Origin of the sequence: Nocardia sp. NPDC019323 (assembly GCF_044389845.1) — a bacterium.
GTDB classification, from domain to species: Bacteria; Actinomycetota; Actinomycetes; order Mycobacteriales; family Mycobacteriaceae; genus Nocardia; species Nocardia implantans.
Genome location: NZ_JBIRYN010000015.1, coordinates 1 through 82,710, shown reverse-complemented (window position 1 = coordinate 82,710; position 82,710 = coordinate 1). Strand labels below are relative to the sequence as shown.

Annotated in this window: 80 protein-coding genes and 1 tRNA gene; 41 read left to right on the top strand and 40 right to left on the bottom strand. The window is 67.0% G+C overall.

Annotated features, from left to right (window positions below):
- From ACH49X_RS32770 to ACH49X_RS32760, 3 genes are all read right to left on the bottom strand, one after another.
- A partial coding sequence (locus ACH49X_RS32770) for an amino acid adenylation domain-containing protein (protein WP_357111668.1) occupies positions 1-1,572 on the bottom strand: 1,572 nt, incomplete at its 3' end.
- Positions 1,573-1,864: 292 nt separating this feature from the next.
- Positions 1,865-2,848, bottom strand: coding sequence for a LuxR C-terminal-related transcriptional regulator (locus ACH49X_RS32765; RefSeq protein ID WP_195083196.1), 984 nt, complete (start codon positions 2,846-2,848; stop codon positions 1,865-1,867).
- A gap of 142 nt (positions 2,849-2,990) precedes the next feature.
- Positions 2,991-3,866, bottom strand: coding sequence for a M23 family metallopeptidase (locus ACH49X_RS32760; protein ID WP_195083197.1), 876 nt, complete (start codon positions 3,864-3,866; stop codon positions 2,991-2,993).
- 196 nt (positions 3,867-4,062) lie between these two features.
- Here ACH49X_RS32760 and ACH49X_RS32755 point away from each other — a divergent pair, with 196 nt between their 5' ends.
- The 3 genes from ACH49X_RS32755 (at position 4,063) to ACH49X_RS32745 (ending at position 6,255) form a co-directional block, all read left to right on the top strand.
- Positions 4,063-5,127: a nitronate monooxygenase gene (locus ACH49X_RS32755; protein ID WP_195083198.1), complete on the top strand. Its 1,065-nt coding sequence runs from the start codon at positions 4,063-4,065 to the stop codon at positions 5,125-5,127.
- Positions 5,128-5,189: 62 nt separating this feature from the next.
- Positions 5,190-5,582, top strand: coding sequence for an SCO5389 family protein (locus ACH49X_RS32750; protein WP_195083199.1), 393 nt, complete (start codon positions 5,190-5,192; stop codon positions 5,580-5,582).
- Positions 5,583-5,706: 124 nt separating this feature from the next.
- Positions 5,707-6,255, top strand: coding sequence for an HD domain-containing protein (locus ACH49X_RS32745; RefSeq protein ID WP_357209119.1), 549 nt, complete (start codon positions 5,707-5,709; stop codon positions 6,253-6,255).
- Between the two features lie 15 nt (positions 6,256-6,270).
- Here the strand turns inward: ACH49X_RS32745 and ACH49X_RS32740 are convergent, their stop codons facing one another.
- The 3 genes from ACH49X_RS32740 to ACH49X_RS32730 all read right to left on the bottom strand — a co-directional run bounded on the left by ACH49X_RS32740 (position 6,271) and on the right by ACH49X_RS32730 (position 9,807).
- Positions 6,271-7,908 (bottom strand): long-chain fatty acid--CoA ligase, encoded by a 1,638-nt coding sequence (locus ACH49X_RS32740; RefSeq protein WP_357111663.1) that lies wholly within the window; start codon positions 7,906-7,908, stop codon positions 6,271-6,273.
- A 496-nt stretch (positions 7,909-8,404) separates the two neighbouring features.
- On the bottom strand, positions 8,405-9,418 hold the full coding sequence (locus tag ACH49X_RS32735; RefSeq protein ID WP_195083202.1) for a cation diffusion facilitator family transporter: 1,014 nt from the start codon (positions 9,416-9,418) through the stop codon (positions 8,405-8,407).
- Positions 9,415-9,807, bottom strand: a complete 393-nt coding sequence (locus ACH49X_RS32730) for a metalloregulator ArsR/SmtB family transcription factor (protein WP_195083203.1) — start codon at positions 9,805-9,807, stop codon at positions 9,415-9,417. Before ACH49X_RS32730 ends, ACH49X_RS32735 begins: the two co-directional genes overlap by 4 nt.
- Before the next feature lie 510 nt (positions 9,808-10,317).
- Here ACH49X_RS32730 and ACH49X_RS32725 point away from each other — a divergent pair.
- The 4 genes from ACH49X_RS32725 to ACH49X_RS32710 all read left to right on the top strand — a co-directional run bounded on the left by ACH49X_RS32725 (position 10,318) and on the right by ACH49X_RS32710 (position 14,151).
- Positions 10,318-11,460: an acyl-CoA dehydrogenase family protein gene (locus ACH49X_RS32725; protein ID WP_195083204.1), complete on the top strand. Its 1,143-nt coding sequence runs from the start codon at positions 10,318-10,320 to the stop codon at positions 11,458-11,460.
- Between the two features lie 80 nt (positions 11,461-11,540).
- Positions 11,541-13,010: an NAD(P)/FAD-dependent oxidoreductase gene (locus ACH49X_RS32720; RefSeq protein WP_195083205.1), complete on the top strand. Its 1,470-nt coding sequence runs from the start codon at positions 11,541-11,543 to the stop codon at positions 13,008-13,010.
- A gap of 73 nt (positions 13,011-13,083) precedes the next feature.
- Positions 13,084-13,980: a DUF1542 domain-containing protein gene (locus tag ACH49X_RS32715; protein ID WP_357209117.1), complete on the top strand. Its 897-nt coding sequence runs from the start codon at positions 13,084-13,086 to the stop codon at positions 13,978-13,980.
- Between the two features lie 95 nt (positions 13,981-14,075).
- Positions 14,076-14,151: transfer RNA gene (locus tag ACH49X_RS32710), tRNA-Arg, on the top strand.
- An 893-nt stretch (positions 14,152-15,044) separates the two neighbouring features.
- Here the strand turns inward: ACH49X_RS32710 and ACH49X_RS32705 are convergent.
- The 4 genes from ACH49X_RS32705 to ACH49X_RS32690 are packed head-to-tail and all read right to left on the bottom strand — an operon-like array spanning position 15,045 to position 17,464.
- Positions 15,045-15,398, bottom strand: a complete 354-nt coding sequence (locus ACH49X_RS32705) for a DUF6086 family protein (RefSeq protein WP_195083206.1) — start codon at positions 15,396-15,398, stop codon at positions 15,045-15,047.
- The gene (locus tag ACH49X_RS32700) at positions 15,398-16,819 is read right to left on the bottom strand and encodes a hypothetical protein (RefSeq protein ID WP_357209116.1); all 1,422 of its coding nucleotides are present in this window, start codon (positions 16,817-16,819) and stop codon (positions 15,398-15,400) included. Before ACH49X_RS32700 ends, ACH49X_RS32705 begins: the two co-directional genes overlap by 1 nt.
- 22 nt (positions 16,820-16,841) lie before the next feature.
- Positions 16,842-17,126, bottom strand: a complete 285-nt coding sequence (locus ACH49X_RS32695; protein WP_357209115.1) for a WXG100 family type VII secretion target — start codon at positions 17,124-17,126, stop codon at positions 16,842-16,844.
- On the bottom strand, positions 17,126-17,464 hold the full coding sequence (locus ACH49X_RS32690) for a WXG100 family type VII secretion target (RefSeq protein ID WP_195083209.1): 339 nt from the start codon (positions 17,462-17,464) through the stop codon (positions 17,126-17,128). Before ACH49X_RS32690 ends, ACH49X_RS32695 begins: the two co-directional genes overlap by 1 nt.
- Positions 17,465-18,076: 612 nt before the next feature.
- Here ACH49X_RS32690 and ACH49X_RS32685 point away from each other — a divergent pair.
- On the top strand, positions 18,077-18,442 hold the full coding sequence (locus tag ACH49X_RS32685) for a hypothetical protein (protein WP_357209114.1): 366 nt from the start codon (positions 18,077-18,079) through the stop codon (positions 18,440-18,442).
- Entirely contained in the window at positions 18,435-19,895 is a 1,461-nt protein-coding gene (locus tag ACH49X_RS32680; protein WP_357209113.1) for a hypothetical protein, read from the top strand. Before ACH49X_RS32685 ends, ACH49X_RS32680 begins: the two co-directional genes overlap by 8 nt.
- Before the next feature lie 85 nt (positions 19,896-19,980).
- On the opposite strand, the gene ACH49X_RS32675 is transcribed toward ACH49X_RS32680, so the two are convergent.
- The 3 genes from ACH49X_RS32675 to ACH49X_RS32665 all read right to left on the bottom strand — a co-directional run bounded on the left by ACH49X_RS32675 (position 19,981) and on the right by ACH49X_RS32665 (position 21,420).
- Positions 19,981-20,163, bottom strand: coding sequence for a hypothetical protein (locus tag ACH49X_RS32675; protein WP_357209112.1), 183 nt, complete (start codon positions 20,161-20,163; stop codon positions 19,981-19,983).
- Between the two features lie 19 nt (positions 20,164-20,182).
- Positions 20,183-20,350, bottom strand: a complete 168-nt coding sequence (locus ACH49X_RS32670) for a hypothetical protein (RefSeq protein ID WP_357209111.1) — start codon at positions 20,348-20,350, stop codon at positions 20,183-20,185.
- Between the two features lie 275 nt (positions 20,351-20,625).
- On the bottom strand, positions 20,626-21,420 hold the full coding sequence (locus ACH49X_RS32665; RefSeq protein ID WP_357209110.1) for an AraC family transcriptional regulator: 795 nt from the start codon (positions 21,418-21,420) through the stop codon (positions 20,626-20,628).
- Positions 21,421-21,541: 121 nt separating this feature from the next.
- Here ACH49X_RS32665 and ACH49X_RS32660 point away from each other — a divergent pair, with 121 nt between their 5' ends.
- From ACH49X_RS32660 to ACH49X_RS32650, 3 genes are all read left to right on the top strand, one after another.
- Positions 21,542-21,898 carry a VOC family protein gene (locus ACH49X_RS32660; protein WP_281916523.1) on the top strand — a complete coding sequence of 119 codons (357 nt, stop codon included), beginning with the start codon at positions 21,542-21,544 and terminating at the stop codon, positions 21,896-21,898.
- Between the two features lie 13 nt (positions 21,899-21,911).
- A complete protein-coding gene (locus tag ACH49X_RS32655; RefSeq protein WP_357209109.1) occupies positions 21,912-22,331 on the top strand; it encodes an SRPBCC family protein in 420 nt (139 codons plus the stop codon).
- A gap of 763 nt (positions 22,332-23,094) precedes the next feature.
- A complete protein-coding gene (locus tag ACH49X_RS32650; protein ID WP_357209108.1) occupies positions 23,095-23,340 on the top strand; it encodes a copper resistance protein CopC in 246 nt (81 codons plus the stop codon).
- 106 nt (positions 23,341-23,446) lie between these two features.
- On the opposite strand, the gene ACH49X_RS32645 is transcribed toward ACH49X_RS32650, so the two are convergent.
- Positions 23,447-24,043, bottom strand: a complete 597-nt coding sequence (locus ACH49X_RS32645) for a hypothetical protein (RefSeq protein ID WP_357209106.1) — start codon at positions 24,041-24,043, stop codon at positions 23,447-23,449.
- 636 nt (positions 24,044-24,679) lie between these two features.
- Between ACH49X_RS32645 and ACH49X_RS32640 the strand changes: the two genes are divergently transcribed.
- On the top strand, positions 24,680-25,228 hold the full coding sequence (locus ACH49X_RS32640; protein WP_195083216.1) for a hypothetical protein: 549 nt from the start codon (positions 24,680-24,682) through the stop codon (positions 25,226-25,228).
- Between the two features lie 215 nt (positions 25,229-25,443).
- Here the strand turns inward: ACH49X_RS32640 and ACH49X_RS32635 are convergent, their stop codons facing one another.
- Positions 25,444-27,222, bottom strand: a complete 1,779-nt coding sequence (locus ACH49X_RS32635) for an aminotransferase class V-fold PLP-dependent enzyme (protein WP_357296730.1) — start codon at positions 27,220-27,222, stop codon at positions 25,444-25,446.
- Between the two features lie 195 nt (positions 27,223-27,417).
- Positions 27,418-27,903 (bottom strand): hypothetical protein, encoded by a 486-nt coding sequence (locus ACH49X_RS32630; protein ID WP_357209104.1) that lies wholly within the window; start codon positions 27,901-27,903, stop codon positions 27,418-27,420.
- A gap of 952 nt (positions 27,904-28,855) precedes the next feature.
- Here ACH49X_RS32630 and ACH49X_RS32625 point away from each other — a divergent pair.
- The 6 genes from ACH49X_RS32625 to ACH49X_RS32600 all read left to right on the top strand — a co-directional run bounded on the left by ACH49X_RS32625 (position 28,856) and on the right by ACH49X_RS32600 (position 32,140).
- Positions 28,856-29,452, top strand: coding sequence for a cupin domain-containing protein (locus ACH49X_RS32625; RefSeq protein ID WP_357209102.1), 597 nt, complete (start codon positions 28,856-28,858; stop codon positions 29,450-29,452).
- A 95-nt stretch (positions 29,453-29,547) separates the two neighbouring features.
- Positions 29,548-29,946: a RidA family protein gene (locus ACH49X_RS32620; protein WP_195083218.1), complete on the top strand. Its 399-nt coding sequence runs from the start codon at positions 29,548-29,550 to the stop codon at positions 29,944-29,946.
- Between the two features lies 1 nt (position 29,947).
- Positions 29,948-30,643: an alpha/beta fold hydrolase gene (locus ACH49X_RS32615; RefSeq protein WP_323124712.1), complete on the top strand. Its 696-nt coding sequence runs from the start codon at positions 29,948-29,950 to the stop codon at positions 30,641-30,643.
- 2 nt (positions 30,644-30,645) lie between these two features.
- On the top strand, positions 30,646-31,422 hold the full coding sequence (locus ACH49X_RS32610; protein WP_323124713.1) for an aldolase: 777 nt from the start codon (positions 30,646-30,648) through the stop codon (positions 31,420-31,422).
- Between the two features lie 109 nt (positions 31,423-31,531).
- Entirely contained in the window at positions 31,532-31,624 is a 93-nt protein-coding gene (locus tag ACH49X_RS32605) for an alpha/beta hydrolase fold domain-containing protein (RefSeq protein ID WP_195083221.1), read from the top strand.
- A gap of 222 nt (positions 31,625-31,846) precedes the next feature.
- Positions 31,847-32,140, top strand: coding sequence for a hypothetical protein (locus tag ACH49X_RS32600; RefSeq protein WP_323124714.1), 294 nt, complete (start codon positions 31,847-31,849; stop codon positions 32,138-32,140).
- Between the two features lie 325 nt (positions 32,141-32,465).
- On the opposite strand, the gene ACH49X_RS32595 is transcribed toward ACH49X_RS32600, so the two are convergent.
- Positions 32,466-32,741, bottom strand: coding sequence for a MafI family immunity protein (locus tag ACH49X_RS32595; RefSeq protein WP_195083222.1), 276 nt, complete (start codon positions 32,739-32,741; stop codon positions 32,466-32,468).
- 302 nt (positions 32,742-33,043) lie between these two features.
- Positions 33,044-33,322, bottom strand: coding sequence for a hypothetical protein (locus ACH49X_RS32590; protein WP_195083223.1), 279 nt, complete (start codon positions 33,320-33,322; stop codon positions 33,044-33,046).
- Between the two features lie 383 nt (positions 33,323-33,705).
- On the opposite strand from ACH49X_RS32590, the gene ACH49X_RS32585 reads away from it, so the two are divergent.
- From ACH49X_RS32585 to ACH49X_RS32570, 4 genes are all read left to right on the top strand, one after another.
- Entirely contained in the window at positions 33,706-34,293 is a 588-nt protein-coding gene (locus tag ACH49X_RS32585; RefSeq protein ID WP_357209099.1) for a hypothetical protein, read from the top strand.
- Positions 34,294-34,814: 521 nt separating this feature from the next.
- Positions 34,815-35,192, top strand: coding sequence for a hypothetical protein (locus ACH49X_RS32580; protein WP_357209097.1), 378 nt, complete (start codon positions 34,815-34,817; stop codon positions 35,190-35,192).
- A 24-nt stretch (positions 35,193-35,216) separates the two neighbouring features.
- Positions 35,217-35,906: a response regulator transcription factor gene (locus ACH49X_RS32575; RefSeq protein WP_195083226.1), complete on the top strand. Its 690-nt coding sequence runs from the start codon at positions 35,217-35,219 to the stop codon at positions 35,904-35,906.
- Positions 35,903-37,264 (top strand): HAMP domain-containing sensor histidine kinase, encoded by a 1,362-nt coding sequence (locus ACH49X_RS32570; protein WP_357209095.1) that lies wholly within the window; start codon positions 35,903-35,905, stop codon positions 37,262-37,264. The genes ACH49X_RS32575 and ACH49X_RS32570 overlap by 4 nt, the downstream gene beginning before the upstream one ends.
- A 344-nt stretch (positions 37,265-37,608) precedes the next feature.
- Here the strand turns inward: ACH49X_RS32570 and ACH49X_RS32565 are convergent, their stop codons facing one another.
- Positions 37,609-38,046, bottom strand: coding sequence for an FCD domain-containing protein (locus ACH49X_RS32565; RefSeq protein ID WP_357209093.1), 438 nt, complete (start codon positions 38,044-38,046; stop codon positions 37,609-37,611).
- A gap of 212 nt (positions 38,047-38,258) precedes the next feature.
- Between ACH49X_RS32565 and ACH49X_RS32560 the strand changes: the two genes are divergently transcribed.
- The 4 genes from ACH49X_RS32560 to ACH49X_RS32545 all read left to right on the top strand — a co-directional run bounded on the left by ACH49X_RS32560 (position 38,259) and on the right by ACH49X_RS32545 (position 42,988).
- A complete protein-coding gene (locus ACH49X_RS32560; protein WP_357209091.1) occupies positions 38,259-39,938 on the top strand; it encodes a tannase/feruloyl esterase family alpha/beta hydrolase in 1,680 nt (559 codons plus the stop codon).
- Positions 39,939-40,138: 200 nt separating this feature from the next.
- Positions 40,139-41,080, top strand: coding sequence for an RNA polymerase sigma factor SigJ (gene sigJ, locus ACH49X_RS32555; protein ID WP_357209089.1), 942 nt, complete (start codon positions 40,139-40,141; stop codon positions 41,078-41,080).
- 82 nt (positions 41,081-41,162) lie between these two features.
- Positions 41,163-42,350, top strand: coding sequence for an NAD(P)/FAD-dependent oxidoreductase (locus ACH49X_RS32550; protein ID WP_195083230.1), 1,188 nt, complete (start codon positions 41,163-41,165; stop codon positions 42,348-42,350).
- A gap of 494 nt (positions 42,351-42,844) precedes the next feature.
- The gene (locus ACH49X_RS32545; RefSeq protein WP_357209088.1) at positions 42,845-42,988 is read left to right on the top strand and encodes a hypothetical protein; all 144 of its coding nucleotides are present in this window, start codon (positions 42,845-42,847) and stop codon (positions 42,986-42,988) included.
- A 61-nt stretch (positions 42,989-43,049) separates the two neighbouring features.
- On the opposite strand, the gene ACH49X_RS32540 is transcribed toward ACH49X_RS32545, so the two are convergent.
- The 4 genes from ACH49X_RS32540 to ACH49X_RS32525 all read right to left on the bottom strand — a co-directional run bounded on the left by ACH49X_RS32540 (position 43,050) and on the right by ACH49X_RS32525 (position 52,645).
- On the bottom strand, positions 43,050-43,559 hold the full coding sequence (locus tag ACH49X_RS32540; protein WP_357209086.1) for a putative immunity protein: 510 nt from the start codon (positions 43,557-43,559) through the stop codon (positions 43,050-43,052).
- Positions 43,556-44,089, bottom strand: a complete 534-nt coding sequence (locus ACH49X_RS32535) for a putative immunity protein (RefSeq protein WP_357209120.1) — start codon at positions 44,087-44,089, stop codon at positions 43,556-43,558. The genes ACH49X_RS32540 and ACH49X_RS32535 overlap by 4 nt, the downstream gene beginning before the upstream one ends.
- A gap of 229 nt (positions 44,090-44,318) precedes the next feature.
- The gene (locus ACH49X_RS32530) at positions 44,319-46,544 is read right to left on the bottom strand and encodes an MBL fold metallo-hydrolase (protein ID WP_357209085.1); all 2,226 of its coding nucleotides are present in this window, start codon (positions 46,542-46,544) and stop codon (positions 44,319-44,321) included.
- On the bottom strand, positions 46,541-52,645 hold the full coding sequence (locus tag ACH49X_RS32525; protein ID WP_357209084.1) for a hypothetical protein: 6,105 nt from the start codon (positions 52,643-52,645) through the stop codon (positions 46,541-46,543). Before ACH49X_RS32525 ends, ACH49X_RS32530 begins: the two co-directional genes overlap by 4 nt.
- Positions 52,646-53,077: 432 nt before the next feature.
- Here ACH49X_RS32525 and ACH49X_RS32520 point away from each other — a divergent pair, with 432 nt between their 5' ends.
- On the top strand, positions 53,078-53,731 hold the full coding sequence (locus ACH49X_RS32520; protein WP_357209082.1) for a hypothetical protein: 654 nt from the start codon (positions 53,078-53,080) through the stop codon (positions 53,729-53,731).
- 66 nt (positions 53,732-53,797) lie between these two features.
- Here the strand turns inward: ACH49X_RS32520 and tuf are convergent, their stop codons facing one another.
- The 7 genes from tuf to hppD all read right to left on the bottom strand — a co-directional run bounded on the left by tuf (position 53,798) and on the right by hppD (position 60,904).
- Positions 53,798-54,988, bottom strand: coding sequence for an elongation factor Tu (gene tuf, locus ACH49X_RS32515; RefSeq protein WP_039801922.1), 1,191 nt, complete (start codon positions 54,986-54,988; stop codon positions 53,798-53,800).
- A gap of 98 nt (positions 54,989-55,086) precedes the next feature.
- Entirely contained in the window at positions 55,087-57,189 is a 2,103-nt protein-coding gene (gene fusA / locus ACH49X_RS32510) for an elongation factor G (RefSeq protein ID WP_195083235.1), read from the bottom strand.
- A 136-nt stretch (positions 57,190-57,325) separates the two neighbouring features.
- Positions 57,326-57,796 carry a 30S ribosomal protein S7 gene (gene rpsG, locus ACH49X_RS32505; RefSeq protein WP_014353063.1) on the bottom strand — a complete coding sequence of 157 codons (471 nt, stop codon included), beginning with the start codon at positions 57,794-57,796 and terminating at the stop codon, positions 57,326-57,328.
- Between the two features lies 1 nt (position 57,797).
- Positions 57,798-58,172 (bottom strand): 30S ribosomal protein S12, encoded by a 375-nt coding sequence (gene rpsL / locus ACH49X_RS32500; RefSeq protein WP_039801925.1) that lies wholly within the window; start codon positions 58,170-58,172, stop codon positions 57,798-57,800.
- 340 nt (positions 58,173-58,512) lie between these two features.
- The gene (locus ACH49X_RS32495; RefSeq protein ID WP_195083236.1) at positions 58,513-59,070 is read right to left on the bottom strand and encodes a DUF3558 domain-containing protein; all 558 of its coding nucleotides are present in this window, start codon (positions 59,068-59,070) and stop codon (positions 58,513-58,515) included.
- Positions 59,071-59,080: 10 nt separating this feature from the next.
- Positions 59,081-59,608, bottom strand: coding sequence for a DUF3558 domain-containing protein (locus ACH49X_RS32490; RefSeq protein ID WP_195083237.1), 528 nt, complete (start codon positions 59,606-59,608; stop codon positions 59,081-59,083).
- Positions 59,609-59,701: 93 nt separating this feature from the next.
- On the bottom strand, positions 59,702-60,904 hold the full coding sequence (gene hppD / locus ACH49X_RS32485; protein ID WP_195083238.1) for a 4-hydroxyphenylpyruvate dioxygenase: 1,203 nt from the start codon (positions 60,902-60,904) through the stop codon (positions 59,702-59,704).
- Between the two features lie 159 nt (positions 60,905-61,063).
- Here hppD and ACH49X_RS32480 point away from each other — a divergent pair, with 159 nt between their 5' ends.
- Positions 61,064-61,588, top strand: coding sequence for an Lrp/AsnC family transcriptional regulator (locus ACH49X_RS32480; RefSeq protein ID WP_195083239.1), 525 nt, complete (start codon positions 61,064-61,066; stop codon positions 61,586-61,588).
- Positions 61,589-61,592: 4 nt separating this feature from the next.
- On the opposite strand, the gene ACH49X_RS32475 is transcribed toward ACH49X_RS32480, so the two are convergent.
- Positions 61,593-62,705 (bottom strand): winged helix DNA-binding domain-containing protein, encoded by a 1,113-nt coding sequence (locus ACH49X_RS32475; RefSeq protein WP_195083240.1) that lies wholly within the window; start codon positions 62,703-62,705, stop codon positions 61,593-61,595.
- A gap of 21 nt (positions 62,706-62,726) precedes the next feature.
- Positions 62,727-63,701, bottom strand: coding sequence for an NADPH:quinone oxidoreductase family protein (locus ACH49X_RS32470; protein ID WP_195083241.1), 975 nt, complete (start codon positions 63,699-63,701; stop codon positions 62,727-62,729).
- Positions 63,702-63,846: 145 nt separating this feature from the next.
- On the opposite strand from ACH49X_RS32470, the gene ACH49X_RS32465 reads away from it, so the two are divergent.
- From ACH49X_RS32465 to ACH49X_RS32455, 3 genes are all read left to right on the top strand, one after another.
- Positions 63,847-64,176 carry a type VII secretion target gene (locus tag ACH49X_RS32465; RefSeq protein WP_195083242.1) on the top strand — a complete coding sequence of 110 codons (330 nt, stop codon included), beginning with the start codon at positions 63,847-63,849 and terminating at the stop codon, positions 64,174-64,176.
- Positions 64,173-65,300: a transglycosylase SLT domain-containing protein gene (locus ACH49X_RS32460; RefSeq protein WP_357209081.1), complete on the top strand. Its 1,128-nt coding sequence runs from the start codon at positions 64,173-64,175 to the stop codon at positions 65,298-65,300. The genes ACH49X_RS32465 and ACH49X_RS32460 overlap by 4 nt, the downstream gene beginning before the upstream one ends.
- Before the next feature lie 212 nt (positions 65,301-65,512).
- The gene (locus tag ACH49X_RS32455) at positions 65,513-66,316 is read left to right on the top strand and encodes an acyl-[acyl-carrier-protein] thioesterase (protein ID WP_195083244.1); all 804 of its coding nucleotides are present in this window, start codon (positions 65,513-65,515) and stop codon (positions 66,314-66,316) included.
- Positions 66,317-66,630: 314 nt separating this feature from the next.
- Here the strand turns inward: ACH49X_RS32455 and ACH49X_RS32450 are convergent, their stop codons facing one another.
- Complete coding sequence (locus ACH49X_RS32450; protein ID WP_357209080.1) at positions 66,631-68,301, bottom strand: FAD-dependent oxidoreductase; 1,671 nt, start codon at positions 68,299-68,301, stop codon at positions 66,631-66,633.
- 181 nt (positions 68,302-68,482) lie between these two features.
- Here ACH49X_RS32450 and ACH49X_RS32445 point away from each other — a divergent pair, with 181 nt between their 5' ends.
- Positions 68,483-68,974, top strand: coding sequence for a histidine phosphatase family protein (locus tag ACH49X_RS32445; protein WP_195083246.1), 492 nt, complete (start codon positions 68,483-68,485; stop codon positions 68,972-68,974).
- Positions 68,975-68,986: 12 nt separating this feature from the next.
- Here the strand turns inward: ACH49X_RS32445 and ACH49X_RS32440 are convergent, their stop codons facing one another.
- Positions 68,987-69,190, bottom strand: a complete 204-nt coding sequence (locus ACH49X_RS32440; protein WP_195083247.1) for a hypothetical protein — start codon at positions 69,188-69,190, stop codon at positions 68,987-68,989.
- 58 nt (positions 69,191-69,248) lie between these two features.
- On the opposite strand from ACH49X_RS32440, the gene ACH49X_RS32435 reads away from it, so the two are divergent.
- From ACH49X_RS32435 to ACH49X_RS32410, 6 genes are all read left to right on the top strand, one after another.
- Entirely contained in the window at positions 69,249-69,620 is a 372-nt protein-coding gene (locus ACH49X_RS32435; protein ID WP_195083248.1) for a glyoxalase superfamily protein, read from the top strand.
- A 247-nt stretch (positions 69,621-69,867) separates the two neighbouring features.
- Positions 69,868-70,326 (top strand): MerR family transcriptional regulator, encoded by a 459-nt coding sequence (locus ACH49X_RS32430; protein WP_195083249.1) that lies wholly within the window; start codon positions 69,868-69,870, stop codon positions 70,324-70,326.
- The gene (locus ACH49X_RS32425; RefSeq protein WP_195083250.1) at positions 70,323-71,333 is read left to right on the top strand and encodes an aldo/keto reductase; all 1,011 of its coding nucleotides are present in this window, start codon (positions 70,323-70,325) and stop codon (positions 71,331-71,333) included. Before ACH49X_RS32430 ends, ACH49X_RS32425 begins: the two co-directional genes overlap by 4 nt.
- Positions 71,334-71,359: 26 nt before the next feature.
- Positions 71,360-71,653: a putative quinol monooxygenase gene (locus ACH49X_RS32420; protein ID WP_195083251.1), complete on the top strand. Its 294-nt coding sequence runs from the start codon at positions 71,360-71,362 to the stop codon at positions 71,651-71,653.
- Between the two features lie 154 nt (positions 71,654-71,807).
- A complete protein-coding gene (locus ACH49X_RS32415; protein WP_357209078.1) occupies positions 71,808-72,602 on the top strand; it encodes a GNAT family N-acetyltransferase in 795 nt (264 codons plus the stop codon).
- Positions 72,599-73,588 (top strand): pirin family protein, encoded by a 990-nt coding sequence (locus tag ACH49X_RS32410; RefSeq protein WP_195083253.1) that lies wholly within the window; start codon positions 72,599-72,601, stop codon positions 73,586-73,588. The genes ACH49X_RS32415 and ACH49X_RS32410 overlap by 4 nt, the downstream gene beginning before the upstream one ends.
- A 74-nt stretch (positions 73,589-73,662) precedes the next feature.
- Here ACH49X_RS32410 and ACH49X_RS32405 read toward each other — a convergent pair whose 3' ends face one another.
- Complete coding sequence (locus tag ACH49X_RS32405; protein WP_357111599.1) at positions 73,663-74,139, bottom strand: SRPBCC family protein; 477 nt, start codon at positions 74,137-74,139, stop codon at positions 73,663-73,665.
- Positions 74,136-74,468: a helix-turn-helix transcriptional regulator gene (locus ACH49X_RS32400; protein WP_195083255.1), complete on the bottom strand. Its 333-nt coding sequence runs from the start codon at positions 74,466-74,468 to the stop codon at positions 74,136-74,138. Before ACH49X_RS32400 ends, ACH49X_RS32405 begins: the two co-directional genes overlap by 4 nt.
- 266 nt (positions 74,469-74,734) lie before the next feature.
- Here ACH49X_RS32400 and ACH49X_RS32395 point away from each other — a divergent pair, with 266 nt between their 5' ends.
- Positions 74,735-75,358, top strand: a complete 624-nt coding sequence (locus ACH49X_RS32395) for a hypothetical protein (RefSeq protein ID WP_357111596.1) — start codon at positions 74,735-74,737, stop codon at positions 75,356-75,358.
- Here the strand turns inward: ACH49X_RS32395 and ACH49X_RS32390 are convergent.
- On the bottom strand, positions 75,355-76,209 hold the full coding sequence (locus tag ACH49X_RS32390; protein WP_357209077.1) for a helix-turn-helix transcriptional regulator: 855 nt from the start codon (positions 76,207-76,209) through the stop codon (positions 75,355-75,357). The genes ACH49X_RS32395 and ACH49X_RS32390 overlap by 4 nt on opposite strands.
- 100 nt (positions 76,210-76,309) lie before the next feature.
- Between ACH49X_RS32390 and ACH49X_RS32385 the strand changes: the two genes are divergently transcribed.
- Complete coding sequence (locus ACH49X_RS32385) at positions 76,310-77,320, top strand: aldo/keto reductase (protein ID WP_357111590.1); 1,011 nt, start codon at positions 76,310-76,312, stop codon at positions 77,318-77,320.
- Between the two features lie 432 nt (positions 77,321-77,752).
- Here the strand turns inward: ACH49X_RS32385 and ACH49X_RS32380 are convergent, their stop codons facing one another.
- The 3 genes from ACH49X_RS32380 to ACH49X_RS32370 all read right to left on the bottom strand — a co-directional run.
- Entirely contained in the window at positions 77,753-78,259 is a 507-nt protein-coding gene (locus tag ACH49X_RS32380; RefSeq protein WP_323124719.1) for a DUF4442 domain-containing protein, read from the bottom strand.
- A 96-nt stretch (positions 78,260-78,355) separates the two neighbouring features.
- On the bottom strand, positions 78,356-82,309 hold the full coding sequence (locus ACH49X_RS32375) for a DNA-directed RNA polymerase subunit beta' (RefSeq protein WP_195083259.1): 3,954 nt from the start codon (positions 82,307-82,309) through the stop codon (positions 78,356-78,358).
- A 106-nt stretch (positions 82,310-82,415) separates the two neighbouring features.
- Positions 82,416-82,710: hypothetical protein (locus tag ACH49X_RS32370; RefSeq protein WP_397071720.1), on the bottom strand; the 295-nt coding region annotated here is incomplete at its 5' end.

Here is an 82,710-nt window from a genome sequence, read left to right as displayed (position 1 = left end):
CGCCGCCCGATCCAACTTCCCCACCGGCGTCAACGGAATCTCATCCAACACCATGATCGACGCCGGAATCATGTACGCGGGCAACGACTCGGCGAGGTGTTCCGCGAGCGCATCGGTGTCCACGTCGGCGCCGGGTCGCGGCAGCACGTAGGCCACCAGGGCGGTCGCGCCCGACGGCAGCGTCTTGCCGAGGGTGGCCGCGAAGTCGATGTCGGGATGGCTGGTGAGGGCGTTGTCGATCTCGCCCAATTCGATGCGGAAACCGCGGATCTTCACCTGGAAGTCCGAGCGGCCCAGATATTCGATGACGCCGCCGTCGTTGCCCCCGGTCTCGGTGCGTCGTACCAGGTCGCCGGTGCGATACAGGCGCGCGCCCGGGTTGCCGCTGTCGGCGCCGAACGGGCTGGCGACGAATCGCTCCGCGGTCAGGCCCGGACGGTTGAGGTAGCCCTGCGCCAGCGCGGGACCGGACAGATACAGCTCGCCGACCACCCCGGCCGGCACCGGACGCAACCGCGAGTCCAGCACGAACGCGCCGACTCCCGGGATGGCCGTGCCGATCGTGATGGGTTCGCCCGGCGTCATCGGCGGCGTGCTGGTGGCCAGGATCGTCGCCTCGGTGGGGCCGTAGCCGTTGTAGAACTCGCGCTCGGCCGCCCAGCGTCCGACCAGCTCGGGGCCGAACTTGTCACCGGCCACGACCACGGCCTGCAGGTCGTCCAGCCCGTCCGGGTCCACCGATTCCAGCGCGCCAGGCGTGATGAGCATGTGCGTGACGTGCTCGCGGCGCAGCAGATCCGCCAGCTCGAAACCGCCGAACACGGTCGGCGGCGCGATCACCAGCGTCGCGCCGGAGGAGAAGGCCAGCAGCAGTTCCAGCACCGAGACGTCGAAGTTCGGCGAGCAGACGTGCAGGACGCGGGAGTCCTCCGTCACGCCGTAGTGCTCGCGCTCCGCCGCGACCAGCCCGGCCAGGCCGCTGTGGGTGACCACGACGCCCTTCGGCTTGCCCGTGGACCCGGAGGTGTAGATGACATAGGCCGGATGCCGCTCGTCCAGCGGGCGCACCCGGTCGGTGTAGGAGATGGGATGTTCCGGGCGCGCGGCGATGCGCGCGGCCTGCACCGGGTCATCCAGCTCGATCCAGTACACGCCCGTGCCGAGCACGGGGCGGTGCGCCGAGGTGGTCAGGCCCACGGTGGCGCCGGAGTCGGCGACGATGTGGTTGATGCGGTCGGTGGGGTAGGTCGGATCCACCGGCACGTAGGCCGCGCCGGTCTTGGCGATCGCCCAGACGGCGAGCACCGACTCCACGCTGCGCGAGATTCCGATGGCGACCACGTCGCCGGGCCCGACACCGCGCTCGATCAGCTCCCTGGCCAGCCGCGAGGACGCCGCGTCCAGTTCGGCGTAGGTGAGCTCGCGATCGTCGGCCGGGTCCCCCGTCGGGTTGAACCGGATCGCGACTTCGGTGGCGGCGGACTCGACGGCGGCGGTGAGCAGCTGCGCGAAGAGCGGACTGCCCGACCTGCGGCGACGGCTACTGCGAGCAGAGCGACGGGCGGTTTCCATTCGAGTGCATTCACCTCTCGCATCGAGCCAGGACCCGGGCTCTACCCTGCTCAGGGCTTGTTAACCGGGGCCAGCGCGGACCGAGCAATCATATAAGGGGCTGACCACTGAACCCGCGCGCTGTATTGGATTGCCGCGGGTGCCGTCGCTACGGCCCCGCGCCCCCTGGTTGTGTGCTGTCCTCTCGTCGCACACCATCCGCCCCCCTGGAATCGGTGTCTTGCCTGATTCCTGCCGTTATATCGGTACGGACGCCGTCGTGTTGCAGGACCACCCCGATCGGTGAGCTTGCTCACAGCCATCCGCGCCGCGTGGCCTGCACCCCCGCCTGGAATCTCGTACTCGCCCCGAGCCGCTCCAGCAGCCGTGCGGTCCGGCGGACCACCGTGCGCCGGGACATCCCGAGCCGCCGGGCGATGGTGTCGTCGGTAGCGCCGAGTCCCATCAGGGTCAGGATCGCGCGATCGCGTTCGTCCAGCGCCTCCGCGGTCGGATTCACCGAGATGGGCGCGGCCATCGTCCACAGCACGTCGAAGGTCTTGATCAGCAACTCGAGCGTGGGCGATCCGGTGATGCGCAAACCCATCGGGTCGGGCCTGCGGTCGTCGGCGTGCAGCACCAGGCTGGCCCGTTCGTCGTCGCTGATGATCAGTTTGAACGGCGGCTCTGGCAGGGTTCTGGCCTGCGCGCCGCCCGCGTTGGTGGACAGCGCGTGGCGCAGGCGCTCCGGGTCCTGATAGACGGTGTCCTGGTACAAGGTCTGGTAGCGGATGCCTTCGGCGAGCCTGGTCCGTTTGAGTTCGAACAGCTGGCGCTCGCGTTCGGGATCGCTGAGATAGGGCCCGCGCTCGACCAGCTTGACGCAGCTGCGCGCGCCGGTCTGCATCTCTTCGAAATCCGCCAGCATTTCCAGCCGCTCGTACACCGGCACCACCGCGCCGTTGCCGCGCGGCGAGCGGCGCACCGAGCGGAACGTCTCGCTCAATCGTGCTGCGGCAGCGTGCATCTGGTTGATCTCCTGCTGCCTTCGCCGTGCCTCGGCTTCGGACAGCGATTCCGGCGCGTGCGCGTCCCACAGCGGTTCGCCCTCGGGCGACTCGATGCGGATCGCGGCGTGCAGTTCACACAACACATCCAGCGATTCCGCGGCCAGGTCTTCCGAAACGCCCAGGTACTGCGCGATATCGGCGAGACTCGACCGCGGATGGTGCACCAGCACGGCGTACGCGCGGCCGTGCGGTGACCCAGGCTCGAAGATGTCGCCCAGCTCGATCACGGCCCGAGCCTAGCGACCGACCGGTGCCCATGGGTCAGCTCCGCGAGACCCGCGCGCGAACCGCCTCCCACGTCACCGGGACGCGGGAGGCTACGCGGCGCGCAACCATGCGCTGATCGGAATAGCAAGCCGGACAGGAGAATCAGTGCGCGGACGGGCCCCACTCCAAGGGCACGCCCTTGGCGGCGAGGTAGGGCATCGGGTCGATCTTGGTGCCCGACTGGTCCCAGATCTCCAGGTGCAGGTGCGGACCGGTGGACTGCCCCCGGTTGCCCACGGTGGCGATCACGTCGCCCGCGTTCACCCGCTGGCCCGCGTGCACGAACATCTCGTTCACGTGGCCGTAGACCGCGGTGGTGCCGTCGTCCTGCAGCACGCGCACCCACAGACCGAAACCGGAGGCGGGACCGGCCTCGATGACGGTGCCGTTGCTGACCGAGTGGATCGGCGCGCCCAGCGCGTCGGCGAAGTCGAGGCCGTAATGCATGGCGCCCCAACGGCTGCCGAAGCCGGAGCTGATCTCACCGGCCACCGGGCGCACCGCGGGCGCCGGGGCGACCTGCTGCTGCACGCCTTTGAGGGCCTGCTCGGCCTGCGCCAGGGGGGCGGCGAGTTCCGGAGGAAGATTGGGAATGCCGAACGGCGCGGCGACCGGGGCGGCGATCTGGCCCGCCACCGCGGCGGGCTCCGGCGCGGGCAGCGCCACCGGCTCGGCGGCGGCCTTCGCCTCGGCGACCGGGAGGATGCTCGTGCCCTTCACCGTGGCGGGCGCGGACTGCGCTTCCTCGTCGGTATCGTGCGAACCGGGGAGCAGCGGCGACGCGTAGGCGAGCGCGGGAGCGACCTGGCTGGCGGCGCCGATCAGGGCGCCTGCGGCGACCGCGGCGGTGGCGGCGGCCTTGACTCGCTCGGTGGCGGACGGTTCGGCGCGGTGCCGCGTCGGACGGCCCGTTTCGCCGCCGTCGCCGAGGAGGCTCTGGACGGTAATGGAACTGGGGCCTACACGGTGCTGCGACAAAGCTGAGTCCTCGGTCGTACAACAGGGTCCGGGATGCCGGGGCCCGAGCCGATCCGGTTCGATAACGTTCCGATGAAGCCGGGCAAATAACGGTTTGGCATCCGTTGTGACGGGAACTCTACCGCGTCGTGACCATTCCGCAACCTTCCGGCGGAAAAACGCTGGTGAGGCCTGGGTCACATGTCCAAATGAGCGCATGCGCGACAATCGGACCGTGATCATCGACGAGTTGGACGTTCCGATCGCGCTCGCCCCGATGGCGGGCGGCCCCTCCACCCCCGAGCTGACCGCCGCGGTGACCGAGGCGGGCGGTTTCGCCCAGCTCGCCGCCGGATATCTCAGCGCCGCCGACACCGCGGCGCGGATCGCGGCGACCCGCGCGGCCACCGGCAAGCCGTTCGGCGTGAACCTCTTCGTGCCAGGACCGCCGACTCCGGCCGCCGACCTCGCGGACTACTTGAACGAACTCGGCGCCGAACACGACCTCGGCGATCCGCGCTTCGACACCGACGACTGGGACGCCAAACTCGACCTGCTCGTCGCCGATCCGGTCGCAGCCGTGTCGTTCACCTTCGGCTGCCCGAGCCCAGCGGACATCGGACGGCTGCACGCCGCCGGCTCCGAAGTCTGGGTCACCGTCACCTCGGTGGCCGAGGCGCGCATCGCAGTCGAGGCGGGCGCCGACGTGCTCATCGCCCAGGGTGCGGAGGCGGGCGGCCACCGGGCGACGTTCACGGATCGTCGCGCCGACGACGCCACCGACCCGCTCGGCCTGCTGGCGCTGCTGCAATTGCTCGCCGCCGCCACCGATCGGCCGCTGGTGGCCTCCGGCGGCCTCGCGACGGGCGCGGGCATCGCCGCCGCGCTGGCGGCGGGCGCCGCGGCCGCGCAACTGGGCACGGCGTTCCTGCGCTGCCCTGAGGCGGGCACCAGCCAGGTGCACCGCGCCGCGCTGACCGCCGACACTCCGACGATGCTCACCCGCGCGTTCACCGGGCGCAGGGCACGCGGGTTGCGCAATCGATTCCTGGTGCGCCACACCGCAACAGCGCCGACCGGATACCCGGAGATCCACTACGCCACCGCCCCGCTGCGCGCCGCAGCACGGGCCGCGGGCAACCCCGACGAGGTCAACCTCTGGGCGGGTCAAACCCACGAGCTGGCACCGGAGCTACCCGCGGGCGAATTGGTCGCGACCCTGGCCGCCGACACGAAAGCCGCACTGGAAAAAGCTCTTTCACGCCGAATCCAGCATTATTGACAACGACTTTCGTTTAGACTTCAGTGGCATCGCATCGACGTCCAGCACTGGAGGAGAGCGCCATGTCCCTTGATGTCCCCACCGCACTACTCGAACGCGCCGAACGCGGCGAGGTCGACGACGCCGACTTCGTCGAGGTCGTGCGCAATTCGCTGCCATACGCCTGGGAGGTGGTCAGCCGCGTCGCCGGTGAACTGCGCTCCGGCACGGCCGAATTCGCCGACAACACGATCGCGCCGCCCGACGAGACGGCGCGTGGACAACTGCTGCGCGCCATGGCTTCCGACGCGATTCGCGGCGGACTGGAACGGCACTTCGGCGTGAAGCTCGCCTTCCAGAACTGCCACCGGGTCGCCGCGTTCCCGCTCTCCGCGGTCGGCGGCGATACCTACACCACGTTCATCGGCACCAGGGCCCAGCTGCTCAACCAGAGCCCGGAACTGCGCAACTGCTGATCCACGAACCGAACACCCGGCGCGGCCAAAAGTTTCGCCCGCGCCGGGTGTTCTCGTGTGTCCGGCGCCGTGCCCGCGCGTCGCCGCCGCCCGCCGCGGTGGTCTGCGCGTAGGGTGAACCGCCATGAGCAGCAACGATCTTCGCGATGAGGTCGAGGCCCGGCTCGCGCCGTGGCGCGAACAGCTCGGGGCGGACCGCGCCGCCTACACCAATCACGTGCTGCGCGTCCTGGCGCTGTGCGACCTCATGGCCGACGACCGGCGAACTCCGCCGAGCACCCGCGAGGAATTCCTGACCGCGGCCGTTCTGCACGACATCGGCATCTGGTCGGCGGGCACCTTCGACTACCTCGCCCCCTCCTGCGATCAGGCGCGCGCCTGGCTGGCGAGCATCGACCGCGACGACCTGACCGCACTGGTGGTGGCGATGATCGACCAGCATCACAAGCTCCGCCCGGCGGGCCGGCCGCACGATCCGGTCGAGATCTTCCGGCGCGCCGACGCGATCGACGTCGAACTCGGTTTGTTCGGCCGGTTCGGCGTCTCCCGCCGGACCTACCGCGAGCTGGCGAAACGCTATCCCGACCACGGCTTCCACCGCAGGCTCGTGACCCTCGCCGCCCGGCGGCTGCGCAGCCACCCCGCGTCACCACTGCCGATGCTGAAGTGGTGACGCGGGGCGGCGATATCAGGCGAGCGTGGTGACGTCCAGCTCACCGTCGGCGTACTGGCTGCGCAGCCGCTTCTTGTCGAACTTGCCCACGCTGGTCTTCGGCACCTCGGCGATGAAGGTCCAGCGTTCCGGCAGCTGCCATTTGGCGAACTTGTCGGCGAGAAAGTCGCGCAACTCCTCCGGCTTGGCCTCGGCTCCCTCGGCCAGCACCACCGCCACCAGCGGGCGCTCGTCCCACTTCTGGTCCGGCACGCCGATCACCGCCGCCTCGGCGACGGCGGGGTGCCCGATCACGGCGTTCTCCAGATCCACCGACGAGATCCACTCGCCACCGGACTTGATCACGTCCTTGGACCGGTCCACCAGGGTGAGATAGCCGTCGGGGCTGATCTTGCCGACATCGCCGGTGCGCAGCCAGCCGTCGTGGAACTTCTCCGGATCGACCGCAGCGCCGTCCGGCGAATAGTACGAGCCGGTGATCCACGGACCGCGCACTTCCAGCTCACCCAGCGACTCACCGTCGTTGGGCACCACGCCGTCGTCGCCGACCAGACGCGCTTGCACGCCGGCGGGGAAGCGGCCCTGGGTCACCCGGTAGGCCCACTTCTGCTCGTCGGTGACCGCCGTGGCGGGCGGATGCGCCACGCTGCCCAGCGGCGAGGTCTCGGTCATGCCCCACGCGTGCAGCACCCGCACGCCGTGGGAGTCCTCGAAGGTGCGCATCATCGACGGCGGGACCGCGGAGCCGCCGACCACCACCGCGCGCAGATGCGTGATGTCCTGCGGATTCGCCGCCAGCGCCGCCAGCACCCCGCCCCAGATGGTCGGCACCGCGGCGGCGAAGGACGGCTGCTGCGCGGCCATCATCTCCAGCAGCGGCCCCGGCTGCAGGAACCGGTCCGGCATCAGCAGATTCGCGCCGGACATCAGCGCCGCGTACGGCAGGCCCCAGGCGTTCGCGTGGAACAGCGGGACGATGGCCAGGATGTTGTCGGTTTCGAACAGGCCCATCCCGTTGTTCGCGGCGACCTGCATGGCGTGCAGCCAATTCGAGCGGTGCGAGTACACCACGCCCTTCGGGTCGCCCGTGGTGCCGGAGGTGTAGCACATCGCCGCGGCGGAGCGCTCGTCGATCACCGGGAAGTCGTAGGTGTCCGGCTGCCCGCCGAGCAACTCGGTGTAGGCGTGCACCTGCACACCCTCCGGCGCGGTGAGCGTGGCCGCGTCGCCGTTGACCACGATGACGTGGCGGACGGTCGTCAGGTGCGGCAGGATCTGGCCGAACAGCGGCACCAGCGTGCCGTCCACCAGCACCACCTGGTCTTCGGCGTGATTGGCCACGTACACGACCTGGTCGGGGAACAACCGGATGTTCAGCGCGTGCAGCACCGCGCCCATCGCGGGCACCGCGATGTAGGCGACCAAGTGCTCGTTGTTGTTCCACATGAACGTGCCGACCCGGTCGCCGACCCCGATGCCGAGCCCGCGCAGCGCGTTCGCCAACCGCGCCGATTCGGCGCCGACCTCGCGATAGGTCATGGTGCGCACGCCGGTGCCGGTCCACGTGGACACGGTGGAATCCCCGGCGAACGTCGATGCGTAGCGCAGCAACGTGGCCAACGACAACGGCTCGTCCTGCATAGTGCTCAACATCGGAACTCCTTTTTCTTCGGTGACTTCCCGTCAGAAAGCCAAGTCGGTTGCGGCCACCTTCGGGGCTTCGATGCGCTCCCGTGCGGCAACCCCACCCCGCGGGTCACTTCGGGAGACAGAACGCGCGCGTGGCCCGGCGCCCGGTGGACAACGGCTCGCCCACGGGCCCGGAGGGCCGGCTGCGCAGCGATGCGGCGCTGCAATTCGCGCTCGGCGTTCTCGCGGACGAAGCCGACAGCGGCCGGATGCGCCTCAGGGCCGATCGAGGCGCGGTCGCGATCTTCCGCGTCGTGACCGCGGAGAACCAGGTCGGGCAGGTCAGGGAAAGTCGGGATACGCGGCGGCATGGTTCAGCACGCATCGACCATGAGCCACATCACACGGGGGATGCTACCCAACGGTAGGCCGCCTCGGGCAGCGGTGGCGAGCCAAGACCCGCGCATCCATCCGAGGGCATACGCCATCAGTTTCCGCTGGTCAGCTCGGCGCTCCGATCTCAGGTCCGAACGGTCCCGTCGACCACCACTTCGGTGTGCGCCGGGTAGGCGTGCACCACCGCTGTGTCCAGCTCGGGCACCACATGGGTCAGGGCGTGCTGGGCCTCGTGCGCGACGCGATGGGCTTGCGCCAGCGTGATCGTCGGGGCCACGTCGAGTTCCACATCGGCGTGCAACCGGTGACCGATCCAGCGCATCCGCAGGCTGCGCACGCTCTGCACGCCCGGCTCGGCGGCCAGCGCCCGCTCGGCCGCGGTGACCATCCCCGGCTCGACGGCGTCCATCAGACGACGCAGCACGTCGCGTGCCGCGGTTCGCAGCACGGCGAGGATCGCGACGGTGATGAGCAGCCCGACGATCGGGTCGGCGAGCGGGAAGCCGAGTGCCACTCCGCCCGCGCCGAACAGCACGGCCAGCGAGGTGAACCCGTCGGTGCGCGCGTGCAGGCCGTCGGCGACCAGCGCCGCCGAGCCGATCCGCCGGCCGACGCGGATCCGGTACAGCGCGACCGTCTCGTTGCCGATGAACCCGACCAACCCGGCCGCGGCAACCCAGCCAAGATGCTCGAGCGGCTGCGGATCGAGCAGCCTGCGCACCGCCTCGTATCCGGCGATCAACGCCGACAAGGCGATCATCGCGACGACGAAGAGACCGGCCAAGTCCTCCGCGCGGCCGAAGCCGTAGGTGTAGCGACGGGTCGCGGCCTTGCGGCCGAGCGCGAACGCGATCCACAGCGGGACCGCCGTCAGCGCGTCGCCGAAGTTGTGCACGGTGTCGGCGGCAAGGGCCACCGAGCCGGACGCGGCGACGATCACCAGTTGCAGCACCGCGGTGCACCCGAGCACGACCAGGCTGATCTCCACCGCCCTGATGCCGATCGCGCTGGATTCCAGCGCGTCGTCCATGCTGTCGGCGGCGTCATGGCTGTGCGGGACGAAGATCTCCCGCAGAACGCCGAACGGACCGGAACGATGCCGGTGATGTCCGTCGTGGTGGTGGTGCCGATGGGTCATGCGCTCGCCTCGTCTCGGCCGGGGACTTCGCGCAGCGCGCCGGCCCCACGATGATGCGCGGGAACACCGGGCCCCGCGTGCTCGGCGTTGTACACCGCGTCCACCACCAACTGGCGGACGTGCTCGTTCTCCAAGCGATAGAAGATCGTCGTCCCCGCTCGGCGGGTGTTCACCAACCGCGCCATGCGCAGTTTGGCCAGATGCTGCGACACCGAAGGCGCCGGCTTGCCGACCTGGCCGGCCAAGTCGTTCACCGACAGTTCGCGGTCGACCAGCGCCCAGAGCACTTGCACCCGAGTGGGATCGGCGAGCATCCGGAACACCTCGACAACCAGTCCGACCTGATCCTCCGCGAGACGCGGACGCAGTTCCTGGTTATCTGCATTCATACGCAGATACTAGAGCAGGACGGGGCACCGTTACCAGCGCTCCGGGCCGATGTGGCGGCGGCACCCCCTGCGTTGCCGCCGACACACCGGTCGACCCCGAAACCCGAACAGGTCTTCTGTCTTAGTCGACGGTCGCGTCGGTGCGCCAGGCGAGCGGACTGATATCACCTGAATGAGACAAACCGATCGGCACGACGTTCCCGCCATGTGGGCATACGTCCGGAGGGGTGGCGGTGACCAGTGTGAATGCCTCAGCGTCGCAGCGACGTTCACGCGCACCTGCGCGCACAGCTGCACGTGCAGTACGGCCGTTCCGGCGCTGCACCGCGCTCCGATCGGAACATTCCGCACCGATCCGTGGTATCCGGCGCGATCCGGCCCGAGCCGTGCGGCCCGGCCGCGACCCGTTCGACGGCCACCCGCCGACATGAACGAGCCGTCGGGCGCCCGACCACTACCCCGTTACTGTGAATCACGAGAGACGCACCGAGCGACCGTGGAGTAGACGACATGCCAGTGGACCGAATGCTGCCCACCCCCGAGGCCAGGGACCTGCTGGAACTGACCCGCGACATCGCCGACAAGGTGCTCGAACCGCGCGTGGCCGAGTGCGAGAAGACCGGGATCTTCCCCGACGGCGTCTTCCCCGCGCTGGGCGCGGCCGGGCTGCTCAGCCTGCCTTATCCCGAGGAATACGGCGGCGGCGCGCAGCCCTACGAGGTGTATCTCCAGGTGCTCGAGGAACTGGCCGCCCGCTGGGCCGCCGTCGCGGTCGCCGTCAGCGTGCACAGCCTGTCGTGCCATCCGCTGTTCACCTTCGGCACCGAGGAGCAGAAGCAACGCTGGCTGGCCGACATGCTCTCCGGCGAGACCATCGGCGCCTACAGCCTGTCCGAGCCGCACGCCGGGTCCGACGCGGCCGCGTTGCGCTGCCGCGCCACCCCGGTGGCGGACGGCTACCGGATCACCGGCGCCAAAGCCTGGATCACCAACGGTGGTCGCGCCGACTTCTACACCCTGTTCGCCCGCACCGGCGAAGGTTCCCGCGGCATCTCCTGCTTCCTGGTCCCCCGCGACACCGAAGGGCTCAGCTTCGGCAAACCGGAGGAGAAGATGGGCCTGCGCGCCGTGCCCACCACCACCGCCGCCTACGACGACGCGTTCCTGCCCGCCGAACGTCGCGTCGGCGCCGAGGGACAGGGACTCTCGATCGCCTTCAGCGCCTTGGACTCCGGCCGCCTCGGCATCGCCGCGGTCGCCACCGGACTGGCGCAGCGCGCCCTCGACGAGGCCGTCGCCTACGCCAAGGAGCGCGAGGCGTTCGGCCGCCACATCATCGACCATCAGGGGCTCGGCTTCGTCCTCGCCGACATGGCCGCCGCGGTGGATTCCGCTCGCGCCACCTACCTCGACGCCGCCCGCCGCCGCGACGCGGGCCTGCCGTACTCGCGCCAGGCCAGCGTGGCCAAGCTCGTCGCCACCGACGCCGCCATGAAGGTCACCACCGACGCGGTCCAAGTCTTCGGCGGCTACGGCTACACCCAGGACTTCCCGGTCGAGCGCTACATGCGCGAAGCCAAAGTGATGCAGATCTTCGAGGGCACCAACCAGATTCAGCGTCTGGTCATCGCGCGCCAGCTCGCCGGGAACTGATGCCACAGGTGGCCGTAAATGCCGATTGAATGACCGCGGATGTCTTCGGACCTGCGGATACCGGCTCGTACCCTGAGAAGATGACGACGCCGTCCATCATCATCATCGGGGCCGGATTCGGTGGGCTCGGCATCGCGCTGGAGCTGCGGCGGGCCGGGCTGGACAACTTCACTATCCTGGAGCGCGCCACCGACCTCGGCGGCGTCTGGCGCGAGAACACCTATCCCGGCGCGGCCTGCGACGTGCCTTCCCCGCTGTACTCCTGGTCCTACGAGCCGAAATCCGATTGGCCGCGGCGTTTCTCCGAACAGCGCGACATCCACGACTACATGCGTGGCGTCGCCGACCGGCACGGCCTACGGCGCTTCATCCGCTTCGGCACCGAAGTGACCGACGCGGAGTTCGACGAGCGCACCGGCCAGTGGACCGTCCGCACCGCCGACGGGGCGCAACTGACCGCCGACATCCTCGTCCCCGCCGTCGGCCAGCTGTCGCGCCCAGCGCTGCCGAACATTCCCGGCATCGACACCTTCACCGGCCCCGCCTTCCACTCCGCCGAATGGGACCACGACGTCGACCTGACCGGCAAGCGCATCGCCTGCATCGGCACCGGGGCCAGCGCGATCCAGTACATCCCGCGCATCCAGCCGACCGCGGGCCACCTCACGCTGTTCCAGCGCTCCGCCGCCTGGGTGCTGCCGAAGGCCGACGTCGAGTACAGCGCTGTGCACCACGCGCTGTTCAAATACTTCCCGCCCAGCCGGCTCGCCGAGCGCTTCGCCATCTGGTCGATCTTCGAATTGCTCGCCCTCGGCCTGACCGACATCCCGTCGATCAAGACTCCCGTGATCGCGTTGGCCGACCGGCACCGGGAAAAGCAGGTCCCCGACCCGGAACTGCGCGCGAAGCTGACCCCTGACTACGCGGCCGGGTGCAAGCGCGGACTGTTCTCCAACGAATATTTTCCCGCGCTGGCGCAGCCGAACGTCACCGTGGAGACCACCGCCATCGAGGCGATCACGCCGACCGGCGTCCGCACCGCCGACGGCGTCGAGCACGAAGTGGACGTCATCATCTTCGGCACCGGCTTCAAGGGCACCGAGTTCCTGGCGCCGATCAACATCTACGGCCTCGGCGGGCGCAAGCTGGCCGATGTCTGGGGCGACGAAGGCGCGCGCGCCTACCTCGGTCTCTCGGTGCCCCAGTTCCCCAACCTGTTCATGATGTACGGCCCGAACACCAACGTCGGCGCCGGCTCCATCATCTACATGCTCGAGTCCCAGGCCCGCTACATCCGCCAGGTCGTGCAATACCTGGCCGATCGCCCCGGCCGCTACCTCGCCGCCCGCCCGGCCGCGGAGCAGCGCTGGGACGCCTGGTTGCAGAAGCGGTTGAAGGACACACCGTGGAACTTCTGCTCCAGCTGGTACCGCAACGCCTCAGGCCGCATCACCAACAACTGGCCCGGGGCCACCGTGCTCTACCGCTGGAAGACCAGGACTTTCGACCCCGCCGACTACGACGAGGCGCAGGCGCCCGCGAAGCCGTGACCGCACACTCAGCGAGACCTCAGCAAGCCGACAGTAAACTGGCATTGTCCGAGATCCCGCGGAAGAGGTGCCCATGTTGTGGCTGCTTATCGCCCTTGTCCTCGGCGCGCTGATCGTCCTCCTGATATGGCAGTCACAACAGGGCGAACAGCGTAGAGCCACCGAGCTGGCCGACGCGCTCGCCGACGCCAGGCAAGTGAACGAACGGCTGGGCGGCCAGGTCTACAGCCTCTCCGGCAGCAACGACGCCGCCACGCAGGCACTAGCCGACGCCTCCGAACGACATCTCGCGGCCGGCGCGCAACTCGATCAGGCCCGCACGCCCACCCAGGCCCGGCTGGCGAAACAGACCGCGTTGGAAGGGCTCTACTACATCAGGGCCGCACGCACCGCGATGCACATGGACCCCGGCCCCGCGATCCCCGGCCTCGACGGCCAAGACACCGCCGGGCAGGTGACCGAGAAACGCGTAGTCGAGTACGAGGGCAGGCAGATCGCAGCCGCCCCCGACCCCTCGGCCTCGACCCCGAACTACTACCCCGGCGGCCGAGTGGCCGGACGCCCGGTACCCGCCGGGTGGTACTCCGAACCCTGGTGGAAGCCCGCGATGGTCGCGGGCGCCTGGGGCATCGGCTCCGCCCTCCTGTTCACCTCCCTGTTCTCCGGAATGTCCGGAGTCGGCTACGACGCCCACGGCTTCGAGAGCGGCTACGGCGAAGGCTTCCAAGACGGCCTGGCCGCGGACGGCGGCGGGTATGACCAGGGTGGGGATTACTCCGGTGGGTACGACGGAGGCGACTACTCCGGCGGCTACGACGCCGGAGGCGGTTACGACGGCGGCGGCGGTTACGACGCAGGCGGCGGCTTCGACGGCGGCGGCGGTTACGACGCAGGCGGCGGCTTCGACGGCGGCGGCGGTTACGACGCAGGCGGCGGCTTCGACGGCGGCGGCTTCGACGGCGGCTTCTGACCTCTCCACCAGCCCTCCCCGCAGCGATGCGGACTCCGAGCCAGATACCCGGTAGACTGCGAACGTCCCGGGCGGGCCACAAACCCACCCACCCAGCCTTCGTAGCTCAGGGGATAGAGCACCGCTCTCCTAAAGCGGGTGTCGCAGGTTCGAATCCTGCCGAGGGCACCAACATCATGGGCAACTTTTTCAGTTGTTGCCCTACCTGCGACGGGCCGTGTGCTGGTTTGGTTTGATGCTGGCGGCGGTTCGGCGGCGGGTTCCGGGGGTGCGATAGCGGTCAGCGCGGCGGTGGCTTGTGCGGCGGCGGGGAGTGTTTCCGTGGTCAGTGTGGCGTGGATGGTGGCACGTTTGGTGTCGTGGTCGTAGACGATCTCGAGACCGAACGCCTCGTACAGGTCGCGTTGCAGGGCGTCGGGGGCGTTGGTGAGTTGCAGCGCGAGTCGGGGTAGGTCTTCGATCAGGTCGGGCTCGTTCGGTGGTCGTCGGGCGGCCTGTTCGCGCAGGGCCTCCAGAGCGGTGTTCTGACTGCCCCGGACCGTGCGCGTCGCGGTGTTCGCCGATATCTTCGGCGACCTCAACCAGTTGATCGGCAGCGAGGTAGCGCCCCGAAGTGCAGCCTGGTTCAGAATCCGGGTACCGGCTCTCGAAGTGCGGCAACGAGATAGGCGCATCTACTGCTTCGCCACTGCATGCCCTAGCTACCGGTGAGAGTCAGAAGTGTTGGCCGAGAACCACTATCGAAAGATGACGATCCGCGAGGTGAGGATACGGTACTGGCATATCTGGAACTGTCGATTCGATAGACGGCGCCTGCTTCCTCCGGCCTGCAAGAGGAAACCGGCAGGGCTTGATCAGTCGTCGATGGATCGCGACCGCCGCTCCACCTCACGCTGTGCCGCACGATCGGCAGCAAGAGCAGCGCTTCCCGAAGTGATGTCGGGTCCTCATCTAGAGGGCCGAGCATCGACTCCCATTCGGCGAGGTGCTCATTGAGAAGCTCGCACCACAGTGGTACGCCCAGCAACTTTTCCGCAACGCGCGGGCGATCTGTGCGACCAGCACTATCTGGGCATACTGAGGCCATTTGCCCAGGAGATAAAAGCGCTTTCTTCATTGGACCTAGGGGTCAGTGGACGCTGGCAGTAGTTGAGGATATTAACCGCTGGGCCCAGCGTTGCGCCCAGCATTGCCTTGAAAGTGGCATTCTGGGACGAGGAGTACTCATCGAAGACTGTCAACGTCGCGCGTTCGAAGACTTCGATATCTATCTCGTACATATCGCTGGCTATCGCTGTCAAGCCGGTTGCAGTACCCAACACCGAGCAAGTGTCGGTATACATGCGTACGAACAGGTCGCCTACCCGCAACGACGGACTCCATACTGTCTGGTCACCAACCTCGAATGCGTAGCTCATCATGCCCACTCTACTAGAATCTGGACGCCAGGATTTTTGATACGCATCTTCTCCACTGCAGCCTCTACCTGCGCCTGGAAATTGGGATCGGCGCCAGGGGTCGTGAACCGGAGTCCGATGGGAGCCTGCTCATAGCCATCGATATACTGTCGAGCCTCGATGTAGGACCCCAACTTCTTTTCCACCTGTTTCGCAATCCATTTGTCAACATCGGCGGCATCCGTGGCCGACTTCTCCTCCCATAGGACTCCATTCTCGACTTCATCAATATCGGTGATTGTCTTGGACGTATCATTCGGATTGTCGATCTGCACTTCCCGATCCCCGTCCTTCACATGATATTTTCCGTCGCTCCCCAGGTGTGGTCGGCGTGGATCAGTGAACGTGACATCCTTTTTTGGGTCCGATGTAGTGAGGAGTATCGGTAGTCCGACAATAGTGGGCAGCCCGCCCGTCGTCAGAGCAGCCACGGAAAAGGCGAAGCCGCCGAGCGCGGTGAGGAATGTGTTGGCAGGACCAGCCAAAGCTCCGGCAGCCTGGTTCAGGAAATCGATCTCTTCTTGGCGATCGTTGGGTGTTTTTTGCCCATTCGGTGTCTTTTGCTTTGTTGGTGGCTCTTTGACCTGCACCATCGAACGCCCGATCTGAATGGCGGTGACGACAACCACCATGGTGAACTGAGTGTTCATGTCCGAGCGCATCGTGGTCAAAGCAACCTTGTGGGCGTCGACTGCGGCTGCGATGTCGCGGGCAGCGGCTTCGATGTCGCCGACGCTGTCAGCGAGCATGCGAAGGTGGCCTACGAGGTTCGGGATGTCTTTCGGGACGTTGGATCCGTAGCCACGCTCAAGCCCGGAGGCGACCACTAACAGTCGTCCCTTACCGGTGTACACGGGGTCTGAATGAGCGAAGGTCTTCCATGCGGTTGCGGCGCGCGCCAGCTTGTCGGTGTCCCCGTCAGGGACTTCGCCGCCAGAGACAAGCGCAGTGACCTTGTCCTGCAGTTCGGTCCAGTCCGTCTCGAGTCCGCGGCTGTAAGTCCCCGATGACGCGACACCGTTAACTATGCCGGGGCCGTAAGGTAGTTCCGAGGGGAAACCGCTGGGCAACGATGGTGGGGCGCCCTTGTTGGGGTCGCGGTTGGCTTTGTACTCCGCGTACTTCCAGTTGTAGCCAGCCGCAGTCAAAACGTCCCCGAAGTGCTGCAATGCCCGCGCGAAGCTGGTCGCCACCAGCGTCACTGCGCCGGCGCGGTCATCATAGGCTTTCGACCACGTCTTGACCGCCTGGTAGCCACCGGCCATCGCGCTGGTTTCCAAAAGGACACGTTGCATCGCGTTGTAGACGGTTTGGAATTTCTCCGACAGGTCGTAGCATTCCTTGGCCGCGCTCTCATAGGACTGTGGGGAAATTGAGCCCACTGAGTTCAGCCGCCACTCATTCTCAAATTATTTCCGCTGCCGCGCCGTAGGCGTCACGGGCAGTGACGGCGGCGGTGTACATCTCAGTGATTCCTTCAACCATTGCGGCAGCCCCGGTTGCCCATTCTCGGTAGGCTTCCTCCTGGGCGGTGGCAGCGGCTCCCTGCCAGTTTTGTTGGATGGTGGCGATTCGGTGGTTGAGTCCGTCGAGACTTTCGGTAAGGAACCCAATGAATCCAAGGGCGCGGGTCACGAGCTGGTCCAACTCATCGATATCGAACGTGAAGTCCCGGAAGTCGTCGGCCATCACATATTCAGCTCCGGTAGGTCTAGCGAATTAAAACTCGTTGCATTGGAAATATCGCTGCCAGCAATGGTCTTGCTTGCTACGCCAAGAAGTCCGCCCATGGCCGCGAGCGCATCCAGTACGGTGGCAGCGCCCTCCTTGGCTACCGTCCAGCCTTCACCGAATGCGTCTGCTGCCGACCCCTTCCAATTGTCGAGGACGCTCGAAACCTCGCGGTCGAGCGAATTCAACCCGTTCATCAGAGAACTAGCGACTTGCTCGACGTAGACGCCCGCATCGGTCACCTCGTCCGGAACAATCGCGAAATCTGTTCCGGGCGAACCCTGCTCGGTTGACACACGACCCCCCTCCTCCAGACATCAGGAAGACCTTAGCCACGACCGATCCCAAACGCAATGGCATCAACCCTGCCGGCAGTCAGTTGGACCTCGTGGTCGCGCGGATAGGCAACTCGCGTGCAGCCATGTGCCGAACGGCTTGGATAACGAGCCCGTCTGAACACATTCTCGACCGCCGTCATGGCTTATCCTCCTACGCGAAGTTTCCTGGTCAGCAGAACGCTCGAGACGGCCTCCCAGGAGCGCAGTCCAGCTTCTCGCTAGACGCGAGCGTCGGCACTGCACACCCTCGTCTCCGCGATCCTCTGCCCTGTCTCCGGAGCACAGAGCCTGCACGACGGTGGCTGTGGCTCGGTTCGCTGCTGAAAGTATCGACAGCTCAGAGGTTCGGGCTTGCTGGTCGTGGGGTCGCTGGGATCGTGGCGGGATTGTGGGTTGGGGTTCTGTTGTTGCGGCGGTGGGTATCTCGATTCGATCGTAGGGGCAGCCCGGCGGGGCCCGGCCCTACGAGGGCGAGAGCCGGAGAGCGGGTCGGCAAAGGCACTCGGTGAGTCAACCCGAGGGGCCGCCGCCCTGGGCGGATCGGAGTGTGCAAACCGTCCAATCAGTCACATGTGGTCGATAATCTCCGTAACGTTGTTGAGCCGCAATGGTGTTGGAGGGCTCGCGTCGATCGCCCTGTTCGCGAAGAAGAAGTTCGAGAATCGAGAGGCGAAGCACGCAGCGCTGACTGCGATAAAGCGCAACACCGCCCTCGTCGAAGGCATGGACGCTCAGATCGAGGACCTCCTCCAGCGGACGACCTCGCTGCGCGAAGGGCTGGTGAAAAGTTACAGCGAAGCCTTGGTGCACTTCCGCGCCGATTTCCACGCGCTCGCCCCTGCCGAGCGGTCGACACTCGCCACGTTGGTGAACAACACGAAGTCGTGCGCGAGCATGCTGAGCATGCGCATCGAACAGGATGCCGATAGTGCGTGACGCTGCCGAGTTCGTCACGGGCGCCCAAGAGCAGGCCGTTGCCTCCTGGGTGAGCTATCTCAACCAGCTCCGCATGGACAACCTTCTGAGCGCGCTCAGCCAGCAAGACGAGCACCTTCGGGACGCGCTCACCAGCGTCGATGAAGCCGTCAAGAAGATCGACCTCGAGGTGGTCGCCGCCAACCGCGGCGGACAGCATGGCATGCACGGCTTCATCGCCGAGATCGCCGAGGTCGGGATCGGCAACGCCCGAAACCAGATCCTCGGCCACGAGGCCGTCTACCAGTGGGTCAACGACAACGGGCCCGTCGACCTGATGCGCGGAAGTGTCCAGATCCAGCAGAAATTCGTCGCAGCGGGTGGCCGCTTCTCACTGGGCGCTATCGCCGAGCACCTCCAGAGGTATCCCGAATACGTGCGCAACGGTGGGAAATACCAGATCCCCCGTGATCACTTCGAGGTGATCCAGCGGCTACATGCCTTGTCGCCCGAGGAAGCGAGCAAGCTACTGTCACGCAGCGGCGACGGACCTTCCCTCAGAGACTGGCAGCGGGTCCAGGCCTTCTTCCAAACCAGATCGGTCGGCTTCGATTCGCTCGAGCCCTCGACGCTCGAGTACAACGAAGTGCAGCGCGATGCCTACACCTCGACCATGGCGGCCGAAAAGGGCTCGCTCCACGCCACGAACCGGTCCCTGCGCCACGATGCCTACCAGCACAGCCGTCCGACACTGCGAGAAGGAGGCACAGCCGCACTCACGGCCGCCGCGACCGCGGGCGCGACCGCGTTCGTACTGGCCGTGGTCGCCAAGCGTCGGGAAGGCAAGCGGCTCAGTGAATTCAGCGAGCGCGACTGGATCGACCTCGCAGGCGAGACCGGCTCGGGTTTCGGCAAGGGCGGCGTCCGAGGACTGAGCATCTACGCGCTCACCAATTTCACCGCGACCTCCGCAGCCGTCGCCAGCTCGATCGTCACCACATCCTTCAGCATCGCAGAACAAGCGAACAAGCTGCGCCGAGGCCAGATCGACGAACTCGAGTTCATCGAGAACTCCGAACTCATCGCCTTGGAGGCCGCAGTACGCGCGCTGGCCTCTTGCGTCGGCCAGGCGACCATCCCCATCCCGGTCCTCGGCGCCGTCATCGGCACCACGGTCGGCACTGTGCTGTACAAGGCCGCCGCATCGTCGTTGACGAAGCGAGAGGCGGCGCTGATCGAGCGCTACCTCGACGAGCAGCGCACACTCGACGAACAACTCACCGCGGAATACCAGGCCATACTGGAAAAGCTGGACCAGAGCATGTCGGACTATCTCGGGCTGCTCGAACGAGCCTTCTCACCCGACGTGCAAGTCGCGCTCACCGGATCGGTCGAACTAGCGACGGAACTCGGCGTGGGTTCGGACGAGATCCTCGATTCCGACGAGAAACTCGACGCCTATTTCCTCGACTAACGAGAGGAAGGCCACAGCCGACACGGCAACCTATCCACCTCTAGACGCAACGAAGCCCCCGCGAGTTCGCGGGGGCTTCGTCATCTCAGCCGCGGTGCTCCCCACCCTCTGGGCGCCATCCCGCCGGCATGTGCTGGCGCGCGTATTCGACCATGATGCGGATCAGTTCCGATCGGTTCGGGTCGCCGGTCTTCGTCACCAGCCCTTCGTCGACCGCCTGCTCGTCGAGCGCGGTGATTTCCTCCTCCGTCACGCGGAGTCCGATCATCGGGCGCCGCGGCCCTGTCCTAGGCATGGTTGCGGCGCCGGTCGTGGCAGATCAGCAGTGCGGCGGTGATCGACCAGACCGCGAGATAGCCGGCGGCGCGGATGGGGTGCCAGTTGTCGAGAAGCAGGAGGACGCCGAGTGTGACGAGGATCGCGAGTATGGCGGCGGTGGTTACCCGGATTTTCATGTCGGGTTCCTTTGTTCGATGGGGGTTCTTCAACAACTCGCGAGGGTGGGACACTTGGTGGTTGGCGGACCGGGTAGTTACGAGCTATCCGGTCCGCCTCCCTATCGGCTACTGCTTCCTGTGTCTACCACGCTTTCGGTGTTTGCCCTTGTGGGACTTGGCCGCTCGCCTAGCGTTCCGAGACGTCGAAGGATTCGAATAGCTTCACCGGATCGACCCCCAGCCGCACCGCCCCGATGTACAGGTCGCGCAGGGTCTCGTGACCGGCGGCGTGTTCACCGTCGTCGCCGAGATCGCACATCCGTTCGGAGAAGCCCGTGCAGGGCGGTGGGGGTGTGGCCCAGGTGTTCGCGGACGGTGCGGGTCAGGTGTGCCTGGTCGGCGAAGCCGAGGTGTGCGGCGAGGTCGGCGAGGCCGGTTTCTCCGTCGGTGATCCGGTCGAGAGCCTGCCCGACTCGTATCCGGTTGCGGTAGCGGGTCAGCGACACTCCCATGTGCTGCGAGAACACCCGACTAAGCCGATACGGCGAAACCTTCAGCAAGACGGCCAGAGAGCGCAGCCCGGCCGACTCCGGTGCCCCGGTGATGATCGCCTCGCGGGCGGCGGCGACCAGCACTCGGTCAGCGGGCCGCGGCCGTGAGGTCGACCGTCCGGCGGTGAGCGCGACGAGCCGGACCAGTTCCTCGGTCACCGCGTAGTCGATATCGCCGCCCGCGGCAGCGGTCAGCATGCGGCGGTGCGCAAGCTCGATACGCGCATCGACGTAGACAGCCCGCGGGTTCGCCTCACCTTCCAAGAGTCCGGGCTCGATCGTTACCGCGGTGCAGACGTCACCGCCGGCGGGGTGAGCGAATCCTTCCTCTTCACCCGGTGCGCCGATGTAGCCGACGGTGCGGTCCAGGTCGGCGAGTTCGCCGTCGGCTTGTCGCCGGAACCGGCCTCGGCGCACGAGCACGAGCCGATGGTCGTCGCGGATTTCCGGAGCCGAGAAGTGGGTGTGGTCGGAGCGGCAGTTCACGGTGGTGATGGTGAACTCCGGCCGGGCGGCGAGGGTCGTGGCGGACAGCACCCACGGGACCGTACGCCCGGAGTACGACAAGAAACTGCCCGCAAAAATCTTCAAGACCTACGCGGGTTCGGGCACGGATGCTGAGACGGCAACACCGACTACACCAGGGAGATAACGAGATATGACCGTCCACGCGAGCCTGGCCGCAATCATCATCGACTGTGCCGCACCGAAGGTAATGGCGGAGTTCTATCGCGAGGTCACCGGCTGGAAGATCACCCATGTCGACGATGATTCGGCCTACCTCGGTGAGGGCCCGATCCAGCTCGCATTCCAACGAGTCGAGGGATACCAGGGTCCCGGCTGGCCCGATTCCGGTAAGCACGCCCACCTCGACTTCACGGTCGCCGATGTACCGGCCGAGACCGAGCGGCTGCGCACGTTGGGCGCGACGATACCCGATTTCCAGCCGGGGCAGGGACAGTGGACGGTTCTCGCCGATCCCGAAGGCCATCTGTTCTGCCTCGCTGCGGCCTGATCAGGAGGATTCCATGGCATCCATTCACAAAGAATTCGTCGTCGACGCCACCCCGGAGCAGGTCTGGGATGTGCTCGCCGATTTCGGCGCGGTGCATGAGCGTCTCGCCCCGGGCTTCGTCATCGATACTCGCCTCGACGCCGACACTCGCATAGTCACGTTCGCCGACGGCACCATCGTCGCCGAACGACTCGTCGACCTCGATCCGGCGAGCAGGCGAGTCGCCTACTCGGTCGTCGGCGGGCATCTTCACCCCGCCCATCACCACGCCTCGATGCAGGCCCTGCCCGCTGAGAACGGCAAAACCCTGTTCGTCTGGCACACCGACGTCCTGCCAGAGGCGCTCGCCACACCGATTGCCGAATTCGTCGACCAGGGATCAACCGTCATACATCGGGCACTGGAGACGGCAGCAACCGCAGACCAGCGATAGCGGCGTCGCCACCGACCGAGACGTGCAGGCGGAAATTCGGGTCAGCTTCCGACCGCTACGGGGTCTATCTTCTCTGCTATCGACAACGAAAGGACCGAGACGCTCGAACAACCCAGTGCAGCACCGGAGGGTTACAACACCGTTTCTCCCTGGGTCGTCACCGAGAACACCGGAGCGTTCCTCATCAAGCGGTGCCTCGGTGCGCCTCGAGGGCTATGCACCCGACGCCCAAGCAATCGTGTCAGCGCTCTTCGAAAATCCGGTCACCGGCAAATCGCCCGGCCTGACCCGACAGGGACGGCAAATCCCGGCGTACGAGCGCCTCCATACGGTGTAAGCGGAAGTACCAACAACGCCCCACAAACAGCTACGCGAGGCACGACTCATGGCATCAACCTCTTGACCAGCCAGTTTCTGCCAGAAGGTCGACGTAAGACATCGCTGCCCGATCGTCGACACCAGCTTGTATGTGCTGGTGACCGGATGTGCGTGCGGTTGTTGCCACACGATCTGGCGCGGTCGCAGGCATCGGTGGCCGCGCCGACTCGCAGGCTGTGCCCCCGCACCTATCCGACTTCATCCATGAGAGAACGAGTTCGATGACCCGCGCGATCTGGCGGTTCGACGGCGGTCGGTCCAGGGGCCACTAGGACCACCGCAGAATCCATACCGGCGGTGTTCCAGCCACTGGCCGGGGGCGGCTGGCCAGTGTGGGGGCTGCGCTGGCGACGTTTCTGATCGCCAGTCGGCGGCACGATCACCGGTGAGCGTAAAGGTGCACGGTTGTCTAGAGACCGCACCTCCGCAGGTGAAGCTCACTTTCAGCGAACCGATTCAGCCGAGCTTCGCCGCACTCACTGTCACCCGGCCTGACGGGCAGCGTTGGGAGCGCAGTGAACCGAAGGTGAACAACCGTGATGTCTCGGTCGATCTCGACGGCCGCGGTCCTGCGGCGCCTTCACCGTCGCATTCCGGTCATCCGCCGACGTGGCTAGGCGTCGGGTCGTAGCCAGCGGGCCGCCTGACCGTTGCGGGATCAGGCGATCTTTTTTCCCCCGCCCCGCCATTGCCGAAGACTTTCTCCCAGTGCCCTCCGGCCGCTTCGGAGGGGTCGTCTATCCATCCTCGAGGTTCGCGAAGAAGTTCCCTACCTGCTGTTCGAAGCCTCCGAAGGTGGATGCAACGCCGCGATAGAGATTCCGCGGGTCTTGGCCGAGTTTGTAGAGGTAGGTGGTCGCCTGTTGCCAGAGCCCGGTCTCGAAATCGGACACCGCGGAAAACACTTGCATGATGACCTCCCGCCAGTCCTGGTGCTGTTGACCCAGGACCTCGAGGTTCGTGACCAGCACGTCCATCGCCTGGTGGAATCGCGAGAGATTCTCTTCTATCTGTTGATCGACGAGGTTGGTGAAGTCCGTCGGGCTCATGCCGCCGTCCGCGCACCGTTCGGCAGCCGGTGCGACAGTTGCCACATTGTCGGCGAGCTGGTCTTCGGTAGGACGCCTGCTGTTTGTGTCGAGGACTTGCAGGACCGGGCTGGGAATTTGATCGAGTTGCGCTCGGGTGAGGTAACCGGGCAGTTGGTATGCCGGTGGCGCGTCGTGACCGGCTGCGACCGCTTCCATGCCTGCCCTGCACTGGGCACCGATCGCGTCGATGAATGCCTGGAACTCCCTTGTCGAGAGCAACCCGGGGGTAGTAGGTGTGGCCATTCACTCGTTGCGGGTGAACTCTGCCGGCACCCGCAAGTGCAACAGTGTCTATGACTGGCGCGCAACCGATGGCGACGAGACGTCGGGCGCGTCGACGGTCGTACTAGTGGATCGTCGATCGCGACATTCCCACCAGTCGAGTAACCGAGAAGGTGGTTTCATAAGGACAGTTGAGGATCGCGCGCCTGGGGGACCTGCTCAGCTGTCTTCGCCCCGCAGGTGCCTCGGACGCTGCCCACGGGGCGGACAGCATCCAGGACCCTCGTGATTGCCTTGGACGATCAACTCGCGAATGAACACCGCCCGTGCCGCGAACAGATGCAACACCGAACGCCCGCCCACAGCGGTGGCCAAGGCTCCGTGCAGGGACCGGAGTCCGGCGCCGCGGCTGCGCCAGACCGGCCACGATCGGCCGAGCGCGGAGAGAGGTATAGCGAGTGTTGCTCGCCTCTGCCGCTCGTGTCGTACGCGGGTGCGGCCGGACTGCGAGTTTCGCCTGGTCGGCGGTCGAGTGCGCGCGTGCGGTGCGCAGGGCGTCTGCGCAACGCCGCAGGGCGTGGGGAACCAGATCCGAGGTCGGTAGCCGGTTAATGTCTGGTCCGGACATCAGGCAAGCAGGAACGATCAAGGAGACGCATGTTCGCTCGATATCGTCTGGCCGGAGTTGTTGTTCTCGCAAGCGTGTCGCTCGGGGTGGTCGCGTTCGCCGCTCCGGGCGTCGCAGCGCCGCCCAGTAGCGCAACCGCGGCCGCCGTCATCACCTGCACCGAGCAGGGCACCGTGCACTGGGCCGGCTCGGGGTTGGGCGCGATACCGTCGAGGATCGAGTGGACGGCCACCACCCGCTTCACCGACTGTATGGGGTCTGCCGTCGACGAGGGGAAGCCGTACCCGGTGAGCATGGACGAGCAGGGCTTCGAAGTCGCCTCGTGTGATGGGAAAGTCAGCGTCCACCAGGGCACCGGGACCATCACCTGGTCCGATGGCAGCACCAGCACGATCAGCAGCGCAGCCGCGGGCAATCAGAGCAAATCCAAGGGCTCGGGTCCGGCCTTGTTCCCGATCGTGATCACATCGGGCACCTACGCGGGACATACCGCCTCCGACGACAACACCGTGAGCACCGCGCAGTCCTGCCCCGGCGTCACCGAAGCAAAGCTCACCGGCACGTTCACCGTCGACTGAACCAAGATAGGTGCGAACGTCGCCGAAGGGTGCTTCGGCGGCACACGCCACGCAGTGTCCCGCTCCGCTGCACCAAGTTTTGACGGTGCTGGATGGTTGGCTGCGCGTCTGTTTACCGCTGCGTCTCACGCAACGACTCCTCGGCGACGCTCGAACCGGGTTGGCAATCGGGCCGACTTCGAGACCGCCGGGCTCTGTAGGCGGCGGTGGCCTGATCACCCGGTCTCGGGCGACACCGCCTCGGTGTGGTGACCGCGTCCGAGGCTGTGTCGTGCGATGTTCGCGTGTTCGGCTAGCAGCGCCCACGCCGCGGCGACATGCTCGCGCCGGGTGGCAGTGCCGCCGATGGCCAGCCGAAGTGCGAATGCGCCACGAACCTTGGTGTGCGACAGGAACACTCGTCCGGTCGCGTTGACCGCATCGAGCAGTTCCCGATTCGCCGAATCGTCGCCGCGCAACCGGAAACAGATCAGCGACAGCGGATGCGGAGCCAGCACTTCGAAGCGCTCATCCGCTCCGACCCAGGAGGCGAACTGCTGGGCCAGTGCCACACTGTGCCGAATATGCTCCCGCAACCCGGCCGCGCCGTACCAGCGGATCACCGCCCACAGCTTCAACGCCCGGAACCGACGCCCCAGCGGCACCTGCCAATCCCGGTAGTCCACTACCACACCCGATTCGCTGGCGCCGTTGCGCAGGTATTCCGGCAGCACCGACAGCGCCCCGGTCAGAGCTCCGCGATCGGCGACGTAGCAGGCGTCGAAGTCCAAGGCCGTGAGCAGCCATTTGTGCGGATTGGTCGCATACGAATCGGCGAACTCGGCCACGCCGGCATGGATCCACCGCAACTCGGGGCAGATCGCCGCGACGCCCGCATACGCCGCGTCCACATGCAGCCAGGCGCCGTACTCGCGACAGACCGGGCCGATGAGTTCCACCGGATCGATCGCACCGGTAGAGGTAGTACCCACCGTCGCCATCACCAGCACGGGAGTGAACCCCGCTCGCGCGTCGTGTTCCATCGCGGCACGAAGTGCCTGCGGGTCCATCGACAGGTCGGCGCGGGTCTGGATGAAGCGCACCGCCGAGGCGCCGATACCGGTGATGCGCGCGGTCTTCTCGAAGCCGCAGTTGGCCTCGGTGGAGGTGTAGACGACGTAGCGGCCACGGTCGATACCGTCGCGTGCCACCTGCCCGCCGGAGGCCCGGTGCAACGCCGCGAGCATCGTGACCAGCATCGCGGTGGAGGCACTGTCCTGAACGACCCCGCCGCCGGTGCCGGCGAAGGTGAAGCGTTCGGGCAGGCCGATCAGCCCGGCGAGCCAATCGAGGACATGCTGTTCCAACTCGGTACAGGCCGGGCTGGTCTGCCAGAGCATCCCCTGCACACCCAATCCCGAGGCCAGCAGATCGGCCAGCGCCGCCGGACCCGACGCGCCCGTCGGGAAGTAGGCGAAGAAACCAGGATGCTGCCAATGAGTCAGCCCGGGCACGATGACGCGATCCATATCATCGAGCAGGTCGGGAAACGGCTCGCCCAATTCCGGTGGCGACGAAGGCAGTTGCGCACGCACCGCACCGGGCGGCAGCGTCGACAACACCGGCAGCGACTCCACCCGCTCCCAGTAGTCGGCCACCCAATCCACCACCGCGCGGCCGTGTTCCCGAAACTCCGCCGCGGTCATATGCCGAGGCGGCGCATCGTCGAGGGGCTGCGCGCCTGGGGCGCTGGATGCGCCCATATCCCAGTGGGTATGCAGCTCTGGAGGGGTGCTCGCCACAGGCAAAGGGTAGATGTCGGCACACCGATCAGTGCCGATGCGGCGGCAAAGCGTGTCGCTCGGACGAATCAAGCGGCGAGACCACTGCCGGAATGAGAAATGTGCCGCGCCGGGCGCCATGAATGCTTCAGTCGGTTCTTCGCTGCATGTCAGCGGCGGCCCAGTCGTCGAGCTGGCAGCTTGGGGATCTGGTAGGGGGCTCCGCCGGAACATCCAATGGAGTTGCGGTCGAGGACCTGGGGGTAGCGGTATCTGTTACCTGCGGGGTAGCGGTATCTGTATGGGTGGCTTCCAGCCGAACAGAGACCACTGACGGTCCAGCTCCGCTGATGTGCTGGCAATCCGGGTGCTGTTAACGATCGTGTCACCCGGTACCCGAAGCCCGGTTTGGCCAGGTAGCCGCCCGGGTCACTCCGGTTCGGGCGTCGGTGTGAGGTAGCGGTGCAGTGATGTCTTCGGGATACCGGTCTTGCTCGGGATCTCGCCGAGGCTGTTTCCCTGTTCACGGAGCAGCCGGGTGTAGTCGATCTTGTCGTCGGGCCAGGCGGTGGCCGGCGGAGTCGAGTCTGCGCTGTCGATGAGGTCGTTGGCTTCATCCAATGTGCTGCGGCATTGGCGGGCGTCGCCTCGTTCGGCTTGGGCCTCGGCGGCCATGTGCAGGGCGTAGACGGTCAGCAGTCGGTCTCGGGATTGGGTGGCCCACCAGTGGGCGGCTGCGGCGTGGTCGACTCCGAGTCCTGGGTCTCCGCCGCGGGTCGCAGCGAGGGAGGCGTTGCACAGCACGAGAGCGGTCAGCGCCGGGTCGGCGGCGGCGTCGGCCGCTGTGCGTGCGACTTCGTAGTGGTCGGCTGCTGCGCGCGTGTCGCCGGAGTCGTATGCCGGCCAGCCGATCACCCGCGCCAGCGAGGCTCGGATAGCGTGGAGGCGGGGTTTGAGTTTGGAGGGACAGTCCGGGAGCAGAGTTTCTACAAGTTCGGCCTGTCCGTGCCGGATCGCGGCCGACTCGAATCAGAAGCCTGCCGTCAGTTGGTAGTCGACTTCGATCACCAGCCGACCATGCGAAAACCGCAGGTCGTCCACGTTCCCATGTTCGATGTGCCCGCCGTGGGCACGACGAACAGGGGAACGGTAAACCGATCCGGGCGGACGCACCGCAAATCGTCAGATCGAATACGCACCCGCTATGACCAGGCGTTTTACAGTTGCCCATGTTCTGCGTGTCCTGCCGAGGGCACGAACCTGGGACAACGATTTCCGCAGGTCAGGACGTTTTTCGGGTCAGCATGCTCCCACGCGATGCCGCCGCAGGACGCAACCCCAGGTGAGATGTCGCAGGTTCGACTCCTGAGGTCGCGAACCTGCGAATGCACTTCGCCCGGTGGACCAAGTGATCTACAGCATGCAGGAAGCCGAGCAGCGGTCTCGCTGCCCCGTGAGTTCGCTGGCACCGTCAGCCAGCGGGGACCACATCACCGTTCCATTGACCTCACGGATTCACCGAAATTGGTGGCAGTGTGCCGGAAACAAAGAAGGGGGCCCCGAACTGCGATAATCCTGTTTGCTGAAGACAGAATTTCGTAAGTGAGGAGCACTCTCTGGTGCGGAAGTCTATCTCGCCGTAACCGGCATTGGCCTGGACGGTGACAGATCAAGATGTCGGATTCACTGAAGCTCGACGACTACGACGAGCACATCCGGACCGTCCGACTGGACGACTGCCGACGTCGGCCGAACCTCGGTCCGTCCATCCGCTTTGGCTGAAGAAGCCGGAGAGGCAGTATTTCGTAGGACACGACAGGGGCTGCTACGACCATATGGGGGGATCCGCGTTCCATAAACTGGATGCATGTCTCGTGCGAAGTCATCTCAGACCGGTCAGTCCTCGCCTGCTTGGACTGCGGGCCTGGGGCAGAAACTGCGCGCGCTGCGCGATGCCCGCAAGGTCTCGCTGGCTGCGGTCAGCGAGGTGACCGGAATCTCGGCCTCTTTTCTCTCTCTGCTCGAGCAGGGGCGCACGGATGTCAGCCTGGGACGGCTACTTCCGCTCCTCGGGTACTACGGGGTCGAGCTGTCCGATGTGCTGCCGGGTCCCGCGGAGCCGGCCGACCGTGTCGTACGTAGCGGTGCGCGTCCTGTAGCTTTCTCGGCGGCCACAGGGATCGAAGTCTTTCTCGCAACGCGGGATCGGGGAAGGACCTTCGTACCCCTGGTGGTGGAGTTCAGCGCGGATTCGACGATGAGCGATTGGTCTCGTCACGCGGGGGAAGAGTTCTTGTTCGTGCTCGAGGGCCGTCTCGAACTGGACCTGATCGGCGCTGCTCCGGTCATTCTCGACTGTGGTGACTCTCTGTTCATTGGCGAGCGGCGCGGGCATCGCCTAGCGGCGCTCGACGGGAAGCCGGCGCGGGCGCTCATCGTAACCACACGAACCGGACAGATATGACCGAACATTCGATGTGTTGACGATCACGTTCGATCTATAGGATAATCGGAGCGTCGAGTCTACAGCTGCCCTTCCCTTCGAAACGAGAAGCTCCGATGGCCATAATCCCTCTCAATCCACCAGAACTGCCCGCTCTCACCGGCGTGATATCGCACGGCGTGAAGCTCCCCGACGTCGGGTTGGTCTACACAGCGGGGCAAGTAGCCTGGGACGCGGAGGGCAATGTCGTCGGCGATGATCTGGCCGAGCAGTTCCGCAAGGCGTACGAGAACATCGACAGAGTCCTGGAGGCCGGGGGCACCTCCCGCGACAAGATCGTGAAGGAAACCATCTTTCTCCCCGGCTACACCACCGATCAAGCCGAAGCTCTGATCGGGCACCTCGTGGAAGCTCGCACAGGTCATCCAGCGCCGCCCGCCAGTACCGCGGTCGGCGTGGAGTCCCTCTACGCGGACGGCTTCCTCGTCGAAATCGAAGTTGTGGCGGTCATCTGACATGACACAAATAGTTCTGCTCCATGGGTCGTGGTTGGGTAGTTGGGCATGGTCGGAGGTGGCGTCCCGGCTGGCTGAGAACGGGCATCCTGTCCTCGCGCCGGACTTCAGCTCGAGTGGAGGTATGAATACCCACAGGGGCGAGTTGACCGGCATGATCGACTCGGGCGAGATCGAAACAGGTGCCATCCTGGTCGCCCACAGCTATGCCGGAATGCCGGCGACGGCCGCCACGGTCGACCGTCCCGGCGCGATCGCCAAGATCATCTACCTGGACGCCTATGTACCTCGCGGCGAACAGTGCGCCTTCGATATACTCCCCGATCTCAGGGCAGCTTTTGAGGCCATGGCCACCGAAGATGGTTACGTACTACCACTGCCTCTCACAGCCTTTGGCATCAGCGATCCGGAAATGGCGGCCTGGATCGAGTCCAAACTTCGCCCGTGGCCGTTGGCCACGCACACCGAAACGGCGCCCGGTGTGCCCGAATCGGTCGAGACCGCGTTCATCCAGCTTGCCGCGGGCCACTTCTTCGATGTGCTCGCGACCGAACTCGACGACGCGGGTTGGACCGTCGAACGCGCCGACTTGGCGCATCTGGCGCCGTTGACCCACCCGGCAGAGACCGCTGAGTTGCTTTTACAACACTGCCGAGAGGTCGGGACCCGACACGACTTTGTGACCGACAGGAGATGATCGTGACATCCACCGAGCCCCGAGACCTGACGACGGCGATTCGGCCCCAATTGGCTGATCAGCTCAGCGGCTTGGCATGGTCGGCCCGCGAACTGACAGCGCTGACATGTCGAATACTGGCCGCCGAGCAGCACTGCTTCGCGTTGGCGGGGCAAGTGACCAGCCGAGCGGACAACGGAAGCTTCTGGACGGTGCCGTGGAGCCCGGCCTTCGATGCCATGACGGTCAACGACGTCATTCGCGTCGATGACGACCTCAACACTCTCGAGGGTTCGGCACAACCCAATCCCGCCACCCGGTTTCATTACTGGGTGTACCGTGCACGTCCGGACGTGAACTGCATAATTCACACCCATCCACCCTATATCTCCGCGCTGTCGATGATCGGCCGTCCTCTGGTGATCTCGCATATGGACGCAACACCGCTCTATCAAGACGTGGCCTTCCTCCCCGATTGGCCAGGCGTTCCGGTCGCCGATCACGAAGGTGAGTTGATTTCCGAGGGCTTGGGCGACAAGCGGGCGATCCTGCTGGCTCATCACGGGATGCTTACCACGGGCCGCACGATCGAGGAGGCGACCGTCCTCGCGTTGATGCTCGAGCACGCCGCGAAAATGCAGGTGCGCGCCGAAGCCATCGGCGAGATCAGACCGATCCCTGAGCACTTGGCCCTGGAAGCGAAGGATTTCTTGTTGCAGCCGAGTGTCATCCAGGCCACATATCGCTCGTTCGCGGATCGTGTGTTGCGTACCGATCCCGATACACTTCGCGCAAGCTGAGACCGCAGCCCGTGGACCGAACTTGGCGGACTTCCCGCACGTGAAGAGGTTGCTGCTAGGACTGATCAGTTCGGGGGCCAGCGGTGTCGTCGTGTCGACGGAGGGTGTAATGCTCACCGCCGCCTACAACCGGCTGGCTCCCGAACACCCGTTTCCAGCAGCCTTTGATGGCGTTGCCGCGGCGACGAAATGGATTGCCTGACCTGACCACGGCTCGCCGATACCCGAGATGCAGCGGCGACAGCGCCGGCGGCGATCGCGCCGCCGCCTGTGCGGTCATGGTCCCGTCGGTACCGGTCGCGGCTGTGATGTGGGCCTTGTCTGCGGTCAACCTTCGCAGAGGCTACCCGTCGGAGACCAAATTCGGCACGGGCTCGGGGACGACAAGGGCACATACGGAGCGCTGCGCAGAGTCGCACGGCTGGTGTCCGGCCTGAGCACGCCCGACCGGCCGGAGCACCATTTCCGATACGACCCGGCCAAGTCGGACGCCTACGTGGCTACCACATTGTCCTTGCTCGGTGATCCGGCGGCGGAGTCCTACGCACAGCACGTCGTGGCGGACCTGTTGCGCTCCCCGACCGTCCGGCCGCGCCGGATCGCGTCGGCGAACGTGGACCTCGGCCTGGCCCTGGTCGCGGCCGACAAGCCGGAGGAAGCGGCGGATGTGGCCCTGGCTGCGGTGACCTCGGCGCGTCTGGTCCCGTCGAACTACTGACGTGTCTGAAGTAGTCGCGGGGATAGAGGGCCGGCGCGCACCGGACGCGGCCGTGGTGCGCGAAGCGTTCCGCGACACCTACCGGACAACGTTGCGATCCTGAGAATCAGCGACCACGCTACCGACCGAGGTGCGTTGGAGGCCGCCGGGCAGTGGCGGCTCGCGGGCGATACACCGGTCGGCTAGAGATCATCGGGTAGGGGCTTCGGACTGCCCGCCCTGGGCTTGGTTTACACCCAATCAGGATGTCTTGCTTTTCAGTAACTGGCTCAAAGCGTCGCCGCCGAGGACGACTCGGCCGCTTGGCCCCGATGGGATCACGAATTTACGCGGTCACCACGTTGAGCTCAGACAGCACGCCTTGGGGATCGTTGAGGTAGCGATATCCCTCCACTGGGAGATCGAACTGGCCGAGCACGTTCGCCACGGCATCGCGTTCCGCTTCAGTGACCGGGATCCGGCGCTTGACGAGAATGGCGCACAGCACGTCGACGAGCATCGCCCACTCACCCACGTCGCTATAGGTCCGGTAGCTGTCGACCAGGTCAGAAGGCAGGCGGTCGGCGACGCTCTCCAAAAGGTCTCGTGAGTCCTTGCTCATCTTGTTGAGCCGACGGTTACGAGCTTCAACAGCTTGCGGGTCTCGCTGACACTTTCGCGCTTCTCGTGCCGCCCTGTCCGAATTCATCGCTCTTTCAGCCTATTTGATCGGATCACTGTTTGCGTCGTTCCTGACTACAACCGCCGCCCAACATCCAGGCGACTGCCACGGGGAACATCGGCAGGACTTCCCCAGAGCCCGGGAGCCGATCGAGCGCGCTGGACGGCTTGCGGTTCCACCGCAGCGAGGGCGGCGCGCCGGCTCCTGCCACCGAGTGAGCACCCCCCACCGAACCAGGCTGGTCAAACGCGCATCGAGCGCGAAGAATCCTCGTGCAACAGCCGATCGGCCACCTCCTGTCCGGCACGCTCACTCACCCACGCCTGCAATCGGGTAGCGATCTCATCGAACGACATCCCGGTCAGACTGGTGTCCTGTGCCTCGACCAGCACATCGACGATCGCGCAGTACTGCGCGGCGAACCGAGACACCAAGTAGGCAGGCACCAATTCCTGACCCGGCAGATAAGCGGCCCACGGATCAATTCCCGTCGATTCGACCAGCTCATCCCCGTCACCCACCGGCCCAGGATAGTCCGGCGTGCCACGCCGGACGCAAGACCCACGAGCACCTCGATTCTCGTTGGGGGCGACAGCGCCGGTTCCCCGCCTTTGCTCTGTCGATCAGGCATGGCGGCGGCCCTCCCTTCCACAGTCCCGTGGACTGTGAATACCGCTACGGCACGGTGGCGATTCACCCGGACCAGGGCCACGGTGCCAACGCGCGATCCCACCGACTGCCTCACGTCGGTTTACCGCTCGTGGGAACTGACAAAACCAACCAAGTCAGTCAGGATGAGCGAGCCGCCGACTCTCTACCGCAGCGCTGGACGTCGAATGAACATCAACTGCGTCAGCGATATTCGTAACGGCTGACCTAGCGATGATTCGCCATCACCTCGACGATGTTCGCGCTCATACGGCTGGATGAGAGCCTGCGGCAACTGTTCCGGATGGAAACATCGCTTGTCTATTCGAAGGAGACTTCTGTGTTCGAACGAATTCGACTGCTGACCCTTACCGCGACAGCCGGTTGCGCCGCAGCCGCCGCGGTCGCGTTGGGGGCCGCGCCGGCCACCGCCGAAACCGTCGACCCGTCGCCGTATGTCGTCGGCGACAGCGTGTATTTCAACGCCAACGGGCTCAACTGCTCCATCGGCCCGGACGGATCGGCCGGATGTGATGTCGCACCGCCCCAGGCGGTGATGTGGGTGTCGTTCAATGGGGCCCGCGGCCAGGGTATTCCGTGGCCATACGTGCCCGCGATCGTGGTCGACCACTCGGGCATGCCCGCGCACCCCGACTGGTCGGGGGGCAACAAGCACACGCTGCCCGGCGGCAATCCGGCATTGGTGGGCGCGCCGTTCAATCCGCCGACCATAACGTGGGGCGGCACCAATTGTTTCGCCACCTACTCGTTGCAGATGGGCTGCTCCGCCGAGGGCGGCGCGCACGGCTTCTACGCGGGCGGGGGGCAAAGCAACGGCTTCTGACCGCCGTCGTCGCACGCGCCGCCGCGGGCCGGCCAGGCGGCGCGTGCTCCGCTGTCGCGCAGCGAGGTGATCGTTCGAGCGGCGACCGAACTCGCTTCCTTGTGGGTGAAAGCGCACTTTCGAGCTGTTACGTGATCGCGACGTGCCCGGGTCCTTCCGACTCGAACGCAGTTCGGCAGCGTGCGGCGCGTCCATACGCGGAATGGACGCGGTCAGCAACAGTCGGCTGCTCGTCCATGTTCGCCTGCGAATCGTCGAGGGCGGCGGCCCGCACGGCGGCGCCGCTTCGGCGATGTCGTCGCAGCTGCGCGCGGCCGGACTGGATGTGTCGACGCGGGATCTTCGGCTTCACCGCCGAGAACATCGCGCGGCGCATCACCGGGCGGCTCGCCGGACGCGCCTGAGTGTTTCTATCGATTTCCTAACCGTTACCGAACGGTCCCCCAGCACTGCGCTCATAACGTCGACGGCGTTCGACAGATCGGACGAATCATCGTCCCCCGAGCGAAGGAGTTGTGCCCATGTCGTTGTTCACCGTTCGCCGCCTCACCACCGCCCTCGCGGGCAGCGCCGCCGTCATGGCGCTGGCGCTGCCCGCCGTGGCCGGCGCCGAACCCGCTCCGGGCCCGCCCGCGCGCCCGCAGATCGAGGTGGGCCCCGACGGGCAGCGTTTCGTGATCGGCCCCGAGGGACAGCGGATCGTGATCGGCCCCGACGGCCGAGGCGAGTTCAACGGCCCCGACGGACGCCGCGTGGTCATCGTCACCCCCGGCGACGGCGCGCCCGGCGACGGCGGCCCGTGCGAGGCCGCCCCCGGTGAGGACCCCGGCCAGATCCACGTCGAGCGCGACGACGTCGACGGCGCGGGCCACCACGTCATCATCTGCTCCCGTCGCTGATCCGTTCGTCGCTATCGTCGAATCGTGACGAGCAGTCGAGTACTGGTGGTCGACGACGACGCCCGCGTGCTCACCTCGGTGGCACGCGGGCTGCGGCTGTCGGGCTTCGAGGTGGACACCGCCGTGGACGGGGCTACCGCGCTGGCCGCCATCGCCGCCGACACCCCAGCGGCCATGGTCCTGGATCTGAACATGCCTCGCCTGGACGGGGTTCAGGTCGTCACAGCCCTGCGCGCCCTCGGCAACGACATCCCCATCTGCGTACTCAGCGCGCGTTCAGAGGTCGTCGACCGGATCGGCGCGCTCGAGGCGGGCGCCGACGACTACCTCACCAAACCCTTCGACCTGGGCGAGCTCGCCGCCCGCCTGCGCGCCCTGCTGCGCCGCGTCCCCGCGCCGACCGCCGACCCCGGCCGCACCGTCGTCGGCCCGCTGACCATCCTGCCCGCCGCCCGCCGCGCCTACCTCGACGACCGGCCCTTGGATCTCACCAAACGCGAGTTCGACCTGCTGGCCGCCCTCGCCGACGCCCCCGGCCAGGTCCTGAGCCGCACTCAGCTTCTGGATCGCGTCTGGGGCTACGACTTTCGAACCCAAACCAAGGTCGTGGACGTCTTCGTGGCCTACCTCCGCCGCAAGTTGGAAGCCACCGGTGGCCCCCGCCTCATCCACACCGTTCGCGGCATCGGCTTCGTCCTGCGGGTGGAACGATGAAACGTCCTGTGTCCCTGTGCACCCGGGTGGCCTTGGCCAGCGCCACCGCCGCCACTCTCGTCGCCGCCGCCATGTGCGCGACCTTCTTCGCCCTTGCCCCCTCGGGCACCGAACAGCAGGTGGACAAGGCCGTGCGCTCGCTGCGCATCACCGCCGTCACTCCCACCGAACCGAATTCCCCCGTACCGCTTCTGGATTCGATTCCCCCACCGCCTCCGATGATCTCGGAAGCGCCGAATCCCCCTACACGCGACACGAATTCGACACCAGGATCGTCCGGCGCACGCCCCTCGATCGGCCGCTACCTCTTCCTGACCCAGCGCGCCGACGACGCCGGCCCGGACTCCCACCTCACCTGGGACGTCCCCACCCAGGTGGCCCCCGGCAGCACCGTCCTGGTCGCCGCGAGCGTCCCCCAGCAGACCCTCGCTCAGACCGTCGCCGATCAGCGCAACCGCATCCTCGCGGTCGGCGCGGCGGCGATCGCCATCGCGGCGGGACTAGGCTGGTTCTTCGCCCACCGCGCGGTCCTCCCGCTCCGCAAACTGACCACTGCCACCGCCAATGTGGGAACTCGGCTGTCCCTCGACGTTCCGCCCGCCCACGGCACCACCGAGACCGCCGAACTCACCGCGGCCATGAACCGCATGCTCGACCGCATCGCGGAGGAACGCCACCATACCGCCGACGCGCTGGCCGCCGCACGCGACTTCGCCGCCACCTCGGCCCACGAGTTGCGTACCCCGCTCACCTCCATGCGCACCGATCTGCAAGTCCTGCGCACCATGGACCTCCCTGAAGCCGACCGTCACGAGATCCTCGACGACATCCTCACCACCCAACGCTCCGTCGAGGACACCTTGATGGCCTTGGAACGCCTGGCCCTGGGTCAACTTGCCACAGCCGACGATTTCGATGACGTCGATCTCGACGACCTCATCGACCAGATCGTCGAGGACGCCCACCGCACCCACCCCGACATCACCGTGGACTCCACCGTCACCGAACCCCTGCGCATCCGCGGCCTCGCCGCGGGCTTGCGCAGCATCCTCGAGAATGCCGTCACCAACTCCGTCCGCCACGGCCACGCCATCCGCGTCGATATCAACGCCCGCCGCGACGGCGACCGCATCGAACTCACCGTCGACGACAATGGCACCGGCATCCCCGAACGTGACCGCGAGCGCCTCTTCGACCGCTTCACCCGCGGTGACACCACCGCCTCTGGCAGCGGCCTCGGCCTCGCCCTGGTCGCCCAGCAGGCCGGATTGCACGGCGGCACGGCGCAACTCACCGACAGCCCGCTCGGCGGCACCCGCCTGTGGGTCACCTTGCGAGACACACCACGCGATTTCTGACACAGGTTACAGTTTCTGGCTTGCCTTCGGCGCAGAGGGCTACGCCGTGGCCGGCATAGCTTTCCTGGAGCGGTGACCGGCTCCGTTCGGTCGCCGCCGATCAGGCCACTAGGCGCTGGCCAGCGGGCCGGTCGACAACGAAAGCCGACCCGAAGTGTGTCAGAGGTTTCGACACCGGCACCTTGGACCGGCCAGTCGCATCAGTCGGTAGTGCGAACGGCGCTTCAGCAACGTGCGGGATAGATCACCTCCGCACCCAACGCGAGGTTCTGTCTGCAAAATTGTTGACAATCGTATGGACAGGTGAGAGAGTGTGTCGGATCCCGAATAAGCGATGACCCGCGTCATCGGTCGATATGGCCGGTGATCACGCTGCCGAGGTGGCCGCGCATGGCCTGCTCGGCGCCTGCCTGTTGATGGGCGGTTACTGCATCGATGATCGCTGAATTTTCCTCGAGCGAGATTTGCGGCCGTCCCGACCGGAGGGAGAGTCGAAGCTGATACCGCACCACCTGAGTGCCGAGGCGACCGATCAGAGCTACGATCTCATGCCGAGCCGCGACCTCGGCCAGTACGCCGTGCAGTTCACCACCCGTACGCGAGCGGCCCGGTTCGCAATCCCCTCGGCGATCAACTCGTCGATGGCCGCTCGCGCACTCCGCGGGGACCCGACCTGCGGCGGTCACACCCGGCCTGTCGGACTGGTCGGTGAGATTGCCGCCTCGATCAATGCCGGTCAGCTCATCTGGGCTTTCTTCCGAGATCCCCGACTTCCCGACCACTTCGGGTCATGACCAACTCAGCGGACTCCGGCATCACCAAGAACCGGCGGTCCGGTTCGCCCCTTCAGAAAGGCAGGCACGTGCAGGCCCTCCGGCGACTACGACAGGCGACCGTCCGAACACTCATTCCGGCGGTCGCGGTACTGATGGCCATCAGCTGTTCGAGCTCCGACAGTGGTGATTCCAGTCCGGCCGCCCCCTCGTTGCCGGCGGTGCAACGGTTGACCGACGACGCACAGCTACCCGTGGTCGCGCCGAAACTGGCCTGCGCCGACCTGACAGGTCGCGACTTCGGCCAGCTCGGCGAAGACGCCCATGCGTCGATCAAGTCGGCCACGGTCGTTGCCGAAAGCGATCAGAACCAGTACGAGTACTGCGATGTCACCGGCTTCGTGAATCCCCAGATCCAATTCGAACTACGCCTGCCCACCACCACCTACCGCGGCCGCTACCTCCAGCAAGGCTGCGGAGGCTACTGCGGCATGGTCGATCTCGGCGGAGGACCGCCCGCGAGCACGGGCTGCGCACCGGTCACCGACGGAACCCTGGCCATCGGTACCGACAACCAAGGCCACACCGACACCGGCGGCGCCGAAGTATGGGCGACCGATCCGCAACTGAAGGTCGACTTCGGATACCGCTCGGAGCACGTGTTCTCCCTGGCCGCCAAGGCTATCATCGCCGCGTTCTACGGCAGTGCGCCGCGCTACAACTACTACGACGGCTGCTCCGACGGTGGCCGCCAGGCGCTCATGGAAGCCCAGCGCTTCCCCGGGGACTTCGACGGAATCCTCGCTGGTGCCCCGGCTTTCAACCAGACGGCATTGAACGGCTTCGAAGAAGCATATTTGTCCACCGTCGATTTCCGCGCCGACGGCTCGGTCATTCTGCCGGCGTCGAAGATCGACACGCTGCACACCGCGGTGATCAAAGCTTGCGCCGATCCCGGCTTGAACGACGGCACCATCCAAGACCCCCGCACTTGCACCTTCGATCCCGCAAGCCTCAGCTGTCCTGCCGGACGAGACAATTCCGATTGCCTGACCGCTGAACAGGTCGATGTCGTCCGCAAGATCTACACCGGCGTGGTAGCTCCCGACGGCACCCACCTCTACCCCGGCGGCGAACCCATCGGCTCCGAACCACAGTGGATCGGCCTGATCGTCCCACCCGAGGGCAAGGGACGTGAAGCGACCTTCATGTACAAGATCGGCGCCGGATTCCTGCGCTGGGTCGGCGCGTGGGAACCCGATCCTTCCCACCCGGTCGACGCCTCGGTATTCACCGCCGACAACCTGAAGAACTACGTCGACTCCGTCGGCGGTATCTACGACGCGACCGACCCCGACCTACGCCCGTTCTTCAGCCGGGGCGGCAAACTCATCCACTGGCACGGCTGGTCCGACGGCTTCATCCCCCCGCAAGGGTCCATCGCCTATCGTCAGGCCGTTATCGACACTGTCGGGCAACCGATGGCCGATGACTCCTACCGGCTCTACATGTTCCCCGGGATGTTCCACTGCGGCGGCGGCTACGGACCGGTCAACTTCGACCTCCTGACACCCCTACTGAAATGGACCGAACGAGGCACCGGACCCGAAGCCGTCATCGCGGAGAAATACTCCGGCGACGGCGCGGGCACCAACGCGATGACCGGCGCGGTAGAAGCACCGACTGCCCACACAGTCGAATACAGCCGCCCGGTCTACCCCTACCCGCAGCAGATCGCTTACAGCGGCACCGGGGACACCGAAGCGGCAGGCAATTACACACCCCACACTCCGGCACCGACCGACGATCACTACCAGTGGGCCGGTTCCTTCCGCAGCGGCTATCAGCAATGGTGCACCAGCGACGGTGAACAACTCACGTGCACCCGACACAAACCGTGATCACCCCGGCTTCCGGCACGGCGCGGCAACTGGCTGGCCGTGCAGAGGCTCCGGCTGGCGTACTACAGCGGTGAGGTCACAGATGTCGGAGTACGAAATTTCCGGTAGTGGCCGCCACGTGCGCGTGGACCCATGAACAGCCAGGCCGGGGAACCGTTACCGCTGGACACACACGGTGCACATGGCTGACGATGGCCAACATGTTGCTCACGCGCGAGGCCGATCTGTTCGAAAGCTCCAGGGGTCGCCTGGAAGCGATCGCCTACCGCTTGCTGGGCTCGGCCAGCGACGCCGAGGACGTGGTGCAGGAGACCTATCTGCGCTGGCAGGCCGCCGACCGTGCATACGTCGAGTCGCCCGATGCGTGGCTGACCAAGGTGCTCACCAATCTGTGCCTCAACCAGCTCACCTCGGCCCGCGCGCGCCGGGAAACCTATGTGGGGGAATGGCTGCCGGAGCCGCTGCTGGCCGGCGACCCGATGCTGGGCCCGGCCGACACCGTCGAACAGCGTGAATCGGTGTCGATCGCGATGCTCACGCTCATGGAACGGCTCACCGCCAAGGAACGCGTGGTGTATGTACTCCGCGAGGCCTTCGGCTACGCGCACCACGAGATCGCCGACCTGCTCGACATCACCGAATCCAATTGCCAGCAGGTCTATCGCCGCGCCAAACAGCACCTGGCCGTGGAACGGGCGCGCATCGAGGTGGACGAGGCCGCCGCCCGCCGGATCGTGGAGGAATTCCTGGCCGCCGCGGTCAGCGGCCGGACCGACGAACTGGTGCGGTTACTCACCGATGACGCCACGATCATCGGTGACGGCGGAACCTTCTTCGCCACCTTGAACCGGCCGCTCGTCGGCGCCGAGCGGATCGCGATGTTCGTGCGGCTGGCCATCAAACCTACGGGCGCCAAGTGGGACAAGCTCGGCGGCAAGCCCACGCCCTACGCCGCGATCGTCAATGGCAGGCCCGCGCTGGTCCTGGTTGCCGAGGATCGCATCGTCGGCGTCGTGGTGCTGGAGGTGACCGCCGACGGCATCGCCGCCATGCACGCCCACGTCAACCCCGACAAGCTGGCGTTCGCCAATCGCCAGTGGGCCACCTACGCACCGGGAGCGCCCCTGCCCGATTTGTGGTGACCCACATCACACTCTGCTCCTGTCAGCATTCGTGCGGCTGTCCGGTTCAAGTTCCGAACCCACCGAGACAGGAGGCAACATCATGAAGCACCGCATCGTCGTCCTCGGAGCCGGGTACGCCGGAGCCACCACCGCCGGCCGCCTGGCCAAGCGACTGCGCCGCGACGACGTCCAGATCACCCTGGTGAACGCCGATCCCGACTTCGTCGAACGGGTGCGCCTGCACCAACTCGCAGCCGGGCAGGACCTGCCGGTTCGTCCACTGCGCAAGATGTTCGCCGGCACCGGCGTCGAAGTGCGCATCGCATGGGTGGATTCGCTCGACGTGGACCGCAAGACCGTCGCACTGGTCGGCGATCAAGGGGCCGAGACCCTCGCCTACGACACACTCGTCTACGCCCTCGGCAGCACCGTCGCCGATTACGGCGTGCCCGGCGTGGTCGAGCACGCTCACCATGTGGCGAGCAAGCAGGCCGCGCTTCGGCTGCGGGAACGCCTGAGCCAACTGCGAACGGGCGAGACCGTGCTGATCGTGGGTGGTGGCCTGACCAGTATCGAGGCCGCCACCGAGATCGCCGAGGCGCGCCCGGATCTGAAGGTCGCGATGGCCGCGCGCGGTGGCGTCGGCGACTGGCTCGACGAGAAGGCGCAGAGCCACCTGCGCGACGCGTTCGAACGGTTGGGCATCACCGTCCACGAGCACACGGACGTCGTCAGGGTCACCGAAGATGGCGTGACCACCCGATCGGGAGCGGAGATCCCCGCTCAGCTGACCGTCTGGACAGCGGGCTTCGCCGTCCACCCGATCGCGGCCGCCAGCACGCTCACCGTTTCCGAGGCCGGACGGATCGTGGTCGACGCTACCCAGCGCTCGGTCTCGCATCCGGATGTCTACGCCGTCGGCGACGCCGCGCACGCCGCGGGAGTGGGCGGCAAGACGTTGCGCATGGGCTGCGCCACCGCCTCCCCGATGGCCTGGCTCGGCGCCGACGCCATTGCCGCTCGGCTGACCGGACGTGCGGTTCCCGATGCCCCCATCGGCTACAACAGCCAGTGCATCAGCCTCGGCCGCCGCGATGCCATCGTGCAGAAGGTGACCAAGGAGGATCAGCCGACCGCCAAGGTCGACGTGGGTCGCAAGGCCGCGCGCATCAAGGAGCTGATCTGCTCGGGCGCGGCTTGGTCCGTGAGGCACCCGACCCTGCTGGCGCCGAGCCGACGTCGCCGGATCGTCGCGACAGGTGCGGAGGCTCCGGTCGCGACCGTCTGACCGCGGGTGAAATCGGCACAGGTCCGCCCCGGCCGAAGGAGGCCGGGGCGGACCTGGATACGACGATGGTGGGATGGCCCGTTCCGGGCATACACCGCCGTCTGACGGAAGTCGCACGGCCCGTAGATTTTCCGATTGCTATGCCGACCAGTACAGATCCTCGCGGTAGGCGGCATGACCGGACGTAGTCTGCGATGGCCTACCCAGCGTCTCTGTCGACGTTATGTGCCTGCGATTCGGCCGACGAGGTGACCGGCAGTCCGCCCTGGAGTCCGGCACCCCTGGATAGTCGGGTAGCTCGACGCCGTTGATCGCGCGCTCGATCAACTCGGTGATGCGCCGGTGAAATCGGGGCTCGGCTCGGTGTGCGGTCCGGGGACGTCGCGGCTGGAGCAGTCCTACGCGACTGTCTCTACAGGCCGTCGGCTCCGACCCGGACACCGTTGCCGCGGTACTCGCCACTCAGAAGCGCATCGTCGCCGACCTAGGCGCGCGTGTCAGCGGCCGCAGACCGTCCTGCCCCCGGCCACAGTTCCGCAGACGTTTTCGACACCGGCACCTTGGATCGGCTGCGCAAGCTCGAGCAGGCCCGCGACCCGCAGGGCGTCTTCCGCGCCAGCTTCCCGATTTCGGGCTGAACCTTCGGCTTCGAAATCGAGGTAAGGCCAATCCCCGCACGAGGCGCAGTTGCCGCGAGACTCAGTCGGAGAAGACCGACCAGCAGATGCTGTCGCGCCGGGTCTGGTCTTCGATGACGAGGCTGCGGATGGAGTCTGGAAGCTGGGCGCGCTGCCAGTCGCGCTCGATCCGGCCCGCCTGGGGATTGTCGGGGTGAGCGCTTCGAACGGCTTTGATCGCGTAGGCGGCGGCGCCGAGGTCGTGTTCGGCGACATGTCCGACGCATGCGGCTTGTCCGGCGGCGTAGGCGGCGAATCGGGCCTCGCCGGTCAGTGGGCGGGCGGCGCCCATCGCGTGTCCGCCCGCCGCGCGGGCACGCATCATCGGCATGTCGCCTCGCGCCCACGCTCTGGCTGCGGCGATGGCGTCCCGTGGGCGTGGATCGTCGGGCTGTTCGTGCTCGAAATAGCCGAGAACATGCTCGGCGCACGCTGCGGCCCACAGCGCGAGCAACTGATGGTCGGCATCGGTCAGCAAGCCACCTCGACGAATCGTCACCATCCGGGGATCTCGGACCTTCGGCAGGATCATCGCCCCTCCGACTGTCGCATCGGCGGGGTGCACGGCTGGTCCCGCAGACGGTTGTCGAGTTCGTGCACGAGCCGGCTGACCCGGTTCGTGCCCGCGCCGATCCTCGGATAGCGGCGCAGGACGTCGATCAACAGTGGCGTCGCGAGGCCAACGACGCACTCCATCGGGTCGCCACCGTGTTCGTCGCCGGAGCGCAGCTCGAACACCCGGATGGCGTGCGCAGATGCCCTCAGGATGTGGTTGACCTGAGCGGCATCTGCCAGCGGATGCAGATAGGCCGACGCGGCGGCATCACCCGCGGCCATCGCGGCGTGAAACGGTACGGGCCCCGCCGCTTCTCTCCCAGCACGGTGAGCGGCAGTCGCCGTCACACGCTGAGCGCGAGAGCGGCGGTCTCCGCGGACGAACGCAGCCGCGGCGGCGAGCGCGTCGCGGGGCCTGCTGTCGTCGGGGTGACTCGCCTCGAACAGCGGCAGTACCTGCTCCGCCGAGGTCACGGCAAAAGCCGTTACTGCCCTGATCTCATCCATCGTCAACGCGAAGTCCGGAATACGAGGCTTACGCTGGAGGGGAGGCTCTGACTGAACATTCACACCCCCTGATCGTAACTTTGAACATTCGATTGAACGTTGGGGTCGTATAGCCGGTGAATGCGAGCGAAAACCCTCAAAGTGGTCGCAGCCGCCGCGGAATGACCGGGCAGTCGGGACGAGCATCCCCCACACTCGAGACGATCCCGGAACACTCCTCTCGGACTTGTCAGCCAGAAAGCCGCCAATGCCGGGTAGGAGCTACCGAGACTCCACGACGGGTCAGGTTGTCCGCGAAGTCCCGTTGCTTGGACGCAACCCCGTGCACCAGCATCACGTCACGAGCGCCGATCTCGGTGATGATCGACGACAGGCCGCGCCGATCGGCGTGCGCCGACAGCCCGAACTTCGCGACCCGCGCGTTCACCGTGAGCTCGTCACGGTCGAGCACGAACGTGGCCTGCCTCTTCGCCTCGGCTAGCTCGAGGAGCTCGAATCCGGGGGACTCCTCGTCCTGATAGCCGGCGATCAGTAGGGCCGCCTCCGGGTCCGGCAGGATCGACCGTGCCCACGTGACCGCAGGACCGGCTGTCAACATTCCCGACGTAGTCACTATGACTCCACGCCGGAAGGTGCGCAGCAGTTGCTGCCGTTCTCCGGCCCGCACCGCGGACACTTGATCGCCATAAATCTTCAGCAGCCGTACGGCCCCGGCGGTCTGCTCCTCGTAGATTTTCGCGATGTCCTTGGCCATCCCGTCGATGAGAACCGGTACGTCCGGCAGGCGGTCGCGCAGCGTCAGCGCGACTTCCTGGGCCCTCCCGAGCGCGAAGGCCGGCACCAGCACCCGCCCGCCGTTCGCCGCCGAGTCGCCGACGGTCTCGGCCACGATGCGCACGAACTTTTCCACTTCGGCGTCGCGATTCGAACTGTGATGCCCGCAGTATGTCGACTCGATCACCAGCAAGTCCGACCCGCGTGCCGCATCGGGCACCACCAGGCCGGGCACACTCATCTGCGCCAAATCGGACACGTCCCCGGTAACGGTGACCCGGTTCGGGCCGGCAGACACGACCACGCCGGCAGCGCCGAGGATGTGGCCTGCCGGGAATAGCGTGATCGTGACACCGTCAGCGACCTCAACGATCCGGCCGCATCGAACCTCACGGATGCGGCGCTGCGCGGCCACGACCTGCGCCTGCCCATACGGCGGCTCCGCCAGCGGTGCGTCATCCTCGACATAGGCGCCGCGGGATCGCTCGAACACCCGCACCGAGTCGTTCCACATCGTCGGCAGGATCGCCGCGGTCTCAGGGGTGCAGATAACCGGCACATTCGGGTATTCCGCGATCAACGCCGGCACGTAACCGGCGTGGTCGTTGTGCGCGTGCGTGATCACGATCGCGTCGAGCGACCCGGCCAGTGCCACGGCGATATGTTCCGGCCCAGCGTGGTCGATGCGCTTTTTGGGGCGCATCCCGGCGTCGATGAGGATCCGGACGTCACCGACGCTCACCAGCATGCAAGAGCCGCCGATGTCGGTGCCGCCGCCCAGCGGCGTCAGAGCGATCTCGCGCGGCTCACCTACCCACACCGGTTCAACCGGTGCCGGCGGCTCGAGCAGAGCGTTCAGGACCGACAGCAGCGAAGCCTGCGTCACACCAGTCTGCTCGAGCGCCGCGGCGATCCGCGAGTCGGCCGGCGTCACCGTCCGGGCATCCACGGCAGCCGCTGCGGCCGCACGCTCACGCGGGTCGATGTCGATGTCGTCGACAACCGAGAGTCCGACCGGCGCCGGGAGGATCGCGGCCTTCAACACCGTTGCCGCGGCCAGCACATCCGTGGCCAGCTCCGCCGCATGGGCACGCGCGGCAGCCAGCTCGGCTCGCAGCGCCTCGATGACAGCCAGCGCCTCGTCCCGATCTTCCTCGGCCACTGCGAGATCGAGACGTAAGCGGTCGGCTTCCCCACGGGCGTAGTCGCGCTGCACCCTCGCCTGGTCTCGGGCCGCACGGGTCTCGCTCAGGCGCCGCTCGAATCTTTCCCGCAGCCGCCGCGCCGCAGCAGGATCGAGCGCGATCGGTCCGCGCCCGTTGTCGACTGCGTGCTGCCCACCGTCGTCTGTGGTCTTCGCGGATGCCTTGGACCGGCCGCGAGGCGTCCGGACCGCACGAGGATTACGCAGCACCTGCGCCGCCGCGGCGCTGTCCGCCGCGTTGTCGCTCAGCAAAGCCACCAATTGCGGGTGGGTGCCGTCCAGCTCGTCGCGGTAGGTGTGCGCAAGCTCGGCCCGCAAGGTCGGCACTCTCGCAATGAGGTCGAGCAGGCCGGCCCGATTCACCCGCGAGAACGCCTGAGGGTCGATCTGTTGTTCGGCATAGAGCTGCGACTTCAAGGCCGCTCGAGCCGCGTCGAAGATCATCGCCTCGAGCAGCTGCGGCGCGGTCCGGCTCATCCGTGCACACGCTTGGTCGCGGCGACCATGACAGGCTCGAGCTTGAACTGTCTATCGTCGGGCAGCCCGACAACGAGACCGAGGACACGCAGCACCTCGAGCACGTCAGCCACGCCGCCGGTGTACCCGGCGGCGGCCACCGCGGTCGGGGTGAGTGCCTCCGAGGCTTCTTCGCCGCTGTCGCCGTGAAGTGCGAGGTAGTCCGCGAGCGTGTCGAGGTCGGCGTGCTCGTCCGCGACATTCCGCACGAGGAAGTCCCATGCCTGGCCGAGCGTGGCGTCACTGCGGACCCCGGACGCCTCGACCAGCTCCCGGCAACGCTCGACATCCATCAGGTGAGCTCGGATCTCGCGCAGCGGGTCGGAACGCAGTCCGGATTCGTGCTCGGTCAAGTCCTCGGCGATCTTGTTCAGCAGTATCGGCCAGCCTCCGGTTACCGCGAGCAACTCGTCGCGAGCCGCGTCGTCCTGGAACGGCAAGGTCGTCTCGGTCAGCCACAGCCGCAGATCGGTCCGGTCGTAACGGCGTAGCTCGGTCAGCCCGGAGGAGGTGTCCGACTCCCGCGCCGCGACCGGCCACATGGGCGCCTGCGCGGGCCAGGACACGAGCACGATTCCGAGAGTGCCACCGGAGTGTTTCGCGATCAGCTCCCGCGCCCGTGTCCACGTCGCCGACGCGACCTCAGGAGTGACGTTCTTCAAGTTCACGATCACGATGACGTGTCGACCGGCAGCCTTGAACGTCCCCCGCTGGCACACATCGGCCAGTGTCGCCGGGGTCGCGTCCCGCATCACGCTCTTCCGGTGCCCTGACACCGCATGCTCGTTCTCGTCCTGCAGTGCCCTCAAACACCGTTCGATCGTCAGGGCATGCGAGCCGATGACCTGGCGGACCTGACTGCGGGGTGCGAGCAGGTCGGCGATCTGTTGCGACGTCAACGGCCCACGCGTCGGGCCCTCCACGAACACCGGCCGCATCATGCTTCCGTCGAAGCTTTCCGGCAGTTCGATCGACTCGGCTTGATCGAGGACTGCCTCGACCTCCTCTTTGGCACCGAGGAGGTCGAGAACATTCGGCGTCCGCAGTCGGTACCCGCGGTTCGTGTAGGACAGCACACCGAGATCGACGCACTCGTCCAGCAGAGCCCGGAACTCGCCGGTGCGGACGTCTTCGGCGGAAAATCCGGTCGGCCACCAGGTCTCGCACTCCGCGCGCAGCTCGCTCGGCGTCATCGTCGCGTCGATGCCTCCAGCGTGAGCGTGGAGCGCGACGCTGTAAGCGATGATCTTGTACCGGGGGTCCAAGTCGAGAGTCCAATCGAAGCGCTTGCGGAACGACGTCCGCAGCCCCGCATCGGCCCACACCCGTTCGACATCATCGGCGTGCACGGTCTGCGGTGGCGCGCCCGCGGGCATCGGCGCGGCCTGCAGATTGCGCAGCAATTGCGCGGCGAACAGTTGGATGAGGGCGGGTTGGTTGTTCGCGAGCGCGAGGACGCGCGCGGCATGGTCGCGGTCGTCGAAGTGATACCCGAGCGCATGCAACGGACGAGTCAGCAGATCGTAGGCGGCCTGAGGAGCCAGTGGACCGACACAGACCGGCTCGCCGAAGTGTGCCAGCGGATGGTTCGCGAGGCGATCGAACCGGGCGGTTTGGTGCAGACCGGCGAAAACCACCTTCACCGCGCGCCCGGTCCGCTCCATCAGCTCCTTGAAATGGGTCACGTGGGTGAACATCCCGTTGACCGCCTCGGCATCGCCGTCGAGGAATTTGTCGGACTCGTCCAGCAAAAGCAGCAGCTGCCGTCCTGGGCGAGCCGAGATCCACTTTGTGACATGCCCTGTGAGCGCCCCGGCGACATCGCCACCCGGAATATCCTGCGGCACGATGTCTCGGGCGGCCAGCAGTGGCCACAGCGTCGTCCACACCGCGTCGACCGACACCGCTCTCCCGATCTTGAAGATCGACTCGTAGATCGCGTGCCGGTTGTGCTTGTCGTCGAACTGGCGAGCCGCTTCCAGCAGCAACGCCGACTTGCCGAGTTGCCTGCCGCCGTACACGATGCACGGGCCCATCATGTCGATGATCTTGGCGCGTTCGTCGTTGCGACCGTAGAACATCTCTTGACGAATACTCGCTCCGGGCACGTCCGGTGTGAACGGCGAGGACGCTGTGAACGGCAGAAGCGCCGCCATGGTGATCTCACGACTCGGTTCCGGCTGGCACGACAGATACGCGAACGCGGCGTCATCGATCACGATCGTTGTCGGCAGCCGCCGGTCGCTACGGAACAGACCCGCCAGCTCGCGGCGCGCACCGGAATCGAGCGTGCCGAAGTACAGCACGACGATGGAACGATCGCTCGGCTCCTCCCGCAGCATCTCCACGAGTTCGCGCGGGGTCGGACCGCGCCAAATGCCCAGCAGCCGCAACGAGTCACCCGACGGACTCATCCCCGACCCGAACGCAGGCAGCAGGGCTTTGCCGGAGGTGGCCCGTACGCCGTGCAAGTCCAGCCACGAACCGCGGCCGCCGGAGTGCCCACGCCGTGCGGGCGGAGTGGTCGACTTGTCGAACACGAACCCGACCTGTTCGAGGATCGACTTCACGTTGCTGATTCGAGCGTCGAACGACCGGGCCTGCGCAAGAAGTGTCCACTGCTCGATCCTGGACGCGGCCGTCGTTCCACGGCCGACCTGCCCGAGCTCGATCGCGGCGGAGGCCAGCGCGTCGGCGAGCGGACCGGCAAGGAGGTCGCCGGTCGATTTGCCCGCCTCCAGCACGCTGCCCAGCTGCGTGAGCATGGGGTGCACGCCCGCGCCGAGACTGCGACGGGCGTTGGCGAAGGTGTCCGGGAACGCCTCGAGAAACAGTGACAGGTGATCGATGGCCGCCCGCGGTCCAGGAAGTTGACCGCCGGAACGGATCGTGACCTCGTATTCCGCCGCGGTGGTCAAGTCACCTTTATCGATACACCGCTGGATCCGTTCGAGGGCGTCGGCAGGCATCCCGGTGGGGTCGAGCGCGTTTCGAGCGGCGGCGATGGACGACTCCACAATCGTGGTCCGATCGAGTTCGATCTCGTCGAGGCCGGCGAGCATGACGTCGAAGTCACTTCGAGTGCCGCGGTGTCTGCGCTGGTAGGCGCGTGCGCGGGTGGTGAGGTCGGTCCAGTCCTCGACGCGCAACCGACCGAACAGCCGGTCGGAATCGATACGAGCCGCGAGCGTGTCCGCGTTCTTGTCGACTTGGGCGATGGAGGCTTCGATGGCCTCGTCCCGCGCCGCCGACAGCCGCTGCGCGAGCTGGGGATTGCGTGGCCGCAACGTTTCGATGAGTAGCTGGGTACCTACCTGGTCGTGCCGCGCGGCGCGCGCGTCGAATGCCGCGATCCAGCCGACGTCTCCGGCGCGCAATGCGTCGAACGCGGTCACGACGTCCGCCACCTCGGGCGTACGGCGTGGCGTGAATGCCGGGTCGAGCTCCACATTCGGGGCGAGCGTCAACAGCCCGCCGAGGACGCGGTCCGACGGGATCTCCTGCCCGGCGACCGACTCGGTGCCCATGAGCAGGTCCAGCGCGTTGTTCAGCAGTTTCAGGCCGGCATCGGTCGCGGCGTCACGGGCCTCGTCCCCACTGTCACGCAGCTGATCCAGCTCGGCCAGCGCCTGCGCACGGACTGCGGCCACCTTCGTCCGCAACTCCGCGATCGGATCGGTCATCCACGTCCCCCCGGACGGCGACAAGTTCTCCGTTGCGATCACCCAGCGGGCGAGCAGCTCGGTGACATCGCCGGTCCACTCCAGCAGCTTGGCCCGTGACCTGGCCTCGATCCGCTTCCCGATTCGCTTGCTGCCGCGTGCGTGCGACACGGACCTGTCCAAGGCCTGCTCGAGACTACGAGGCGTGCGCAGCTCCGCCACACGAGCTCGGACGAATTGCAAGTCGTCCGGCGACATCGACCTGGACGCGACCATGCTGAGGGGTTCGCCGAGATACCCGCCTTCGGGTGCCATCCAGGTCTGCCACAGACCGGTAGCGGGGCCGTACTTGATCGTGCGATTCGGCGCGTTCTTCAGCTTGGTCGCTGCCTCCAAGGCGAGCGCTTCGTGCTCGGACGAGGCTTCGGCCGCTTCGATGACGGCATTGGCGTTGCGCGGAGTCAGGTATACCCCCGCATAGATGGCGGCTTGCAGCATTTCGGTCAGCTCGCCGACGGCGCCGCCGGAGCGGACGATGCTGGTGGTGGCGTCGCGCAGCGGATCGGATGCGCCAGCGATCGGGGACAGCAGGCCCGCGCGCACGGACGCGCCGTATACGAGCATCTGCGTACCAGGATGGTCTTTCAGGTCACTGGGTTCGAGGTCGGCGATGGTAGACGCGAACGCGGCGGCGTTCGACCCGGCGGAGGTCTTCATCGCGTCGGCCAGCGCCGCGAGCCGGTGCGCGGCTCGGATCGACGTGCCGGCATCCTCCGCGGTCTCGAGCCAGTACGCCAGCGACAGCTCACCGGAGCGCAAGAGCTCGCTGTACAGCGCGACCGGGTTGTGTCCATCCGAAGTGTCCGAGGCGGCAGCGGGGGCGGGGGCCGTGCGGGCCTGCGGCGGGCGGTGCGTCGAACGCGGCACCGGGACGGTGAAATTCAACTGTGCGACAACGTCGTCGAGCTCCAGCTCAGGCTGCTGAGGGGCAGATTGCTCAGCGGCCGGCATCGCTTCCCGCTGGTCGGCGACAGCGGCGTCCGCGGTCTCGTCGGTCGCGGTGTCGCCGCCGACCGGGGCCATCTCGGCGTCGGAGACGGGCTGGGGCGCGTCAACGTCGGCTGAACCCACACGCTTGTCATCCGCGGTCTCCGCCGGACCGTCCTGTGCTTGCTCCATGTCCAGGACATCGGGCGAAGCGTCGGCAGACCTCGGCTCGGCCATGTCGCCGATGGCGAATGTGCCCGGTTCGTTGACGAACATGAGCAGCGGAATCGCAGCAGGCACCGTGGCGGTGACCGTCCCGACGAGTTCGACGGCTCGCTGAGGGTCACGGCCCGCGAGCTCGATCAGCTCGAGCAGCGCCAGGAGGGCGCCGACAGTCTCCGCATCGCTGTCGCTGGTCACGTCGCCGGCCAGAGTTCGAACCCGCGCGATGTGGTCGGCAAGGAACAACGGCCCCGTCAACGTCGTGAGGCGCCGAACCCGCTCGATTCGCGCGGCGGCGGCGTCCACCTCGGCCGCGGCGTTCTCTGCCCGCCGCAAGGCCGCGCGCGCGGTCTCCAGGCTTGTGACCGGCTCGCCGCCGTCGACGGCCGCCGCAGCAGTCAACAGCCCGGACAGACTCACGGAAAATCCCGCGACACGGACGATGTCGGAACTCTCAGCCGGAACGCCGTCCGCGACCGTACGAGCCAAGGCAGGCAGGACACTGCTTACGAGCGCTTGCCGCTCCTGCTCCAGCCCCTCACATGCAGCGGTCAGTTCTGCCAGCACAGCTGGCTCTTTCCCGGTACGAAGTTCCCGGGTCGCGTCGGCCGAGAGTCGCTCGGCCAGTCCAGCCACTATGGACTCGAACGCGATTGCCGTAGCCGTCCCGAGCGCCCCGGTTTCCTCCGGTGTGTCCGTTTCGTCGGCGCCGGCATCGAAGGCCGCTAGATCGTCCAGGTCGGATAGGACGTCGACAAGCGTGGCCAACGACGCCGGCGCTTCCGGCAACAGCGGATACCGCTCGCGAACCTTTTGCCACACCTGCTGAGCGGCTTCGATCTGCACCTCGTCCCAAAATGTAGGCGGGTCAGCGAGCAGCCAGGCAAGGGCGGCCGTAGCCCCATCGTGCCCGGTTACCGCCATCGATGACCAGGCCGCTATCCGCGCCACTTGCGTCGATCCGAAGTCGTCTATGTCGAGCGCGTCTGGGTATAGCCAGCTGTCCTGCAGCGATCCGAGTACCTGTGTCAGCTCGTCCGGGTCCGCGCTGAGAATCGCGGCGAGCTGGCGTTCGGTCAGGTCGCTGGTCGGCGCGGTCGCCCGGATCGCTCCGTGGAAGCAGGTGTGGAGAATCCCCGCAGCCCGGTCGTCGTCGGCGCCGGCGAGGTTGGACAAAACAGCAACGGTCACGGCGGTCAGCGGCGCCCCGGCGCGAATCTTGAGGCATTTGTGAAGGAAGTTCATCTCGCGGCGAGTCAGCTTCGGGACCTCTGCGGTGAGGTCGGCCCGGCGGACCGCACTGGCTGCCGACTTCGCGATCCGGGCTCGCCGTAGGCTCCGGCACTCGTCCTCGGTAAGCCCGACGTCGCCCCCGAAAACCTGATCCTCGCTATCGGATGCAGTGCAGTCGCTCAAGACGCCCCCTTAGTTCACTGTAGCGTTGACGTTCCCGCGCTGAGGCGCGCGTCGCGTCCAGCTCGTCCGGGCCGAGTTACGCTCTGCGCCAACCCATCTCGCATAATCGTAGGGCGACTGTCCGGCGTTTCATGTCGCAAAGGAAAAATTGGTGCGGCTGTCTTCGCCTCATCGTTTCGGTTGCGCCGCAACAGTTACTGTGTCGGTATGCGGTGGGTGATCCTGGTGGGCGTAATGCTGGTCGCGAGTGCGTGCTCGCACTCCACCGAGGGAAAGCCGCAGCCGGTGGCGGGTGCGCAATCGTCCCAACCGAGCACGTCGGCAGCGGCGGCGGAGAGTCGATTGCAGGATCGAATCGCCTGGGTGAAGCAGGGATCATCGACCGATCTCGCGCCCTATCACTCCACCGCGCCCGAGGGTGGCCCGGCAACAGATCTGAAGGCCGATATCGCGTTCGTCAGTCCGACCCACAAGATCAGCTGTATCACCGGCACCGAACTCGGTTTCGACGGGTTCGACTGCATGGTGGAGCTGAAGGAACCGATGCCGGCGCCGGGCGAGGGCTACGGCCAATGGTTCGGCGGCTATGTGACGTACTCCGGAGACCGGTTGACAGTGGGCCAATTCCGCGGCGACCCAGGGCTTTTCGTCAACGGTGAGGGCCGGGTGCTGCCATACGACAGCACCATCACCTTCGGCGACTACTCCTGCCGGCTCGCCACGACCGGCCTCACCTGCGTGAACCCCGTCCAGGGCACTGGCGTGCAGCTGAGCAGCGAGGGCGTCGTCCCCCTCGGCTGCCTACGCGAACTCCCGGAAGCGGAACGTGAACCGACCGTCGGCCACGCCTATTCCTGCTGACCACCCCCCGAAACGCGAACGGCGCCGCTCCCGGAGGAGCGGCGCCGTGAGCGGCGATTCAGCGAATCACTTGATGATCTTCGTGACGCGACCGGCGCCGACGGTGCGGCCACCCTCGCGGATCGCGAAGCGCAGACCCTCGTCCATGGCGACCGGCTGGATCAGCTTGACGGACATCTCGGTGTTGTCACCGGGCATGACCATCTCGGTGCCCTCGGGCAGGGTCACAACGCCCGTCACGTCAGTCGTACGGAAGTAGAACTGCGGACGGTAGTTGTTGAAGAACGGGGTGTGGCGGCCGCCCTCGTCCTTCGACAGGATGTACGCCTGGCCCTCGAACTCGGTGTGCGGGGTGGTGGTGCCCGGCTTCACGACGACCTGGCCGCGCTCCACGTCCTCACGCTTGATACCACGGATCAGCAGACCGACGTTGTCACCGGCCTGGCCCTGGTCGAGCAGCTTGCGGAACATCTCGATACCGGTGACCGTGGTCTTGGTGGTCTCCGGACGGATGCCGGTGATCTCGACTTCCTCGTTGACGTTGATCACGCCGCGCTCTACACGACCGGTGACGACGGTGCCACGACCGGTGATGGTGAACACGTCCTCGATTGGCATCAGGAACGGCTTGTCGGTCTCGCGAACCGGGTCCGGGATCGACTCGTCGACCGCGTTCATCAGCTCGAGCACCGACTCGGTCCACTTCGGGTCGCCCTCGAGCGCCTTCAGACCGGAGACCCGCACGACCGGCGCGTCCTCGTCGAACTCCTGCGAGGCCAGCAGCTCGCGGACCTCCATCTCGACGAGCTCGAGGATCTCCTCGTCGTCGACCATGTCGGCCTTGTTCAGCGCGACCAGGATGTAGGGCACGCCGACCTGACGGGCGAGCAGCACGTGCTCACGGGTCTGGGGCATCGGGCCGTCGGTGGCGGCGACCACGAGGATGGCGCCGTCCATCTGCGCCGCACCGGTGATCATGTTCTTGATGTAGTCGGCGTGACCCGGCGCGTCGACGTGCGCGTAGTGGCGCTTCTCCGTCTGGTACTCGACGTGGGAGATGTTGATCGTGATACCACGAGCCTTCTCCTCCGGCGCCTTGTCGATCTGATCGAACGCGAACGCCGCGTTCAGATCCGGGTACTTGTCAGCCAGCACCTTGGTGATCGCTGCGGTCAGCGTGGTCTTGCCGTGGTCGACGTGACCGATGGTGCCGATGTTGACGTGCGGCTTCGTCCGCTCGAACTTCGCCTTCGCCACTGTTTTGTCCTCCTGGACTTGTTGGTGCGTGCAATTGCAGCAGTGCGGGGTCATCCCCGCGGTCAACGGGGAAAGGGTTTACAAACGCCCGGGAGTCATTACTCGCCGGTCGCCTTGGCGATGATCTCCTTCGACACGTTGGCCGGAACCTCCGCGTACGAGTCGAACACCATGGAGTAGTTCGCCCGGCCCTGGGTCTTCGACCGCAGGTCACCGATGTAACCGAACATCTCCGAGAGCGGAACCAGCGCCTTGACGACACGGGCACCACTGCGTTCCTCCATGGCCTGGATCTGACCACGGCGGGAGTTCAGGTCGCCGATCACGTCGCCCATGTAGTCCTCGGGCGTCGTGACCTCGACCGCCATCATCGGCTCGAGGATCACCGGACCGGCCTTGCGGGCCGCTTCCTTGAGCGCTTGCGCGCCCGCGATCTTGAACGCCATTTCCGACGAGTCGACGTCGTGGTAGGCGCCGTCGAGCAGCGTGACCTTCAGGTTCACCAGCGGGTAGCCGGCGAGCACACCGTACTGCATGGCGTCCTGGGCGCCCGCATCCACCGAAGGGATGTACTCCTTCGGCACGCGGCCACCGGTGACCTTGTTCTCGAACTCGTAGTGCGCGCCGTCCTCGCCGACGAACGGCTCCAGCGCGATGATCACCTTCGCGAACTGGCCGGAACCACCGGTCTGCTTCTTGTGCGTGAACTCGAGCTTCTCGACCTTCTTGGTGATCGTCTCGCGGTAGGCCACCTGCGGCTTACCGACGTTCGCCTCGACCTTGAACTCGCGCTTCATGCGGTCGACCAAGATGTCGAGGTGCAGCTCGCCCATACCGCCGATGACGGTCTGGCCGGTCTCGGCGTCCAGCTTGACCGAGAAGGTCGGGTCCTCTTCGGAGAGGCGCTGGATCGCGGTGCCCAGCTTCTCCTGGTCGGACTTGGTCTTCGGCTCGATGGAGACCTCGATGACCGGGTCCGGGAAGGTCATGGACTCGAGCACGATCTGGTTCTGCGGATCGCACAGGGTGTCACCGGTGGTGGTGTCCTTGAGGCCGATGACCGCGTAGATGTGACCGGCCGAAGCCGCGCCGACCGGGTTCTCCTTGTTGGAGTGCATCTGGAACAGCTTGCCCAGACGCTCCTTCTTGCCCTTGGTCGAGTTGATGACCTGGGCGCCGGAGTCGACCTTGCCGGAGTACACGCGGACATAGGTCAGCTTGCCGAAGAACGGGTGCACCGCGATCTTGAACGCCAGGGCCGCGAACGGCTCGTCGGCGCTCGGCTTGCGGGTGAGCAGTTCCTCTTCCTTGCCGGGCACGTGGCCGGTGGTGGCCTCCACGTCCAGCGGCGAGGGCAGGTAGTCGATGACCGCGTCGAGCATGGGCTGCACGCCCTTGTTCTTGAACGCGGAGCCGCACAGCACCGGGTAGAGCTCGGAGGTCACCGTCAGCTTGCGGATGGCGCCCTTGATCTCTTCGACGGTCAGCTCTTCGCCGCCGAAGAACTTCTCCAGCAGCGCCTCGTCCGACTCGGCGACGGTCTCCAGCAGTTCCTGGCGGTACTGCTCGGCCTGCTCCTTCAGGTCGTCCGGGATCTCGACGACCTCGTACTGCTCACCGAGCTTGGTCTCGCCACGCCAGACCTTGGCGTTGTTCTCGACCAGGTCGACGATGCCTTCGAAGGTGTCCTCAGCGCCGATCGGCAGCTGGATGACCAGCGGCTTCGCGCCGAGGCGGTCCTTGATGGTCTGCACGGTGAAGTAGAAGTCGGCACCGAGCTTGTCCATCTTGTTGACGAAGCAGATCCGCGGCACGTCGTACTTGTCCGCCTGACGCCACACCTGCTCGGACTGCGGCTCGACGCCCTCCTTGCCGTCGAACACCGCGACGGCGCCGTCGAGCACGCGCAGCGACCGCTCCACCTCCACGGTGAAGTCGACGTGCCCGGGGGTGTCGATGATGTTGATCTGGTTGTCTTTCCAGAAGCACGTGGTAGCCGCGGAGGTGATGGTGATACCACGCTCCTGCTCCTGCTCCATCCAGTCCATCGTGGCGGCGCCGTCGTGGACCTCACCGATCTTGTAGGTGATGCCGGTGTAGAAGAGGATGCGTTCGGTTGTGGTCGTCTTGCCCGCATCGATGTGGGCCATGATGCCGATGTTGCGGACCTTGTTCAGGTCGGTGAGCACGTCCTGTGCCACGGAAATCTTCCCCGCTCGTAGCTAGTTGGGATTATCGGGGACGACCCTGTGGTCGCCTCTATGTCAACGCAGGAAGCGGCCGGTGAGTGCCGCCTCCTGCTGTGCCTCCCGACCCAGACGACGGGCCGGGCAGACGTCACCAGCGGTAGTGCGCGAAGGCCCGGTTCGACTCGGCCATCTTGTGGGTGTCCTCGCGGCGCTTGACCGAGGCGCCGAGGCCGTTGCTGGCGTCGAGCAGTTCGTTGGCCAGGCGCTCGACCATGGTCTTCTCCCGGCGCGCACGCGAGAAGTTGACCAGCCAGCGCAGGGCCAGGGTGTTGGCGCGGCCCGGACGGACCTCGACCGGAACCTGGTAGGTGGCGCCACCGACGCGGCGGGGCTTCACCTCCAGCGACGGCTTCACGTTGTCCAGCGCGCGCTTGAGGGTGACGACCGGGTCGGTGCCGGTCTTCTCGCGCGCCTGCTCCAGCGCACCGTAGACGATGCGCTCTGCGGTGGACTTCTTGCCGTCCAGCAGGATCTTGTTGACCAGCTGAGTGACCAGCGGCGAACCGTAGACCGGGTCGTTGATCAGCGGACGCTTGGGTGCGGGGCCCTTGCGTGGCATATCAGCTCTTCTCCTTCTTGGCGCCGTAGCGGCTGCGGGCCTGCTTGCGGTTCTTCACACCCTGGGTGTCGAGCGAGCCGCGAATGATCTTGTAACGAACACCGGGGAGGTCCTTCACACGACCGCCGCGCACGAGCACCATGGAGTGCTCCTGCAGGTTGTGCCCCTCGCCCGGGATGTAGGCCGTGACCTCGACCGAGCTGGTCAGGCGAACACGCGCGACCTTGCGCAGCGCGGAGTTCGGCTTCTTCGGGGTCGTGGTGTACACGCGGGTGCACACGCCACGACGCTGCGGGCTCCCCTTCAGGGCCGCGGTCTTCGTCTTGGCGACCTTGTCGCGGCGCCCCTTGCGGACCAGCTGGTTGATGGTTGGCATAGACCGGCTTTCCTTATTAGTTAACGCGGTGTGTGGACTTCATGTCTGTTTTGTTCGCGGCGCTCCCGGGGCCCTTCGCGGAGGCAAGCTTCCACTGCAGGGCCCGTCGTTCACATCGCTGTCATCGAGCTTTCACTCGCACGTCCGGCCACGTTTCTCGCGTCCCGAGGTCGGGCGTGTCGCGCGCGGCGCGGAGCCCTTATTCCGGGCACGCTGGAGTCGTCGGCCGCTCTCGCTGGCCTACGGTCACGCACGAACTTGCCCGCATGCTTCCGGGCACAGCGGTCCACGATACCCGTGGCCGGGACACAGGGTCAAAGCGGGTCGGCTCGACGAGCGTTCACCTGGCCAGGTTCAGGGTCAATTCCATCAGCTTCTTCGCCGCGTCGCACGGATCGGGGTGCGCCGAACCGGGGCGGTAGTTGATCCACCAGCCGATCACCCCGTTGTCCGGTGCGCTCGCCGTCACACCGCAGGAATCCGGGTCCTTCGGCCTGCGGATCTGCAGCGCCAGCGAACTCTGGATGGTGATGTTGGTGGTCTCGTAGCCGAGTTTGTTGTTCGTCTGCTTCTCGTTGCTGAGCGTCCCGTTCTCGTACCAGTTGAGTGTCGCCATCCCGTTGCCGCCGGGCGCGCCGACGAGGTCCCACATGCACACCGCGCCGAAGAACGACTCGCTGACCGTGACGCTCTCGCCGATGGCCTTGCCGATCTGATCCTCGGACAGGATCTGGCATTCCCGCAGCAACTTGTCCAGCCTGGTGTTCACGGGCTGGCTTCCGCCGACGGGCTGTGGCGAACCGGGCACCACTTGACCGCACCCGCCCGCGGACAACGCCACCGCCACCGCCGCGGCGGCCACCGCGCCGCGCCCGCGCAGAACTCGTCGCACGTTCATCCCCTGCCCCTCACTGCATCCGCTGCAGAGTCAGCTCGGCGAGAGCGCGGCTACGATCGCACGGATTGCCGGACACGGCGCCGAACTGTCCGATGTTCGTCGACCACTCGAAGAAGTCGTCACCGAGCTGCACCGCCAGATCGCAGATCGCTCCGCTCGGATCCAAGGCGGCGAATCCGTCGCGCCCGCCGATCTTTATCGGGTCCGGCGCCCGCCCGTTCACCGTCACCCAGGCCCGCTCCCGCTCGATCGGACTACCCCGATACGAAGCGAAAGTGATACTGGGAGAACCGATTCCAGCAGATTGCCAGTTGCAGCCGACCGCGTTGCGGAACACCCCCGAGATCCGGCCGAGACCGCCGAGAGTGCGCACCTCGTCATCGGTCACGTGCCCGCACTCCCCGACGAACGGACCCAGCGCAACCACTTTGGGCGCCGGACGCGACGGACCGGAGTCCTCGGCGTCTCCGCCCGAACCGCAACCCGCCAGTGCGAGTACCAAGGCTGTCGCGGTCACGACCGCCGACTTGATCCGCATGGAATGAACTCTACCGATTACGCGCCGGGCGGACGGTCCGACGAACACGGCCCGGCAGCGCGGTGAGCGCCGACCGGGAGACCCGAACGCAGCCTACAGATTGCCGCGAGCTTGCTGTTCGCGCTCGATCGCCTCGAACAGGGCCTTGAAATTGCCCTTGCCGAAACCGAGGGAGCCGTGGCGCTCGATGAGCTCGAAGAAGACCGTGGGGCGGTCGGTGAGGGGTCTGGTGAAGATCTGCAGCAAGTAGCCGTCCTCGTCGCGGTCGACCAGGATGCCGCGGCGCTGGAGTTCTTCGACCGGGACCCGGACCCGGCCGATGCGGGCGCGCAGTTCGGGATCCTCGTAGTAGGCCGCCGGCGTCTCCAGGAACTCGACGCCCTCTTGGCGCAAGGCGTCGACACAGGCGAGGATGTCGCCGGTGGCGAGCGCGATGTGCTGGACTCCCGGACCGCGGTAGAACTCCAGGTACTCATCGATCTGCGAGCGCTTCTTGCCGACGGCGGGCTCGTTGAGCGGGAACTTCACTCGATGGTTGCCGTTGGCCACCACCTTGCTCATCAGCGCGGAGTACTCGGTGGCGATGTCGTCGCCGACGAACTCGGCCATGTTGGTGAAACCCATGACGCGCCGATAGAACTCGACCCACTCGTCCATCCGCCCGAGTTCCACGTTGCCCACGACGTGGTCGATCGCCTGGAACAACCGAGCCGGAGCGCCGTCGCGCCGCCGGTAGTTGGAGCGGCGCGCGACATAGCCGGGCAGGTAGGGCCCGTAGTAGCGGGAACGGTCGACCAGCGTGTGCCTGGTGTCGCCATAGGTGGCCAGGGCGGCCGAGCGAACCGTGCCGAAGTCGTCGGTCTCGTCGTGCGGTTCGACCAGGACGGTGGCGCCGTGGGTGCGCGCCCACGCCACACAGCGGTCGACGTCGGGCACTTCCAGCGCGATGTCGACCACGCCGTCGCCGTGCCGATCGTGGTGGGCGACCAGCGGACTGTCCGGGTCGACCGCTCCGGTGATCACGAAACGCGCCGCGCCGCTGCGCAGGACGAACGCCTTGTGGTCGCGATTGCCGGTCTCCGGACCGGAGTACGCCTCCAGCCGCATGCCGAACGCGGATTCCAGGAAGTGCGCGGTCTGGGTGGCGTTGCCGACCACCCAGACCAGAGCGTCCCATCCGATGACCGGAAACGGATCACCGCTGTTGTCGTGCTCGACCAGCCCCACCAGCGTGCGCAGTTCGCCGTCGCTGGGACCGGCGCCGGACCGGACTTCCCGCAGGTGCTCGATGGTCATGTTCCAAGGAAATCGCCGGGTCCGCCGGATAGGCAACAGCATCGATTCTCGATAGACAGGGTGGCGAATTCGGCTAGCAAACGACGCCTGATGCTGGACAATTTGAATAGCAGGCAGGCCAGGCGGCGAGCCCGGCCCGGTGCCGGAACGGAGGCCGTCATGGCGCGCACATCGGCGAAGCTCGACGAGCTCGATCTCGCCATCCTCACCGCGATGCACGAGTACCAGAAAGCGGGCATCCTCGAACTGTCCCGCCGGACCAGAGTGGCCAGGGCCACCGTGCAGTCCCGGATCGCGCGCATGGAGGAGTCCGGCGTGATCGCCTCCTACGACCCGCAGATCGACGTCACCGCGGCGGGGTTCGACGTGCAGGCGTTCGTCACGCTGGAGATCGCCCAGGGTGCGCTGGACACGGTGGCCTCCGAACTCGACGCCATCCCCGGCGTGCTGGAGGCCTACGCCACGACCGGCACCGGCGACGTGCTGTGCCGGATCGGGGCCGACTCGCACGCGGGGTTGCAGGCCGTGCTGCTGAGCATCGACCGGACGTCCTCGGTGGTGCGTTCACACAGCGTCATCGTGCTCTCGACCGTGGTGGCACGCCGGGCGCTGCCCCTGCTGCGCACGCTGAGCCCGACCGGGACCGCCAAAGCGCCCGCCTACCGACCGGCCCGCGAGCCGTAGCAGGTCAGGGGCGCAGGTCGGCGTGGACGTCGAGGATTTCGACGCTTCCCTGCTTGTCGCCCTCCAAGAAGCCGAGCAGAGCGTGCGCCTCCGCCTCGACATCCGCGCGCTCCGCCGCCGTCCACTTGCGGGTCGGACTGATGCGGAGCCGGGCGGCGCTCGCGTTCGTGAAGACCTTGTACATACCCGCGAGGAAGCCGTCGACCAGCACCGGGGACACCTGAGCGGCGAACGCGCGCAGCGGAGGGGCCGCGCCGTCGGGCACGATCCGGGTCCGGTCCCGGTGCGACAGCACGGCGTTGTCGTACCAGCCGAGCAGCCGCACCGGAGCGGGGACGTCCGGATCGGCGAGTTCGCCGTCGGCGACGTCGTAGAGCGTGCGACCGCGCTCGTCGGTGTAGGCGCGGACCCGATCGCCCAGTTCCGCCACGGCCTGCTTCATGCCGAGCAGCTTCGACCAGGTCTGCATGTCCATGGTGCTCGCGGGGCCGAAAGCACGCAGGTACCGGAAGATCAACTCCGCCAATGGATATGCGGGGTCCAGCGGCGTGCCCAACCAAGGCTCCACCCGCGACCAGACCGGTCTGCTGTTGTCCTTCCACTTGCCCCGCGGCGGGGTCTGCAACACCGGCAGCTGGTACAGCCAGGTCTGCACGACCGCGCCCGGGTCGCGGTCGGGGTACAGCTCGGCGGCGCGGGCGCGCAGGTCGGCCGCGGACATCGGCTCGTCGCCGAGCGTCGCTTCGCCGTGCCCGCGCACCTCCTCCGGATCCAGCCCGACCATCGCGCCGTAGTTGAAGCCCTTGCGGAAGGGCACTTTCTCCAGCTCCGGCTGCACGTGGGGAGCGATCCGCACCGCGTCGGGCGGCGTGACCAGGTGAATGGTGCCGCGCATCAAGGTGATCCGGACCAACGACCGGGCCTCCAGCGCCTCGGACACCGTCGCCGGATCGAAGGCCGCGACGCGGCTGAACAATCCGACGAACGGCGGCAGCGAATCCTGCGCCTGCAAACCGACGAGATGCTCGCACATCTCGTGCACCGTCAGTGACGAGCGCTCGAGCAGATGCTGGCGAGCCAGCAGGGTCCGGTTCAGTACCCGGGTGGACAGCTTCACGACGCGGGGCCGGTCTCTACGTCAGCGCAGCGTGACCACGACCTTGCCGGTGGCCGTCCGGTTGTCCAGCGATGCGACCGCCTCTGCGGCCTTGTCCAGCGGGTACAGCACCGGCTCCGGCGGCGCGATCTTGCCGGAGGCCAGCAGCGGTTCCACCTCGGCCCACTGCTCCTGCAGGTAGCCCGGATGCGACATCACCCACTCGCCCCACGCGGCGCCGGTCACCTCGACGTTCTTCAGCAGCAGCCGGTTGACCTTGACCGTCGGGATCTCGCCCGCGGTGAATCCGACGACCAGCAACCGGCCCGCGGAGGCGAGCGAGCGGATGCTGTCGGTGAAGCGGTCGCCGCCGACCGGGTCGAGCACGATGTCGACGCCGCGGCCGCCGGTCAGTTCCTTCACCGCGGCAAGCCAGCCGTCGGTCAGCACGACGTCGGTGGCGCCGTTGGCCCGCGCGACCTCGGCCTTGGCCTCGGTGCTCACCACGGCGATCACCCGGCCCGCTCCGAGCGCGGCCGCCATGCGCAGCGTCGAGGTGCCGATGCCGCCCGCGGCGCCGTGCACGAGCACCGTCTCGCCTTCCGCCAGCCTGCCCCTGGTACGCAGGCAGAAGTGCACGGTCAGGTCGTTGAACAGGATGCCTGCGCCCGCCTCCAGCGAGACGTTGTCGGGCAGGCGGAACACCATCTGGGTCGGCGTCACGGCCGTCTCGGCCATCGCGTTGCCGAGCATGGTCAGCGCGATCACCCGGTCACCCGGGCGCACGTGCGCGTCCTCGGGGGCTTCCCGGACGATGCCCGCGACCTCGCCGCCGACGACGAACGGCAATTCGGGCTTCATCTGGTACAGGCCGCGCGTCATCAGCACGTCGGGAAAGGCCACGCCGGCCGCGTGCACGTCGATCACAACGCCTCCCGGGAATGCCACCGGCTCCGGGATGTCCACGATCTGGACCGCTTCCGGTCCTTCCAGCTTGCTGACCTGGGCTGCGCGCATGTGCCGACCTCTCTGTCCTCGCACCGGCCTGATCCGCGCCGGCGCCACACCGACAACATAACCGGCCCGGTCCGGCGACGCCCGTCCGGACGCCCGATTTTGCTATGCTGGCCGCGACCTCGCGGTCGGGAGGGAAGGGGGATTCATGGTCGAGCAAAACCAGTCACAACCTGCGACGACGATGCAAGTCGATCCGGCGGCGCTGCGCTCGTTCGCGCAGACGCTGCACACGGAGGCCACCTCGGTCGCCGGCCTCGGCGGCGAGGGTTTCGCCGCCGCGGTCGGGGCGCTGCCCGGCACCGATTTCGGCTCGGTGGCCCAGCGCGCGAACGACGCCGCGCACCGCTGCCTGGAGCGAATCGGCTCGCGGCTCACCACGATCGCCGACAACCTGCACAACGCCGCGGGCAAGTACGAGCTGGCCGAGGACGATTTCGCGGCGAAGCTCCGCACCATAGGACTCCAGGTGCCATGACCCTCACCATCCCAGACGTCGAGAACTGGCAGCCGGAGCAGCTCACCGCGGCGGGCGCGCTCGCCGAACGGATGTCGCAGGGCCTGGACACCGCGGTCGGCAAGGGCGCGGACGACACGAAAGCGCTCGCCGACGCCCAGCAGTGGTCCGGCGCCGCGGGCGACGCCGCGAACGCCAGGATGCAGACCGAGAAGACCCGCGCCTCCGCCGTGAGCGCCGCACTGCTCGAACTGAAGACGGCCTTCACCACCCAGGTGCAGAATCTCACCGAGGCGAAAGCCAAGGTGGTGAGCCTGCGCGACGACGCGCTGAATCAGACGCCTCCGTTCGATGTCGCGCCCAACGGCACCGTGGACGCCAAGACGCGCATCGACTACCTGCGCTCGCACGCGGACAAGGCCGACGTCGAAGGCCTCGTCTTCCAGGAAGCGCTGCAGGCGGCCTCGCGGACGTGGGAACTGACCAACGCTCTCAAGACCGCCGAAGACGTGGCGAACCAGGCGAAGACGCAGGTCGAGGGCGCGGTCGGGAAGCTGGAGGCGGCTTTCGCCGGGCTGGGTGAGCCCGCCGCCAACGTGCCCGCGGCTCCCACCGCGCCCGCCGCCACCGCACCCGCCGCCGCGTCGGGAACTCCGGTGGCCTCGTCGCACCAATCGAGCCAGCTCACGTCCGGACACCACAACTCCGGCTCCCCGCACGGCACCTCGTCCGGCACGCCGTACCACGGCAGCCCGAGTTCGTCCGCGCCGTCCGGCCCCATGCCGACCGGCGACGTCGCGCAATGGATCGCCCAAGCGAAGCAGAAGCTCATCGCGATGGGTTACAACCCGGCGGACATCGACGAGCGGGCCATCGCGCTGATCATCGAGCACGAGTCCGCGGGCAATCCGTACGCGGAGAACCGCTGGGACAGCAACTGGGTGGCCGGGCACCCGTCCAAGGGCCTGATGCAGACCATCGACAGCACGTTCAACGCCTACAAGGCGCCCGGCCACGACGACATCTGGAACCCGGTCGACAACATCATCGCCGGCGTGCGGTACTCCATCGACCGCTACGGCTCACTCGGCAACGTACCCGGCGTGGCCGCCGTGAATTCGGGCGGCGCGTACCAGGGTTACTGACCGGCGCGCGGCCATGCCCCACGCCCGTCGAGCCCGGCGACCGTGCGCCGAGTGCGCGCAAGACCCCGTTTTTGCTGGCCCACGTCCCGGCTGACGGACTATTAAGGAGGTACGGACGGCTCGACGCGAGGGTGTGACGTACGCCCCGTAAAGTCGTCACAACAGCACCGCACGAAGAAAACGCGGCACACCGTGCAGCGCGAGGAGCACAAGTGTCACTCGATCAGCCACTCGCCCCGCTTCCCCAGGAGGGCATGGGCTTTGCTTCGGCGTGGCCCGTCCGGGCTGGCGATGTGGATCCCTACGACCGGTTGCGGTTCGACGCCGTCGCCCGCTACCTGCAAGATATCGCCTGGGAAAATCTGCATAGCACCTTCTTCCACCGCACCGACCCGAACTGGATCGTCCGGCGCACCGTCATCGACGTGATCCGGCCGATCCTGTGGCCGGACGAGGTGCACCTGCTGCGGTGGTGCTCGGCGATGTCCACCCGGTGGACCAATATGCGCGTGCGGATCACCAGCGGAAACGGCGGGTTGATCGAGACCGAGGGCTTCTGGATCAACATCAGCGAGTCCACCGGCATGCCCGCCAGGATCAGCGACGAGGGCCTCGCCTACCTCGCCCGCACGTCCACCGAACACCGCCTGCGGTGGCGGCCCTACCTGACCGACGCCACACCGCCGGAGTCGGACACCGACCTGCCGTTCCCCGTGCGCGCCACCGATATCGACCAGTACAACCACGTCAACAACGCCTGTTACTGGCAAGCGGTGGAACAGTTCCTGGTGGAATATCCCAAGCTGCTCGCGGGCCCGCATCGCGCGGTGATCGAATACGTGGCGCCGGTGCTGGCACGTCAGCACGTGAGCGTCCGCAGCCGGTACGAACCGGGCGACCGGACCGGCCAGCCGGTGCTGCGGCTGTGGTTCGTGGTCGGCGGGACCACCACGACCGTGGTCCGCATCATGCCGTTGCCGGGCTCCCCCGGCTCCCCCGCCTCTCCGAGTTTTTAGGCCGTACCAGTCGCGAACCGCGGGAGTCACGTTCAGGTCCTGCGTTGGGTGGCGCTCGGTTTTCGGGCGTACCCGGTGAGTTACCCATGTCCTTGCGAGATCAGTCGACCGGTTCTCGCCGAGATGATTCGCCTTGGTGGCGACCACGGCGAGTGTGCGCAACGGCCCGAAGCCCGCTCGCCCGCGACCACGTCCGCGGAGGCGCGATCGGCGCGTACTCATTTTTCTCTACGGCCGATACTCGGGGCCACATCGGCACCGTCTTGCGAGTGGAGCCGGTCGGGCGCGGGTGGTCCGACCGGCGTCCTGGATCGTCAGCCGCGGGCGGCTTTGAGCAGGTCTTCGCGGGTGGTGAACTTGACCCGGGGTCGGCCCGCGGACTTGCCCGCGGCCTTTTCCGCCTGGTCGATCGCTCGCCAGCCCGCTCGGTCCACCAAGTCGGCCTGACGCTCGGCGAGCAGCGCCTTGAGCGCGGCGCGGTCGGCCTGCGGCGCGGCCAGTTTGCCCGCGGTGAAGTCGGCGAGCAGGTGCTCCACCGTCTCCTCGGCGTCGGTGCGGTTGGAACCGATGACGCCGCGCGGTCCCCGCTTGATCCACCCGCTGACGTACACGCCGCTCAACAGCGTCCCGTCCGCGCCGACGACCCGGCCGTGCTCGTTCGGCACGACGCCGCGCCGCTCGTCGAACGGCAGTTCGCCGATCCGCTCGCCGCGGTAGCCGATGGAGCGCAGCACCAGCGAGGTCTCGATGCTCTCGGTGCGGTCGGTCGGCCGCGCCACGAGCTGACCGTCCTCTTCGAACAGCTCGTTGTGCACGATCTCGATGGACCCCACCCGATCGGTGCCGGTGAGCGCGGCGGGCGAGGTCAGATAGCGGAACACGATCCGCTTGTTGCCCTCGGCCCTGCGACCGCCCGCGTACTCCTTGGCCAAGGTGTATTTCAGCGCCAGCGACGGCTCCACCTGCGGGTCGTCCACGAGCGCCTGGCTGGCGTGGTCGAGTCGCAGATCGCTCTCGTCCACGACGACGTCGACGCCCTTCAGATGCGCGAGCGCGAGGAACTCCGGCGAGGTGTAGGCCGCCTGCAGCGGGCCGCGCCTGCCGAGCACGACCACCTCGCGAATATTGCTCTGCCGCAGGGCCTCCAGCGCGTGGTCGGCGATGTCGGTCTTGGCGAGTTCGTCCGGATCGACGGTCAGCACCCGCGCCACGTCCAAGGCGACGTTGCCGTTGCCGACGATCACCGCGCGCTCGCCGGACAGATCGAAGCTCCGGTCGGCGTAGTCGGGATGGCCGTTGTACCAGGCGACGAACTCGGTGGCGGAGTGGCTGCCAGGCAGGTCCTCGCCGGGGACGCCCATCCTGCGGTCGCTCGACGCGCCGACGGCGTAGATCACGGCGTGGTGGTGGCGCAGCAGTTCCTCGTGCGAGATGTGCGTGCCCACTTCGACATTGAGGTAGTACTGCAGCGTCTCGCGGCGGAACGCGGACTCGAACATGCCCGAGACCGTCTTGGTGCCGGGATGGTCGGGCGCGACGCCCGCCCGCACCAGACCCCACGGGGTCGGCAGCCGGTCGAACATCTCGATTTCCACGTCGGCCCTGCGCAGCAGCTCGTCGGCCGCGTAGCAGGCCGCGGGCCCTGCGCCGACGATCGCGACGCGCAGGGTGCCCAGCTCCTTCGGCGGACGCGAGGGCGTGACGATCGGATCGAAGTTCGACTCCAGCGGATGCCGTTGGAAATAGGCGGCATTGATGTCGCGGAATCGCGCCAGCGAAGCGGTCAGGTCGTCCTCGGAGAAGATGGCCTCCACCGGGCACGCGTCGACACAGGCGCCGCAGTCGATACAGGTGTCGGGGTCGATGTAGAGCATCTCGGTCGTCGCGAACTCCGGCTGGTCCGGAGTGGGACGGATGCAGTCGACCGGGCACTCGGAGACGCAGCTGGCGTCGTTGCAACAACGCTGCGTGATTACGTAGGCCATATTGTGCTGATCCTCGAAGAAGTACGTGGGCTGTGGCCACCCAGGGGTTGTGGTGGACAGATGAGCGGCGTCCCGCACGTCCGTCGCGAGGGTCGCCCGCGGCAGTTCGTGATGTGATGCCGCTTTCAGTTTGCCTCGAGTGTGGTCCGGACCTCTCCCCCGGAGGGCTTACCGTATCCCCATGGCGCGGACTCTGATCCTCATGCGGCACGGCAAGTCGGCCTATCCGGAGGGCGTCGACGATCACGAGCGACCGCTCGCGCCGCGGGGCAGGCGCGAGGCCGGACTCGCCGGGGAGTGGTTGCGCGCGACCCAGCCTCCGATCGACGCCGTGCGCTGCTCCACCGCCATCCGCACCAGGCAGACGCTGTCCTCGACCGGGATCACCGCGCCGGTGGTCTTCGAAGCGGGGATCTACGAGGCCGCGCCGGAAACGCTCATCGAGCTGGTCCGCCTCAGCGACGACGACGTGGCGACACTGCTGGTGATCGGGCACGCGCCGGGCATGCCGTGGACGGCTTGGGAACTGGCGAGCAATCGCGACAGCGCCCCCGCGGTCGAACTCAGCCGGAAGTTCCCGACCTCAGCGCTCGCGGTGCTGCGCTTCGATCGCGACTGGGCCGACGTCGATCCGGGTACCGGAGAGCTGGTGCAGTTCCACATTCCGCGCTGACCGCACGCGCGGTCAGCGCAGTAATCTGCCGCCGACCACGACGACCCCACCGAGCACGAGCAGCAGCGCGAACGCGGCGAGTCCCCCGAACAACCACCACACCACGCCGAGCGCGAGCGCGAACGGCGCGACCGCTATCGCGGTGATCACCGGGCTTTCCTTGACCGTCGCCCAGGCCGAACGAGCCCTGATCCGGTCGATGTCCTTTCCAGGCATGTGCCCAGGGTAGGCCGGAATCCGGGACTTTGTCGGTGCACGGTGGAATGCTCGCCGGATGGATTGGAAAATCGAGCTCGTCGCCATCCCGGTGACCGACGCCGACCGCGCCAAGGACTTCTACACCAAGATCGGCTTCAACGCCGATCACGACCACCGGGTGAACGAGAACCTGCGCTTCGTTCAGCTGACCCCGCCCGGCTCCGGCTGCTCGATCTGCCTCGGCGAGGGCATCACCGACGCCGAGCCGGGCAGCGTGCGGGGCATGCAGATGGTGGTCGCCAGCGCCGAAGACGCCTACCGTCAGCTGATCGCCGCCGGTGTGGAGGCCACGCCGGTCGAGGACCTCGGCTGGGGGCTGTTCACCTTCTTCGCCGATCCGGACGGCAACAAATGGGCCGTTCAACAGCTGCCCGACTACAGCAGCTGATCGGAGGGGGTTGTCCGAGTCAGAAGCAATACCGCCCGTAGCGGCAGCGGGCACAGATCGCGCTCGGCTCGGACCACCACTGCGGTCACCGACTTCGTCGACCGGGAGAACACCCGGAGAATTGGTCTTGCATGGAGTGCACTCCAGGTGATTAGCGTCGTCAATGTTCAACGAGAAGGGCGAGTGCAGTGACCGAGCGTCGGCGAGTGAACCGAGGACACAGGACGAGCGCGGGCAAGGCGCGGTCATGAGCGAGACCGCGTCCGCGCTGACCGCGAGCGAGGATCGGGAACTGCCGCGGTATTCGATCGGCGAGGTGTCCGAGCGATCGGGGCTGAGCCGGGATACGTTGCGCTGGTACGAACGGATCGGGCTGATGGACTACATCGGCCGGGACCATTCCGGCAAGCGCCGGTTCAGCGACCGGGATCTGGAATGGCTGGCGCTGATCGGCCGGCTGCGCACGACCGGCATGTCGGTGGCGGACATGGTTCGCTACGCCGAGCTGGTGCGGGCGGGAGACGCCACGATCCCGCAGCGGCTGACGATGTTCCGGGACACTCGCGCCGAGGTACTCGCCAAGATCGATGAACTTCGGCAGACCCTGGCCGTGCTGGACTACAAGATCGCCCTCTACGAGGACAAAGTCGAGGCAGCCCCGCCGGCCGAGGTCATAGCGCACGACAGCGAAGGGATCAAGCTATGACGAGCACGGACACGCTGCCCACCACCACCCTGGGCGCCGGCGGCATCGAGGTGGGGACGCAGGGTCTGGGCTGCATGGGCATGAGCGAGTTCTATGGGCCCAGCGATCTCACCGAATCCAGGGCGACCCTGGATCGAGCGCTGGAACTGGGTGTCACCCTGTTCGACACCGCCGATATCTACGGCTCCGGGCACAACGAGGAATTCCTCAGCGACTTCGTCCGCGCCGAGCGCGACCGGCTGGTGATCGCCACCAAGTTCGGCATCGTCCGCAAGGCCGACGACCCGGCCTACCGTGGCTTCGACAACTCTCCCGCCTACATCCGCGCCGCGGTGGAGGGCAGCCTGCGCAGGCTGGGGATCGACACCATCGATCTGTACTACATGCACCGCAAGGACCCGGCCGTGCCGATCGAGGACACGGTCGCCGCGATGGCGGAACTGGTGCGGGAGGGCAAGGTCCGCGCTCTCGGGCTGTCCGAGGTGACGGGCGCCGAACTGCGCGCCGCGCACGCGGTGCATCCGATCGCGGCCGTGCAGTCGGAATGGTCGCTGTTCTCCCGGGACGTCGAACGCACCGTGGTGCCCGCGGCGGCGGAACTCGGCGTGACCTTCGTGCCGTACTCGCCGCTTGGTCGCGGCTTCCTGACCGGAGCGTTCACCGGCACCGCGGACACGAGCGATTTCCGTTCCTCGATGCCGCGCTTCACCGGCGAGAACGCGGTGCGCAACGCGGAGCTGCTCGAGCCGCTGCGCGCCATCGCCGATGCGCGCGGCATCACCCTGGCACAGGTGGCGCTGGCCTGGGTGCACGCACAGGCCGGTGTGCACGACCTCGCCGTGGTGCCGATCCCCGGCACGCGCAGCCGTACCCGGCTCGCCGACAACGTTGCCGCCGCGACCATTGCGCTCACCGCCGACGAACTGGCCGCGTTGGAGCCGATCGCCGGCCGGGTGGCCGGAACCCGGTACGCGGACATGTCGTTCACCTCGGCGGGCCGGGAGTGACCCATTCACCAGATCAGGAGAGGCCCATGTCGACGTTGACGCTCAATGTCCGCTTCACGGCGAAGCCGGGGCGCGAGTCGGAACTGAAGGATCTGCTGCAAGGCATGATCCAACCCACGCTCGCGGAGGAGGGCTGCATCCGCTACGAGCTCTACCTGCATCCCACCGACGAGAGCCGGATGGTGTTGCTGGAGGAGTGGGCCGACGAGGATGCCCTCGCGGCGCACTTCCGGACGCCGCACCTGAAGGCGTTGGCCACGGCGCTGCAGGACGTTCTGGTCGAACCGTTCCAGCTGCGGCGGTTCACCGAGATCGGGTGAGCGCGGCGGTGGTCCTGGGCCGCGCTCCGGCCCCGGACCACCGCGAACTCGCGTGGCCGAGCAGTTTCCCGACCGGATCGCGCCCCGGACCGAAGTCCGCTTCTTCGACTGCGCGATCGGCGCCGTTCACCGGCGGGACTAACATCCCACGAATATGAGCCCCGAAGCGCCGCGAGACCGCGTCTGGATCGACAAACGGACGCCGACCGCGTTCCGCGCGCTGAACAGCGTCGCCAGCGAGGTCAGGTCCGCCGCGGCGGCGGCGGGACTGGATCGCCGGATCGTCGAGCTGATCAATCTGCGCGTTTCCCAGATCAACGGCTGCGCGTACTGCCTCGACGTGCACTACCGGGCCGCCCTGGCGGCCGGGGCCACCGAGCAGGAGATCGCCGTGCTGCCCGGATGGCGCCGCGGCGGCACGTACACCCCGTTCGAGCAGGCCGTGCTCGCGATCGCCGAGGTGACGGCGACGCTTCCCGACGAGCACGTCATCGAGCGCGAGTACGCTTCGGCTCGCCGGTATCTGACGGACGATCAGCTGTCGATCGTCATCTGGGTGGCCACCACGATCGGCGCGTTCAACCGGGTGTCGATTCTCAGCAGGCACCCGGTCCGCGCACGGAAGGAGAACGGAACCATGACCGAATCGGCTTCGGAGTCCAAGGTCGTCCGCAACGACGAGCGGCATCGCTACGAGGTGTTCTACGGCGGGGAACTGGCCGGCTTCGCCGACTACGAGGAACGCGACGACGAGACGGTGTTCACGCACACCGAGGTCGACGGCGCGTTCTCCGGGAAGGGCCTCGGCTCGGTCCTGGCCAAGAGCGCGATCGAGGACGCCGTCGAGCGCGGGCGCGTGATCCGCCCGGTGTGCCCGTTCATCAAGGCGTACCTGGACAAGCACCCGGACTACGACGAACACGTGATCGGCAAGGGCGTCGATCGGTGAGTGATCTGGATCCGCGCCCGGCCGAGACGCTGTGTGAACCCGCGCCCGGCCCCGGCCCGGTCGCGGAGCGGTATCCGGCACGCGAGGTGCCGCTGGGCGGGGTGCGCGGCGTGTACGTCGAAAGGGTGCTGCCGCAACGCGATCTGCCCACTGTCGGCGCGTGGTGCTTCCTCGATCACTTCGGCTCCCCGACGGTGACCAAGACCGGTGCGCCGCCGGACATCGATCCGCATCCGCACATCGGCCTGCAGACGGTGACCTGGCCGTTCGAAGGCCGCATCCGGCATCGCGACTCGGTCGGGTCGGACGTGGAGATCGAGCCCGGCCAGCTGAATCTGATGACTTCCGGACGCGGCATCGCCCACTCCGAGTACGCGGTGCCCGGCGCTCCGGCCGGGCACGGATTGCAGCTGTGGATCGCGCTGCCGGGCGACCGCACCGGCATCGCCCCGCATTTCGAGCAGCACCGCGAACTGCCGGTCGTCGAGGCGCCCGGTCTGCGCGCGATCGTGCTGATCGGATCACTGGCCGGCAAGACCTCGCCCGCCATCGCCTACACGCCCATCGTCGGCGCCGATGTGCGGCTCGAGGCGGGAGCCGACGTCACCCTCCCGCTGAACCCTCGGTTCGAGCACGCGGTTCTCGTGATCGAGGGCGAGGTGAGCGTCGCGGGCGACGAACTCGCCCCCGGACCGCTGCTGTATCTGGGCACCGACCGCGATGAACTCCAGCTCACCAGCGCGGGCGGCGCGCACTTCGCGCTGATCGGCGGCGAGCCGTTCGGCGAGGAACTGGTGATGTGGTGGAACTTCGTCGGCCGCGACCACGAGGACATCGTCGCCGCCCGCGCCGATTGGGAGAACCACGACGTCACCCGCTTCGCCGACATCGCGGGCCACACCCCGCAGCAGCGCATACCCGCCCCGCCCCTGCCCGGACTGCACCTGAAGCCCCGCAAACGCCGGATCGGCCCGGCCCGGGACTGAGCGCCGTCTCGTCCGGCCGGCCCTTCGCTTCGGCTCCGCTCACGTCACCGCGACCGGAGCCGAAGCGCCCGGGCTCAGCCGCGGGCGAGCAGCGCGTCGAGTGCGCGGTAGCTCTCGTTGAGCCCCGACTCCATGCCGGACTGCAGCATCCCGTCCCGTTCCTGCGGCGTGTGGAACTGGCTGTCGGTGACCACCTTGGTGCGACCGTCGCCGAGGTCGACGAAGCTGACGCTGTCGATCGCCACATGGGCGGGCATGCCGTCCCATTCGAAGGAGTACACGATGCGCTCCTGCGGGGCGATCTCGCGGAAGCGGCCCTCGAATCCGTGGGCCTCCCCGTCGGCGTGCTCGACGAAACGCCAGTGACCTCCGGCGCGGAACTCCCAGCGCTCGATATCGAGCCGATTGCCGCGACCCCACCACTGAGCGAGCTGTTCGATCCTGCTGTAGGCGGCCCACACGCGCTCGCGCGGCGCGTCGAAGATCCGCTCGATGTGGATCGCGCGGTCGGTGTCGGCCGTGATGACGGCGTCGTTCGTGGTTGTGCTCATCGCTCCTGCTCCGTTCGTTCGAGGAATTCGCCCAGACGGTCCAGCCGCCCTTCCACCATCCGCCGGTAGCCCTGCATCCAGGCCACTTCGCGGTCGAAGACGTTCTCGCCGAGGCGGCAGTACCGCACCCGCCCGCGTTTCTCCGTGACCACCATGCCCGCCGCCTCCAGCAACTGGATGTGCTTCTTGACGCCGGTGAGCGTCATCTCGAAGCGCTCCGCCAGTTCGCTGACGGTCGCGGGCCCACTGCCGAGGCGTTCGAGGATGCCACGCCGGGTGGGATCCGCGAGCGCTCCGAAGGAGGCGTCCAAGAAGTCATACTGAACCATCTAGTTCAGTGTTACGCAGAAACGGACGCGCGTCAAGAGGGAATCGCACGCCGGCATGTCCAGCGCCTCGAACGATGGGCGACCGAGAACTCAAGACATGGCGCACCGACGAGACCAGGGCCGCGGCCTACCCAGCGGTGCGGTGCGACAGGGACTTTCCAAGCCGCAAGCGGTGATGAACTGTCGCTCAGCCCTTCTGATCGAGCCCGCCGGGCGGTATCTTGTCCGGACGAACCGGACACGGGGCGGGACACGGAAAGAGCACGATGAGGATCTCCCAATTCACCGCGACGACTCTGGTGGCGTTGGCGGCCACCGCACTCACCACGAGCGCCGCGCACGCGCAGCCCGCGCCCGCCGACGCGCCGCTGGACCTGCACGGCACGTTCCATCAGGTCGCCTACGAAGTCGCCGCCAGCGAGGATCGCCGTGCCGCGGTGGCCACCCTCCAGGACGGCACATTCGAGCTGACCCACGACGACCGGGTGGTGACGGTGGCCGATCGCGAAGGCCAGATCGTCGCCGCGCTGCCGATGACGCTGCGCATCGGTGACCAGCGAGTGGCGCTGCGGCCCGTGCTCGAGGACGCGGGCCACCGCCTCACCGTCGCGCCGGTCGCGATGACCGACGCGCCGGTGCGCGACATCGGCGCCCAGGAGCGGTTCTACGCCGAGGCGGAGAAGGTCATGCCGACCATCCTGGCGGGCGCGGGCATCGGCGCCGCCATCGGCTTCATCGTCGGATTCCCCCTCGGCCTGTTCGTGATCGACTTCATCACCGTCCCCGTCGCCGCGGTCGCCGGCGCCGCGATCGGCGCGATGGCCGGGTACGTCATCGGCGGCGGACAGCCCGCCGTCGACGCGGCGCTGGAGTACGTCACCGCGCCCTAGTCGAGCCGGTCGGCTGGCGTCAGCCGCTGCGTGCCGATCACCCGCAGCAGGTCCAGCTTCTCGGCCGCGTCCGTGCCCGGGCGCGGTAGGTAGACGAGCAGGCGCTGGGCGGCGTTGGGCGTGAGCAGCGTTTCGCAGACGATGTCGATCAGCCCGACCTGTGGATGCAGAATGCGCTTGATGTCCGACAGGCGCACGGACACCTCGTGTTCGTTCCACAGCCGGTCGAATTCCGCGCTCGCGGAGCGCAGTTGCGCGACGAACTCGACCACGTCCGCATCGGCCGCCCTTCGCGCGGCCGTGGCGCGCAGATCCGCGACGTGCCTGCGGCTGAGCCGGTCCCAGTCCTCCTCCGGGAAGTACGTGCGCGCGGACGGATCGGTGAACCAGCGGTAGGCGTAGTACCGATCCCAGCCGCGCCGTTCGGCGTGATCGCCGACCAGCAAGGTGTGCATCCGGTTCTGCACGAGCACCTCGCCGAGATCGGTGACGACCGTGGCCGCGGTGTCGTCCAGCTTGGCGAGCAGGTGCATGAGGCCGGGGCCCACGTGCTTGTCGGTCGTCTCGCGTCCCGGCGGGGCGTGGTCGCACAGGTGGTAGAGGTGGTCGCGTTCGTCGTTGCCCAAACGCAGGGCGCGCGCGAGCGAGGCGAGCACCTGGGTGGACGGACGCGGGCCGCGCGACTGCTCCAGCCGGGTGTAGTAGTCGGTCGAGATGCCGGCGAGCAGGGCGACCTCGTCGCGGCGCAGCCCCGGCGTGCGGCGCCGGGTGCCGGGCGGAACTCCCACGTCGGCGGGCGTCAACTGCTCCCGGCGACGGCGTAGGAAATCGGCGAGTTCGGGGCGGTCCATGCCACTACTGTCCCCCGACACGGCGCGCTCAGCCAGGGATCGCCGCTCCTACGACAAACGATCTCTCCCGGCTCGCGCCCCACCGGCGCAGGCTGGTCCCATGACGACAACGAAGATCGACGAAGTGCGGCTCGGAGCCACCGGACCGACCGTGAGCCGCATCGGGCTCGGCGCGATGAGTATGTCCGGCGCGTACGGCGCGACCGACGACGCCGAATCGACCGCGACCATCCACGCGGCGATCGACTCCGGCGTCAACCTCATCGACACCGGTGATTTCTACGGCGCGGGCCACAACGAGATGCTGATCGGCAAGGCCATCGCCGAACGCCCCCGCGAGGACGTGGTGCTGAGCGTTAAATTCGGCGCGCTGCGCGGGCCCGACGGCGCTTTCGTCGGCATAGACAACCGCCCCGCCGCGCTGCGCAATTTCCTGAGCTACAGCCTGCGGCGGCTCGGCGTCGACTACATCGACATCTACCGCCCCGCCCGGCTGGACCCGAACGTGCCGATCGAGGACACCGTCGGCGCCATCGGCGAGCTGATCGAAGCCGGATATGTGCGGCACGTCGGCCTGTCCGAGGTCGGCCCGGAGACCATCCGGCGCGCCGCGGCCGTATATCCCATCGCTGACCTGCAGATCGAGTACTCGCTGATCTCGCGGGGGATCGAGGAGCGCATCCTGCCCGTCTGCCGTGAACTCGGCATCAGCGTCACGGCCTACGGCGTGCTCTCGCGCGGCCTGCTCAGCGACGCGATCCAGCCCGGCGCCACCTTCGCCCCCAACGATTTCCGCGCGCACAGCCCGCGTTTCCAGGGCGAGAACCTCGACCGGAATCTGGAGCTGGTCCGCGCGCTGACCGAGATCGCGGCGCGCAAGGACGCCTCGGTGGCGCAACTGGCCATCGCCTGGGCACTGACCCGCGGCGAGGACATCGTTCCGCTCATCGGCACCCGCCGACGCGAACGCTGGGCGGAAGCCGTTCGCGCGCTCGACCTTCCGCTTACCGAAGACGAGTTGACCAGTATCGAGTCGGCCGCGCCAGCCGACCGGGTGGCGGGTGAACGATACGCCACGGCGCAGATGGCGATGCTCGACAGCGAGCGGTGAGATAGCGTCCGGAGCGTGGCCGCCTGGCCGCGCTTCGGACCACCCACAGCGCGGCGTATCGCACCGCGGGTCCGTGGCCCTCGTATCGCAAGGGCCACGGACCACGGTGTGGCCGTGGGCATCAACTTGTTGAGCGCGTGGCGGCTGATCGCCGCGCCCCGAATGCTTCGACCGCCGCGCTGGTCACCCGCCGGAATGGGCGGCAGCGGTGCGGCACATGAACATTCTCGCCGTGGCAACGGGGCGGTGACGACACTCGCTTCCGCGATTCGCACCGCACCGGCGTGCGCGGCGCCAGATGTTCGGCCGCCGTACCGGCCACTCCCCGTGGAGCACAACCGATCATCCCCTCCAGGCCCTCAGCCCGTCGTATCGGCCGCCTGCGGTGGCACACCGCCGATCATCCCCGAGCCGAGCACACCTACGGCGTGATCAGGACCGGCGCGGACGGAGCACGGCTGTGAATGCCGCTGCGGCGACAGTCCTTCCGGTGTTGTCGGCGATGTCCACCGGAACTTCCAGTTCGAGCGGCACCTTCGCCTCGATATCCGCACGCATCTTGGCCAAGGTCTCGCCGGAGAACGCGGAAGTCGCGCGAAACGGCCCCGCCTCTCCTTTGGCACGGGCCTTGTACTCGATACGCCCGTCCTTCGCGACGATGAATGTATCCCCCATCAGGTCTACGATTCCGGACACCGACGCGCCCATCGCCGCGGTCTCCGCCATCCCGAACAGCACCGCGGCGTGCAGATCCCCGTTGTGATTCAGGTGTTCGGCGCGCGGCACGATCGACACCACGTTGCGCCCGGCCGCGAACTCCTCCCATTCCACTCCCGCGTACTGGATGAACCCCAGCTTCCGGAACCCGGCCACCACCAGGTCCGCCAACGCCACGCCGTCCACCGCCACCTCCAGGACCAGAACTGAAACCTGTTCCACTTTTACTGGCTCGCACGCCGGTTGTCCACCACGCGGAAACGAATCCGGCCCCCGCTCCAGAACGGAGCGGGGGCCGGATGCCTTACGGCTGACGGATCAGCGGTAGTCGCTGAAGCCGTAGTCGTCCAGCGGAACCGCGGCGCCGGTGGTCTGACCGAAGCTGTCCGGGCTGTAGTAGGTGTCGTCGTAGGACGGCACCGCGTACGCGGCGGCACGAGCTTCCTCGGTCGGCTGCACCTGGATGTTGCGGTAGCGGTTGATACCGGTACCGGCCGGGATCAGCTTGCCGATGATCACGTTCTCCTTGAGGCCGATGAGCTTGTCGGAGCGGCAGTTGATCGCCGCGTCCGTCAGAACCCTGGTGGTCTCCTGGAAGGACGCCGCCGACAGCCACGAGTCGGTGGCCAGCGACGCCTTGGTGATACCCATCAGCACCGGGCGACCCGCCGCGGGCTCGTTGCCCTCGGCGACGACGCGACGGTTGGCGGCCTCGAACTCGGCCCGCTCGGTGAGCGAGCCGGGCAGGAACTCCGTGGCGCCCGAGTCGATGATCGTCACGCGACGCAGCATCTGGCGCACGATGACCTCGATGTGCTTGTCGTGGATCGACACACCCTGCGACCGGTAGACCTCCTGGACCTCGTGGACCAGGTGGACCTGAACCTGACGCGGGCCCATGATGCGCAGCACCTCGTGCGGATCCGCCGCGCCTTCCAGCAGCTGCTGGCCGACCTCGACGTGGTCACCGTCGGAGAGCAGGCGCTCGGTGCCGTCGTCGTGCTTGAACACACGCAGACGCTGCCGCTTCGAGAGCTTGTCGTAGACAACCTCTTCGCCACCGTCATCCGGGATGATGGTGATCTTGTAGAAGCGGTCGTCGTCCTCCAGCCGCACGCGACCGGAGACCTCGGCGATGGGCGCCTTGCCCTTCGGCACGCGCGCCTCGAACAGCTCCTGCACCCGGGGCAGACCGCCGGTGATGTCGTCACCAGCGACACCACCCTGGTGGAAGGTGCGCATGGTCAGCTGGGTACCGGGCTCACCGATGGACTGCGCGGCGACGATACCGACGGCCTCACCGATGTCGACCAGCTTGCCGGTCGCCATCGAGCGGCCGTAGCAGGTCGCGCACACGCCGGTGCCGGTGGTGCAGGTCAGCACGGAGCGGACCTTCACCTCGGTGATGCCTGCCTCCAGCAGCGCCTCCAGCGCGGGATCGCCGAGGTCGGCGCCCTTCGCCACGATGACGTTGCCCTGCGCGTCGACCGCGTCGGCCGCGAGCGTGCGCGCGTAGGTGGAGGTCTCCACATGCGCGTCGCGGATGATCGAGCCGTCGAGCTGCTTCTCCGCGATCGGCACCACGATGCCGCGCTCGGTGCCGCAGTCGTGCTCGCGCACGATGACGTCCTGCGAGACGTCCACCAGACGACGGGTCAGGTAACCCGAGTCGGCGGTGCGCAGCGCGGTGTCGGCCAGACCCTTACGAGCGCCGTGGGTGTTGATGAAGTACTCCAGAACCGTCAGGCCCTCACGGAAGGAGGACTTGATCGGCCGCGGGATGAACTCACCCTTCGGGTTCGTCACCAGGCCCTTCATACCGGCGAGGGTACGGGTCTGGGTGAAGTTACCCGTGGCGCCCGAGTCGACGATCGTGATGATCGGGTTGTCGGCCGGGTAGTGCGCGCGCAGCGCCTTACCGACCTCCTCGGTGGCCTCCTGCCAGATCTTGACCAGGGCGTTGTTGCGCTCCTGGTGATCGAGCGCACCACGCTGGTACTTCTTCTCGATCTGATCCGACTGCGCCTCGTAGCGCTCCATGATCTCGGCCTTCTCCGGCGGCACGAGCACGTCGGACATCGAGACCGTCACGCCGGAACGCGTGGCCCAGTAGAAGCCGGCGTCCTTGAGCTTGTCGACGGTCTGCGCGACCACGATCATCGGGTAACGCTCGGCGAGATCGTTGATGATCGTCGCTTGGCGCTTCTTGGGCATCTGCTCGTTGATGAACGCGTAGTCCACGGGCAGCAGCTCGTTGAACAGCACCCGGCCCAGCGTGGTCTCGATGGTCCAGGCGTCGCCGCGACGCCAGCCCTCCGGGAACAGCTGCGCCTCGATCTCCTTCGGCGGACGCTGGTCGGTCAGCCGGACCTTGATCAGCGAACGCACGGTGAGCTCACCGCGGTCAACCGCCATCTGCGCCTCGGCGGGCGAGGAGTACACGCCCCGCTCCGGACCATCGGCGGTAGCCGGCTGGTAGGAGCCCTTCGCGCCCTCTTCCAGACGGGTCAGGTAGTACAGGCCGGTCACCATGTCCAGACGCGGCATGGCCAGCGGCCGGCCCGACGCGGGCGAGAGGATGTTGTTCGACGACAGCATCAGCACGCGCGCCTCGGCCTGCGCCTCCGCCGACAGCGGCAGGTGCACGGCCATCTGGTCACCGTCGAAGTCGGCGTTGAACGCCTCACAGACCAGCGGGTGCAGCTGGATGGCCTTGCCTTCCACCAGCTGCGGCTCGAAGGCCTGGATACCGAGGCGGTGCAGGGTGGGCGCGCGGTTGAGCAGCACCGGGTGTTCGGCGATGACCTCTTCGAGGACGTCCCACACCTGCGGCCGCTGCCGCTCCACCATCCGTTTGGCGGACTTGATGTTCTGCGCGTGGTTCAGGTCGACCAGGCGCTTCATCACGAACGGCTTGAACAGCTCCAGCGCCATCAGCTTGGGCAGACCGCACTGGTGCAGCTTCAGCTGCGGACCGACGACGATGACCGAACGGCCCGAGTAGTCGACGCGCTTACCGAGCAGGTTCTGACGGAAGCGGCCCTGCTTGCCCTTGAGCAGGTCGGACAGCGACTTGAGCGGACGGTTGCCCGGTCCGGTGACCGGACGGCCGCGGCGGCCGTTGTCGAACAGGGCGTCGACCGACTCCTGCAGCATCCGCTTCTCGTTGTTGACGATGATCTCGGGCGCGCCGAGGTCGATCAGTCGCTTGAGGCGGTTGTTGCGGTTGATCACGCGACGGTAGAGGTCGTTCAGGTCGGAGGTGGCGAAGCGGCCACCGTCGAGCTGAACCATCGGGCGCAGCTCCGGCGGGATCACCGGAACGGCGTCGAGCACCATGCCCATCGGCGAGTTGCCGTTGGCCTGGAACGCCGCGACGACCTTCAGCCGCTTGAGCGCGCGCAGCTTCTTCTGGCCCTTGCCGGTGCGGATGGTCTCGCGCAGCGACTCGGCCTCGGCCTCGATGTCGAAGCTCTCCATCAGCTTCTGGATGGACTCCGCGCCCATCGCGCCGGTGAAGTACTCGCCGTAGCGGTCGACCAGCTCGCGGTAGAGCACCTCGTCGACGATGAGCTGCTTGGGCGCCAGCTTGGTGAAGGTGTTCCAGATCTCCTCCAGCCGGTCCAGCTCGCGCTGGGCCCGGTCGCGGATCTGGCGCATCTCGCGCTCGCCGCCGTCCTTGACCTTGCGGCGGACGTCGGACTTGGCGCCCTCGGCCTCCAGCTCGGCCAGGTCGGCCTCCAGCTTCTGGGCGCGGGCCTCGAGGTCGGCGTCGCGCTGGTCGGCGACCGCCTTCTTCTCGACCTCCATCTCGGCCTCGAGCGTGGACAGCTCGTTGTGCCGCAGCTCATCGTCGACCGCCACGATGACGTAGGCGGCGAAGTAGATGATCTTCTCCAGATCCTTCGGCGCCAGGTCGAGCAGGTAGCCGAGGCGCGACGGCACGCCCTTGAAGTACCAGATGTGGGTGACCGGAGCGGCCAGCTCGATGTGGCCCATGCGCTCGCGGCGCACCTTGGCGCGAGTCACCTCGACGCCACAGCGCTCACAGATGATGCCCTTGAAGCGGACGCGCTTGTACTTGCCGCAGTAGCACTCCCAGTCCCGGGTGGGACCGAAGATCTTCTCGCAGAACAGGCCGTCCTTCTCCGGCTTGAGCGTGCGGTAGTTGATGGTCTCCGGCTTCTTCACCTCGCCGTAGGACCACTGACGGATGTCGTCGGCGGTGGCGAGGCCGATCCGGAGTTCATCGAAGAAGTTGACGTCTAGCACGTAACTTCCTTTCCCCTGTGCGGGTCGAATTCGAGCAAAAGTTCACTAGTTGGGTAATCCGTTGCGGAGGCCGGATGCCGTGCGATGACGGCATCCGGCCGACCGCCTAGTTCGCCAGATCGTCGACGGTGGCGGCTTCGTTCCTCGACAGGTTGATGCCGAGGTTCGCCGCGGCGCGCTCCAAGTCCTCGTCCTCGCCTTCGCGCAGCTCGATCGCGGCGCCGTCGGACGACAGCACTTCGACGTTGAGGCACAGCGACTGGAGTTCCTTGAGCAGGACCTTGAACGATTCCGGAATGCCCGGCTCCGGGATGTTCTCGCCCTTGACGATCGCTTCGTAGACCTTCACGCGACCGACCACGTCGTCGGACTTGATGGTCAGCAGTTCCTGCAGGGTGTAG

Bases quoted from the DNA above. Each gene is read 5' to 3' on its own strand.
- ACH49X_RS32430 (WP_195083249.1), top strand. From the start codon at position 69,868: ATGAGCGAGACCGCGTCCGCGCTGACCGCGAGCGAGGATCGGGAACTG.
- ACH49X_RS32495 (WP_195083236.1), bottom strand. From the start codon at position 59,070: ATGAACGTGCGACGAGTTCTGCGCGGGCGCGGCGCGGTGGCCGCCGCG.
- ACH49X_RS32695 (WP_357209115.1), bottom strand. From the start codon at position 17,126: ATGGCCGACGACTTCCGGGACTTCACGTTCGATATCGATGAGTTGGAC.
- ACH49X_RS32395 (WP_357111596.1), top strand. From the start codon at position 74,735: ATGAGGATCTCCCAATTCACCGCGACGACTCTGGTGGCGTTGGCGGCC.
- ACH49X_RS32470 (WP_195083241.1), bottom strand. From the start codon at position 63,701: ATGCGCGCAGCCCAGGTCAGCAAGCTGGAAGGACCGGAAGCGGTCCAG.
- ACH49X_RS32570 (WP_357209095.1), top strand. From the start codon at position 35,903: ATGAAACGTCCTGTGTCCCTGTGCACCCGGGTGGCCTTGGCCAGCGCC.
- ACH49X_RS32740 (WP_357111663.1), bottom strand. From the start codon at position 7,908: ATGTTGAGCACTATGCAGGACGAGCCGTTGTCGTTGGCCACGTTGCTG.
- ACH49X_RS32755 (WP_195083198.1), top strand. From the start codon at position 4,063: ATGCGCGACAATCGGACCGTGATCATCGACGAGTTGGACGTTCCGATC.
- ACH49X_RS32685 (WP_357209114.1), top strand. From the start codon at position 18,077: ATGTGGTCGATAATCTCCGTAACGTTGTTGAGCCGCAATGGTGTTGGA.
- ACH49X_RS32705 (WP_195083206.1), bottom strand. From the start codon at position 15,398: ATGAGCTACGCATTCGAGGTTGGTGACCAGACAGTATGGAGTCCGTCG.
- ACH49X_RS32535 (WP_357209120.1), bottom strand. From the start codon at position 44,089: ATGGATGAGATCAGGGCAGTAACGGCTTTTGCCGTGACCTCGGCGGAG.
- ACH49X_RS32750 (WP_195083199.1), top strand. From the start codon at position 5,190: ATGTCCCTTGATGTCCCCACCGCACTACTCGAACGCGCCGAACGCGGC.
- ACH49X_RS32645 (WP_357209106.1), bottom strand. From the start codon at position 24,043: ATGGCCACACCTACTACCCCCGGGTTGCTCTCGACAAGGGAGTTCCAG.
- ACH49X_RS32715 (WP_357209117.1), top strand. From the start codon at position 13,084: ATGTTGTGGCTGCTTATCGCCCTTGTCCTCGGCGCGCTGATCGTCCTC.
- ACH49X_RS32465 (WP_195083242.1), top strand. From the start codon at position 63,847: ATGGTCGAGCAAAACCAGTCACAACCTGCGACGACGATGCAAGTCGAT.
- ACH49X_RS32725 (WP_195083204.1), top strand. From the start codon at position 10,318: ATGCCAGTGGACCGAATGCTGCCCACCCCCGAGGCCAGGGACCTGCTG.
- ACH49X_RS32660 (WP_281916523.1), top strand. From the start codon at position 21,542: ATGACCGTCCACGCGAGCCTGGCCGCAATCATCATCGACTGTGCCGCA.
- ACH49X_RS32385 (WP_357111590.1), top strand. From the start codon at position 76,310: ATGACGACAACGAAGATCGACGAAGTGCGGCTCGGAGCCACCGGACCG.
- ACH49X_RS32415 (WP_357209078.1), top strand. From the start codon at position 71,808: ATGAGCCCCGAAGCGCCGCGAGACCGCGTCTGGATCGACAAACGGACG.
- ACH49X_RS32620 (WP_195083218.1), top strand. From the start codon at position 29,548: ATGGCCATAATCCCTCTCAATCCACCAGAACTGCCCGCTCTCACCGGC.
- ACH49X_RS32670 (WP_357209111.1), bottom strand. From the start codon at position 20,350: ATGAAAATCCGGGTAACCACCGCCGCCATACTCGCGATCCTCGTCACA.
- ACH49X_RS32480 (WP_195083239.1), top strand. From the start codon at position 61,064: ATGGCGCGCACATCGGCGAAGCTCGACGAGCTCGATCTCGCCATCCTC.
- ACH49X_RS32540 (WP_357209086.1), bottom strand. From the start codon at position 43,559: ATGATCCTGCCGAAGGTCCGAGATCCCCGGATGGTGACGATTCGTCGA.
- ACH49X_RS32425 (WP_195083250.1), top strand. From the start codon at position 70,323: ATGACGAGCACGGACACGCTGCCCACCACCACCCTGGGCGCCGGCGGC.
- ACH49X_RS32435 (WP_195083248.1), top strand. From the start codon at position 69,249: ATGGATTGGAAAATCGAGCTCGTCGCCATCCCGGTGACCGACGCCGAC.
- rpsG (WP_014353063.1), bottom strand. From the start codon at position 57,796: ATGCCACGCAAGGGCCCCGCACCCAAGCGTCCGCTGATCAACGACCCG.
- ACH49X_RS32735 (WP_195083202.1), bottom strand. From the start codon at position 9,418: ATGACCCATCGGCACCACCACCACGACGGACATCACCGGCATCGTTCC.
- ACH49X_RS32490 (WP_195083237.1), bottom strand. From the start codon at position 59,608: ATGCGGATCAAGTCGGCGGTCGTGACCGCGACAGCCTTGGTACTCGCA.
- ACH49X_RS32580 (WP_357209097.1), top strand. From the start codon at position 34,815: ATGTCGTTGTTCACCGTTCGCCGCCTCACCACCGCCCTCGCGGGCAGC.
- ACH49X_RS32550 (WP_195083230.1), top strand. From the start codon at position 41,163: ATGAAGCACCGCATCGTCGTCCTCGGAGCCGGGTACGCCGGAGCCACC.
- ACH49X_RS32450 (WP_357209080.1), bottom strand. From the start codon at position 68,301: ATGGCCTACGTAATCACGCAGCGTTGTTGCAACGACGCCAGCTGCGTC.
- ACH49X_RS32640 (WP_195083216.1), top strand. From the start codon at position 24,680: ATGTTCGCTCGATATCGTCTGGCCGGAGTTGTTGTTCTCGCAAGCGTG.
- ACH49X_RS32400 (WP_195083255.1), bottom strand. From the start codon at position 74,468: ATGGTTCAGTATGACTTCTTGGACGCCTCCTTCGGAGCGCTCGCGGAT.
- ACH49X_RS32390 (WP_357209077.1), bottom strand. From the start codon at position 76,209: ATGGACCGCCCCGAACTCGCCGATTTCCTACGCCGTCGCCGGGAGCAG.
- ACH49X_RS32585 (WP_357209099.1), top strand. From the start codon at position 33,706: ATGTTCGCGCTCATACGGCTGGATGAGAGCCTGCGGCAACTGTTCCGG.
- ACH49X_RS32460 (WP_357209081.1), top strand. From the start codon at position 64,173: ATGACCCTCACCATCCCAGACGTCGAGAACTGGCAGCCGGAGCAGCTC.
- ACH49X_RS32530 (WP_357209085.1), bottom strand. From the start codon at position 46,544: ATGAGCCGGACCGCGCCGCAGCTGCTCGAGGCGATGATCTTCGACGCG.
- ACH49X_RS32420 (WP_195083251.1), top strand. From the start codon at position 71,360: ATGTCGACGTTGACGCTCAATGTCCGCTTCACGGCGAAGCCGGGGCGC.
- ACH49X_RS32655 (WP_357209109.1), top strand. From the start codon at position 21,912: ATGGCATCCATTCACAAAGAATTCGTCGTCGACGCCACCCCGGAGCAG.
- hppD (WP_195083238.1), bottom strand. From the start codon at position 60,904: ATGACCATCGAGCACCTGCGGGAAGTCCGGTCCGGCGCCGGTCCCAGC.
- ACH49X_RS32445 (WP_195083246.1), top strand. From the start codon at position 68,483: ATGGCGCGGACTCTGATCCTCATGCGGCACGGCAAGTCGGCCTATCCG.
- ACH49X_RS32745 (WP_357209119.1), top strand. From the start codon at position 5,707: ATGAGCAGCAACGATCTTCGCGATGAGGTCGAGGCCCGGCTCGCGCCG.
- ACH49X_RS32720 (WP_195083205.1), top strand. From the start codon at position 11,541: ATGACGACGCCGTCCATCATCATCATCGGGGCCGGATTCGGTGGGCTC.
- ACH49X_RS32625 (WP_357209102.1), top strand. From the start codon at position 28,856: ATGTCTCGTGCGAAGTCATCTCAGACCGGTCAGTCCTCGCCTGCTTGG.
- ACH49X_RS32405 (WP_357111599.1), bottom strand. From the start codon at position 74,139: ATGAGCACAACCACGAACGACGCCGTCATCACGGCCGACACCGACCGC.
- ACH49X_RS32675 (WP_357209112.1), bottom strand. From the start codon at position 20,163: ATGATCGGACTCCGCGTGACGGAGGAGGAAATCACCGCGCTCGACGAG.
- ACH49X_RS32605 (WP_195083221.1), top strand. From the start codon at position 31,532: ATGCTCACCGCCGCCTACAACCGGCTGGCTCCCGAACACCCGTTTCCA.
- ACH49X_RS32615 (WP_323124712.1), top strand. From the start codon at position 29,948: ATGACACAAATAGTTCTGCTCCATGGGTCGTGGTTGGGTAGTTGGGCA.
- ACH49X_RS32440 (WP_195083247.1), bottom strand. From the start codon at position 69,190: ATGCCTGGAAAGGACATCGACCGGATCAGGGCTCGTTCGGCCTGGGCG.
- rpsL (WP_039801925.1), bottom strand. From the start codon at position 58,172: ATGCCAACCATCAACCAGCTGGTCCGCAAGGGGCGCCGCGACAAGGTC.
- ACH49X_RS32595 (WP_195083222.1), bottom strand. From the start codon at position 32,741: ATGAGCAAGGACTCACGAGACCTTTTGGAGAGCGTCGCCGACCGCCTG.
- ACH49X_RS32730 (WP_195083203.1), bottom strand. From the start codon at position 9,807: ATGAATGCAGATAACCAGGAACTGCGTCCGCGTCTCGCGGAGGATCAG.
- ACH49X_RS32520 (WP_357209082.1), top strand. From the start codon at position 53,078: ATGCGGTGGGTGATCCTGGTGGGCGTAATGCTGGTCGCGAGTGCGTGC.
- ACH49X_RS32635 (WP_357296730.1), bottom strand. From the start codon at position 27,222: ATGTTCCGGCGGAGCCCCCTACCAGATCCCCAAGCTGCCAGCTCGACG.
- sigJ (WP_357209089.1), top strand. From the start codon at position 40,139: ATGTTGCTCACGCGCGAGGCCGATCTGTTCGAAAGCTCCAGGGGTCGC.